At 70.1% G+C, this 115343-nt stretch carries 92 protein-coding genes and 7 pseudogenes (1 of these 99 running past the window's edge); 50 read left to right on the top strand and 49 right to left on the bottom strand.

Features of this window, described 5'->3' with window-relative positions; genetic code table 11:
• Together AB0F71_RS18760 and AB0F71_RS18755 are read left to right on the top strand one after the other, a co-directional pair.
• Window positions 1-1072: the 3' end of a polymorphic toxin-type HINT domain-containing protein gene (locus AB0F71_RS18760; protein WP_360235188.1), read on the top strand. 6173 nt of this gene lie to the left of the window's left edge; the window shows 1072 of its 7245 coding nt (coding positions 6174-7245); its start codon lies off the left edge, out of view; it ends in the stop codon at window positions 1070-1072.
• A 15-nt stretch (window positions 1073-1087) separates the two neighbouring features.
• A complete protein-coding gene (locus AB0F71_RS18755) occupies window positions 1088-1384 on the top strand; it encodes a hypothetical protein (protein WP_360235185.1) in 297 nt (98 codons plus the stop codon).
• Window positions 1385-1522: 138 nt separating this feature from the next.
• Here AB0F71_RS18755 and AB0F71_RS18750 read toward each other — a convergent pair whose 3' ends face one another.
• The 5 genes from AB0F71_RS18750 to AB0F71_RS18730 are packed head-to-tail and all read right to left on the bottom strand — an operon-like array spanning window position 1523 to window position 6136.
• Window positions 1523-2779, bottom strand: a complete 1257-nt coding sequence (locus tag AB0F71_RS18750) for a tyrosine-type recombinase/integrase (protein ID WP_360235182.1) — start codon at window positions 2777-2779, stop codon at window positions 1523-1525.
• Window positions 2779-2961: a helix-turn-helix domain-containing protein gene (locus AB0F71_RS18745; RefSeq protein WP_360235179.1), complete on the bottom strand. Its 183-nt coding sequence runs from the start codon at window positions 2959-2961 to the stop codon at window positions 2779-2781. Before AB0F71_RS18745 ends, AB0F71_RS18750 begins: the two co-directional genes overlap by 1 nt.
• Window positions 2954-4309: a replication initiator gene (locus AB0F71_RS18740; RefSeq protein ID WP_360235176.1), complete on the bottom strand. Its 1356-nt coding sequence runs from the start codon at window positions 4307-4309 to the stop codon at window positions 2954-2956. Before AB0F71_RS18740 ends, AB0F71_RS18745 begins: the two co-directional genes overlap by 8 nt.
• Window positions 4290-5804: an FtsK/SpoIIIE domain-containing protein gene (locus tag AB0F71_RS18735; RefSeq protein ID WP_360235173.1), complete on the bottom strand. Its 1515-nt coding sequence runs from the start codon at window positions 5802-5804 to the stop codon at window positions 4290-4292. The genes AB0F71_RS18740 and AB0F71_RS18735 overlap by 20 nt, the downstream gene beginning before the upstream one ends.
• A gap of 2 nt (window positions 5805-5806) precedes the next feature.
• A complete protein-coding gene (locus tag AB0F71_RS18730) occupies window positions 5807-6136 on the bottom strand; it encodes a hypothetical protein (RefSeq protein WP_360235170.1) in 330 nt (109 codons plus the stop codon).
• A 200-nt stretch (window positions 6137-6336) separates the two neighbouring features.
• On the opposite strand from AB0F71_RS18730, the gene AB0F71_RS18725 reads away from it, so the two are divergent.
• The 5 genes from AB0F71_RS18725 to AB0F71_RS18705 all read left to right on the top strand — a co-directional run bounded on the left by AB0F71_RS18725 (window position 6337) and on the right by AB0F71_RS18705 (window position 10624).
• Window positions 6337-7230: a GntR family transcriptional regulator gene (locus AB0F71_RS18725; protein WP_360235167.1), complete on the top strand. Its 894-nt coding sequence runs from the start codon at window positions 6337-6339 to the stop codon at window positions 7228-7230.
• Window positions 7231-7331: 101 nt separating this feature from the next.
• Entirely contained in the window at window positions 7332-8558 is a 1227-nt protein-coding gene (locus tag AB0F71_RS18720; RefSeq protein ID WP_360235164.1) for a helix-turn-helix transcriptional regulator, read from the top strand.
• A 175-nt stretch (window positions 8559-8733) separates the two neighbouring features.
• Window positions 8734-9069: a hypothetical protein gene (locus AB0F71_RS18715; RefSeq protein WP_360235161.1), complete on the top strand. Its 336-nt coding sequence runs from the start codon at window positions 8734-8736 to the stop codon at window positions 9067-9069.
• 868 nt (window positions 9070-9937) lie between these two features.
• Window positions 9938-10264 carry a hypothetical protein gene (locus AB0F71_RS18710; protein ID WP_360235158.1) on the top strand — a complete coding sequence of 109 codons (327 nt, stop codon included), beginning with the start codon at window positions 9938-9940 and terminating at the stop codon, window positions 10262-10264.
• Window positions 10265-10291: 27 nt separating this feature from the next.
• Window positions 10292-10624, top strand: coding sequence for a hypothetical protein (locus AB0F71_RS18705; RefSeq protein ID WP_360235155.1), 333 nt, complete (start codon window positions 10292-10294; stop codon window positions 10622-10624).
• Between the two features lie 610 nt (window positions 10625-11234).
• Here the strand turns inward: AB0F71_RS18705 and AB0F71_RS18700 are convergent.
• Window positions 11235-11579 carry a hypothetical protein gene (locus AB0F71_RS18700; protein WP_360235152.1) on the bottom strand — a complete coding sequence of 115 codons (345 nt, stop codon included), beginning with the start codon at window positions 11577-11579 and terminating at the stop codon, window positions 11235-11237.
• Window positions 11580-12095: 516 nt separating this feature from the next.
• Here AB0F71_RS18700 and AB0F71_RS18695 point away from each other — a divergent pair.
• Entirely contained in the window at window positions 12096-12530 is a 435-nt protein-coding gene (locus AB0F71_RS18695) for a hypothetical protein (RefSeq protein WP_360235149.1), read from the top strand.
• Window positions 12531-12871: 341 nt separating this feature from the next.
• On the opposite strand, the gene AB0F71_RS18690 is transcribed toward AB0F71_RS18695, so the two are convergent.
• A complete protein-coding gene (locus AB0F71_RS18690; protein WP_360235146.1) occupies window positions 12872-13447 on the bottom strand; it encodes an AAA family ATPase in 576 nt (191 codons plus the stop codon).
• A complete protein-coding gene (locus AB0F71_RS18685; protein ID WP_360235143.1) occupies window positions 13444-13818 on the bottom strand; it encodes an NUDIX domain-containing protein in 375 nt (124 codons plus the stop codon). The genes AB0F71_RS18690 and AB0F71_RS18685 overlap by 4 nt, the downstream gene beginning before the upstream one ends.
• A 9-nt stretch (window positions 13819-13827) precedes the next feature.
• Between AB0F71_RS18685 and AB0F71_RS18680 the strand changes: the two genes are divergently transcribed.
• From AB0F71_RS18680 to AB0F71_RS18665, 4 genes are all read left to right on the top strand, one after another.
• Window positions 13828-15435 (top strand): site-specific integrase, encoded by a 1608-nt coding sequence (locus AB0F71_RS18680; RefSeq protein ID WP_360235140.1) that lies wholly within the window; start codon window positions 13828-13830, stop codon window positions 15433-15435.
• An 80-nt stretch (window positions 15436-15515) separates the two neighbouring features.
• Window positions 15516-17294, top strand: a complete 1779-nt coding sequence (locus tag AB0F71_RS18675; protein ID WP_360235137.1) for a hypothetical protein — start codon at window positions 15516-15518, stop codon at window positions 17292-17294.
• A complete protein-coding gene (locus AB0F71_RS18670; RefSeq protein ID WP_360235134.1) occupies window positions 17291-19429 on the top strand; it encodes an integrase in 2139 nt (712 codons plus the stop codon). Before AB0F71_RS18675 ends, AB0F71_RS18670 begins: the two co-directional genes overlap by 4 nt.
• Window positions 19429-19839 carry a hypothetical protein gene (locus AB0F71_RS18665; protein WP_360235131.1) on the top strand — a complete coding sequence of 137 codons (411 nt, stop codon included), beginning with the start codon at window positions 19429-19431 and terminating at the stop codon, window positions 19837-19839. The genes AB0F71_RS18670 and AB0F71_RS18665 overlap by 1 nt, the downstream gene beginning before the upstream one ends.
• A 7-nt stretch (window positions 19840-19846) precedes the next feature.
• Here AB0F71_RS18665 and AB0F71_RS18660 read toward each other — a convergent pair whose 3' ends face one another.
• The gene (locus tag AB0F71_RS18660; RefSeq protein ID WP_360235128.1) at window positions 19847-20083 is read right to left on the bottom strand and encodes a hypothetical protein; all 237 of its coding nucleotides are present in this window, start codon (window positions 20081-20083) and stop codon (window positions 19847-19849) included.
• 247 nt (window positions 20084-20330) lie between these two features.
• Between AB0F71_RS18660 and AB0F71_RS18655 the strand changes: the two genes are divergently transcribed.
• Window positions 20331-21338, top strand: coding sequence for a hypothetical protein (locus AB0F71_RS18655; RefSeq protein WP_360235125.1), 1008 nt, complete (start codon window positions 20331-20333; stop codon window positions 21336-21338).
• 165 nt (window positions 21339-21503) lie between these two features.
• Here AB0F71_RS18655 and AB0F71_RS18650 read toward each other — a convergent pair whose 3' ends face one another.
• The 6 genes from AB0F71_RS18650 to AB0F71_RS18625 all read right to left on the bottom strand — a co-directional run bounded on the left by AB0F71_RS18650 (window position 21504) and on the right by AB0F71_RS18625 (window position 25641).
• Window positions 21504-22424: a hypothetical protein gene (locus AB0F71_RS18650; RefSeq protein WP_360235122.1), complete on the bottom strand. Its 921-nt coding sequence runs from the start codon at window positions 22422-22424 to the stop codon at window positions 21504-21506.
• 596 nt (window positions 22425-23020) lie between these two features.
• Window positions 23021-23143: a hypothetical protein gene (locus AB0F71_RS18645; RefSeq protein WP_360235119.1), complete on the bottom strand. Its 123-nt coding sequence runs from the start codon at window positions 23141-23143 to the stop codon at window positions 23021-23023.
• Between the two features lie 897 nt (window positions 23144-24040).
• The gene (locus tag AB0F71_RS18640) at window positions 24041-24208 is read right to left on the bottom strand and encodes a hypothetical protein (protein WP_360235116.1); all 168 of its coding nucleotides are present in this window, start codon (window positions 24206-24208) and stop codon (window positions 24041-24043) included.
• 39 nt (window positions 24209-24247) lie between these two features.
• The gene (locus AB0F71_RS18635) at window positions 24248-24490 is read right to left on the bottom strand and encodes a hypothetical protein (RefSeq protein ID WP_360235113.1); all 243 of its coding nucleotides are present in this window, start codon (window positions 24488-24490) and stop codon (window positions 24248-24250) included.
• A gap of 183 nt (window positions 24491-24673) precedes the next feature.
• Window positions 24674-25090 (bottom strand): hypothetical protein, encoded by a 417-nt coding sequence (locus tag AB0F71_RS18630; protein ID WP_360235110.1) that lies wholly within the window; start codon window positions 25088-25090, stop codon window positions 24674-24676.
• Window positions 25091-25104: 14 nt separating this feature from the next.
• Window positions 25105-25641 carry a DUF4240 domain-containing protein gene (locus AB0F71_RS18625; protein WP_360235107.1) on the bottom strand — a complete coding sequence of 179 codons (537 nt, stop codon included), beginning with the start codon at window positions 25639-25641 and terminating at the stop codon, window positions 25105-25107.
• 381 nt (window positions 25642-26022) lie between these two features.
• Between AB0F71_RS18625 and AB0F71_RS18620 the strand changes: the two are divergent.
• The 3 genes and pseudogenes from AB0F71_RS18620 to AB0F71_RS18610 all read left to right on the top strand — a co-directional run.
• A pseudogene (locus tag AB0F71_RS18620) lies at window positions 26023-26361 on the top strand (hypothetical protein); the annotation flags it as partial.
• A 53-nt stretch (window positions 26362-26414) separates the two neighbouring features.
• The gene (locus tag AB0F71_RS18615) at window positions 26415-27134 is read left to right on the top strand and encodes a class I SAM-dependent methyltransferase (RefSeq protein WP_360235104.1); all 720 of its coding nucleotides are present in this window, start codon (window positions 26415-26417) and stop codon (window positions 27132-27134) included.
• A 206-nt stretch (window positions 27135-27340) separates the two neighbouring features.
• Window positions 27341-28885: an SMI1/KNR4 family protein gene (locus AB0F71_RS18610; protein WP_360235101.1), complete on the top strand. Its 1545-nt coding sequence runs from the start codon at window positions 27341-27343 to the stop codon at window positions 28883-28885.
• A gap of 241 nt (window positions 28886-29126) precedes the next feature.
• Here AB0F71_RS18610 and AB0F71_RS18605 read toward each other — a convergent pair whose 3' ends face one another.
• Window positions 29127-30263: a hypothetical protein gene (locus tag AB0F71_RS18605; RefSeq protein WP_360235098.1), complete on the bottom strand. Its 1137-nt coding sequence runs from the start codon at window positions 30261-30263 to the stop codon at window positions 29127-29129.
• A 219-nt stretch (window positions 30264-30482) separates the two neighbouring features.
• Here AB0F71_RS18605 and AB0F71_RS18600 point away from each other — a divergent pair, with 219 nt between their 5' ends.
• Window positions 30483-31085 carry a L,D-transpeptidase gene (locus AB0F71_RS18600; RefSeq protein WP_360235095.1) on the top strand — a complete coding sequence of 201 codons (603 nt, stop codon included), beginning with the start codon at window positions 30483-30485 and terminating at the stop codon, window positions 31083-31085.
• A 226-nt stretch (window positions 31086-31311) separates the two neighbouring features.
• On the opposite strand, the gene AB0F71_RS18595 is transcribed toward AB0F71_RS18600, so the two are convergent.
• Window positions 31312-31479, bottom strand: a complete 168-nt coding sequence (locus AB0F71_RS18595) for a hypothetical protein (RefSeq protein ID WP_360235092.1) — start codon at window positions 31477-31479, stop codon at window positions 31312-31314.
• Window positions 31480-31804: 325 nt separating this feature from the next.
• Here AB0F71_RS18595 and AB0F71_RS18590 point away from each other — a divergent pair, with 325 nt between their 5' ends.
• Window positions 31805-32839 (top strand): hypothetical protein, encoded by a 1035-nt coding sequence (locus AB0F71_RS18590; RefSeq protein WP_360235089.1) that lies wholly within the window; start codon window positions 31805-31807, stop codon window positions 32837-32839.
• Between the two features lie 476 nt (window positions 32840-33315).
• Here the strand turns inward: AB0F71_RS18590 and AB0F71_RS18585 are convergent, their stop codons facing one another.
• Genes AB0F71_RS18585 through AB0F71_RS18575 form a run of 3 tightly spaced genes read right to left on the bottom strand, consistent with a single transcriptional unit; the run spans window position 33316 to window position 38207 of the window.
• On the bottom strand, window positions 33316-34839 hold the full coding sequence (locus tag AB0F71_RS18585; protein WP_360235086.1) for an N-6 DNA methylase: 1524 nt from the start codon (window positions 34837-34839) through the stop codon (window positions 33316-33318).
• Window positions 34836-36269, bottom strand: a complete 1434-nt coding sequence (locus tag AB0F71_RS18580) for a hypothetical protein (protein ID WP_360235083.1) — start codon at window positions 36267-36269, stop codon at window positions 34836-34838. The genes AB0F71_RS18585 and AB0F71_RS18580 overlap by 4 nt, the downstream gene beginning before the upstream one ends.
• Window positions 36270-36275: 6 nt before the next feature.
• On the bottom strand, window positions 36276-38207 hold the full coding sequence (locus AB0F71_RS18575; RefSeq protein WP_360235080.1) for a DNA/RNA helicase domain-containing protein: 1932 nt from the start codon (window positions 38205-38207) through the stop codon (window positions 36276-36278).
• Window positions 38208-40402: 2195 nt separating this feature from the next.
• Between AB0F71_RS18575 and AB0F71_RS18570 the strand changes: the two genes are divergently transcribed.
• Window positions 40403-41416: a DNA cytosine methyltransferase gene (locus AB0F71_RS18570; protein WP_360235077.1), complete on the top strand. Its 1014-nt coding sequence runs from the start codon at window positions 40403-40405 to the stop codon at window positions 41414-41416.
• An 84-nt stretch (window positions 41417-41500) separates the two neighbouring features.
• On the opposite strand, the gene AB0F71_RS18565 is transcribed toward AB0F71_RS18570, so the two are convergent.
• Window positions 41501-42436, bottom strand: coding sequence for a NaeI family type II restriction endonuclease (locus AB0F71_RS18565; protein ID WP_360235074.1), 936 nt, complete (start codon window positions 42434-42436; stop codon window positions 41501-41503).
• A 50-nt stretch (window positions 42437-42486) separates the two neighbouring features.
• Between AB0F71_RS18565 and AB0F71_RS18560 the strand changes: the two are divergent.
• From AB0F71_RS18560 to dcm, 3 genes and pseudogenes are all read left to right on the top strand, one after another.
• A pseudogene (locus tag AB0F71_RS18560) lies at window positions 42487-42678 on the top strand (hypothetical protein); the annotation flags it as partial.
• A 450-nt stretch (window positions 42679-43128) separates the two neighbouring features.
• A complete protein-coding gene (locus tag AB0F71_RS18555) occupies window positions 43129-44187 on the top strand; it encodes a NaeI family type II restriction endonuclease (protein ID WP_360235071.1) in 1059 nt (352 codons plus the stop codon).
• 512 nt (window positions 44188-44699) lie between these two features.
• Window positions 44700-46037: a DNA (cytosine-5-)-methyltransferase gene (gene dcm / locus AB0F71_RS18550; RefSeq protein WP_360235068.1), complete on the top strand. Its 1338-nt coding sequence runs from the start codon at window positions 44700-44702 to the stop codon at window positions 46035-46037.
• On the opposite strand, the gene AB0F71_RS18545 is transcribed toward dcm, so the two are convergent.
• From AB0F71_RS18545 to AB0F71_RS18525, 5 genes are all read right to left on the bottom strand, one after another.
• On the bottom strand, window positions 46030-46509 hold the full coding sequence (locus AB0F71_RS18545; RefSeq protein WP_360235065.1) for a very short patch repair endonuclease: 480 nt from the start codon (window positions 46507-46509) through the stop codon (window positions 46030-46032). The genes dcm and AB0F71_RS18545 overlap by 8 nt on opposite strands.
• 216 nt (window positions 46510-46725) lie before the next feature.
• The gene (locus AB0F71_RS18540; RefSeq protein WP_360235062.1) at window positions 46726-52101 is read right to left on the bottom strand and encodes a DEAD/DEAH box helicase; all 5376 of its coding nucleotides are present in this window, start codon (window positions 52099-52101) and stop codon (window positions 46726-46728) included.
• Window positions 52098-53054 (bottom strand): hypothetical protein, encoded by a 957-nt coding sequence (locus AB0F71_RS18535; RefSeq protein WP_360235059.1) that lies wholly within the window; start codon window positions 53052-53054, stop codon window positions 52098-52100. The genes AB0F71_RS18540 and AB0F71_RS18535 overlap by 4 nt, the downstream gene beginning before the upstream one ends.
• Entirely contained in the window at window positions 53047-55056 is a 2010-nt protein-coding gene (locus AB0F71_RS18530; RefSeq protein WP_360235056.1) for a hypothetical protein, read from the bottom strand. Before AB0F71_RS18530 ends, AB0F71_RS18535 begins: the two co-directional genes overlap by 8 nt.
• Window positions 55057-55377: 321 nt before the next feature.
• Complete coding sequence (locus AB0F71_RS18525) at window positions 55378-59886, bottom strand: AAA family ATPase (RefSeq protein WP_360235053.1); 4509 nt, start codon at window positions 59884-59886, stop codon at window positions 55378-55380.
• A gap of 107 nt (window positions 59887-59993) precedes the next feature.
• On the opposite strand from AB0F71_RS18525, the gene AB0F71_RS18520 reads away from it, so the two are divergent.
• Window positions 59994-60863, top strand: a complete 870-nt coding sequence (locus AB0F71_RS18520; protein ID WP_360235051.1) for a hypothetical protein — start codon at window positions 59994-59996, stop codon at window positions 60861-60863.
• Window positions 60864-60898: 35 nt separating this feature from the next.
• Here the strand turns inward: AB0F71_RS18520 and AB0F71_RS18515 are convergent, their stop codons facing one another.
• Window positions 60899-61213, bottom strand: coding sequence for a hypothetical protein (locus tag AB0F71_RS18515; protein WP_360235048.1), 315 nt, complete (start codon window positions 61211-61213; stop codon window positions 60899-60901).
• A 119-nt stretch (window positions 61214-61332) separates the two neighbouring features.
• Here AB0F71_RS18515 and AB0F71_RS18510 point away from each other — a divergent pair, with 119 nt between their 5' ends.
• The gene (locus AB0F71_RS18510; RefSeq protein ID WP_360235045.1) at window positions 61333-62064 is read left to right on the top strand and encodes a hypothetical protein; all 732 of its coding nucleotides are present in this window, start codon (window positions 61333-61335) and stop codon (window positions 62062-62064) included.
• A gap of 599 nt (window positions 62065-62663) precedes the next feature.
• Here AB0F71_RS18510 and AB0F71_RS18505 read toward each other — a convergent pair.
• The 6 genes from AB0F71_RS18505 to AB0F71_RS18480 all read right to left on the bottom strand — a co-directional run bounded on the left by AB0F71_RS18505 (window position 62664) and on the right by AB0F71_RS18480 (window position 70980).
• Complete coding sequence (locus AB0F71_RS18505; RefSeq protein ID WP_360235042.1) at window positions 62664-63941, bottom strand: PKD domain-containing protein; 1278 nt, start codon at window positions 63939-63941, stop codon at window positions 62664-62666.
• A gap of 87 nt (window positions 63942-64028) precedes the next feature.
• On the bottom strand, window positions 64029-64154 hold the full coding sequence (locus AB0F71_RS18500; protein WP_360235039.1) for a hypothetical protein: 126 nt from the start codon (window positions 64152-64154) through the stop codon (window positions 64029-64031).
• Window positions 64155-64519: 365 nt separating this feature from the next.
• Window positions 64520-67849: a NaeI family type II restriction endonuclease gene (locus AB0F71_RS18495; RefSeq protein ID WP_360235036.1), complete on the bottom strand. Its 3330-nt coding sequence runs from the start codon at window positions 67847-67849 to the stop codon at window positions 64520-64522.
• On the bottom strand, window positions 67839-68867 hold the full coding sequence (locus AB0F71_RS18490; protein ID WP_360235033.1) for a MoxR family ATPase: 1029 nt from the start codon (window positions 68865-68867) through the stop codon (window positions 67839-67841). The genes AB0F71_RS18495 and AB0F71_RS18490 overlap by 11 nt, the downstream gene beginning before the upstream one ends.
• A 29-nt stretch (window positions 68868-68896) precedes the next feature.
• Window positions 68897-70636, bottom strand: coding sequence for a trypsin-like peptidase domain-containing protein (locus tag AB0F71_RS18485; protein ID WP_360235030.1), 1740 nt, complete (start codon window positions 70634-70636; stop codon window positions 68897-68899).
• Window positions 70636-70980 carry a CU044_2847 family protein gene (locus AB0F71_RS18480; protein ID WP_360235027.1) on the bottom strand — a complete coding sequence of 115 codons (345 nt, stop codon included), beginning with the start codon at window positions 70978-70980 and terminating at the stop codon, window positions 70636-70638. Before AB0F71_RS18480 ends, AB0F71_RS18485 begins: the two co-directional genes overlap by 1 nt.
• Window positions 70981-72449: 1469 nt before the next feature.
• On the opposite strand from AB0F71_RS18480, the gene AB0F71_RS18475 reads away from it, so the two are divergent.
• Window positions 72450-72821, top strand: a complete 372-nt coding sequence (locus tag AB0F71_RS18475) for a hypothetical protein (protein WP_360235024.1) — start codon at window positions 72450-72452, stop codon at window positions 72819-72821.
• Between the two features lie 319 nt (window positions 72822-73140).
• Here AB0F71_RS18475 and AB0F71_RS18470 read toward each other — a convergent pair whose 3' ends face one another.
• The 4 genes and pseudogenes from AB0F71_RS18470 to AB0F71_RS18455 form a co-directional block, all read right to left on the bottom strand.
• Window positions 73141-73638, bottom strand: a complete 498-nt coding sequence (locus AB0F71_RS18470) for a hypothetical protein (protein WP_360235021.1) — start codon at window positions 73636-73638, stop codon at window positions 73141-73143.
• A gap of 339 nt (window positions 73639-73977) precedes the next feature.
• Window positions 73978-75138: a hypothetical protein gene (locus AB0F71_RS18465; RefSeq protein WP_360235018.1), complete on the bottom strand. Its 1161-nt coding sequence runs from the start codon at window positions 75136-75138 to the stop codon at window positions 73978-73980.
• Entirely contained in the window at window positions 75138-75704 is a 567-nt protein-coding gene (locus AB0F71_RS18460; protein WP_360235252.1) for a ParA family protein, read from the bottom strand. Before AB0F71_RS18460 ends, AB0F71_RS18465 begins: the two co-directional genes overlap by 1 nt.
• A gap of 688 nt (window positions 75705-76392) precedes the next feature.
• A pseudogene (locus AB0F71_RS18455) lies at window positions 76393-76561 on the bottom strand (sigma factor); the annotation flags it as partial.
• A 73-nt stretch (window positions 76562-76634) separates the two neighbouring features.
• On the opposite strand from AB0F71_RS18455, the gene AB0F71_RS18450 reads away from it, so the two are divergent.
• The 11 genes from AB0F71_RS18450 (at window position 76635) to AB0F71_RS18400 (ending at window position 86703) form a co-directional block, all read left to right on the top strand.
• On the top strand, window positions 76635-79361 hold the full coding sequence (locus AB0F71_RS18450; protein WP_360235015.1) for an AAA family ATPase: 2727 nt from the start codon (window positions 76635-76637) through the stop codon (window positions 79359-79361).
• 256 nt (window positions 79362-79617) lie between these two features.
• On the top strand, window positions 79618-80073 hold the full coding sequence (locus AB0F71_RS18445) for an SRPBCC family protein (RefSeq protein WP_360235012.1): 456 nt from the start codon (window positions 79618-79620) through the stop codon (window positions 80071-80073).
• 48 nt (window positions 80074-80121) lie between these two features.
• Window positions 80122-81582 (top strand): MFS transporter, encoded by a 1461-nt coding sequence (locus AB0F71_RS18440; protein ID WP_360235009.1) that lies wholly within the window; start codon window positions 80122-80124, stop codon window positions 81580-81582.
• A 72-nt stretch (window positions 81583-81654) separates the two neighbouring features.
• The gene (locus AB0F71_RS18435; protein WP_360235006.1) at window positions 81655-82095 is read left to right on the top strand and encodes an SRPBCC family protein; all 441 of its coding nucleotides are present in this window, start codon (window positions 81655-81657) and stop codon (window positions 82093-82095) included.
• Window positions 82096-82159: 64 nt separating this feature from the next.
• Complete coding sequence (locus tag AB0F71_RS18430; RefSeq protein WP_360235003.1) at window positions 82160-83506, top strand: carotenoid oxygenase family protein; 1347 nt, start codon at window positions 82160-82162, stop codon at window positions 83504-83506.
• 95 nt (window positions 83507-83601) lie between these two features.
• On the top strand, window positions 83602-84186 hold the full coding sequence (locus AB0F71_RS18425) for an SRPBCC family protein (RefSeq protein WP_360235000.1): 585 nt from the start codon (window positions 83602-83604) through the stop codon (window positions 84184-84186).
• A gap of 414 nt (window positions 84187-84600) precedes the next feature.
• Window positions 84601-85275 (top strand): L,D-transpeptidase family protein, encoded by a 675-nt coding sequence (locus tag AB0F71_RS18420; protein ID WP_360234997.1) that lies wholly within the window; start codon window positions 84601-84603, stop codon window positions 85273-85275.
• Between the two features lie 270 nt (window positions 85276-85545).
• Window positions 85546-85728 carry a hypothetical protein gene (locus tag AB0F71_RS18415; protein WP_360234994.1) on the top strand — a complete coding sequence of 61 codons (183 nt, stop codon included), beginning with the start codon at window positions 85546-85548 and terminating at the stop codon, window positions 85726-85728.
• A gap of 81 nt (window positions 85729-85809) precedes the next feature.
• Complete coding sequence (locus AB0F71_RS18410) at window positions 85810-86076, top strand: hypothetical protein (RefSeq protein ID WP_360234991.1); 267 nt, start codon at window positions 85810-85812, stop codon at window positions 86074-86076.
• Window positions 86073-86366: a VCBS repeat-containing protein gene (locus AB0F71_RS18405; protein WP_360234988.1), complete on the top strand. Its 294-nt coding sequence runs from the start codon at window positions 86073-86075 to the stop codon at window positions 86364-86366. The genes AB0F71_RS18410 and AB0F71_RS18405 overlap by 4 nt, the downstream gene beginning before the upstream one ends.
• Before the next feature lie 106 nt (window positions 86367-86472).
• The gene (locus tag AB0F71_RS18400) at window positions 86473-86703 is read left to right on the top strand and encodes a hypothetical protein (protein ID WP_360234985.1); all 231 of its coding nucleotides are present in this window, start codon (window positions 86473-86475) and stop codon (window positions 86701-86703) included.
• Between the two features lie 23 nt (window positions 86704-86726).
• On the opposite strand, the gene AB0F71_RS18395 is transcribed toward AB0F71_RS18400, so the two are convergent.
• A complete protein-coding gene (locus AB0F71_RS18395) occupies window positions 86727-87326 on the bottom strand; it encodes a BTAD domain-containing putative transcriptional regulator (RefSeq protein ID WP_360234982.1) in 600 nt (199 codons plus the stop codon).
• A 364-nt stretch (window positions 87327-87690) separates the two neighbouring features.
• Here AB0F71_RS18395 and AB0F71_RS18390 point away from each other — a divergent pair, with 364 nt between their 5' ends.
• Window positions 87691-88161, top strand: coding sequence for a DUF308 domain-containing protein (locus AB0F71_RS18390; RefSeq protein ID WP_360234979.1), 471 nt, complete (start codon window positions 87691-87693; stop codon window positions 88159-88161).
• A gap of 333 nt (window positions 88162-88494) precedes the next feature.
• On the opposite strand, the gene AB0F71_RS18385 is transcribed toward AB0F71_RS18390, so the two are convergent.
• Window positions 88495-89946: an amidase gene (locus AB0F71_RS18385; protein WP_360234976.1), complete on the bottom strand. Its 1452-nt coding sequence runs from the start codon at window positions 89944-89946 to the stop codon at window positions 88495-88497.
• Window positions 89947-90087: 141 nt separating this feature from the next.
• Between AB0F71_RS18385 and AB0F71_RS18380 the strand changes: the two genes are divergently transcribed.
• From AB0F71_RS18380 to istB, 7 genes and pseudogenes are all read left to right on the top strand, one after another.
• Complete coding sequence (locus AB0F71_RS18380) at window positions 90088-90696, top strand: helix-turn-helix domain-containing protein (RefSeq protein WP_360234973.1); 609 nt, start codon at window positions 90088-90090, stop codon at window positions 90694-90696.
• Between the two features lie 391 nt (window positions 90697-91087).
• Complete coding sequence (locus tag AB0F71_RS18375; protein WP_360234971.1) at window positions 91088-92353, top strand: serine/threonine-protein kinase; 1266 nt, start codon at window positions 91088-91090, stop codon at window positions 92351-92353.
• A gap of 758 nt (window positions 92354-93111) precedes the next feature.
• The gene (locus AB0F71_RS18370; protein ID WP_360234968.1) at window positions 93112-93519 is read left to right on the top strand and encodes a hypothetical protein; all 408 of its coding nucleotides are present in this window, start codon (window positions 93112-93114) and stop codon (window positions 93517-93519) included.
• 377 nt (window positions 93520-93896) lie between these two features.
• Window positions 93897-94304 (top strand): hypothetical protein, encoded by a 408-nt coding sequence (locus AB0F71_RS18365; RefSeq protein WP_360234965.1) that lies wholly within the window; start codon window positions 93897-93899, stop codon window positions 94302-94304.
• A gap of 1990 nt (window positions 94305-96294) precedes the next feature.
• Window positions 96295-97287, top strand: coding sequence for a phosphotransferase (locus tag AB0F71_RS18360; protein WP_360234962.1), 993 nt, complete (start codon window positions 96295-96297; stop codon window positions 97285-97287).
• A gap of 426 nt (window positions 97288-97713) precedes the next feature.
• Window positions 97714-99253 (top strand): annotated as a pseudogene (gene istA, locus AB0F71_RS18355) (IS21 family transposase).
• Between the two features lie 143 nt (window positions 99254-99396).
• Window positions 99397-100186: pseudogene (gene istB / locus AB0F71_RS18350) on the top strand (IS21-like element helper ATPase IstB).
• Between the two features lie 23 nt (window positions 100187-100209).
• Here the strand turns inward: istB and AB0F71_RS18345 are convergent.
• The 3 genes from AB0F71_RS18345 to AB0F71_RS18335 all read right to left on the bottom strand — a co-directional run bounded on the left by AB0F71_RS18345 (window position 100210) and on the right by AB0F71_RS18335 (window position 102487).
• Entirely contained in the window at window positions 100210-100587 is a 378-nt protein-coding gene (locus tag AB0F71_RS18345; RefSeq protein ID WP_360234959.1) for a hypothetical protein, read from the bottom strand.
• Window positions 100588-101614: 1027 nt separating this feature from the next.
• Entirely contained in the window at window positions 101615-102154 is a 540-nt protein-coding gene (locus AB0F71_RS18340) for a ricin-type beta-trefoil lectin domain protein (protein ID WP_360234956.1), read from the bottom strand.
• 66 nt (window positions 102155-102220) lie between these two features.
• Window positions 102221-102487: a hypothetical protein gene (locus AB0F71_RS18335; protein WP_360234953.1), complete on the bottom strand. Its 267-nt coding sequence runs from the start codon at window positions 102485-102487 to the stop codon at window positions 102221-102223.
• A 464-nt stretch (window positions 102488-102951) separates the two neighbouring features.
• Here AB0F71_RS18335 and AB0F71_RS18330 point away from each other — a divergent pair, with 464 nt between their 5' ends.
• Window positions 102952-104619, top strand: a complete 1668-nt coding sequence (locus tag AB0F71_RS18330; RefSeq protein WP_360234950.1) for a DUF4157 domain-containing protein — start codon at window positions 102952-102954, stop codon at window positions 104617-104619.
• Window positions 104620-104786: 167 nt separating this feature from the next.
• Here AB0F71_RS18330 and AB0F71_RS18325 read toward each other — a convergent pair whose 3' ends face one another.
• From AB0F71_RS18325 to AB0F71_RS18315, 3 genes and pseudogenes are all read right to left on the bottom strand, one after another.
• A complete protein-coding gene (locus tag AB0F71_RS18325) occupies window positions 104787-106517 on the bottom strand; it encodes an RICIN domain-containing protein (protein WP_360235249.1) in 1731 nt (576 codons plus the stop codon).
• 255 nt (window positions 106518-106772) lie between these two features.
• A pseudogene (locus tag AB0F71_RS18320) lies at window positions 106773-107106 on the bottom strand (CGNR zinc finger domain-containing protein); the annotation flags it as partial.
• 392 nt (window positions 107107-107498) lie between these two features.
• Window positions 107499-107921, bottom strand: a complete 423-nt coding sequence (locus tag AB0F71_RS18315) for a MarR family winged helix-turn-helix transcriptional regulator (protein WP_360234947.1) — start codon at window positions 107919-107921, stop codon at window positions 107499-107501.
• Between the two features lie 112 nt (window positions 107922-108033).
• Between AB0F71_RS18315 and AB0F71_RS18310 the strand changes: the two genes are divergently transcribed.
• From AB0F71_RS18310 to AB0F71_RS18300, 3 genes and pseudogenes are all read left to right on the top strand, one after another.
• Window positions 108034-108843 carry an alpha/beta hydrolase gene (locus tag AB0F71_RS18310; RefSeq protein WP_360234944.1) on the top strand — a complete coding sequence of 270 codons (810 nt, stop codon included), beginning with the start codon at window positions 108034-108036 and terminating at the stop codon, window positions 108841-108843.
• Between the two features lie 31 nt (window positions 108844-108874).
• Window positions 108875-109630, top strand: coding sequence for an MBL fold metallo-hydrolase (locus AB0F71_RS18305; RefSeq protein WP_360234941.1), 756 nt, complete (start codon window positions 108875-108877; stop codon window positions 109628-109630).
• Window positions 109631-110793: 1163 nt separating this feature from the next.
• A pseudogene (locus tag AB0F71_RS18300) lies at window positions 110794-110997 on the top strand (ISL3 family transposase); the annotation flags it as partial.
• 549 nt (window positions 110998-111546) lie between these two features.
• Here AB0F71_RS18300 and AB0F71_RS18295 read toward each other — a convergent pair.
• Window positions 111547-111717, bottom strand: a complete 171-nt coding sequence (locus AB0F71_RS18295; protein ID WP_360234938.1) for a hypothetical protein — start codon at window positions 111715-111717, stop codon at window positions 111547-111549.
• Window positions 111718-111762: 45 nt separating this feature from the next.
• A complete protein-coding gene (locus AB0F71_RS18290; protein WP_360234935.1) occupies window positions 111763-112023 on the bottom strand; it encodes a hypothetical protein in 261 nt (86 codons plus the stop codon).
• An 842-nt stretch (window positions 112024-112865) separates the two neighbouring features.
• Here AB0F71_RS18290 and AB0F71_RS18285 point away from each other — a divergent pair.
• The gene (locus AB0F71_RS18285; RefSeq protein ID WP_360234932.1) at window positions 112866-113795 is read left to right on the top strand and encodes a hypothetical protein; all 930 of its coding nucleotides are present in this window, start codon (window positions 112866-112868) and stop codon (window positions 113793-113795) included.
• A gap of 84 nt (window positions 113796-113879) precedes the next feature.
• A complete protein-coding gene (locus tag AB0F71_RS18280) occupies window positions 113880-114167 on the top strand; it encodes a hypothetical protein (protein WP_360234929.1) in 288 nt (95 codons plus the stop codon).
• 128 nt (window positions 114168-114295) lie between these two features.
• On the opposite strand, the gene AB0F71_RS18275 is transcribed toward AB0F71_RS18280, so the two are convergent.
• Window positions 114296-114676, bottom strand: coding sequence for a hypothetical protein (locus AB0F71_RS18275; protein WP_360234926.1), 381 nt, complete (start codon window positions 114674-114676; stop codon window positions 114296-114298).
• Window positions 114677-114871: 195 nt separating this feature from the next.
• On the bottom strand, window positions 114872-115343 hold a 472-nt coding region (locus AB0F71_RS18270; protein WP_360234923.1), incomplete at its 5' end, for an IS5 family transposase.

The raw sequence follows: 115343 nt of genomic DNA, 5'->3' as shown, positions 1-115343 counted from the left end.
GGGCACCGGTACTCTTGACTGGGCTGCGTTGCAGATGTGGGAATTCGGTGCCACAGAGGAAGAAGCCGACTTCTTTCGAGTCCATTATTGCCTCTACATCGACTGTGGTCTCACAGGTCAGGTGGAGGGTCATGGAGCCATGGGCGACCCTCTTGAAACACCCTTCGGGCCCTCGCCAATGGAGAAGAGCGCCAACGCAGTTGCCGGCTCGATGATGGGTCTGGCGGCTCGGGGCGGAGCTGGAAAACCGGGCAGACTTACGGGTCTTTCCGCAGAAGCTCGTGCTGCTCTCTGTCAGAGCTTTGTCGCCGGAACCCTGGTCGCCATGGCCAACGGCGACCAGAAGCCGATTGAACAGGTCGAGGTCGGGGACGAAGTCCTCGCCACAGACCCTCAAACGGGGGAAACCTCTCACAAGGCCGTAACCGCCGTAGTAGAGACCCCGAACGACGAGGACTTCACAGATCTGTCTCTCCAAGGAACGCAAACTGCAGAGGCGTCAGATGGGCCTGGGGCATCAACACTGACGACGACGTGGCATCACCCCTTCTGGAGCCTCACCAACAGCCGCTGGATCGAAGCGAGTGAGCTCCACCTGGGCGAGGAGCTTCGTACGTCCAATGGAACTGCAGTCACCGTTGCCGGTGTACGCAACTATCATCAGCAGGTCCTCACATACAACCTTACGGTTGCCGACCTCCACACGTACTATGTGCTTGCTGGAAATACCCCAATTCTGGTGCACAATGCCGGACCTGGACCAGAGAACTGCTTCCGGGGTGCGAGGCCGGGTGAGTCGCCGAGCTTTGTTCCTCGCCCGAATGACTACAAGGTTGACCCGGCCACGGGATTCGTCAAGGAAACGCATGGCCTGTCTGTCTTCGATAACCCCGAAAGCGTTGCCGGTAAGGGGTTCGTGCCGCATGGCATAGATATGGGCAGCGTGCCCGATTCTCTTCGCATTATTCAGCGAGGGAACGACCCTAGGCACTTTGAGATTGTGCCAGCGCCAGGTGCTAATCTGACACCTGAGCAGTATGCTGGTGCGCTGTCTCAGATCAGAACCAGGTGAGCGAGGGGCCACTAGATGATCCAGTACAGCTTGAGATTCCCCGAGTACTTGGACGGCTATGAAGTCGAGACTGAAGCCAAAGGCTACTTGGTCGATGTGAAGGTCTCGACAGAGAAGGCGACATTCGATCTGACCATCTATGACCCCGTGCGGCTGGCTCAGGAAATCTCGGATGAGGTCTCCGTGGGTGGATATTTCGCAATGGCGAATGTTCTTGTGGTTCCAGCGGTTACTAGGGCTGAGGTTTCGCGAGCGGTCGAGGACCTAGCTAGGGTTGGGTTCTGCGGGCTGAATCCCCAGCTTGCGAAATAAGTAACCCGAGTAGCTTTCTATGAGCTATTTGGGGTTCTGAGGAAATTTCGGCCCTGTTCTCCGGGCTGACGAAGGGCCCCTCGAAGAAGTCTCCGAGGGGCCCTTCGTCATGGTCTGACGGCAACGCTGACGGCAACGTCAACGGACGGGTTCTGCACTTGGCGGGTCGTCAGGGGTCTCGGGCGCTCGAAGGGCGTTGCCGAGGGTGTCGATCGCCTGGCGCTGGAGGCGGAGCCGGACGTGGGCGTACACGGTCGCGGTGACGCCGATGTGGGCGTGGCCGAGTAGTTCCTTGATCACCACGAGCTCGACGCCCTGTTCGAGGAGCAGTGTCGCGGCCGTGTGTCGGAGGTCGTGAAACCGGATACGGCGGAGCCTGGCCGCCCGGCACAGCGCGGTGAAGTGCCGGGTCAGGGTGGACGGGTCGGTGGGTGAGCCGTCGGGCGCGGTGAAGACGTACCCGCTGTCCGTCCAGGCGTCTCCGGCGGCCTCGCGTTCCTGGTCCTGCCGCTCGCGGTGGTGCTTGAGTGCGTGGACGCACTCGGTGGGAAGGGCGATGCGGCGTTCCGAGCTGACGGTCTTGGTGGGCAGAGTGGTCAGGCCGCCGGTGGGGGTGCGCTGGAGGGTGCGGCGGATGCTGGCGGTGCCGCCGTCGAGGTCGAGGTCTTCCCAGCGCAGGCCGAGGAGCTCGCCCTTGCGCAGACCGGTGCGGAGCGCGAGCTCGAAGAGGGCCTGCAGCCGGTGACCCTCGACTGACGCGAGGAACCGGCGGGCCTCGACGACGGTGAGTGGCTCGAAGCGTCGGGGTCGGGGCGTTCCGGTCTTTATGTTCCGGGCGACGTTGCGCGGGAGTTCGTCCTCGCGGACTGCGTGCTCCAGGGCGGACTTGAGAACCGAGTGCACGTAGGTGACGGTGAGCGGGGACAGGCGCTTGCCGCAGCACTGGCCGACCGTGCAGCAGCGCTGTTGCCTGTCAAGCCCACGAGCGCAGCACTGGCAGGTGGTGCGGAGCCGGTCGAGCCAGGTTCGAATGTCCTTGGCGGTGAGGTGGGCGATCTTCTTCCGGCCGAGGCCGGGTACGACATAGAGGCGGACGCAGGTGCGGTAGCGGGTGTGGGTGTTCTCGCGTAGGCGGTGGACGGCGACGCTGTCCAGCCAGTACGTGAGGTACGCGGCCACGGTGCTGTCGGCAGCTGCGACAGGTCGGCCCTGGTTGCTGGCGGCGATGCGTTCGGCGAGCTTGTCGGCGGCTTCCTTGCGGGTGGTGCCGTAGACGCGGACACGCTTGCGGCTGCCGTCGGTGGCGAGGACGTAGCCGGCGGCTTCCCAGCGGCCGTCCTTGCGCTGGTAGATGGTGCCTTCGCCGTTGGCGCGGCTCTTGCGGGGTGTGGTCATCAGGCTGCTTCTTCCAGGTGCGCGTGGATGTAGTCGGCGAGAGCCAAGGCGGGGATGCGGCGGGCGCGGCCGATGGTGACTGAGGCGAGCCGCCGGGTGCGGATGAGGTCGTAGACGGTGGAGCGGCCGATCTTGAGGCGGGCCATGACCTCGGGGACGGTGAGGAGTTCGTCGTCACGCACCGGATGCCACCCCCGGTCGCTTCGTCGGCGGTGCGACTGCAGTGGCCAGCCGGGCGAGTTCGGGGGTGAGGCCGATACCGGAGAACGCCCAGTGCGAGAGGACGAGTGTCGACGCCTCGTCGGGCCCGGCGGTCGGGGTTCCGGCCTGCGCGCGCTGCCAGTCGGCGCGGGCCTGACGGAGTTCGGCGAGCGTGGTGGAGTACTGGCGGGTCTTGGTGGAGAAGTGGCCTCGGAAGCCGAGCATGTGCGCCCAGGCGCGGAGCTTGAGGTCGGCGAGTTCGGGTCGTGCGCCGAGGTCCCAGGCGGTGCGGATCATCTTCTCCGCGTGGACGGGGATGTCCCACTGAGCGAGTTCGCCGATCAGGCGGAGGCGGCGGTCGAGGGTGCCGGCGGCTCCTTCGGCTCCCTTGGTGGCGTACTTGGCGATGTATGCGGCGACCGCGCGCTCGGTGATCTGGGTGCCGTTGTCGAAGTCGGAGGTCCGGATCGGCCGTATGTCGAGCTGGTTGCCGAACGCGAACTCGACGATCTCGCCGTTGAGTTCCGGGCCAGCAACGACGGTCCGGGCTGCTGCGGCGCGGATGGCATCGGTGAGTAGGCCGGTGGTGGCCCAGGCAGGCAGGAGGTCAGCATTGCCGTCGGGTCCGTCGAGACGGATGACGGCGTGGAAGTGGACGAGTCCGCGTCGCTGGTACTCGGCGACCTTGGCGTACGAGACCTTGACGGCAGTGGACAGCTTGCGCTGTGCCACCCCGGCGAGGCGGGCGACCTCGCGGCGGAGGTTGAGCATGAAGCGGGACCACAGGGCCGGGGCATGGGCGTTCCAGAGGACCGCACCCTGGTAGTCGTAGCAGTCCGGGCTGAGCGGGGAGCCGAGGACCGGGTCGTCCTCGGCGTGGGACCGGCTGCACTTGCAGCGGCGCGCTGAGCTGGACGGGCCGGTGGGGCGGTTGTGGACCGGGCCGAAGGACGGGGCGGTGAAGGTGGCGAACACGCGGGGATGGCGGCCGACGGTGTCGGGGACGGTCTTGCCGCCGCGCAGGCCGGCGGTGATGAGCTGGAAGGTGTCCTGGCGGTAGACCTCGGCGCAGGCCGCGCATCGGGTGGCGCGGCGGTTGCCGCACCGGACAAGCAGACACCCGGCGGGCATTTTGCTGGAGTCGAGGTGGCGGAGGACCAGGCCGGTCGCGGTATCGACCTCAGTCCGGTGCCCGTCGAGGCGAACCGGGCGAGAGCACCCGCCGAGCGTGGAGAGCTGGCGGACCAGGCCAGGCAGCCGGTCGAGTGAGCCGAGCGAGGCCAGATCCTTCGGCGAGAACGCCGGGGCATCAGGGGTGGGGAACGTCATGAGGGCATGACCCTTCTGGGGCACGGCGCACTACGCGCCGGAAGCGGGGGCGGGCCCCGGCAGGGGCGGAGGTGGAGGGTCGCGCCCCTGCCGGGAAGAGGTCTGCGGGCGGCCGAGGCCCGCCGGGATCTGGCCCGGAGGCGGGATTGGGTGTGCATAAGGCGGCCTTCACGAAGTCGGTGCCGGTGGGCAGGTCGCGGACCTGGTGGCCGGTGTCGCAGATGGCGTCGCTGATCTGCCAGCACGCCTCGGTGGGCAGGTAGACCGAGCGCATCCGCACGGGGGTGCGCATGTCGCCGATGGAGGCGATGGAGACGCCCTGCGGCATCTCGCGGTCGGCGGCGCTGACCTCCAGCTCCCGGCCGTCCGGGAAGAGGTGCAGGAAGTCCTCGACGGTGTCGACCCGGTGGCAGATCCGCGCGGAGAGGTTGGTGCGCATCGCGGTGGAGAGGACATCGGCGGAGGGCTTCTGGGTGACCAGCCAGAGGCGGATGCCGAACTTGGCGCCCTGGCTGGCGATGGCCAGCAGTTGGGCCTCGAACCTCTCGCGGGCCTTGCGGTCGGAGTGCCGGGTGTAGTTGGCGACCTCGTCGATCACCACCAGGAGTAGCGGCAGCTCCTCGCTGAACGCCGTGATCCGGTCGGTTCGGGCGGACCAGAACAGCTTCTCGCGGCGGTCCATCTCCTCCCGGACCCAGGCGAGGACGTCGGACGCCTCGTCGGGATGGGTGGAGGTGCAGACCTTGTGGGCGGTGCGCCACCAGGGGGCGGCTGCGGCGAGGTTGGGGTCGATCACCACGAGCTGCACGTCCCGCATCAGCGAGGCGTACGCGAGCAGCGTGTTGACGGTGATCGACTTGCCGGACCTGGTGACTCCGGCGATGAGGCCGTGGGCGCTCTTGGCCAGGTTGAGGCGGATGCGCTGCCCGTCCTCGTCCCAGCCGAACAGCACGTCGTCAGCTGTGCTGAGCGAACTGGGCCGGACCGCGACGGTGCCATTGGCCCCGAGGAGTGGTGAGGGCATGAGCGCATCCAGTGGCTCACGGCGGAAGCCGCGGGCGGTGATCTGGCCGGGCTTGGGCTGGGTGATCTTGACGCGGGTCATGCCCCAGCCGTTGCGCAGGTCGTCGGCGGCGTCCTGCCAGGCTTCGAGGCCGACGCGCGGTAGGGCGTTGGCGGTGACGGTGACGCCGAACTCGTCGGCGCGGGTGGTGATCCGGGGGATTCGAATCTTCGGCTGGATCGGCTTCCCGTCGGTGTTCAGGTGTTCCAGCCCTGCCGGGGTGGAGTCCTTGACTGCGAGGTTGGCCATCGGTGCGAGCCGCTTCCAGGTACGTCGGATGCGGCGGGCGTGCCCGAGGCTGATCCGGGTCTCGGCATCGGCCCGCAGCCACCGGACCGAGACGAAGACCAGGCGCGCGAGCGCGAGGAGCGCCACCGGCACGAGCAGCCAGGCCGCGAGGGCGGGCGATATGTACTGGTTGGTCGTGGGCATGGTCAGGCCGCCTTCGCGGTGATGGCGGCGGCGCGGAAGGCGATGCCGTGGCGGGCCTGGCCGTTGAAGTTGTTCTCCCACGGGGTGGCGACGAGGCCGGTGAAAGCGACGAGAGCGCCGGGCTTGGTGCCCTTGGCGAGGCCGGTCTCCGGGACGGTGACCGAGATCATCTCGGCGCGGCCGTCGAGTACGAACATCACGTCCGCGACGAGCAGCTTCGCGCCGGTCTCCTTGTCAACGGCGATCTCGCCGGTCTGGAAGTCCTTCACCTTGTCGCGGACGACACCGAGCATGGCGGTCGCGCTGGTGGTGTCGACGGGGATGGTGCGCATGTGTTCCTCCGGGAACGGGTGGGTTCGCTGTGACCGCTGGTGCGATCACGTGCCGGAACGTTAACACACTCCATCCATCCCCATCCAAGTCCATCCCTTCCTTTCGATTTCCACCCCATCCCTGGCTGACTACCCTGGGCACTGGCGGATGCGGGTGGCTCCCGGTCTGCGTCGAACCGCACACATGAGGAGGGGGACTGGTGTCCCAGCCCGATGGCCCGCGCTTGACCTTCGAGCGCATCGCCGACGACCTGAAGCAGCAGATCAGGGACAACGCCCTGCGGCCGGGCGAGTTGCTGCCCTCGCAGAGCCAGCTGATGAAGGAGTACAAGGCGTCGAGCCTGACGGTGCAGAAGGCCATGACGGTGCTGCGGGACGGGGGCTGGGCGGTCTCGAAGCCCGGCAAGGGCACGTTCGTCAGCCAGACTGTCGACCTGGAACGCGCCTACCAGACGATCAGCGCCGACCTAGAACGTCAGATCCGCACCGGCGATCTCACCCCAGGGACCAAACTTCCGTCGCGCGAGAGCCTGGCCGAGCAGTACGGCGCACCCCTCACGGCGGTGGACGCGGCACTCCGCAAGCTGATCGACGACCGGTGGCTCACTCGGGACGGTTCCGGCACCGCACCCGACGTCTACGTGCCTGGCGCGGACGACCCGACGATGGCCTCCCGCCTCGCCTACGAGCGGCTGGCGAAGAAGATCGCTGACGGCACGCTCCCGGAGGGAACCGAGCTCACCGACGAGCGGGTCGCCGACATGCTCGGCATCGACAACCGGACCGCAGAACGCGCCCTCAGCCTGCTGGTGGTGGAGGGCAAGGGGACGCGCATCCGGCGCGGTGTCCCGACCGAGATGGGCGGCATCCGGGTCGAGCAGGTCGTCGCTGTCGGCCAGCTTGCGCCGGTTCCTGGCGCGTTGGAGACCTACAGCGGCCCGACGCCGGAGGAGCTGAGGACCCGCCAGCGCATGGAGCACTTGGAGGACGTCCTGGCCGACGCGCTGGAGCAGATCGAGGAGATGCGCGAGCGGGTCGAGGCCCTGGAAGCCGCCGCCAAGCCGAAGAAGAGCACCGCGCGGAAGCCCAGCTGACCTCGCTCAGCAACGAGCAGGGATTACCGGCTGTTCATGCCGGTGGCTGGGTGGGCGGCGTACGGTTGGCGGGGATTGAAGTCGCGGGTGCAGGGGTGGCCATGGCGGAGAGCATCGGGGACCGGATCGGCCGGGTCCGTCGGCGCAGGGGCATGACTCAGGAGCAGTTGGCGGAGGCATCCGGGGTGTCGGTGGCGACCATCCGGAAGCTGGAGCGCAACGACCGCGAGAGCGCCCGCATGGGCACCCTGCGCCAGCTCGCCCAGGCCCTCGGCGTGAAGACAACGGACCTGATGCAGACCGGCCCGATCGAACCACCGGTCGCACCCGAGACCGACCCTGCCGGGATCCTGGCGATCCGCCGCGTGATCACGCCCGCCCGTGGGCTGGGTCGGGTTGCGCTGGCCGACGACACTGCCGATGCCCCGACCCTCACCGGCCTACGGGCCTCGGTGCGCGAGGGTAATCGCCTGTACCAGGGCGACGACTACGCCGCCACGATCGGAGCCTTGCCCAGCGTGCTGACTGAGGCCGCGCAGCTCGCCGAACTCGCCGATGGCGACGCCCGGTTGGCAGCCTTGGAGGTACAGTCGCAGGCGTATCAGCTGGCCGGTTCCACGCTGATCCACCTGCGGCACGACGATCTCGCCTACCAGGCGTTGAGCCGGGCCATCGACTTGGCCGAGCAGAGCGGCAATCAGGTCCTCGCGGCCTCCGCGGTGGTCTCGCTGTGCTGGCTCCTGCTGCGGCAGCGCCGCTTCGACGAGGCCGAGCAGGTCGCGGTCGAGACGGCGGATGTGATCGAACCGTCCTTCCGGCACTCCAGCGCCGGCCACCTCGGCACCTGGGGCTGGCTGCTGCTGCGGGGGTCGGCCGCGGCTGTCCGTAACAACCGCAGCTCGGAGGCAGACGAGATGATCCGGCAGGCCAAGGCCGCCGCCGTCCTGGTCGGCCGCGAGGTGATCGACTACCACGAGTACTGGACGACCTTCGGCCCCACCACGGTGGCCATGAAGGAGGTCGAGAACGCCATGGTCCAGCGCGAGTACGGCAAGGCCCTCGCGCTCTCGACCCAGGTTGCGGTCCCGAGGCGGTCGACGTCCAACAACCGCAACCGCCACCTGCTCGACCTCGCCGCCGCCCACACCGAACAGCGCGACCACGCACGAGCCGTCGAGATCCTCACCGGCATCAAGAACGCGGCCCCGGAATGGCTGCGCTACCAGCGCTACGCGCGCGACATCGCCACCACCCTGGTCACCCGCCGCAAGCGCGGCCTGTCCCCCCAACTCGTCGCCCTCGCGGACTTCCTCGCCGTCGAACTCTGACCAGCACGGCTGAGACGTCATGTATCAGTTCCGGCTCCGACGGTCAGCGGACTGACCCCGCACGGTCCTGGGCCGTCCCGCCCTGGGGCGACACGATCTCAGTAACCGAACGCGCACGGACTGACACGGCCTCGCCGACGGTCCGCTGCCGCGCCCGCACTGAGATGGGACGAGGATGACCAAGCCCGCGAAGCCCACCGCCGTCATCTACCTGTGCACCGCCAAGGACGAGCCCGTGGTGACCCGCAAGGCCATGTGCGAACGCGTCGCCCGCGACACCGGGCACGACCTCGCCGGAGTGATCCACGATGACGACGGCGCGACCGACCCCGCCCAGCGCCGAGGACTCACCTACGCCATCCAGATGCTCCGCGACGGCCAGGCCGACACCATCATCGTTCCCACCGGCGAGATGCTCTCGGTGCTGCCCGCGGAGAAGGCCCGCGTCAGCCGGTCCGTGGCCAAGGCCGGCGGAAAGCTCCTCGTGGCCCGCGAGTTGATCAACTGCTGAGTCGAAGCGGCCTCGAAACTTCGCGCGCCGCTTCTCCCTCGGGTGCGTTCCGGAGCCGGACGGTTCGGCCGAGAGCTTGCCACAGTGGCAGCGGGTTGTGCGCCATTCCGTGAACAGCACTGGTGGGCAGGTCGGTTCGCATCACGGCGAGGCGCGGCCTCACTGGAAGAGTGCGTCGAAACTTTCTCTACGAGTTCAAGGCGGCCCGCCTACGCGGGCCGCGCGCGCCCGCAGGCCGAGCCGCCCCGCGCTTCTCGTCTACGCCCCACCGCGCGACGGCCCGGCCCCCTACGCGCGCAAGACGAGATAGAGGCCAGGCAGTCCCGGTGAAGACCCGTGCCCAGGCCCAACGGGCAGTCAGACCGGACGGAGGACTCAGCCAGCACCCAGACCGTGACGACGGTAGGCGCCGACCGGAAGGCCGACCGGCTCGCACCGGGTGAAACGAGCGGCCGTCGACGCTCCGTGGTTCAGCTGGGCGCTCAGGCGCTGGCCGGGCGGCGAAGCGTGCTTTACCCACCTACCCGGTCCGGGGCCCGCGTCGGGCAAGGCCAGGGGGCCACTCGGCCAAATTGCGGGCAGGCCCAAAGCCTGCCCGAGATCGCGGCCAAGCTTACGGCCCCTTGACCATGCCCGACCCCAACCCGGGCAGGACACCGAGCAAAGCCCGCTCCACCGCCCTCTCACGGCCACCCGCTACAACCCCCAGTGGTGTAGACCTCTGACGGCAACGCTGACGGCAACGGGCCCGGACAACAACGCACTTCCACGCACGTTGACGGACCGGTAGATTGCCGCCCACCTGCGAAAACGCAGTCAGGAAGGGGGCGCTTATCACACGTACTATGTGCTCGCCGGTACTGTGCCCGTGCTGGTGCACAATGCAGGGTTGTGTACCGAGAAAATTGACAGCGTCTTCTACAATTCCAGCGAAAGATCCTCTCAGGCTCATTTTGAATACCACTGGGACAAGCATGCAAAGGCGCGCGGTTTCACGCGCGAGCAGTACCTGCAGGATGCGGACGACTGGGCGAAGGGCATTGCCCAGCCAGGAGGGAAGAGAGGACTCAATGCCAGCAAGGCAGACCTGGCGGACGGCGAGAGCGGGATAAAATACGTGGACCCTCGGACGGGTAAGGGTGGGATCGTCGGCCCCGATGGCAGAGTCGTATCATTCTGGTATGGCGCCGACTAACGAGAGGATGGGGCATTGTCAGAGTTCATGGAGAACTACACCCTCTGGCGACGCTTGCCGTTTCCCAGTCTACGCCGAGACGCGAATCTGCTGCGCTCGGGAGAGAATCTTGCACTTATTCATGGCGATCTAGCTCTCGCTGATGAACATGTGACCCAGGTGATCCTTTTTGTCGACGAGGGGATATTTAGGCCGAGCCGGGCGGACGTCATGAGGTTGCTTGAAGGGGTTATCTCTCGCCTTGAACGATTTGGGGAAGGCATGACCACCGAAGAGCGAGAGATTGTCGACGCCCATTACAAATATGCAGTTCTGATGTATCGAATCTATGGTGAATTTCTACGGATAGGAGCTCCGTAGCCCGTCACCTGAGCAGCAGAGAATAACGAAGAGCCGCTCACAACGCGTGGGCGGCTCTTCGTTCCGGTGGAGCCTTTGTATGCGCGATGGGTGCCGCCATGCTGACCTGGTGCGAAACAGTCATTGTCACGGGGATGAAGTCCTTCGCGCCTCTCTGCGTACTGCAACGGTGACTGCCATTTGCCAGCTCCGTTTCTGCAGGGACTTTCGAAGAACTTTGTCAAGACATGAAACCAGGATCGGGGTCCGGGTTTTCATGGCTATGGAGTTCAAAGATCTTCAAAGGCGACGGACCTGGAAAGCCACGGGTTGAAGCTCTGGAATATAAAGTCCATGGGGCTAAGGGGTGACGAGCCTCGTGGCCTGGTGAGAATCCGATTAGGTAGCGTAGATCGATTTCTTCTTGATGAACATCATTAAGGTGATGGCCTGCAAGGATGTGCCTGGCGGGCCATCGGGTATCTTTAGTCGCAATATTGGTCGACACATTGGCGTGGGCCTTCGGGGGCGGTGTCAGTGGCGTGCCTCTGTGGGCGGAATTTTTCGACCGATGTCCACGACATAGCAAGAGCCGCTTTCTACGTGGTAAGACTGGGCGGCGGCGAGACGATCAATGCATCGAGAGCCTGTTGGGCTCGACTGAGGTTGTCCTTGCCAGCGCGGCGGAGGCCAGCCTTGGCGTATTTTTCCACCATGCTGGTGGACTTCCAGTCCTCAGTGATGACGAGGATCTCCGTAGGGCTGTAGTCCTGGGCTGCGCGGGGACGCCGGCACGCAGGCTGTGGCTGGTGGCGTTCTTGGCGTCGAACTCGGCGGTCCAGGTGACCATGAGCTTGAAGGCACGGTTCACCGCATGGCCGGTAATGCCGGTTCCGGAGATGGGGATGGGCATGAGTCGCCCCCACCGGTTGATACCGCCGCGGATCGCCGCCATCGCCAGGCGCAGCGAGCTCACGGGGGCGCCCTTGCCGTCGCGTCCGCCGCGGCGCCGCAGGAGACCATGTCGCCTCGCTGGTGCGCGGACCCGGACGCCGGCCGTTGTCGGCACACCAGCGGGCGAAGTAGCGCCACTGCTCGGAATAGGTCTGGCTGGTGCGCGTCGGCCGGGCGGTGGCGAGGTCGTCGGCCGCGTCCTTGGTCAGTGTCTCGTTCGGGTCGATCCCGTTGGGCGCAAACTGCGCGAGTGCCCGGCTGTCGTCTACCAGTTCGCCGTCTACCACCTGGCGGAGGTCTCCGTCAGAGCGGGCAGGTGGTCCGTGTCCGCATCCACAGGCACTCTCCTCCGGCTCGGTGGGCTGATGATCCGTCCGGGACAACGGATCTGTATCAGACCCTGTGTTGCATCCTCTGAATCCGGTTAGAGGATGCAACACAGCGATTGATACATGAGAAGCGTCGAAGTGCCCTCTGTTTCCAGGATGTCTGTCGTGGTTATTTGTGTTCAGCACTCTGTGGTGCAAGGGTGTCCGCCATGAAGATCACGATCACCGTGGAGAATCCGACCCCCGAGGCACTCGAGAAGCTGCTCGCCCTCGCCGCGATGCCGGCCGCTGTCGTGACCGCGGTGCCCGACGACCGCTGGACAGCGGAGCGGGCCCGCTCGTACTACGAACGCCTCCCGCCCCGGGCCCAGCAGATCCTGCTCCAGGTCGTCGAAGGCCAAGGCGAGTGCGCCGCAGACGAGTTGAAGGCGAACGGCCGCAACCTGCGGGGCTCCACCGGAGCCTTCCGGCGCGTACTCACGGAGGGCAAGCGCATTGGCCTCTGGCCCGACGCCCTTCCCGTACCGCTGGTGTCACATATCGTCGGAGGGCAGCTCAAGAAGCTCGAGATGCCGGGACGTGACACGGAGCACTACGCGCTTCCGGATTTCCGCGAAGGACTGGGCCTGCAGAACGGTCGCTGACACGAGATGCGGCTGAGCCTTGGACCTTAGGCCGACGCCTGTCGACGCGGCAACCGGCCTACTCGCACACTGGCACACCCGAGCCTGATGCCTGATGCAAGCAGGGCTAGCTGCCTGGCGCTGGGGATCTCCTCGCCAGGGTTCACGCTCCCGCCGGGGATCGTCTACGCGGGTCCCGGGGCCCAACTGTGCTGCGGTAGCGGACGGTGGCGATCCGGTCGGTGGTGGGGTCGTGGGCGGTGGCTTCGAACGGCAGCCTGCTCGTCTCGTGCGACAGAGTGGTCCCTGCCGGGCTGGAATGATCGCCGATGGCCTGGACGCGGGTGCTCGAGTAGCTGCATCTAGTTGTCACACGCGGGCAGTGCCGAGAGCGCGGAGTCCCGCATGATGCGGTCGACCGTGTTGCGGAGGGTGCTGTCGCTGCCGATGACGGTCTCGATCCCGCCCGGCAGAACGTCGTGCTCGCGGTACCAGTCCCGCAGTTCCCGCTCCGTGACAGCGGCCAGGTACTCGCGATCGGCCTTCGAGGCGTGCCGGACCAGCGTCTCGTCGATCGGGATATTGAGGTAGTAACAGCGGGTGACGCCGAGATGGTCGTCCACCAGGCGCGTGAGCATCTCACCGTAGTGGTCGGCGTACAGGATGCCCTCGATGACGACGTGGTAGCCAGCGTCCAGCGCGTACCGTGCGACGGTGTCGATCAGGCCGATGTTCGCGCCGCCGGGCCGGTCCCGCTCGCGCAGCACGATGCGGCGGAGGTTGTCCTGCGCGACCACGGCCAGGCCCCGGCCGAACCGCTCCCGGATCCCCGCCGCCACCGACGATTTGCCCGACGCCGAGTTCCCCCGGACGACCACGAGCCGGCTCTCCGCGTGCCCCACAGGCGCCCCGGCGCCCGGGTGGCACGAGGTGCTCATGCCGGCCAGCCGACGACGGACAGCGAGCGGCCAGCGGTGATCTGCGCGATCGCGTTCGCGGTGTATCCGACGATCGGCTGCGGAAGCCCGTCCAACGGCCAGAAGCGGAGGGCGGCGCACTTGGCCGGTTCACGGTTGGTGATCTTCCCGGTGTACGCGCGCGGGGCGAAGAACAGCTGGAGGCGTCCGGCGCCGTCGTCGGCGTCCAGATGGTGGAGGGTGTGCACCAGGCCGAGGTCCTCCTCCCGGATGGTGATACCGAGTTCCTCGTCGGCCTCGCGGGCCATGCCGGCCAGGACGGACTCTCCGGCTTCGAGGTGGCCGACCGTTCTCCGGGCATCCGCGTGCTGTAGAAATAACTCTCTGAGCATGGGGGAATTATGGATGGTCTGGGGCGCTGGTCCGTTGACTTCTACAAGATGGTGGGAGCCGCTCCGCTTGCCGCCGAGGAGGAGTTCGCGTGGTTCGGCGACGTCCACGAGCGAGCTGCTCGGAACGGGGCTCGGCACGGCACTCCGATCTTGATCGCTCCCACGGGCTATGCGGACCCGCGAGTGAACCTCTTCTTCCGCACCGGCTCGATGGCCGGCGCGCCGGTGAGGACGATGCGCCGGTACGCGTACTCGCTCGCGGTCTGGCTGACCTTCCTTCACGTCTTCGGCCGTGCCTGGGACGAGGCCACGGCGGGCGACATCGAGGCGTTCAAGGACTGGCGCATCACCGACGTCCGCAACGAGGAGCGGGTGAGGGGAACGAGCTTCGACACCGACCGGGCGGCGCTGAACTGCTTCTACACGTGGGCCAAGCCGCGCTACGGCACCGACAATCCCGTGCTGTCGCTGCCGAGCCAGTCCGAGCGATCGAGGCGCCCGTCCGGCGTGCTGAATGAGGACGGAGTTCCGCTGGCCAGGAACGGGCGGGATCCGATCCGGCCAACCGCGACTCGGCGGCGCCAGGTGAAATGGCTGCTACGAATCGGGTTCGAGCAGTGGCGGAACATCGGCCTGCGCGGCTACGGCTTCGACGGCCTGCGGCGAAGCGGCTGGCGCGGGTACAACGAGGACCGGGACACGGCCTTCGTTGACGGGCTCTACGGGACCGGCCTGCGGGTCCAGGAGTGGGCGAGCATCTTGGATGTCGAGTTGCCGCTATCCGGGGAGGGGCGCTTCCCGCGAGCCTGGCTGGCGGCGGCGTGCATCAAGGGGGCGAAGGAGGGCCGGCACTACCGGATCCCGCGCCGGGTGATGGCTTCGGTGGCCTCCTACCTCGATGAGTGGGAGGGTTCCCGGGCGGAGGTGATCCGCCGTGCCCAGCGCGCCGGGCGGTACGACCGCCTGGCCGGGGTGTGGATCGTGACGGGCTACAGCCCGCGTACGCGGGAGCTCCATCTGGAGGGGCGGTCGGGATCGTCGGTGCCGACGGCGCTCGATGTGATCGGCCCGGATCAGCGGAGACTTCTGTTCCGCCGGACGCCCAACGGTCTTGAGCCGCTGGCGCTCTGGCTCTCGCACGACGGGCTGCCGAAGAAGGTAGGCGGCTGGGAGGACACCTTCCGAGACGCCAACGAGCGCATCGCCGACCTGTGGGTGGACCTAGCAGCCGAGAAGCTGACGCCCGAGCAGCGCGAGCGGCGCCGGGCGGAATGCCCGTTGTGGGCACGGGCACATATGCTCCGCCACTCCTTTGCCCTGCGCTGGTTCCTGGTGCTGTCGCTCGTCTGGCAGCCCCATGTCGACGGCTTCTCCGATGAGCAGCTCATGGACCTCCGTGACCAGTTCGGTGATGTTTGGTATGCATTGTCGATTTTGATGGGACATGCGCACCCGGACACGACCCGCGACTACTACTTGGAGCCGTTCACCGGGCTCCAGGTCGACTACCTGATGGCGTTGCTGGATGAGGATGAGCAGGCGGGGGTGGACGCGCTGGTCCGTGCGGCTGCGGCGGACAGTGCGCTGGTGATGCGCGGTGTGAAGGGAGCACGGTGAGCCGGGGAGGGCGTCGGGCGTCCCTGCCGGAGCCGTCCTGGCAGCCGCCGCAGCGTGGACTCCTGCCCGGGGACGGCGGGGTGCTGGTGCGCTTCCTCGAGGAGTCGGGCCGCCGGTCCAGGACGTATGACTTCTCGACGTTCAAGGTCGCGCCCGCCATGCAGCAGTGGCTGGCCCGGTCCTTCAGCCGGAGGGTCGGGACAGCCCGAACAGCAAGCAAGCGCCTCGGGACCGCCGAGGGACACTTCTACACCGCCAACGGCTTCGCCGACGTGCTTGCAGGTTGCGATCCGCAGCCCACATCGCCTGAGCAACTGACGGGACGACACATCCAGGCGTTCGTCGACCACCACGAAGGGCGGCACGGCCAGCACGACGCTGTGAAGCGCCTGCGTACGCTGCTTCGAGAGGACCCAGAGCTGCCTGACGCCGCCCGGCAGGCGCTGCTGAACGTGCGCGTCAAGGGGCCTGAGATCGAGCGGCCCGGCGCGTATCCGGCCAGGGACTGGCAGGCGATCACGACGGCCGCCCGCCGCGATGTCCGGCTTGCTCGGGAGAGGATCGAGTCGGGGCGCCGCCTGGTGGCCCGGTGGCGCGCCGGCGACCCGGCCCTGAGCCTGCACCAGGCGGAGGTCGGCTCGCTTCTCGATATTTTCGACCGCACCGGAGAGCTTCCTCGCACACCTTCTGGCGACCATACGAGGGCGGTAGCACGAGCGGGCGGCTTTCGTGTCCTGGCCGCTCGCCTGTGTCTGACGCGGTCGGAGGCGACGGCGTTCTGCCTGCTGCTGACTGGGTTGACCCAGGAGAACTTCGGCACGGTGGCGGCCTGGCCTGCCGCGCATTTCCGTCCCGGCGGGGCGCGTGAGGACGACGGAATCGTACTGATCGAGGAAGTCAAGCCGCGTTGCGGTCCCGAGCGGGAGCACATGATCGCCGCCGTTGAGGACCTGCCCGCCGATCTCGCGGACCTGTTCGCCGCGAGCGCCGAGGAACACCGCCTGATGCTCTCACCGTTGCGGCTCTACCAACTGCTGTTGTCGCTGAGCGAGTTGCCGCGCCGACACGGAGGGTCGTCGGCGGCGTTCGCCTCGCTGTACCTCGGCAGCGGCAAGACCGGATCGTTCTGGGGCTCGGGGACGGACGCCAGCGATGTCCTGGCGTGGGCACGATCTCACGGCTTTCCTGCTGCCAGGAACGCCGTGCCTGGCGGCCCGCCGGCCGTGGACGTGAAGAGGATCCGGCAGACGGCGCTGGAGCGACGGCGCCATCCTGTCGCGCACTCGCGGCGTACCCTCAACGACCTCTATCTCAAGGGCAGCCGCACCGTGCAGGCCGACAGCCGACGGGTCGTCGGCGCCGCCCTGCGCCAGGAGGTGGCCAAAGCCCGCGCCGTGCAGGCCGTCCCGGTCTTCACCGCGGACTTCGTCGCCCAGGCCCGCCAGGACCTGGCCGGGGCCGCCGCCCAGGTGGGGCTGGAGCCGCAGTCGCTCAAGGAACTCCTCGATGCCCAGCGTGACACTGCCACCGTCGGCTGCGTCGACCATCTCGCCAGTCCCGTCGCGGACCCCGGCCGGCCATGCCCGGCCTCGTTTCTGGACTGCCTGAGCTGCGAGAACGCCCGGGCCCTCCCGCATCAGCTCCCGATCCAGCTGGCCGTGCGCGACGGCATCCTCCAGCGCCGACCGAACCTCGACCCGGCGATCTGGCGCTCCCGTTTCCGTGATCCCCTGCAGCAGCTAGAGGACATCATCGACCACTACACCGACGCCGAGCGCGGCAGGGCCCGCGCGGACCTCACGGACGACCACCAGCACCTGGTCGACGATCTCCTCGACGGCCGATTGGACCTGCGATGACCACAGCCTCGCTCCTGCCGGTCGAGCAGCATGAGAGTCCGTGGCCGGCCGCGGACACGGTCGTCCTGCGCAACCGGCCTCTTCGCGCGGGAACCGACCCGGCCCTGCTCTCCCGCTTCGGCGATCCGCTCTGGCACATCAAACCCGCGCACCCCGACGCGCACGTCAACATCGCCGCTCTGTCCTGGGTCCGCTATCCGAACTCCCTCCAACTCCCGTTCAAGACCTTCTTCCTGGCCGCACTCGACCACCCCTACCCCGGGGATCCAACCTTGCAGCGCGGCGGTGAGCGCGCGGGCGTCGCCACCTTCCGCTACTGGTTCATGGATCTGGAGATCTTCGCGAAGTGGCTCGACGGCCACGAGATCACACGCCTGTGCGATGTCACTGCGCGGGACCTGGAGTCCTATCGCGCGCATGTCCTTGGCCTCGCACGCAAAGAGGGCCGGAAGATCGACATGCTGGCCGCAGTCCGCACGTTGTGGCTCTACGGCCCGCACCTGCCCGAGGAAGGACGCCTGGCCACTGGCTATCCGTGGCCGGAAGCGTCCGACGATGATCCGAAGCGCCAGGCCGAAGGCCGGGACAACAAGACGCCCCGGATTGCCCCGGAGACCATGACTGCCCTGTTGGCCTGGGCCTTGCACGTCGTGGAGTCAGTGGGCCCGGACGTCCGCGACGCCTGGGTGACCCACCAGCAGATCAACGCGGGCGTTCACCCCTCCCAGGCCGAGTACCGCGGGCGGACCGCCGACCGCTTGCTGCAGTACCTCGAGCAGTGCCGCCGCACCGGCGAGTCCCTTCCGGGCCTCCGACACAACGACGGCACGGTGACAGTCAACTGCCACGCCATCAAGCGCATGATCCGCACGCCCGAACTCAAGGTTCGTGTGGGCATCACCCCGAACCAGAAGCGGATGCTGATCGACTCAGGACTGCCGATCGCACAGGACACCTACGTCGGGCAGATAGCCGGGCTGATCGACGGCCGGCCCTGGCGCGAGACGCCCATCACCCTCACAGAGCTGCGGACGCTGGTCCGCATGGTCGCGGCGGCCTGTTTCGTGGTGATCTGCTACCTCAGCGGCGCTCGCCCGGGCGAGGTGCTCAACCTGCGGCCCGGCTGCCGGGACGTCGATGAAGAGACCGGAGAGCTGTTGATCGTCGGCCGCCGGGGCAAGGGCTTCGACCGCGCCTCACTGCTACCCGAGGAGGCGACGGAGGACCAGCGTCCATGGGTGGTGGTCGCCCCCGTCCACGCCGCAATCGCCCTGCTGGAGAGCCTCGGCGACTACCCGTTCCTTTTTCCTGCCAGCTTCACGAACGCGCACGCCGCACGCCCGAACGAGTTCAACGCCCGCCAGGGCTGGTCGATCAACAACGACCTGGAGGAATTCCCGGCCTGGGTGAACGCGACTTTCCACCGCCCCGGCAAAGCCCTACCGATCCCACCGGATCCGACCAAACACCTCCATGCCAGCCGGTTCCGCCGCACACTGGCGTACTTCATCGTCCGCCGGCCACGCGGCCTGGTGGCAGCTGCCCTGCAGTACGCCCATGTCCACACCAAAGTGACCTTGAGCTACGCAGGGCACTCCGACACGACGTGGATGGACGACATCCACATCGAGACCCTGGAGATGGTGCTGGAACAGAACGAGCAGGACGCGCGCCTGCTCGATGAGGGCGAGCACGTGTCCGGGCCCTCGGCCGACGAGTATCGGCACCGAGTACGAGCTCGTGCCCGCTTCGCCGGACGCGTGGTCACTGCCGGAAAGAGCGTGGAGCGACTCCTGGACCAGGCAAACCCGAACATCCACCACGGCGAGGGTATGACCTGCGTGTGGCGACGCGAGACCGCGGCCTGCCGCCAGGCCCGGCTCGAGGCCGGCCTGCCCGCAGAGGACGGTCCCCACGAGTCGGAATGCCGCTCGGCCTGCACCAACCTGGCCTACACCGACCGCAGCATCGTCGAGCAGCGACTGCGGTTCGAGCGGTGGGAGGCCACGGCCGCGGACCGGCTGACACCGCGCCCTCTGCGCGACCGTGCAGCAGCGCTGGCCGCCGGCAGCCGCGCCATCATCGACGCGCACGAGCGTACGACCGTTTCCAACAACCAGACGCAGGAGCAGTGATGGGACGCCGACCACGCGACCAGGACGCCGATCGGGCTGCTATCCGCGCGGCTGCCGAGCGCCTCCTGGCTGGCACACCCCTACGCTCGTCGTCCGGAAAACTCACGGCATCCGAGCTGATCACCGAGAGCGGTCTTCGACGCGACATCGTCTATGGCCACACCGACCTCGTCCAGGATTTCCAGGCCCGAGTCAAGGCCCAGGACTCCACCCCGACCGCGATGCAGGAACTCGTCCACGCCAACCGCGCTCTCAAGGCAGAGACAGCGGAGCTGAGGACCGAACTTGCCGAGGAACGCTCGAGAACCAAGGTGATGCGCCGGATCATCGCCGAGCTGTCACTCGAACTCGAACAAGCAAAAACCGAACTCGGTTCAGCCTCAGGGGTCACCCGTCTACCGATCCGATAGTGAGTTGTCAGGTGAGCTGGATGCGGTCAGTGGTCTGCAGGCCGGGCGCCGCCGTGTGTCTCAACGACGACTTCACCGCCACCGACCATCCGACTTTGCTTGTCGAAGCTGACCCACATCCCGAGCACGTTATGGCCACGAATCTACGGTGCTCAGCGGCGATGCGCCGCAACTGGCTGTTGTCCAGCACGCTGCTGTTGCCCTGCCCGTTGCGTGCTTCGGTTTGTGACTTCTCGTCATGCACTGATCCAGCGTATCGGTCGCGGTCCGTTTCGGGTCTCGCGTCCGGTGATCTCAGGCGGTGGAGGTGGCAGAGTCACTATTTGTAATCACGGCTATCACAAATGTGAGGAATGGGTGGGGCGGGGTAGGTCTGTTGATTGCCTGTTCGGGTATCGAGAACTCGATGCGATCGCTCGTGTGGCAGGAGTACCCTGGGGCGGGTTGCCGTGGAGTGGCCAGACCTCCGGCATGATCCCTAAGGACGTCAGATGAGTGAGTCCAGCACGTTTCCCGCGCTCGGGAGCTGGATGGCCAGCGCTCCTGGCAACCATCCTCTGCGGGAACTGTTCGATTCGGCCGAGGAGAGCGATCACCCGACCAGCTATCGACGGACCATCCTGCAGGCGTTCGACGACATCATCCGGATACTGGAGGAAGCTCAGCCGCAGCGGCTCAGTGGGCCGAAGGGTGACTTCCTCAAGGCCAAGACGGACGACGATCTGTTGATCGTCCGCGCCGAGCTTGTCGCTGGTGCGAAGCTTGCCGTTGCTGGAGTCGGCTTCGACTTCGGCCCTCGCAAGGGAACTCCGGAGCCGGACCTGATCCTCAGGGAGGCGAATCTGGGGGTTGAGGTGAAGGCTCGTCGACTCAACGGGCTCAAGGACCTGGAGCAGAAGCTGGCGGCCGCCCTGGCCCAGGTGGGGGCCGAGGTGACCGTTTATCTCGCCTGCCGCGAGCGGCCTCTCGTGGTCAAGGCCGACGTTATCGAGAATATCGTCACGAACACGCTCGACCGAGTCCGGGACAGCGCGTGGGGGACGGAGCTGTTCCAGCTGGAACAGCCGTGGGCGGCGACCAAACAGTTGGCCCTCGCTGTCCGCGTGTTCGACCAGGCCATCCCTCTGATGCCTGGACCGCATGTCGTCGTCGAGGACGGCTTTGAGTTGTCCGGGCATCTTCAAGACGTCGAGTCCGAGGTCCTGGCGGTGCTGGCCGACCCGCAGAAGATCAAGCAGGCCGAGGCCAGGCCGACCATCCTCCTCATCGACGCTGCTCGCACGGGTCTGTCGTGGATGAGGTCGCCGGGGAGCTGGGCGCGTCGTCTGGCCGATCTGCTTCCGGACTCCACTCCCTTCGTGGGTATCGGCGTGATGATCCCAACGCTGGACAAGGCGGACGCGCCGATCTCCCTCGCCCTGCGCGGGAACGCTGCGGCGGAAGATCTGGACGCCGCGAAGAAGCTTGCGGCCGACCTCGGGCTGGAGTTGACTGATTAGGCGATTTGCGGCGCTGCCCGGGACGGCACGGGTCACCTCGGGCAGCGTCGGCTTGGTGTCATGATCGGGGATGAGCTCGGTTGGGAAGTGCGACCGTGTCACGAACCCGGTTGACTCGATCTGCGTCCAGGCGGTGGCGGCCTCCGGCTGAGTCCGAGCAACACCTCATCGGTCTCTGTAGCCGTCTGCGTCTGTCGGCGGTTCAGCCCCGACGTAGTTGTAGAGGTCGTCCTCCAAGAACCTGATCTGGCTCAGGTCGCCCAAGTGGATGAGAAGGTTGCTGCCCACCTCAAGCTCGCACGCCGCGCAGTGAAACCCATAGGGTTCGAGGTAAAGCTCCCTTGGGGCGTCGCCGATGCGGTCGGGAGTGTGGACGACTCCCACCTCGCCGGCCAGCCATCCCTGAGAAGCGCAGGCCGGACATTCCGTAGGTACTTCTCGGCTCGCTGTGATCATCGGCTGACTGGTGATTGCGGCCAGGACCACATCACGCTCTTTACGTGACAGGTGCCCGAAGCGCTGTTCGAACATTGCGCGAGCTTTGACCAGTAGGGCTTCCGCTGCGACTCGTTCCTGCCGCACCTGTTCATCGACCAGTTTGTCGTGCAGGACGAGGTATGGACCCCAGTAGCCAGTTGGTTCGATTTTCAGTTCTTCGAGAACCGGGTCGACCAGGCGCAGGCAGATCGTGAAGACGGCTTCAGCTTGCGTCGCGTCGTGTATCGCGCTGTGGGCGACTCCGTTGCGGGCGTCCGCCAGAGGCTCCAGGGCCTTCCTGTCGATCGGGAGCTTCCGGGGCAGGAGCTTGAGCGCCCGCTCATGGGCTTCAGCGAGGCCGATGGTCCTGACCTTGGTCAGTGGAACTGCGTGGGATCCCAGGCCCGTGGCATGCAGCAACGAGTCGAAGTGACGACCGTCGACGATCAGTGCTGGATGAAGCCCAGCGAGGTATGCCTTGAGCAGGTGCTCTGTCGCGATACCAGCGTGGTGGACGGCGAAGTCGTAGCTCTCGGGGCCCTCGACAAAGGCCGCAAGGGCGGCACTCATCCATCGCTGGGATGAACGTTTCAATTGCTCTGCATCCATGGTCGAGACGATAGGACCGCTGGACCGTCAACCGCTTGGAGTTTCACCAGCATCCGCTGTGGCCCGGCGAAGCTTGGGGTGGGGTGGTCTCGGAGTTCCGTGGCGTACCGGCCCAGCAGCCTCCCGAATGGGCCAGGCAGTGGTCGTTTCGGCGCTAATCCCCACCGGTCCGTGAGGACCGCCGCCGGCAGCTGGGGGAGGCCCATCAGGGCGGATGTCCAGCCCGAACTGGAGTAGATGCCCGGCTACTTGAGGCGTTCCTTAAGCGGTGGCTGCTGAGGTGCTGGCCTGCATAGCCACCGGGGAAGGTTCAGCGAGTCGGACGAGGCTCCGGTCGTGACGTGGCTGCGGATCAGGCAGCAGCGGGGGTATCGCCCAGTAGTAGCCAGGTCCCGCGGTCCCTTGACGGTCACCGCCGTGGCCGGAAGCTGGGAGGAGCCGGTCCCGCGCTGACCAGAGCCCTGGCAGTACATTGCCCCAGCATCAGGGCGTCACTCGAAGTGGTGATGCTCATGCCATGTCTCGATCTTCTCGACGCGTCGCCGGATAGGTTGGAGATGCAAAGCCGACAACTTGAATCCCGACACATAGCTTGCCTAGTGAACGGCCGGGGTGTGCCAGTGGCCGGAGGCGAACGTGGTGTTGGCGCGCTGTCCGAGCAGCACCCGGCCGTTCTCGATCAGAACCAGGTGGACTCCGACGACCAGGGTGTGCGGCACGGGATGTTTCCTTCCGGGGGCGGGAGGTTCCGGCCCGGAGCGCGCGGCCGGTTCAGGGCATGGCGAGATCGTGATCGAGCTGGTGATCGTTTGTCGCAGGTAAGTGCTCGAGCAGGTGTCCCACTGTAGGCGGCCGGATCAGGCGGCGTCGGCGTGTCGCGACAGATGCCACACGATCCGGTGAACGGTCCCAATCCGTCATATTGGCAAGGTGATTGCTGGTCGAACAAGGCAGTCTTCTACGGGACGTCGACAATCACGCCATGCTCGGCGGGAGGCGGGTGCTCGCGTCTCCACCAGGTCGGTGATCCATCCGGTCACCCCTGCGGGGAGGACCGGTCGCGCTGGCAGCGCTCATTCGGCAGAAGGCCAGGCCGACCGCGGCGGTAGCCGGCGAGCCGCACCTGACGGAGCCGCCAGGCGTCGGCATCGGCCTCCGTGCCGAGGAGGAGGGGGCGGCCGTTCTCCAGGGTGACCCCGCCCGTGTGGCGGTCCCGGATGAGCCACGGCTTCGCGCCCCCCGCGCCACTGCGGGGGCGTGCGCTGCAGCTTGGGGATTGCCTGCTGCACCCGGCTATCCGCCCGCCGGGGTCCCGCCAGCAGATAGTCCGGCGTGGTCTGGAGTGCCTGCGCGAGGGCGTCGAGCACGGCGTCTGAGGTCCGGCGCTCACCACCCCGGTCTTGCGGACCATGCTGAGGTTCACGCTGGCCGCCTCACACACCTCACGACGCGTCAAGCCAGCGGTGTGCCGGGCTGTTTCGACCCGCCGACCGGGCGCGGCAGCGGTGGTTCCGGGCATAGTGCGGCCCCGCTCCGTGGTCGCACTCGGAACGGTACTGGTGTCTGCGGGAGCTGAGCGGATTCGCCCCGGCGGCCATGCCGCCGGGGCGTTCCGGTTACAGGCCGGCCAGCAGCTCAGCCCGCTTGATCAGCGATTCGACCGTCCAGTCTGCGTGCGCCGCGCTGGCCGTGAGGCCGATCGGACCGCGGCGGAGGTGCGCGGCTCTCAGGCCCGCTGCCTTGGCTGGCCCGATGTCGTTCGCCGGGTGATCGCCGACGTACACGATCTCGTGAGGCTCGCCGGGGCCGAGGCCATCACCCGCTCAAAGAAGCCCGGTTCGGCTTGGACACCCCCACTCGCCGGACGTGGCGATCGCATCGGCCGGCAGGTCGAGGCCGAGCCGCAACTCGGTCACCGCCGCGTTCGGGTCGGTGCCAGCCGTCGGCGGCAGCAGGATGGCGGCGGCCCGTGGGATGCCGATCTGCGGGGCGGCGATGCCCATGCCCTTGGCGAAGGCGTGGACGCGGCCGATCCGGTCGATCGCGCCGAACAGCTCGTCGGTCACGATCTGAGCAGCCTCTGCCTCAGCCGGCAGGTCGAGCGGCTCGGCTGCCCGGTGGAGGATGGGGGGCCTGCTGAATCACGCTGAGGGACTGCATCTGTCGGCTGGGCCGCACGAGGGTCACCTGATCTCCTTGGTCTGCTGCGGGGTGGAGCGCGAAGGGGGTGGCGTCCGCCGGCATTGAGATCACGCGAGGCTATGCTCTCGTCCCCGCTCAGCCCCCATGTTCAGGAGCACGTCGCGGTGCTGCCATGCCAGCTGAAGGAGCGCTGCTCCAGCCGTGAACGGAATCCCCACCGCGTGCCCGGTGCCGTCTTCCAGCTGTACTCGGTGGCCTTCCTCGTTGGTGGAGGCGATCCGCGCGAAGGTCTCGTCGAACAGCTCGGCGTCGAACACCGCGACGGTCAGCATGTCGGTGACGAGCGTGAGCGGGTCCATGCCCAACCCCAGCCAGTACACCCGGAGCGTTCCGGCCGCTCGGGCCGCGCTCAGGGCCTGGTTGAACGGCCAGGCGTAGTAGTCAATGGGGCGGATGCCACTGCCGTAGTCCTCGCTGCTGCCGAGCAGTTCCTCGCTGAGCTCGCGGACGATGGCCCGCCACAAGTCGAAGTGAGCCGCTAGCCCGAGTACAACGCTGCGAGGCGCGGCAGGCGTCGTCTCAGTTGGTCGCCGTCGCCGAAGTCGAAGCCCCAATCCGGGTCCAGAGCCGGGTACCGGATGGTGAAGGCGTCACCGGGGAGTTCCTCGCCGGTGGCTTCATGGTGAGCGTCCCAGGCGATGCTCAGGGCTTTTTCGCACTCGATGTCGATCCCATCGGCGGCGAACGCGCGTACAGCTGGGAGCCCGGCGAGCCTGTCGGGATCGGCGATCACGCTTTCGAAGGCTGCACGCCCCTGCGTGATCAGCCAGCCGCGGAAGTAGTCGAATCCGTCGTCGGAGCAACCGCCGTTGATCATGTAGGCGGCGCCCCAGAGCGGGCCTCTGTATGAATCGGCCATCAAGTCCCACAGGACCTGCTGAGCGGCGACGATCTCCCCGGTTGGGCGAAGCGCAAGCAGTGCGGCGGCCTGTCGGGCGACGGCGTCGCCGTCGTCCGGAGCCGGCACCTGCGAGCGAGCTTCTTCGATCAGCTTCCAGAACTGCTGGGTGTCCATGGCGGCTGAGGATGTCACTGGACTCTGACAGAGCGGCCCAGGGGCCGCTGGGATCCCAGCGGATGTGGGCTGGGCAATGGGCGTCGCCTCGGGCAAGGACGATCGTTGAACCGTTCGCCAGGACTGTCATGCAGTCTCCTTGTCCGCTCTCTGGGCTGGGCTGGCTGTCTGGCAGATTTGCTTCTCCAAGCGCCAGAGGTGGTTGGCTGTTTGGCTGTCTGCCGCACCTGGCATTCCCTACGATGTCCGCGGTTGGCGAGAGTAGAGATCCCGCCCAGTCGGATCGACTGAGCGGGACTTCGTGACCACCTACGAGCCAGACTCGTAAACAGTCGACAGCTGGTCGACGACCCAGTCGAGGCCGCCTTCCCCAGAGCGCACGAAACTCAGTTGAAGCAGCGGTGTCCCGCTCACGCAGACCTGAACCGGGCGAACGTCACCGGTCCCGATGCGTTCTGCGTGTTCGACTGGGAGGACTGGGGAATGGCGCCACGCAAACTCGACTCGGCGTCGCTGTACGCCGCCTCCCTCGCCGTACCGGCGCTCGCGGACCGGGTACGCAGGGAGCGCCGGGCAGACCTTGAGAGCCGCGACGGGATGGTGGTGCAGCTGTTCGTGCTGGCGGAGATCGCCGGCCCACACGCAGGTCCGAACGACCCACGAGTGGGGCCGGCGCACCGGGAGGCCGCGCGGCTGATCTTCGCTCTTCAAGGGGACTGAACCGTCACCCTGCCCGCAAGGCGCCAACATCGACGAATAGGGAAGGAGTCCGCATGGACCCCACCACGCGCCGTCCGGCCGGCCAGGACGCCGAGGACATCGCGAGCGCGAAGGAGCGAGGCTGGAGCGATCTGGCACCCATCGACGACGCGTACCAGGCGGGCGAGATCACGGCCGCCGAGTGGCACGCCGCCGTCCTGGACGTCATCGAACCGGCCTACCTCCACGGCGACAACCCGCGGGCCCAGTCCGGCCACAGTGGCGACGAGACCCGCTGGCGAGAAGCCCGCGGCCTGCTCGTCGACCTGCTCCCGCCGCAAGGTGGAACGTTCCTCGACATCGGATGCGCCAACGGTCACCTGATGGAGAGCCTGACCGACTGGGCTGCTGAAGCAGGGATCACCATCGAGCCCTACGGGGTGGAGATCTCCACCGCCCTTGCCGACCTCGCTCGATCCCGCTGCCCGCAGTGGGCGCGTCGGATCTGGACCGCCAACGCGATGGGCTGGAATCCTCCACACCGCTTCGACGCCGCCCGCACCGGCGTGGACTACGTGCCGGCCGACCTGCGTGGAGCGTACGTAGCCCATCTGCTGGACCATGTCGTTGCCCCGGGCGGCCGATTGATCATCGGCGTCTACAACGAGGAACGAGACCAAGCCACAACGGCGGACCTGTTGCGGTCATGCGGCTATACCCCGGCCGGTACCACCACGAGAGACCACCGACATCCCAAGATCCAGTACAAGGGCCTGTGGCTGGACAATGCTTGAGTAAGCGCTTCGCCACCGGCACGGGGCACGCGGCTCCCCGGTGTCCTGATAAGCAGGCGCCTTTCTCAGCAGGTCGGATCAGGGCCTTCAGGGCAGTGCCGCGGGTGATCGCAGGGGGCATACGGCTGGCCGGGCGCCTCCCTCCGGCCGCTCTGTCGTAGCCCGCTGAAATGATCGCCCGAACAGTGCGGGCGAAAGGGGCGGGCATGGACCAGACGGTGGAACAGGCGGCGCGACAGATCACGGCGGAGGTCGTCGCGCAGGCGCCGGAGGGCTGGACGAAGTGCGTGCTACGAGGGCACGGGAGCCGAGGGGGCGTCGGCCTGTCCGGCGGCGGGTACGTGGTGCCAAGCCATCCGCACTCCTTCTTCCGGACGCCGTTCCCACACCAGAGCCTCGCCGCGTTGGCGTCCCGGTTCCGGGAGAGCCACGGCTGGGAGGGCATCGCCCTCGAGATCGTCTGCCGCCCGGCCGGTGCCTTCGAGCTGGCGGTCTTCCGAGACGGGCTGCGGCCCGGGGGCGGCCCCGAGGACGGCTGGACGTTGACTCTCGACCCCGGCTTCGAACCGTCCGAACCAGGCGCAGCCGACAGCGCACAGCAGTCCGTGCCGCGCCCAGCCGGAGACCCGGCAGAGGCGGTCGAGCGGCTGCGGGCCGTACTCCGGCAACACGCTGAACGCTCCGGCGCAGAACCGGAGATGCCGGCGCCCGTCACTGCGGAGCAGCTCGCCGCCGCCGAGCGCCGCCTCGGCCGACCGCTGCCGGCGGACCTGCGGGCGCTCTACCTGGAAGCCGACGGAGACGGCGACAGCGAGGCGCTGGCCGGGTACGGCTGGCTGCCGCTCGACGCAGCTCTGGCCCGGCGGGACGACTACATCGGCATCCCGACCTGGTTCGGCTGGCAGCTCGGCTGGAACCAGGTGATCCTCGACGCCGACCCGCCGAACACCGTGCGCCGTTGCTCCGGGCATCCGGGCTGGCTCCCGTTCGCCACCGGGTTCGACGGCAACTTCTTCGCCGTGGACCTCGCACCGGCCGCAGCCGGCCGCCCCGGCCAGGTGATCGAAGTCGGCCGCGACTTCAACGACGGCCCCCGCTACGTCGCCTCCTCCGTCACCGCCTGGCTCGGCCAGGCCCTGGACCTGCCAGATCCGCACGCCCCGCAGCAGTGCGCGAAGGGCCCGCGCACGCTGGTGGTCTCAGCCCTGGACGAACGACTCGCGCCCGGCGTCCAGGCGATCCACCTCAACGACGCCCCGTCACCCGTCGACCTCGCCCCGCTATCCGCCACCCCGCACCTGCGGCGCCTGCACCTCAACCGCTGCGCCACCACCGACCTGTCCCCCCTAGCAGCACTCCCCATCGAGGACCTGGCCATCGACCTCGCCCCCGAGGGCGACCTCACCCCGCTCGCGGACCACCCCCGCCTTGCCGCACTCGCCATCGGCTCCCAGGCCCCGCTCGACCTCGCCCCGCTGCGTACCCTCCCCGCGCTACGCTCCCTCGACCTGTCCCGTTGTCCCACCTCGGACGTGGCGTCGCTGGCCGACCTTCCAGGCCTGCGCTACCTCGCCCTCTCCGCGGCCCAATGGGCAGCACTGAGCGCCGCCGGCCGCCTCCCCGCCCACCTAGCGGCCGCTCGCCTGGCCGGAGCCCCGCCCCTCACCGCTGCCCTCGACCTGCTTGCTGCCCTCGGTGTCGACACCTCCACCGCATACCGCCTCTCCGGCACCATCGAGGAGGCCGGCTGACCCCCGCAGGTGCGGGGAGGACCCCTTTGCGACCTGGGGCGATGCGGCGGCTCTGCCACCTCCTTGCAAGGCTTGGCGCGTTGTCGTCCAGGGGGCTCAACGTGGCGTTGGACCCTGGTAGCCGCGTGGGTGAAGCGGTCACCGTTCGTTCGGTGCGGGTGCAGGAAAGCAAGGCGCAGGACACCCGAGCCGGCCACGGCGGGAGAGCAGCCCGGTGGAGCGAGGTCGGGGCCGACGGGGTTCAGGCCTCGTCGGCCCAGATCGCTGTGCGGCCGTCGGGCTGGATGTGGACGGTCATCGACATCTCGCGGTAGAGGGAGGCCGCGTCCAGCAGGCCGACCTCGGCGCGGGCCTGGAAGGCGGTGGCGGGGAGCAGGGGCTGGACGCACTGCTCCGCGGGGCTCAGGAGTGACTGGCCGGGGGCCACGACGACCCGCACGCCGGTGCCCCAGGGGCCGGGGCACGGGTGGCTGGCGCGGGTGCGGACCCAGCCGACCTTGGCCTGCACCGTCACCGCCTCGGGGCCGGTGTTGGTCAGGTGGACCGCGAAGCTCAGGCCGGACTCGTCCACCCGGGTGCACGCCGTCCAGGCGAGGCCCTCGATGTAGCGGATCCGTCCGCACCGGTGGTTGCCGCCGATCTCGGTGCGGGCCCCGGCGGCCGGGGAGAGCAGTGGCAGGTCCGCACGCTCCGGGGCGGCGGTCGGCGGTTCGCCCGCACCGCTCGCGCCCGGCGGTGGCGGCGGCACGGGAGCGGCCTGGTCCGTGCCCGCGCCGCTGCGCCCCGTGAGCAGGACCAGCGGCAGGACGGCGGCCGCGACCATGACGGCCGCCGCCACGGGCAGCCATCGGCGCACGGTCGTACGGGGGAGGCGCGCGGCCCCGGTGCGCGCCGCTGTGTCAACGTCCTCGAACGCGCCGTCGGCGTGTCCTGCGGAGTGGAGCCGGCCGTCGCCGTCCGTCCCGTCACAGGCGGGTGGCACCGCGTCGCCGAGGTGGGTGACCACCTTCCGCCGCCACCCGGCGCCGCCGAGCTCCCGCAGCCGTGACCGCAGCAGGTCCACCGCCTCGCCGTGCCCGATGAGGAGTTCGGCCGACGCGGCGGCGTCCGGGCGCAGCGCCTGGGCGAGTGCGGCGGTGTCGGTCGGTGAGGGCACCCGGTTGGCCTTTCCGGCGAGGAGCTGGCGGTGTCCTTTCAGCCAGTAGGAGAGCAGTGGTTCGTCGATCCGGTGTCCCGCCAGTCGCAGCCGCCGGACGAGGACTTTGCGGGAGGGCCGCCGGGCGCCGTCGGTGGCGTCCGCCAGGCACCGGGCCCAGTCGTCCAGTGCCCGGGCGAACGCGCCCGCAGTCTCCTCGAATGCCTTCCCGCGCTGGTCCACAGGCGTCCTCCCGGGTGGTCCGATCTGCACCGCGAGGCGCTCAGGAGCAGGTCAGCGCAGTGCAAGACAGAGTGCAAGTTCCACTGTTCCGCACTTGATGGACGGCCAACCCCGCCGACCGGCAGGCTCGGTGACGTCGCCGGAACCCGGTCCTGAGGCTCACGGCCCATGGCCCACGGCGGCCCTCCACCCCGGCAACAGACAGGACAGGAGCAGGACATGCGCACGACCCGCTCGCACTCCCACCGCACCACCTCCCGGCGGTCCCCCCTCACCACGCTGCTGGTCGCCGCCGGCCTGACGGCCGCGCTCACGGTCGGCACCGCGCCCACGGCCCTGGCGTCGCAGGCGGCGGACGACGGCGTCCGGCTGGCCTTCGTGAAGAACCACGAGCACCCCGACCGCTCCACCCTCTCGCTGCGCGTCGACGGCCGGACCGTCGCCTCCTACCGGGCCGGGTCCGGCCTGGGTGCGAGCGCCGAGGGCCGGGACAGCTGCCGGACCGGCAAGGGCTGGCTGCCCGACGGCACCTACCGGATCGAGGGGCACGAGACCCACCGGGACCGCGTCATCAAGGGCTTCGCCATCGCCCTCTCCGACAAGAAGTGCTCCGACGGCACCCTGCGGTCGGACCTGTTCATCCACAGCGAGATGAAGGCGGACGGCAGCCAGGGCACCGCCAAGGAGCCCGAGTCCACGCGCTGGGACGGCGACCAGGACTACCGCTCGTACGGCTGCATCAAGCTGCACCCGGACCACATCAAGGCGCTGTTCGCCAAGATCGGCGACCGCTGGCCCACCACCCTGGAGGTCAGCGGCTGACCCCACCGGTGGGCGCGCGCCCGTGCGCCGCACGAGTCCGATCCGACTCGTGAAGGGACACGGGGATCCCGCTCGGCCGGTTCGGCGGAGCGGGATCTCCGCTTTGGGCGGGCCTGTCTGAGGTGGCGTGCGATGGCGGTGGCACCCGGCACCCCATGACGTGGATCGTGCGTCTGCTGTGCCTGCTTCCGATGCCTCGCCTGCTTCGGGGGCCGACTGGCTTCGGTCAGGGGCGCCAGGTGAGCAGCATCGCCCTCACCTGCGGCCGGGTCAGGTCGACGTCGCCCGCACGCTGGGAGCGGATCGCCAGGCCGAGGTCGGCGAAGACCGGGTCGGCGGCGGGACTGTACAGCAGCCGCCCGTGCGCCGTGCGGTGGACGAGCCGGTCCTCCACCCGGCTGCTGCGCCAGCCAACCGATCACCTCCCCCTGGCCGTTGCCGAACGGGTCCTCGGCCAGCGCCCGCGCCCGGCTCACCGCGGCGCGGTGCTCCTCGTCTGCGGCGATGAGGACCGCAGTGTCCTCACCCCAGGACTCCAGCCGTTCCCACGCGATCCACCGGTAGTACGAGTCGGAGAAGTGAGTGACCGTCACATCCGTTGCTGCGAACGGTCTCTGTCCCCGCGAGCGGCGTGGTACCTTCCGTAACCCAACCGAAAACAGTTGACCCCGGCAGCGCGCCAACGCTCCGGGGTCCGGCAACAGGAGCTAGGACTCCCGATGCAGATCCATCGTACCGCCCACGCGCGCAACTTCACCGTGCTGCCCAACGCCGTGCTGCAGGACCGCCGGCTGGGCTTCACCGCCCGCGGCCTCCTCGCCGACCTCCTCTCCCGCCCCGACGGCTGGCGCGAGGACGGCCGGCACATGGCCGACACCAGCACCCAGGGGCGCGGGGCGATCCGCAAAGCCCTCAAGGAACTGACCCAGGCCGGGTACTACCGGGTCGACACCGTCCGCATGCCCGACGGCACCATCCGGTCCGAGGCCCACGTCTACGACACCCCGCAGCTCGGGCCGCCACCGGGTGTCCCCCGTCCGGCGTCCGGTCCAGCGACGACCGGCGCCGCAGGCACCCCTGTAAAGGACCGGTACCAAGAACCCTCCCATCCCACCGAAGCCGAACCGGCCGACGGCCCCGGCCAGCCCGGCCAGCCCGACCAGCGGGATCGGCCGGATGGGCCCGATCGGCGGGATCGGCCCGATCGGCGGGAGGCGAACCCCGATAGCGACCGACGACCGTCCGCACCACCCGACGAACAGACCCGCGAGGCGATCGCGACCCTGTTCCGGGTGATCCGCCCGGAACCACGCCTTCGCCTCGGCGAGACCGAGGCGAAGGAACTCGCCCCGCTCGTCACCCGATGGCTCCAGCGCGGCGCCACCACCGCCGAACTGGCCCAGGCACTCCTACCCGGCCTGCCGACCCCCGTGCACTCACCGGCCGGTGTCCTCCGCCACCGCCTGCAGCACAAACTGCCGCCCGACCGGACCCCGTACCAGCCGTCCGGACAGCCCCGGCCCCGCTACGCCGAGTGCGCCACCTGCCACGACCCCGTCCCGCGCCCCGGCATCTGCGCCGCGTGCTCGGGCCTCGGCGGACGGCGCGCCACGTCGGGCGGCGAACCCGGCACCGCGGCCGTGGCATCCGCCGGAGCCGCCCGCGTCCGGGCGGCCCTACGCACCGCCCGAACGACGCTGCTCCCACGGCAGCCCGCCGGATCAGGCCTCACACCGTCACTACGCCCGGCCTGAAGGGCCGACCCGCGACCGTCCGATGGCGGCCGGAGGCGCCACTCCTCGCGGTAGTCGATGTGATCGGCGTGGACGGACGCAGGCACGTCCGCGCGCTCGGCAAGCTGGTCACCCAGCTTCAGGGTGACCAGCTCCGGAGCCAACGCTGATTCCAATTGACAGGGCCTCAGCTGCGGTCAGGGCCGCCTGCTCGGGACCAACGACGTGGAGCTGGGCTCCCGCCGCCCGAGCCAGGTACACCCCGCGGTCGCGCCGGAACGCGGCCGGCAGCGCTCGAATCGCCCGGTCGAAGCCGGTGGCGGCGGCCTCGTACTGGCCCAGGACGAGTCGAGCGGTGAACTCCCAGCGCGTCGGCCAGGGTCTCCTGGGCGTGGCGATCCCGGGCAGGGCGCGTGCACCCTGTCGGACGGGCCCCTCCCGCAGGTGCGGCGGCGTGGCGAACGGTCTCGAACGGCGGTGTGACGGGACGCCCGAAATCACCCGCCGGAGGCGGGGGCGGTGACGTCCGCCGAAGCCGAAGGCGGGGAAGGCGATGGCGCCTGGGCGAGCGTGTGGGTGATGGCCTCGAACTGGGCGAGTGCGGCCCGCAGGTTCTCTGCGATCTCGGCTGCGATGGCCTCGGGCGGGCTGTCGTCCGGTGGGGTCGGCTGCGCGATCGGGCAGAACAGGTCGAGGGTGGCGTCGTCCCGGTCGACCAGCTCCTGGTAGGTGAAGCGCTTGAAGCGGCCGTCCGGGGTCTCCGTGCGGGAGGCACGGTCGCCTGGGCGCAGGGCCTCGAGGGCGCCGGTCAGGTCCTCCGCTCGCAGTGGGCGCTGTGCCGGGTGGAACGAGTGGCCGGTGCGCGCGTCGTAGACCCACAGGTGCGTGGTGGCCGGTGTGTCCGACCGTGCCCGCGGTTTGGTGAAGTGGAGGACGTTGGTACGGACCCCCGGCGCGCCGTGGAAGATCCCCGTGGGCAGCCTGATGAGCGTGTGGAGGTCGAAGTCGTGCAGCAGTAGCCGCCGCACCGCCTCCGCGGGGCCGCTTCCGAACAGGACGCCGTCCGGCAGTATCACCGCTGCCCTGCCTCCTGGGGCCAGGACCGACATGACGAGCTGGAGGTGGTTGAGGGCCTTGTCGCGGGTCCGGACGGCGAAGTCGGGGCGTTCCGGCGGGGTGTCCAGCCTTCCGAACGGCGGGTTGCCGAGGACGACGTCGGCCTGGGTGAAAGGGTGCGCGTCAAGCGGGTCGGTGTCGGTGACGTGGACCGGGCCGCCGTACCAGCCGGTGTCCCGCAGGAGCAGGTTGGCGCCGGCCAGGCGGCTCGCAGGGGACGGCTCGTTGCCCTCGAGGCGGTGTCCGCCCGACGGCGGCACCACGGTGTCGGGGTGCTGCTCGCGGATGCGGCGAAGCGCGGCGGCGAGGAGGCCGTCCGTTCCGCACGCGGGATCGGCGATGCTGTCCGCCGGGCCCGGCCCCGTGAGGCGCGCCAGGGTGTCGGCGAGGAAGCGCGGGGTGTGGTGGGGGATGCTTCTCCGGGTGTCCTGGACGGCGAGTTCGAACAGGGCCTCCAGGACATCGCCCTCCTCCTCGCTCCCGGGACCCGGTGCGAGGCCCTCCTCCAGGTCGTCGATCAGCTCCCGGAGCAGGAGCGGGTCGGCGACGGCCCCGTGTGCGTTGGCGAGCGCGCGACCGAGGGCGGTGTCGGGCCGGTCGCCGAGTTCCTTCAGGATCCGCTCGTACACCTCGGGCAGATCGCCGTCCGGTGCGGCACGGAGGGTGGCCCAGGCGCCGGACGCGGCGGTGAGTTCCGGGTGGGCCGGGTGCCCGGGAGGAGGTGCGGTCGGTCGGCTGGCCCGCTTGAGCAGGAGGAGGTGGGAGACCGTCTCGAGGAACATCCAGCCGGGGACGCCGTCCTCGCGCAGTCGCTCGTACCGGCTCCACAGCCGGTACGCCAGAGCGTTCGGCGGTTCCGTCTCCTCGAGCGGCAGGGACGGGTCGGTGGGGCGGCTGTCGCTCATCGGAAGTCGAACTCCTGCTGCTCGTAGCCGGTCTCGGGGAAGCCGGTCGGACCGCCGGGCCGGGTGGGGCCGTCGGCGGCCCCGTGGCCGGTGAGCCGGCCGGACAACCCCTGGGCGAGGATCGACAGCCGCAGCGCCGGACCGGATCGGCGGGCGTCGTCCACGCGCACGCCGGTGGTGCGCACGTGCTCCCTCCAGACCTCCGCCGCCCGTACGAGCCGGTCCTGGACGGGCAGGGCGGGAACGGGAATCGTGACGGCCCTGATGTCCTCGAGACGGACGGAGAGGCTGCCCGTCGTGCCCCTGACCTGATCCTGGAGGCGGCGGCGGGTGGCGGGGGCGTTCCAGACGAGTTCGAGGAACCGCGGAAGGAGCCGCCGGCCCGGCCGGATACGGACGAGGTGGTTCTGGTACAGGGTGCCGGCGAGCTCGCCGTGCCAGGTGGCGGCCTGGCCGATGCGTTCGAGGCTTCCGTTCTGCCGGACGACCAGGAGGTCGCCGACCTCGACGAGGTGGCGGCGCACGGAGTCGAGGGCGTGCTCGGGGATGGTGACCTGGCGGACATCACCGAGCGTCAGGCTCTCGCGCGCGACGTTCGCGACGCCGAGGTACGGATGCGCCGAGCCCCTGTCCGCAGGTTTCGGCGTGCGCAGCCCCGCGGTGACCTCGGCGACCTCGCCGATCGGCAGCAGCGGCCCGGTGGCGGGCCCTGGGACCGTCCCGCCGGTGATGTCGTCGCCGGTGAGGCGTCCGCTGACCACGGCGTTCAGGACGCTGTCCCACAGGCGGGGAAGCCCTTGACGCGCGGCGTCCAGGGCCGCCTCGCCCGCGTCGAGACGGCCCAGCAGCCCGTCCAGGGCGTCGGCGACGCGCCGTTGCTCGGCTGGCGGCGGCAGCGGGACGCGCCACTCCCGGACCGCGGTGGAGCCCAGGTGCTTGAGCCCGGTGGCGCCCCTGGCACGGCGGCCGAACTCGCCGCGCAACGCGTCGTAGGAGAGGGCGTGACAGAGGTAGCGGGGGTCCACCCCGGGGACCGGCCGGACGCGGATGAGACCGCTGTGGAAGGAGCAGTCCTCGATCTCGCCGTTCCACAGCACTGGACGGCCGATGCGATCGACGCTCCCGGAGGCCTCGGCCAGGAGGATGTCGCCCAAGCGCAGGCTGTACCTGCGGGCCTGTTCCCGGGTCAGTTCCGTGGTCGCGACTTTCGTGAGGTCGAGCACGCCCCAGCCGAGGTTGGAGCACCTCAGCTGGCGCCGCGTGAGCGTTCCGGGGACCCGTGCACGGGAGGCGCCCCGGCCGGGCTGGACCGTGGCGATCGCGCCGACCCGGCGGCGGGTCCAGCCGGGCGGCAGCGGTGGATCGAGGGGCAGGTTCCCGCTTCCCGTCGTGGGCCGTCCGGGGACGGCCCGGCGGGCGCCGTCGGTCATCGGGGCTCAGACCTTCTGGAGACCGAGATCGGCGAAGAGCCGTCTGGTCGCCGGGTCGACCGAGTACAGCACCGTGCCGCGGATGGAGCGTGTCATGAGGACGCCGTAGGCGTTGCGGATCGCCCGGGCGAGCTCCTCGTCGGACCGTATCCGGTCGGCCTTGCTGAGCACGTGCTCGCGATGCACGGTCCAGCCGCCGTGCTCCCACGTGAGGTCGGGGCCCATGATCACGCCGCCCCACTCGTACTCCAGCCCCTGCGCGGTGTGCACACAGCCGATCTGCCCGAAGCCCCCGGGATCCGTCGCCCAGTACTTGCGCTTCGGGACACCGGGAGTGCTGTGATCGTCCCCGGCGTTCCACGGACGGGCCCACTCCTCGTCCGGCGCGACATCCGGCACCGTGCCGCTCGGATCGGTCCACGGCCAGCACATGCCGGCGCTCATCCGAGCACTGGCACCCTCCTCCTGCCGGGCGTGCAGGAACCCCTCCATCTCGCCCGCGCTCTCGGCGTAGTAGAGCTGGAACGGCTCCGGGTCCGGACCGTCGTCGGGGTTCCACACGATCGGGGTACCGGCCATGAGCGGCTGGACCCAGGCGTCGTACGTCGCACTCCCGACGGCACGGAGCACCCGGTCCAGGGTGATCGGGACGACCTCCGCCCCGAGACGCTTGATCTCCTCGACGAGCGCCTCCGGAGACCACACCTCTTCGGCGAACAGGCGCTGGTCGCCGTCGATGAAGAACACCGGCACCCGCGCCCGGGAGACGATCACCTCGACCGACGACTCACCGGGGCGCATGTGGAAGGAGCCGCGCATCGGGCGCTCCGACAGCCGGTGCGCCTCGTCGCACAGGATGACGTCGAGTTCGTCCGCCGCCCGGTCGTCGGCGACCTTGCTCAGCGTCGTGAACGCGCGGCGTCGGCCCGGCGCCGCGCGTCGGAAGGTGTCGCGCGAGGCGATCCCCCCGGACACGAAGGCGGCCTGGTAGCCCTCCGCCAGCGCGTCTCCCAGCAGGGTCAGCGCGACCAGCGACTTGCCGCTGCCCGCCCGGCCGCTCACCACGTAGACCTTCTTGGTGCCGGGGGCGGAAGTGGCGCGGACGGACTCCATCACGTCGTGCACCGCACGCAGCTGGTTCTCCACCAGGCTGAAGCGGGTGTGGCCGTCGATGATCGAGCCGATCTCGTCGGTGAGGAGCGTCTCCGAGCGCCGCCGGTCCAGGAGCGCCTGGGCCGCGCCGGCACCCGAGGCCGGGGCGAAGTTGGCCTCGAGGAACGTCCGCAGGTCGGCGGGCCGGCGGGCCGTGAACGTCGGGATTCCGGGGCACGGCGCGACGTTGCCGATCCACTGCGCGTCCGGGCGCTTGAGGTTGTGCAGGTAGGAGGCGCCGACGAGGTTGACGTAGCGGCTGTCGAACATGCTGTGGTGCTTCCTGAGCGCGACCATGTTGTCCTGCACCTGGACGGCCGGGTGCTTCTTGTGCTTGTCGTAGCCCGGCACGAAGACGCGGTCGACCGCGCACCGCGCGCACAGCCCGTTCCCGCCTCCGGAGCGGCACGACGCACAGAGACCCTTGGGCTTGTCCGCCCGGGGACGCTCGACGATGTTCCACTGCTTGAGTTCGACGGCGGCGAAGCTCAACCCGCCCGACGGGTGCTCGCCGGCGAGCACGACGTCGATCGGGTTCATACCGGGGTCGACGCGGTACTCGATGAACATCCACACCTGGCCACGCCCCAGGTCGGTCAGCACGGTCGCCAGCTCGTAGAGGCTCTCCCGCCACGACGTCACATCGCCCGTCGACGGGTCCTTGCGCTCGGGATGGGCCTCCCGGTAGCACTGCTCGATCTTGTCGACCAACGCCAGCCGGTTGCGCACCAGCTCCTCGGCGGGCCAGTACGCCTCCAGATCTCCCCACACAGCACCGGTCGCCATCCCTAACCCACACCCCCGATGACCGGCCGGACCTCGTCACGGCCGAACCACTCACGCCGATCCCGCCGCCGGCACGTATCGGTCGACGGCGAACTTAATGATCACCGAGTATTCCAGCGCCGGACAGGAGAGACAAGGAATTGCCGACCGACCTGTCGAGGAACCGGGCACCGGGCGCGAGCGGGGACGGACGCCGACGGTGTCCGCCCGGAGGACGACGCAGGGCGTAGCCGGCCGCGTCCGCATCGAGCCCTGACCGGCCTGCGTCACCAAGAGAAACGAGCATTCCGCGGGATCCAGCTTCAACGTCAGTGCCGACCACGAACGCGTCGGCCCGTGGACCTTCACCGGGGAGCAGGTGAACGAACGCGTCTCGGGCTACTGGCGGGGCGCCACCGTGAGGTAGGGGCCCCTCGTCTTGGAGACACACGAGTGATCGCCGCCCACGCGAGGACGGCGGTCCGGCCGTACCCCGTGTCGGCGGTTCCGGGTCCGAGCGACAGCTCCGTGGGAGGGGCGCTGGCCTGGCCTGCGGACGAACCGCGGCCGAACTGCCTGGGCGGCCGTCATGTGAGGCACAGGCAGCCCCACCGTCCGGCCGACGCCCGGTGCGAGCGCTCGACCAGGTTCGTCCACCACGGCGTGATCACTGGGACGGGACACCCGCGGACACGTCGTGGCTCTTGCTGCCCGCTCTGCAGGTGTATGCGCATGACGTGCCTTGGTACGGAGGATCCCCGGAGGGCACGGACGCCCTTCAGATCCTCTGGTGCCCGTTCCAGCATGTCTACGTTGATCCAACGGCTTCCTACAACAGGGCCGCCGACCTGTGGGTTAAGGTCCGCTGCCGCAGTACCGGCGACCCGGGGAGCGCTTCCTGACGCCGCCGGAGCCGGTGGCCGTCGGCGAGCACGGCTACCTGCCGACCCCGTGCCTTGCCGCGGCCGGAACCGGTGACCGAGTTCCCGCACCGGGGCCTCTTGGGCGAGGAGTCCGATGCCCGCTACTCCTGGGGGCTCTCGACGGCCCCGGGCTGGAAGCTCGGAGGCCACGAACCCCGGGACTACCAGGGTTGCCACGTGCCGCTGCGGTGCGGTACCTGCGGCAGCGCTGTGCGCTTCGTCGCGGGGATCGCGACCGACGAGTGGGACGGGCGCGCGCAGAGCTGGGAGCCCGTCAGGCACCGTGAAGCCGGTTCCAGCGAGCAGCCCCGGAACCAGAGGCCGACCGACGTCGGACTCGGCAGGCGGGAGGCCGTGCGTGTCTTCAACTGCCCCGTCTCCACGGGCCTCCCGGTGGTCAGCGACCCCATACAGCTGCCGGACCCGCCTTGCCGTACCCCGATCTGCCGCGGCCGCCGCGCCAGGGTGCTCGACTGGCGGGCCGCGTTTGAGGCGGGCACCCGCATGAACGAGCAGGATGCGTGGTCAACCACCGGCGGCACGGTACGCCGTCACAGTAGCGGCGAGGACATGCTCCGTGTTTGGTGACGCCTTCTGGTCGGGGACCTGCTGCACCATGAGAATCACATCGCCCATGCGAACGAAGGCAGTCTCCCCGACGTACGGGGCTGGATCGCCCGGGAATGCCGACGTGGTGTGCAGCAGCAGGCTGTCGTCAGCCGGTGCCTCGGCCGCTGTGACGGACGCGGTCTCCTGGAGCCGGGGACCGCGACCGCCTGTCCGGGTGCGCACAGGTCGAGCGACCCCCGGCCGAACCAGCCGAGGTCCTCGTCGCCGACCGGTGTCCGTCCCACTCCCACCGCCGCGTCCTGCGCGGGCGGAGCATGGGCTGGAATGAAGGATGCGACGCCGAGCTCGGGGCACGGCATCGACGCGATCGCGACGGCTCACGGGGTGTGCGGGCCCCGTCGTCGTCAAGTTGGCTTCCTCCGTGAGGAGCTGGAAGCCCGAGGACGACCATCCCGGGCTGGATGCGATGGAGAGCCCCCTCGCTTCTCGGACCAGCACTGTCCGGGGCCGTCGTGCCGTCCAAGCCGGACCCCAGGGCGTAGGAAGGCAGCCGCAGGGGCGCCGCAAGGAGCCGTGCATCCGCCGCCTCGGCAGCCGGACCTACGGCCTGCACCTTGTATGGTCGTCTGCGCTGACTACGCGCGCCGCCCGCCACCCGGGAAGGGCGCCGTCTGCCGGAGACGACCAAGCCGTTCCGCCGATCCCATCCACCCCGGAGACCTGATGCCTGCCCCCGAAGCCCCTGACACCCTGGACCTGTTCGCCGGGCCCGGAGGCTGGTCCGAGGGTCTGCGCGGCCACCACGGCATCACCGACATCGGCATCGAATGGGACGCTGCTGCCTGCCGGACACGGGCTGCCGCAGGGCACCCGACTGTGCGCGCGGACGTTGCCCAGATCGCAGCAGCCCCGATGGCCGGGCGGATCCGCCGCCTCATCGCCTCCCCGCCGTGCCAGGCGTGGTCCCGGGCGGGCAAGCAGCTCGGCCTCCAGGACCAGCCCCTTGTCCACCAGGCGATAGACGACCTCGCCCGGGGCCGGGACACCAGGACCGCGCTTCTGGCCGCCTGCAAGGACCCCCGCTCCCTGCTTGCCGCGGAACCGATGCGCTATCTCCACGACCTTCGCCCCGAGGACGCTGTCATGGAGGAGGTGCCCGACGCCCTGCCCTTGTTCCGCCACTACGCGGAGGTGCTCCGGAGCTGGGGCTACAGCACCTGGGCCGGCAACCTGAACGCTGCTGACTTCGGAGTGCCCCAGAGCCGGCGCCGTGCAATCCTCATCGCCTCCCGCGTGCGCACCGCACAGCCTCCAGAGCCCACGCACACCGAGCACGGAGAGGACGGGGGACTCTTCGGCGAGCCCCGGGCCCGCTGGGTCTCCATGGCCGCGGGTATCGGCTGGGGGGCCACCGACCGTCCTGCGCCTACCGTCACCGCCGGCGGAGGGAAGACCGGGGGAGCGGAGCCGTTTCCGACCCAGGCCCGGCGCGCTCTGGCCGAATCCCGCGACCGCGGGTCCTGGACTGCCCGCAGTGCTGCTCCCGACACGGCACGGATCACCGTCCGGGAAGCCGGCCTGCTGCAGTCCTTCCCAGCCGACTACCCGTGGCAGGGGACTCAGACGAAGCAGTACGAGCAGGCCGGCAACGCCGTGCCGCCGCTGCTGGCCGCGCACGTGGCCGCGGCCGCATTCGGCCTGCCCCAGCCGTGCAGCGCAGTTACAGCGGCGGCTTGACCACGAGCCTGTGCAGGGAGGCCCGCCGGACTGCTGGGCGGGCCCCGTCCAGACCCCGCTCCTACGCTACGGCGGCGGGTTCGCCTACTTGTCCGGCAACTCCGGGGCGATGGCCTGTGCGTCACCGGTCTGCCAGACGGTGTACTCGCTGCCGTTGATAGCCGCCGCCGGGCGGCCATCGCCGAGCGAAGGGGCAAGCCTGACAGGAAGCCACGAACTCCGCTGAGGGACCGGAAGCCCCAGGGCTTCCGCTATGGCCCGCTGCGCTCTGCGGTCACCGCTCAGAACCACGATCCCGTCCTTGGCGAGGTCCTTCCGGGAATCGCGGACACGCTTGGAGCTGTCGCGCTGGCAGGCGACCGTATCGACCGTGGTCCCCAGCACGATCCTGCCTGCGAAGCGGCGCATGAGGGCGTTGATCCGATCCTGGCCGCTCTTGCCGCGGAGGATCTCGTCCACGGCTGGCCCGTCGGCCTTGGCCAGGGCCAGGAGCTGGTTCTCCGGGAGCGTGCCGTTCTGTACGAGCCAGCGGATCGCGGACCGCTGGCCTGCCGCGATGACCCGCTTCTTGTCCTGGTTCCCCCTGGTTCGGAGAAGCTCCGGTGTTACACGGACGAGCCCGACGGCGAAGGTCCCTGCCTTGTCGTCGGCGTTTATCAGGAGGCAGATATGCCCCATCGCATGGTGCGGGATCTGCCATTCGAAGCGATTGAGCGTGAACTTGGCATCCACGGGGTGACCCGCAATGGTGTAGTCCATCAGGTCGCCGTAGCCGAGATCGAACTCGAACCGTGTGATGATCTCTACTTTGGTGCCGAGGAAGGTCTTCACGGGCTGATCGACCCCGGTGATGTCGTACCGCCCTGTGCGGCGGCCGTCGAGGACTTCGTCGACGGCCTGGCGGATGACGGAGCCGAACCGCTTCTGAAGGTCCGGCTGGCTGGTGAACCAGGCCACCACCTCGTCCAGTCCGGGGTCTTCGTGGCTTGCTGGCGAAGGCACTGTGAGAGACGCGGTCATTGCGGGAGTCTACGATCAGGTTCCGGCAGTCCTGCCCGGCCCCTGAGGTCTTCCGCGAGCAGCTCGCCCGGTACGCCGTACTCGTCGACGGAAAGCCCCAGGTCACCCCGGCCGAGATCCCGCCGCCCGTCGCACAGCACCTGTCCTGGGTCGAGCCCTCGGCCCGGAACAAGATGTTCAACGCCGAACTCGTCGAGGTGCGCTCGCCAGGCAGGCCCATCGAGCCCGCAGCCCACCCCAGCGATCCGCAGGCCACGGGCGGCAACACCGGGCGGTGGCGCCCGCTGCTTCGCGCCTCCGCTTCCGCGCCAAGGACTCCCGCCAGGACGGCAGCGCAGTCGTCCCGGCCCCCGCCCCCTGAGCCAGGCTCGGGGGCGCCCTTGGTCAGCCGGGAGCCGGGTCGTCCCCGGGCCGCGGGGACGGGAAGCCGGGCTGCGCCTCGAGGTCCGGTCCGATCAGGCCGCACTCCGGACGGGTGCTCCGGACGGCAACGTGGGCGGCGGAGTCGAAGCCGGAGCTGCCGGGGCGGTGTGCATACCGGTCCTCCCGGGCGCCGGGGTGACCAGCCCAGGGTGGCAGCTATCCGGAACCTGTCACCCCGGCGGTGCGGTTGGGCAGGTGGAGCCGCAGGAGGCGGCCAGGTCGTTCTGCCCGGCAAAGTAGTCTGATCAGCCAATCAGGGAGGGGAACCGATGGACGACCAGACACTGCCGATCCAGTGGGGGCCGGAGGGGGAGCAGAGCGCCGCCCTCGGGAGCCAGGACGCAGAACTGATCAAGGTGAGGGACTACCTGCTCAGGCAGGACCCGGGCGGCGAGCGGTTCGCCCGGGTGCTGCGGCAGACGATCGACCAGCTGCTGGACGGCGAGAACACGGGCCGCTACGACTGGCAGGATCTCCACAAGACTGAGAAGACCCATGCAGGAACCCTGGTCGAGATCAACCTGCAGCGCGAGTTCGGCTTCGCCTCCCACGCGGAGGACGGCACCATCCACATGGACTACCTCATCGAGGACATCGAGGTCGACTGCAAATTCTCCCAGCGCAAGTACGGCTGGATGATCCCCCCGGAGGCCATGGGCGAGATCTGCCTCGTGGTCTGGGCGGACGACGCGACCAGCCGCTGGAGCGCCGGGCTGCTGCGCGCGGATCGCGCGGCACTGACGGAGTCGGACGGGAAGACGAAGAGGGGCAACCGCGACGGAAAGTTCAGCCTCACCCGCAGGCACCACGGACTCGTCACCTGGCTGTGGGACGACATGCCGCTGAAGGAGAACCTGCTGCTCCACCTGGACGGAGCGACCCGCAAATCGATCATGAACGCGGGCTGGGGCATCCAGGCCGGGAAGCCCGGACGGAACGCGCGCTGGAACGGACAGGCCGCAGTGAACGAGCTGTTCCGCCTCGTCCATCAACGGATAGTCGACCGGTCGGTCGTCCGTACTCTCGCCAGGCAGCACGACTACATGGCCCGGATCAGGATGGACAAGGGGAACAGCCGCGCCCGGCCGAAGCTGCGCCATTCCGGCATCATCATCCTTGGGCAGGACTCCGAGCACGGAAGGATCGCCGAGCAGCTGGGGGTTCCCGTGCCCGGCGACGGCGAGTTCGTGGCAGTCAGGGTGAGGCGGGCGCGGACGGGTGACCAGAAGGCGGCGCAGATCGAGGGCGGAGGGTGGACGCTCGCCGACGAGGGAGATCAGGACGAGGTCGCTCCCCGGCTCCCCACAAAGCGCGGGCAGGATCAGTAGCGGCACCATCCGTGTCAGGCAGCCGTCGAGGCGCAGGCCCCGGTAGGGAAAGCCGGCCTCCTGAGGATCTTGCCCCGGATGCCTGGCCCACCCTGGTCTGCCAATAGCCGGCGACATCGGCTGGGACATCAGCATCGACTCCGCGCAATTACGGAGCGGAGCCGCCCTGGACAGTCCCGGCCCGTCCTACCCCCCGTGCCGGGGCCCTGTGCGCCCGGGCACGACCGGCCCCGGGAGAGATCGGCTCCAGGCCGTGCGGCACCGCGCCCCGGCCCGGAGCCCGGCCTGACCTGGGGCATCCGGGTGCGGCGTTTTGGGGTGTGTCGGTGATGTCGCCTACTCTTCTGGTTCTGCTGGTGACACCTGCCGCAGGCCGACACACAGGGTCAACCGTCCTGGACAGCGGCCAAGCGATGGCAGGGCCGCCCCCAGCAGTGGCAGCCGAGCAGAAGGATGCCACTGGCAGAGGAACACGTCGGCGTCCGCTTGCGGCGCCACCGAGAGGAGGTCTCATGGCACCTGAGCGCCTTGAGGTGGTCGAGATCTGCGCCGGTGCAGGCGGGCAGTCCCTCGGTCTGCACAATGCTGGATTCAAGCACAGGCTCGCCCTGGAGCTCGACCAGAACGCCGCGACAACCCTCCGCCACAACCTCGCCCGGCTCATGCAGGCCGAGGGCACGAGTCCCGAGGACGCCGATCTCGAGGCGAAGGCCGTCGTCAAGGTCGGGGACGTCGCCGATCCGTTGCTCTGGGACCCCAGCGCGTACAAGGACATCGACCTCCTCGCCGGGGGTGTCCCCTGCCCGCCCTTCAGCATCGCCGGCAACCAGCTCGGCGCGACGGACGAGCGGGACCTGTTCGCCTGGGCCGTGCACCTGTGCAGGGACGTCCAGCCGAAGGCGCTGCTCTTGGAGAACGTCAAGGGCCTGAGCGGCAACCGGTTCTCCGCCTACCGCCAGCACATCCTCGAGCTCCTCCACGGTGCCGGGTACGTCGGCGAGTGGCGCCTGCTGGAGGCCCACCAGTTCGGTGTCTCCCAGCTGCGGCCGCGGTTCGTCCTGGTCGCCCTGCAGAAGGAGTACGCCGAGTACTTCCACTGGCCCGAGCCCACCAAGGACCCGGCCCCCACCGTGGGCGAGCTGCTCAAGGACCTTATGGGAGCCAACGGCTGGCCCAAGAAGCACGTGGATGCATGGGCCAAGAAGGCCTGCGCCATCGCACCCACCATCGTCGGCGGCTCCAAGAAGCACGGCGGCGCCGACCTCGGCCCGACCCGGGCCAAGGCCGCCTGGCGTGAGCTGGGGGTCGACGCGATGGGCGTCGCCAATGCCGCCCCCGGCCCAGACGCGGACGGCGACCACGTCCCCAAACTGACCACCGCCATGGTCGCCCGCATCCAGGGCTGGTACGGCAAGGACTGCCACTGGGAATTCCAAGGCCGTAAGACCACCGTCTACCGCCAGATCGGCAACGCCTTCCCCCCGCCCGTCGCGGAGGCCCTCGGCAAGGCGATCGCCAGCGCCCTGCGCCAGGAGAAGAAGCGCACCGACTCGGTCGAATGGGACCGCCCGGAGCTCGACCCGGTCTACCTGCTGCTCCGCCACCACCCGGACAAGGCCCTCACCGCCCAGAAGATGGCCGACCTCATCGCCAAGTCCGGCGGGAAGAAGCTCCCGCCGCCGGAGATCGAGCGGCGCATCGCCCACATCGAGCGCGACTTCCACGTGGAGAAGACCGCCCGCAGCAACGGCGAGCTGGCCTACAAGCTCGGCGAGTTCAAGGCCTTCATCGGCCAGCAGGACCACGCCCGCCACGACTACTTCGCCCAGCACCGGGGGAAGGTCAGCTGACGGATCCGCCTGCGCGCCGCTGCCGGACCCTGTCCACAACCGTCGGCGCGCAGGCCTCCGCGGACTCGTGCTCCCAGAAGCGCAGCACGAGCCAGCCCTCGGCCGCGAGCCGGGCATCGGTGTCCCGGTCCCGCTGGACGTTGCGGCCGATCTTCTCCCGCCAGTAGTCCGGGTTCGTCTTGGGAGGGACGAAGTGCTCCGGGCACCCGTGCCAGAAGCAGCCGTCGACGAACACGGCGACCCGGGTCGGCCGGAACACCAGGTCGGCACTGCGGCGCATGCCCTGCAGGGGCTTCGCGGCCACGCGGTACCGGAGCCCCGCCGCGTGGACGAGCCGCCGCAGCGCAAGCTCCGGCTGGGTGTCCCGGCTGCGGTTGCCCACCATGCTCCGGCGGTTGGCCGCCGACGACGCCCAGGACCCGGGCGGCGGGGTCCACTCCCGCGGCGTCTCCTCCGGTGTGCCACTCGCCACGACACGGGCTCCTGTTTCCTGGGGAGGACCGGGCGCCCGCCGCCGACGCGACGCCGCCGAGGCCCTCGCTGCTGTTCCTCTACCGGGCGGTAGCCAGCGTAGTACTCCAGCAGCCACTCCATCCTGGCCCTGGACTTGCGGCAAGCGCCCGGCTGGCTCCTGCGGGCCGTGACAGCGGCACACAGGAGCCTCTCGCCCGGCCGGTACCGGCTGTGTTCAGTGGGCCTGAAGCAGCTCGATGACCTGCATCGGGCTCCTCTCCAGGGTGAACCAGTCGGCGACAACGACCCGGCCCGCGTCCTGGGTGAACGAAAGCGCGGCGTCCAGGGCAGGCCGGAGCTCACTGCTCACCAGCTGCTCCTCGCACATGTGGAGCGGGTGCTTCGCCACCACGGCGTAAGGCAGACCGCGGGCGGTGAACGTGAGCCCGGGCAGGCCGGTGTCGAGGAAGGTGCCCTTGTACATCTTCTCGAGGCCGGTCAGTGACTGGCGGGCGCGGTCGTCGGAGGTGCTGGCGAACCCTCCGGAGAGAACGGTCAGCAGGTCACCGGCCAGGCGCCAGTCGAGCAGGGGATGGTAGGCCATGTTGGAGTAGTCGCGCAGGCAGCCGGGGCAGGAGGAGGTGCACACGAGGGAGTGCTCGCTCTGCCTCAGCGAGTCCAGGTACGCGTGAGTGGCCCGCATGTAGTCGGCGATGACCTCCCGACTGCCGAGGTGCGTGCTGAAGCCTGCGCCGTTCTCCAGGGCGTCGGCCAGGAACGTGTAGGCGACGTGGCCGTCCGGATGCGCTCCAGGGTGGATTCCGGCCAGGAGCTCCTGCCGGCCTACATCGAGGAACTTGGCGGCCGCGCTGCGCAGGAGGAACGCGAGCGAGTACCAGGCGGCCCGCCGGCCGTGGCTGATGTCGCTGCCGTAGACGGGGCCAGTGGAAGAGAGGTTGAGCCGGTATCCGTGGGTCTTGTCGACAGCGGACGTAGGGCCGAGGAACAGGAAGTCCGTGGGCAGGACAGCCCCGAGAGCCACTTGGACCTCGTCGTTGCCAACTGGGCCGGGGCCCCTGACGGCGACGTACCCGCCCCAGCTGCCAGGTACGGGGCGCAGCCTGAACAGGTCGCCGTTGTTGTCGTTGATGATGTAGCGCTTGCCCGGCCCGGAGTAGATGTCCGCTCCCTCCCAGGAGGTGAAGTCGAGGGCTGAGAGGTTGGCGGCGGCCCGGGAGGAGACGGTACGCGGCGTCCAGGCGAAGACTCCGTCGAAGTCGCGCTGCTCGCTGGCGCTGAAGCCTGCGGGTTCCCGCAGGTCGATGACACCGTAGTCGTCCTGACCGCAGACGGGGCAGGGCCCCTCGCCGGACGGATTCGTCTCTACGTGGTTGCAGACCCGGCACAGTCCCACGGGCCCGCGGTTCTCCAGCGGGTCCGCGACAGGCCTGGGACGGCTGGGTGCGGGCTCGAACTCGGTGATTCCGGTGACGGTGAACACCTTGCCGTCCTTGACGACTTCGCTGCCCGGGGCGAACTGTGAGAGCGACATGGCGATGTCGCGGTCGATCGTGTTGTCAGGCGGCCAGGGGAAGTTCTTCTGCGGGACCTTCAGGTAGAGCTGCCTGATGCGGGTGGGGAAGCCGAACATGGGCAGCACGCCCGCGTGCGCGAGCCGCTCGCTGAGCTCCTCGGCGCCGGTGGGCTTGGCGGCCTCTTGTGTGACACGCAGCAGCAGCTGCTCCAGCCACTGGCTGGTGAGGATGTCGGCCGGATCGAGCGGGGTGAAGGCGCTCAGAGCCTGTGCTGCCGCGGCCAGTACGCCGTCCTGCTGGCTGAACCACTCCCGGACGGCGGGCAGCGCAGCGGCCCATTCCCGGGCTTTGCCGAACTCGCCGTGCACGCTGCCTTCGCCCCCGTGCCCGTCGAGGCTTCGGAACGCGACGCGCAGGACCTCAGCGGCCAGGGCCCGTTCGAGGATCTCCCGACGCTCGAGGGTGAGATAGGGAGGCGGAGTGGGGTCGTTGGTGATGGATGACGGGTTCGCGAAGTAGTGCTCGTCGTGGCTGCGCCCCCGGCAGACGGTCAGAGCGACCGCAACTGGAGAGGTCCGACGGCCGGCCCGTCCGACCCGCTGCTGGTAGTTGAAGCGGCTGGGCGGCATGTTGGCCATCAGGACGGCGGACAGCGGTCCGATGTCTACGCCGGCTTCCATGGTGGTGGTGACCGACAGGAGGTCGATCCCGTGTACGAGCGGGACCTCGGGCGGGTCGTTCAGGAAGACCTGCTGGAAGCGGGCCTGACGGGCCTGGGCATCGAGACGGTCCGTCTGGCCTGTCAGTTCGGCGCAGTTCAGGCGGAAAGCGGCACGGTCGCCGGCTGCCTTCCAGGCGTAGTAGTCGGTCGCTTCCGGGCTCTCGTCGGGTTCCGGCTGCGCGGGGAGCGCGCTGTGGCACCGCGTGCAGGTTCCGGCGCTCGGTGTGAGGTGCCGGCGCCCGCAGTGGCCGCACCGCCAGGATCGGCCGGGAGAAGGCTGGACGGCTGCCTTCCTCGGGTCGATGAGGTATTCCCGCACCGTACCGCTGCCCCACGCGGCCTCGGCGGCGTTCTGCACATCGTCCGGGTGCATGCCCCGGTGCTGGGCGACGGCTTTCCAGTAGTCGCGGAGCTGCGCTGGCGGCTTATCCCTGCCGTCGCGGAGGGTATGGAAACGGCGTAGTTCGGCGAGGATCCGCAGGCTGGCCCGGCCGAGGCCGTCAGGGTCGGGGGCGGCTGGCCAGGGAGCGACGGAGCCCAGCCCGAGCGACTCGATGTCGCGGCCGGCGCCGGAGAACAGGGCTTCGAGGGTGTTCTCCAGGAGCCCGTTCTCGGAAGTCAGCGCAGCCTTCTGGGCCTCCGAGGTTCCCAGCTGAAGCGCGGGGGGCTGCTGTTCCCAGTCGAAGAGCTCGTGCCAGGGCAGCTCATCGACCTGCTGCACACTCGGCTTCGGGCCTGCGGGGTTGACTCCCAGGGAGAGCAGGCGTGTGTTGACGTGCACTCTGGCCAGGGACTCGAGGGCCGGCGGAGACGCGAGCCGTGCTCCGGCTGCGGCCGCGTCGGCCTCATTCTGCAGCAGCAGAGCCAGGCGCAGGGCGTCCAGATCACTCTTGTTCCGCGCACTGAGGCGTTCGAGTGCGGCAGCACCCGCCTCGGACTGCGCCTGCGGATCCTTGCGAATGGCAGCCACGTCTCCGGCGGCTTCGGCGGACCTTCCCAGCTCGTCCAGGGCAAGGAGCCGGACGAGGTCCTGGTAGTGCCGCAGGCCGATGCCCGCGGAGAGCTTGGCGGCGTCCTGGCGGCTGTCAGTGAAGACGATCAGCTTGCGGTCGGCAGGCTCGGCGAACTGCTCGGCAAGCTCGTCCGACAGCACCTGGTTGATCTTCTCGAAGCCGGTCCTCATCGTCCGTACGGGCGATGCCAGCCGCCCTGGATCCGTGATGCGCCTGCGTGTGCCGTCCTTGGTGAAGACGCGCTCCCAGTCGGCTCCGCAGCAAGGGCTGCGGGTGGGGAAGGGCGGGAACGAGGAGAGCGCGTGCCTGGGCCGGCCGGTCTTCTTGTCGACAGGAGTGCTCACATGAAAGCTCCAACCAGTGGACTCGGCCGCCCGGTTGGACAGCAGCCCGGTGGCCGGGTCATAGACACTGCGCCGGAAAGCGAACGTGACATTGCCGCTGTCGGCACTCCACTCAGCGTCGTCATCGGCACGCTGAGGCCCTTCGGAGGGCCAGTAGACGATGTAGTTCTCCGCTGACCGGTCTTTGCCGGCCTGGTCGGGGACACGGGACAGGTCAGGGCTGTCAGGCAGCAGCACAGACCTGAACGCCCCGCGTTCGGTGGCGCTCCGCGGCGCATAGCCGCCGAGCATGGCCTCACCGCAGGACTGGCAGTAGAGCAGCTCCAGAACCCGGGCGCCGCAGTCGCAGAACGTGCGCGGGACGGAGTAGATCCTGCCGACGGACCGTGAGGAGTCCTGGAAGGCGGCGTGGACCTCCGGGCACCGGGGGTCCGAGCAGGCCCACATTCCCGCCACGTTGCGGAAGAAGAGGTGGATCCGGATCCTGGGCAGACCGCTGACCCCGGCCTCCGCCGCAGCGCGGACGGCGGCCGCCGTCCCCTGCAGGGCCCGCCGGGCTTCTTCTGTGCTGCTGGAAGGGAACAGTTTCCTGGCAAGGGCTGCGGAGGCCATGGCCGGGGCGGACGGCCCGGTCGATCCGGCGCCGAGCGCGCCGGCCAGCGCCTCCGCCGCGCGCGTCTCGGCCAGCAGCCCGGCGGCCTCAGCCGGTTCAGGTTCAGTCCCGGAGTACCGCGCCAGCCTTGAAGCGGCTGCGGAGATGTCCCCCGGGCCGACGGCACGGGGCGCCGCCTCGCCTGAGATGAAGTGGAAGGACCCCTCCTCTGCGGCAAAGAACTCCTGCAGGAACCGGCGGTCCTTCCCGCGGGTCTCGTCCAGCGACGCGGACGCGGCGAGGATCCTGAGCTTCTCGGGGCGCTGGCTCAGACCGAGCCGGTGAAGGAGATTGCGGACCAGGTACGCGGTCTCGGTCCCCTGCGTCCCCCGGTACATGTGGAGTTCGTCGACTACCAGGGTGAACCGGGCGTCGTCGCGGGAGTCCAGCCACTGTGCGGTTCTGAGGAAGAAGTCCTCGTCGCGGCTGCGCTGGAGCATCACGTTGAGCATGGAGTAGTTGGTGATCAGGATGTCGGGGGACGACTCGTACATGTCCCACCTGCTGCGCATTTCCGCCCCGTCCAGACGGGGGGCGAAGTAGCGGATGTCCTCCCTGCCGCTTCCGTCGGCGGCCTCGCGGGCGCGCTCGCCGCGGGCGGCAGTGGCCTTCAGGTAGCTGCGCAGCTCCTCGACAGCGAAGGGCTGGCCCCGGCGGCCGGTCACGGGGGTACTGCCGGTGAAACGCCCGAAGTAGAAGCGGTGGCCGTCGCGGTGGCTGTCCAGCCACTTACGGGCCCGGTCGCTGTCCAGGGCCCGCCTGAGCCTGACGAGCTGGTCGTCCACGAGCGCGTTCATCGGGTAGAGGATCATCGCCCGGACAGCGGGCGGGTGCCCGGTCTCACCCTGCCGCTGAGGGCAGTACTCGAACGAAGCCCGCTCCCACCACGGGCTGGGGCTTGCGGGCTCGCCCTTCCAGCCCCGGGACTCGCGCAGCAGGTCGGCCAGGACGGGCAGGAGGAATGCTTCGGTCTTCCCCGATCCGGTGCCGGCGGTGATCACCGCGTTCCGCCCGGCGGCCATGGTGCTTGCCAGGGCCCGTTCCTGGTGGGTGTAGAGCTCCATGCCCTTCGCGAAGAGCCCGCACTCAGCGAACTCCGCCAGCTCGCTGGGAGCTCCGGCGGCCCTGGCCGATTCGGCGATGCTGTGCCCCGAGAGGGCGTACTCCGGCCGGAGCTCGACATACGGATCGGCGAACACGCCGCCGGGCTGGTCGAGCAGGGACCGGCGCTCGGCCTGGAGGCCGTTATTGCGGAGCCGGAAGGCAGTGTCGTAGTAGCGCAGATAGGCCTCGGCCAAGGCGTTGTGCGTGGCGAAGGCATCCAGGCCGGGCAGGGGCGTGCTCATGCAGTCTCCAGACGGCGGCGCAGAGTGCGGGCGATACGGTCGGCGATGAAGAGGGGGACCCCGTCGTAGTGCTCCGTACCTGCCGTGCGCAGGCTTGCGAGCCCCGTGCACAGGACGGCCGCCCGTTCCTGGGCCAGCGGCAGAGGGGTCCTGCGGTCAACAGTCATGCGTCCCAGGGAGCCGGGGCACGGTTCTCCGGCGCGATCGGCTTTCCAGCGCAGGGGGAACGCTGCCGGGGGGACGACATAGTGGATGCCAGCTCTCCGGTCGACGCTGTGCCAGGTCTGCTCCGGGAACGGGGCGGAAGCGCGCACAGGTCCGGGCGCTGCCTGCCGGCCGGGCCTGTGCAGCAGTGCGTAGCGGGGCTGACGGCCGAACCGCGTGAACCGGTAGAGGCCGGGAACGGGCCAGCTGCTCCCGAGGCTGACGGGAGAGAACCGGCCGACGGCGGGATCGAACCGTTCGACTGTGCTGTCGCGCGCCGGAGGGGCTGCCAGGTCCCCCAGGACGAACGCCCCGAGGGACCTGGCAGCGGACCCGGCCGCGCAGGGGACGGCCGCGACACCGGCGGACGCGGCGAACTCATGGAGGCGGGACCGCTCCTCGTACTGCAGCCACAGGGGCGTCGGCAGCGGTATCCCGGACTCCTCGGGACCCTGCGGCACGGCTACCGCCCCGCGCGCCCTGTAGAAGTCCGGACCGACGGGCCTGGCACCGGTGAGGACGGCGGTCTGGGTGTTCCCGGGCAGGTCCGTGATCTCGCACGCGTTGGCACTCCACCGGCCGGTGCGCCAGTCGATGCTGACGGCGCCCAGGGCCTCGATACGGCCGAGCCACTGGGTGACGGGCTTCCGTTCGCACCCGCTGGCCCACGACGCGTCACGGATGAGCGTGGCCAGGGAGCCGCTGCGCTGCTCCGCCATCCAGGAGATGAAGAGGTCCGGGTCAAACACGTGTGAACCCCCCACGCGGGAACTGGCTGAGCGCGGCTTCCCGGTAGCGCTTCCACAGCGAGGCGTGCGGGACGCCGGCCAGGTCGAGCAGGACGAGCCCGCTCCAGAAGTCCTTGGCAGCCCTGCTCAGGCTTTCGAAGGCCGGGGCCTGCGTCCTCAACAGCGTGACCGCAGGCACGCCCGCCCCGGAAATGGCCACCAGCCACACAGCATCGGGCGGCACCGTCACGCGGACGGTTCCGCCGCCGCGGAGGACGGGGGCGCGCTCCGTCCACCACACGGGCTCCGGAGGCCGCCCGGCGGTGAGGAAGTGGCCCCGCGCGGTGAGGAAGCGCACGTCGCCGTCCAGCGGGACGGCGACGGTTCCCGGCGGCGTACCGGGAGGTTCGGCCGGAGCGCCCTCCGGGGGCTCCGGCGCCGGCTCGAGGTAGAAGTCAGTGGCAGTGCCGCCGGCTGCGAGCACGTGCCGTCCCGGGGTGAGGCCCCTTCCCCGCAGCACCGTCAGCCCGTCCGAAGGAACCTCCAGGGGCTGCCCGTCCAGTGTCACCAGCCCGGGTCCGCGGAGCTCCTCGGGGACCATGACGTCGGGTTCCGCGCCCAGCATGAAGAGCGATCGGTGCCGCCACTCGCGTTTCACGAGCAGCCCGTTGCGCAGGCTCAGGCGCCGCACCGGATGATGGCGGACACTCCGGACGCCGGACCGTGACAGGGCTGCCGCGAGTACCTGCTCGTCGTCGAACCGCAGCTCGGGGGTGACCTGCCAGCCCGGAATCGGGACGCTCTCAGGGCGGCGCCACTGGTGGCCGGTATCGGCCAGAAGGCGCTGGAGAGGACCCTGGCCGGACCGCGTGAACAGGAACACGTACGGTTCGAAGACGGTCAGCTTGTCGGTTTCTGCCCAGCCTCCGGCGACAGGGTCTTCGCGCAGCACGAGCACGTCGCGGCCGCCTTCAACGCATGCGTCGGCCTTCGTGCCGCGCGCGGTGAGCCCGTGCTGCAGGGCCCGGGCCACGTCCGGCATCACCCCTGAGAGCCGGTACACCTGGTCTGCCAGCTCGAGTTCGAGCGCTCCAGCGGGGTGCTGCAGGGAATCGCGGTCTACGCCGGCCACGGCCTCCGCATGCCAGCGTGTCTCCCACCCCGTGAATTCGTCCTCGAGGACGACGCGCAGGCGTATCCGGAGCCGGCCGCTGTCGGCACGGCCCTGGGCAGCGGACCCGTCCCAGCCCTCGAGCAGGGTAACCAGCAAGGGCTGCAGGAGCGGGCTCTCCGCATGGGAATCAAGCGCCTGGCGAAGCCTCTGGGACAACCCCTCCGGATTGACGGCGCTCCACATCCTGAGCGCCTTCAGCAGCCGCCCGCCGTCAGCGCTCCGGCCTGGCGACAGGCCCTCCGAACGGAAGAACCGCTGCAGGGCCGCATGGTCGGACGCCCTGACCAGTGCCTGGGACTGGGCGTAACCGATCTTCCTGTAGGTGGGGTTCTCCTTGACCGTGCTGAGGCCTCGCGCCCCGTCCTGCTCCCGGAGCCACTCGTCCAGGCAGATCCACTGGCCGACGACGGTCTCGTAGTTGCTCTCGAGCGGCTTCCGGTGCTGCTCCCCGCCCCAGGCGGGCCGGAGCACTTCGGCAAGACGCGCGTAGTACGCGGGAGCCCCGGGCCCCGCTTCAGTCCGCTGCATCTTGGCGGCGGCCAGGACAGCCGCGGCGAGGAGCGGCAGGCAGGGGGGCGGATCCTCGCGCTTCCCGCGCCTCCATGTTCGGCAGCGGTGCGAGACCGGATCGTACGGATTCCCGTGCCAGGCGAGCACGGAGCTGACGGCAGTGCCGAGGTCCTGGACCTCGGCCCCGCCCTGGAGCTCGCGCAGCTCGCTGTCGTTGATGAAGAAGAGGACCGGTGTATCCCTGCGGTGCTCGCCGAAGAAGGCGCTGGCCAGGCGGGCCTGCCACCACTCGTACGCGGCCCAGCGGCTGTCCGGCCGGTTGCCGGACCCCTCGCTCACCTGCTGGTTCCATGCCAGGGAGCAGTCCCGGCGGCAGGGACCCCGGCCCGGCCTCGCGCAGGCAGTGCAACGACCGCGCGCACATGCATGAACAGCCCCCACCCTCAGGAAACCGTGCTGATGAGCAGACAGCACAGCTCAGATGTATCACTCTGCAGCGGTCTGTTCATAGTCAGATGCTTCACAGAGGGGAGGCGGGGCCGGTTGCCCTGGAGGATTCTTCAAGATGCGCATGAACCCGGCTGCCTGGATGTAGAGTTGGGAGATTAGTCCAGGCCTGCGCGGACGGGCTGGACACCTCTCGCGCGGCCTGAGCGCCCCTCACAGCAGCCCAGTGTCGACCGAGACGGTCGCCAGGCCCGCGGGGCCGTAGAGGTGGAGCACCGCGTCCTCGGCACCCCTGTCCACGGTGATGCCGTGGACAGGAGCACCCGTCAGGACGGTGTGGATGAGACCGCCCGTACGAGGGTTCCAGATCCCCACGCCGCCGGTGCCGCCGGAAACGAGCAGCGTTGGGCCGCCGGGGACGGACAGGCCCGTCATAGTGAACGTGTCCGGGGACTTCCACGCCGTGACCTGCGTCAGCGTGGTGACATCCCAGACACCGATGTCCGTTCCGTTCGAGACCGCCAGCAGCGGGCCGCTGGCGCCGGGCAGAGTGCACAGGACACTGCCGTGCCCGCCCTTGCAGTCCAAGCCGGACAGCGTGCCGGCGCGCCCTCCGGAAGCCACATCGATGAGCGCGAGATCCCGGCCGACGCCCGCCACGACCGCGATGTCGCCGGACGGGGAGGGAGGCAGGGCGCCGAGCAGACGGACAGCGGACTTGCTGCTGTCGGTGCTGAGCGGCACCGTCCTGGTCGCGGACCGCCCGTTCTCATGGTCCAGGACAACTGTGGTGAGGTCAGGGTCGCCGCCCGTGGCGGCCAGGGACACGGACACCGGCAGTCCCTCGGCGGTCCAGGCGACACACGAGGACAGGGCGGACTGGGACAGTTCCTTGCGGCTCGTCATCACCGACTGGCCCGACACGAGGTCCCAGATGGACAGGTCGCCGTTCGGGGCGCTGACTGCCACCCGGGCCCTGTCAGGGGCCAGCGGCAGGACCTGCCCGACAAGGCCGGTCCCGATCCGCTTCAGCAGGCGGCCCGTCGTCGCGCTGTGGATGTCCAGCCCGCTCCGCGTCGCGAGAACGAGGACGTCACCGCCCTGGGTCTCACCATCGACGGGCAGGGACGACCTGCACAGGGACCACGTGGGAGCACTCCGCTGGCGCTGGTCCAGCGAGGGGCCCCGGTACACCGACTCCGCCAGTCCGTCCTCGTAGAGCGGCCCGCCGGGCCCGGGGCCCCAGACCCGGATGCCCTCCGGGCCGGCCGACATGACCCGCGGCCCTGCCGGACCTTCCGCAACTGCGAGGGCATCCACGGACGACGTCTCGGCTTCGAATGTGCGGACTGCGCCGCCGTCGAGCCCCTGCATCACGATGCGGTTGCGTGCGACATAGGCGAACGCCGTTCCGTTGGCACCCGCAACCGCCTTGCTGCCGCCCTCTGCACTGGATGCCACCTGCTGGAGCGTGAAGGGGTTCCACACGCGCAGGGGCACCAGCGGATTGGGGGATTCGGCGATCAGGAGGTCGTCGCGGTCCGGGCGGGCGACACCCACCAGGCCCGAGACCTGGCTGCCTCCGAAGGAAGGGCTCACCGTCGCTGCCGACGCCGGATCCCACAGACGGATTCCTTCCCCGCCGCACACAGCGACCAGGGCCTTGCCGCTACCCGAGCGGACCACCGCCGTCAGTGACGGCTGCCAGCGGGCCGGCGCCCAGACCTGGCTGTGCCTCTGGGCGATCCCCTCGGGGAAGTCGGGAACCTCGAACAGCCTGCCCGCGCGCGGCCTCCACAGGAACGTGCCTTTGCGGGTCAGGATGAGCAGCTTCCACAGCGCCGGGCCATCCGCCAGGACATGCACATCGTAGGTTTGGGGAACCGGCGTCCGAGCGATGGGCTGTCCGGAGACCGGATCGAAGATCCGTACCTCGTGCTGGCCGGTGTCAGACTGCCCCGCTGTGACGAGGAAGGTGCGCCCGCCCGTGGCCATGATGGTGCACATGCGGTGGACTGTCCCCGTGGCCAGGTCCGCGACAGGCTGGCCCGTTCTGGCGTCCCAGACCCGGACGCCGCCGGCGTCGGCGGCCGAAGCTGCCAGTTGGCGCCCGTCCGACGTCGGCACCACGCACAGGGCCTTCGTCTGCCCCGGTGCAGGCGCCAGCACGTTCACGCGTGCTGCCCACCGTCCCCACAGCGGCCTTACCGGCAGCCCGGCCAAGGCGTCAGCCTGGAGACCGGCCTCTCCGCCCAGGCCTCGTACGGCACGGAGAAAGGCGATGCTGCCCAGACGCGAGGCGTAGTCCGTGGCCTCGACCGCGAACGGCTCGATCAGGGCCGCCGCCGTCAGGTTCTGCCGCTCGGGATCCCCCGCCGGGAGAGGCAGAGCGAGGCGGGCGCGCAGCGTTCCAGAAGACTCCTGGGCCAGGAGTGCCACCGGCACCTCGACGTCAGTCAGAACGCCGCCGGCGTCCGCATGGTGCAGCAAGTACCTTCGGACGTACGGATGCGCCGGGTGCGGCAGGGCCTGCTCCACCAGCTCCGCGAGTGCACGGACGATCGCGGAGTGCGCCGCCGCAAGCGTGTGCGGCCCGTCCGGGTGCTCTCCGCCGCCAGCTGCGGCCGCCGGTGCCAGCAGGACGCCGCCGCCGGCCAGCAGAAGGTCGGTCAGCCGCTGGTGCACAGGCCGGTACACGGCACGGGCATCCTCCTCGGCACTGGCCAGGTATCCGGTGAGCCGGCTGGACCGGAGGATGCGGATGGCGTGGTCGGCCGCATCGGCGTCGGTGAACCCGGGCCCGTACACCTCTGAGGCCAGTGCGACAGTGACTGCGGGCCAGACCTCCGCCCATGGCAGCCCGGCCCCCGGCGCGAACGCTGTCGCGCGCAGCGCGGCAACCAGAAGGCCGCTGTCCGCCCCCGCGGCGGAGGCCACGGCCTGGATGTCCTCACGCAGGAGCCCGGTGGTGCCGTCGGCGAGGCGCCTCAGCCAGCCGGTCTCGTCCAGGTCCTGGCACGTGTCTGCTGTCCTCAGCTGCTCGGCCGCGATCCGGGCGTCGAGGAAGGACGGCGCAACCGCCTGCGCGATGTGGCGTGCCGCCGTGTCCGCGGCCTCCGGCGCACCGTGGTACGGGCTGGTCCGCGGGGCGCTCAGCAGCGCGGCGGTATAGGCGGCGATGTCACTGGTGCAGTCCGGCCCGTCGGTGCGCAGGACCTGCAAAGGGACGCCTTCTGTACGCAGAGCGCTGTCAAGCCGCTGCAGCAGCTGGTCGGCCCGCTCGTCCCGCAGGGCCGTGTCCGACGCGTACCCACCGCTCGAAGGTGAGCTGCGGACACCCACTACGAGACGGACGGCCCGTTTCGTACCGCCAGCGGCGAGCCGGGACAGCGGGATGACGACATCGCCGACACAGGCCAGCGGATCCTCGGCCTCGTCCAGCGCGTCGATGACCACGCTGACGGTTCCAGCGGGCCCGGAGGCCCTGGTCGACAGCAGGCCGAGCAGGCTCTGCAGCGGAAGCTCGCCGCCGCTGGGAGCACCGCCGAGCGCGGCCAGCAGTTCTTCCACGACCACTCGCGCGGACTTGTTCCGGGCCAGGACCGCGACGTCGACCGCCCCGGGGTCCGGCCGCAGCCCGCTCGGGATGCCAGCCGCCACCGCCGCGTATCGCGGGTCGGCCGTGAAACCGGCGTCAGCCAGCGTCACCAGGCGAGCCAGAAGCGCAGATTTCCCAGAGCCGGCGGCTCCGGTGACCACGAGAACGCCGGCGCCCTCCCGGGTAAACGAGACCATGCGTGCCATCGGCTCGGCCCGCCCGCTGAAGTACCAGCCGGGATCGTCCTCCCCGGCCCGTCCCGAAGCCCGTTCCAGCCAGAACTCCTCAAGCGAGGCCGAGCCGAGGGCGAGCTGACGCAGAGCGGGACCGGCCGCACTCTGCACCGGGCGGAAACGCGGATTGGGCAGGCACGCGCTAGGGGCACCGCCGCGCGAATGAGGCACGATCCACTCGGCGCTGACCAGCGCCTTCTCCGTACCGTCCTCGTCCAGGCCGACCTGGTGCAGGAGCTGCTCGAACTCTGCGAACGACAGATGAGAGCCGGTGTAGCCGGAGGCTTCGTCGCACATCCGCTCGTAAGCCAAGGAGACGCGCCGGGTGAACGAACCCACCAGAGGCTTCTCATAATGGTCGCCGGCCGTGACGACGGCAGTCCCCTTGTGGCTGTGGCGTTCGTCCGAGAGATCCTGGAACATGCTGGCGAGTTCGGCGCGGAGCGTGCCGGAGTGGCATGAGTCAACGAGCACCATGACGTGCTCGGACTGACTGTCCAGGACTGCGGTGATGAGCTCGCTCGTCGGGAACCCGGTTGCCAGCAGCCGCTCTTCATCCGTCGCCGGAAGCATCAGGTAGTGGCGCTGTGCCAGGCGGCGCAGCCCGTGGCCGGTGACGTACACCACCACGGCTTCCTTGTAGGTCGCCGCTGCCAGCTTCTGGCCGTGCAGGAAAGCGCGCAAGTCGTCCACGGAACGCGGGGAGTGCTCTGCCCTCACAACCTCGAAGCGGCGGTCATCGCCGAGCTCGGGGTCAGCCAGCCAACCAGTGATCCGTTCCACCTGGGCGGCAACGGCCTCTGTGAAACCTTCCTGTCCGTCGTCGTAGTTGTCGACTGCGATGACAACCAGCCGCCTGCGGACGATGCCGTCCAGCTCTTCCGCGCTCAACCCCGTTCCCCCCTGTCCGGCCGACAGCCTAACCCGGCCTGTACCGGCCGCAGCTGCCTGGCTACGATCGGCCACCGACATGCCGGAGACAGCGGACAGGGGGAAGCGTGGACGCGCTGCAGATCGTCGGAGTGCACGGAATCAGGCAGGGAACGGGAGCGACCACGGCAGGTCTGAGCTCCAGCTGGCAGGCCACCGTCGACGGTGTGCTGGCCACCGTCCCGCCTGAAGCGCCCCGGGTCGCGGTGACCGTTCCCTCCTACCAGGCGGTCTTCCCGCGGACTCTGACCCGCTTCCTAAGGCTCGGCGCCCCGGAGACGGACTCCTTCTCGCAGGACGGGCCCATCGGCGAGGAGGAGGAAGCCTTCATCCTCGAGGCGCTCGCGGCTTATGCCCCCTCGGCCCTGGAGGACGACCCGTCCGAAGCCGGCATGACCCTCGGAGGGAGCTCCCTCACACCACGGATCGTGAGCAGGGTCCAGGCCGTGGACCGGAAAGTGGGCAAGGGCGTCACGAACCGCTTCCTGTGGCTCGTACGCGAGGCGTATACCTATCTGCGCCATGAGGAGACGGCTGACGCTGTACGCGCAGAAGTCGCCAAGGTCCTGGCACACACAGGTGCGCGAATGGTCATCGCCCACTCCCTCGGCAGTGTGGTGGCGTACGACCTGCTCAGCCGTGGCGAAGCTCCCGGAGTGGCCGCGCTTGTGACATGCGGGTCCCCGCTCAGCTGGCTCATCGGCCGCAAGGGGCTCCACCCGGGGGGCGAGCCGCTCACCGTCCCAGCCGGGGTGGAGTGGACGAACCTCTACGCGTCGAAGGACTTCGTGACCGGATGCGCCGGCCTGTCCCGACTGGCCGCCGGCATTGCGGACATCGAGGTGAAGACCGGGAGCTTCCCCTCATCCCACGATGTCCACCGCTACCTCGACACGTCGGCTGTGGCCAGCCTCATCGTCAAGAGAACTGCGGCCTGACAGGCAAGTCCGGTACGAGAGCCCCGGCACCGGCCTCAAGGCGGGACGCGTGAAGCCAACTGCGGTGCTTCACGAAGCGCGACAGCTTGGCGGTCCCAGTCCGACCGGGGCCGCGGGCTGCTGGCTTCGTTCACGTGGAGTCGCAGCGTTCGATCAGCGGTTTGGCCCATGCTCCGCCGCTCGGAGCGGCGGGCCCGGTCGTCGCACTCGGCCGTCAGCTGCTCGGCGAGGAAGCCGCGGTAGGTCATCTGGTCCTGCGCAGCGCGGTCGGCGGTACCGGCGAACTCGTTGCGGATCGACAGCAGCCGCAGCAGGCAGAAGGCGGTGCCGACGGCCGTGGTGGCGGCCATGCTCCGCGGGGCCTCGCTGGCGGAGCCGGTCGGGCACGGCACTGATCGCTCCGCAAGACCAGGTGCCCGATCAACAATTAAGTATCACCGGTCGGTTCAGGACTGATAGCGTCCCGGACGTGGCAAAGCTGAACCAGATCATCGCCGTTGAAAAGGGCGTCAAGTCCAAGTCCTTCCAGGAGCTGACGCAGGCCCACCAGGACCTGCAGAAGCCTGCGCTGCTGGCCGGGATCTCCCGGACCTACCAGCCCAAGGACGAGGAGGGCGAGCAGCTGCCGCCGGAGTCGACCCGTGTGCAGCTGAAGGCCGAGGACATCCTGCGGTCCACCGCGAACACCCTCACCCGGCTCTTCGACGTGACGGCCACCAAGGACTGGGCCAACATCCGCGCCAGCGCAGACGTGGTGGTGGACGGCCAGGTACTCCTCACCCAGGTGCCGGTGCCGTACCTGCTCTTCTTGGAGAAGCAGCTCACCGACCTGGCCACCTTCGTGAAGAAGCTCCCGGTGCTGGACGCCTCCGAGTCCTGGAACCTCGACCCGTCCACCGACTCCTGGAAGACCGAGCCGGTGCGCACCATCCGGACCAAGAAGGTGCCGCGCAACCACGTCAAGGCCGAGGCCACCGAGAAGCACCCGGCCCAGGTCGAGGTCTACTACGAGGACATCGCGGTCGGCTACTGGACCACGGTCAAGTTCTCGGGCGCGCTGCCGGCCCGCCGGGTGAACGAGCTCGCCGAGCGGGTGGAGAAGCTCCAGCAGGCGGTCAAGTTCGCCCGCGAGGAGGCCAACGCCGTCGAGGTCACCGACCAGCGGGTGGGCGACGCGGTCTTCGGCTACCTGTTCCGGTAGCCTCACGATCACCCGCCCGGGGAGCCGGGCGGGTGCACCGAGTGCGCAGATCCGCCCTGGGAGACCGGGCGGGTGCGCTGCACGGTGCGAAAGCTGACACTGACGTTGAAGCTGACCAGGGGTCACAGTGGAGGTTCGAATCCTCCCCCCGGCACCACCGGCCGGGGTAGCCCAAGCCAGGCAGAGGCAGGCCCCGTGAATCTCAGACTCTCGCTCCAGTCTCAGCATTCGCCGCCGAACACCGGATCGACCGGGTGCGGACGAATATCGACGAATGCAGGTTCAAGTCCTGTCTGTGCCGCTCCGTGGCACGGTAGTTCAAAGGTAGAACGCGTCGATTTCAAGCTGATCCGCGACCCTTAAACGTGCCGGTGTGCGCAATTGGGCGGCAAACAGGGGCCCGGGAGCTGGCTACGCTCCCGGGTCCTCTTACGTTCTCCGCGTCGTAGCGCTCGCGCGGGACGGCGGAAGGTGTGGCATTCGGCGGTTGCGGACCTCGGCCTCCCGTCGGTCCGTCGGCCCGTCGGCCCCTCGGCGCGGCGTCAGGAGGCGAGCCGCTGGGGGTGGTCGTCGCTACGACACCGCCTGACAATGCGCTACTAGGGGACGATCGGAGCGGGCGGCACGACCTGCACCGTGTCGCTACTGGTGGTGGTGTCGCCGTTCTGCTCGGTGGCGACGACCGTGAGCTGATAGGAACCCGCGGTCTGGTAGGTGTGCTCGACCGCGAGCTGCGTGGTCGTCACGGCCGGAGTTCCGTCACCGAAGTCAAGGGAGTAGGGGACGACCGGCGACCAGGTCTCCTGGTCGCGGATTGAGAAGGTGGCCGGCGCCCCGGCTGGAACCTTCTGAGGCTGGCCCTGGACCGAGATCCAGCGGGACGAGGTCGTGAACTCGAACGCGCCCCGGTCGTAGACCTTGGAACCGGTACCGGTGTTGGGGACGTAGGGGTCGTCGATCCGCTGGTAGCCGTAGAGGTCGGTGCTGAGCTCCCCGGGTGCGTCGGCATCGGCCGAGTCGATGGCGGGGGAGTTGGAGCCGATGGGGAGTTGCGTGTCGACGTTCCCGCTGTAGTGCGCTTCGGCCGTGAGGTCGTGGGCGCCCTGCTGCGGGACGGACTTGGTGAAATCGGCCGCGGTGGCATGACTGGTGCCTGCCCAGCTGTAGATCGGCCCGTTGGCAAAGGGTTCGGCCAGGTTGTAGTCGGCGACGGTGCCCGGTACCGAGCCGGTGGAGACGGAGAGCTTGGCCGTGCTCTGGTCCGGGGAGCATGCAGGGGCGTTCCGGCCGGTGTCGAAGGCGGTGGCGAGGACGTTGTTCTCGACCACGGCCCTGGACGAGTCGCCCAGCAGGCCGATGGCCGGGCCGCAGACCGAGCTGACGGTGTTGCTCGTGATCACCGTCCCCGGGGCGTCGGTGACCCGGATGCCGGCGCCGCCCGCCTGGTTGTCCACGGCGTTGGTGGTGAGCACGGCGCCGGTCGCACCCGCGTCGACGGCGACGGTGGTGTGGGGCCTGCCCCTGATGATGTTTCGGCTGATCGTGGTGGCCTGGGTCGTCCCGCCGAGGTGGACGCCGACGGTCTGCGGGCCGGACGGTGTTCCGCCGCCCATGATGTTGCCGTCCAGGGTCACCTGCTGGGTGTCGGCCAGCTGGACGGATCCGAGAGCGCCCCCGATGCCGAAACCCGTGATCGTGACGTCGTGGACGCCGTTGAGGACGAAGCCGTAGTCCGGGTTCGTGCCGCCCGGGTTGACGCCGACGACCGGAAGTGTCCTGAGGCCGTTGCGAATGCTGCCGCCCCGAACGGTGATCGGCTTGCCCGGCTCTCCCGAGCGGCTGAGCGTGACCTGCTCGCGGTACTTCGCCGCGGCCACCTGAACGGTCTGGCCGGGCCGCGCGGTGTCGACGGCGGCCTGGACGGAGCAGAACGGCGCGGCCTGGGAGCCGCCGCCCGTGTCAGTTCAGTCCGCGGCCGGGTTGACGAAGAGCGTGGCGCCGTCTGCGGCCGCGGAAACGGGGGCGGACAGACCGGCCCCAAGCGCGGTGACGGTGGCGATGGCAAGGCCGGCGAGATGACGTTGGCGCACGGAAGACCCCCCCTGTAGACCGGATGCTGAAGGCTGCCCGCGCATGCGGCAGGAAGCCGGGCACATCATCCTCTCGATCTTCATACCTGTCACTTCGCCCCGTGGCGACTGCCCGCTGCAGTCCACCCACGCCACCGCCATCCGAGCCGGCGACTACGTCTGCGCCGGCCCCTTGCCCCCAGCTCGTCAACTACAGCATCGAGTGGTACGCCGAGGTCGCCTGCGACGGCTTCGGTCCCAAGTGAGTCGACACCTCGCTGGAGCGGGCGGATACGGACGGCGACTGCTCCACCCTCTCGGCTGCGCGGGCCGCTCGGACCTCCCGGCGGGCGTCGCATCGGGACTCTCACGCTGTTCGAGCCCTGTCACGTGAAGCTCTGCCGACCGTCGAGCCTGGGAATGGTCACCACCGGGTCGCCAAGGTGGGCGACGGTCCAGAGCACACCGTCCAACTCGACCGAGGGCTGGGTGGCGTGGTGTGGCGTGACCGGGGTGAGACGAGCGCTGACCCACTCGGACTGATCGGGGACGGGCAGCCCCAGACGTTCGGCAAGGCGCTTCTGCAGACTGCCGATGACAACGATGCCCTCGTCGCGAAGGCGCACACGAGCATCGCGTACCCGCTTTGGGTAGTCACCCTGTTGTGCGACGGTCTGCAGGCAGTTGGCATCGAGGGGGCGGCGTTGGACCCGTCGGAACAGTTCGAGTATCCGGGACACGGCGGAACCGGCATGCATGACGGCCTCTCGGTCCTCCGGCGGCATGTGCAGGAGGATGTTCTCCTTGAGCGGCATGTCGCGCCACAACCATCGCACGCCCGACCGAGCCCAGGGCGCCAAGGTCGACTTGCCGTCCCGGTTCTGGAGGCTGCTCAGGTACTGGGAGTCCGCACGAATCAGTCCCGCACTCCATCGGGAGGTCTGATCGTCGGCCCAGATCAGGAGGCACACGCGGCCCGTCGTTTCGTGAGGGAACAACCAGCTTCCCTGTCTCTGGCTGAACTTGCAGTCGACCTCGACGCCCGCGATCTCGTAGTCCATCACATTGCCGTCGTTGAACGGGAAAGCGTGTTGGACATTGATCTCCACGCGGGTGCCGAGATACACCTTCTCCACCTTGCTCACAGCTGCCAGGTCGAAGCGACCGGTCCGGGCACCGTCAAGCACCTCGTCGATGCTTTCCCGCAGAGCACGGCCCATCCGGGAACCGTCCGGATCCGCGGCCAACATGGCGCGTTCGACCGCGTCGAGTTCCAGGTCATTGCCTCGCATGCTCGCGAGCTTCCTCATGACCTCGCTGGCGCTGCTCGGTCGATCCAGGGGATCGAAGGCGAGGAGCTGTGTGACGAGTGCGTCGAACTCCGGGGATATGCCTGACCGGATCTTCGGGTGAGGTGACGAGACTCGGTGCGCCCAAGCGTTTCGTAGGTGTCGGGAACCGGTGATCGGTGGCCTGCCTGTTGCCATGGCATGGAGCAGGCAGCCGAGTGAATACAGGTCGCTGCGATTGTCGCCGACTCCGGCGAACAGGCTTTCCGGTGATCGATAGGGGGCGGCCGGGCCGGACAGGACCAGCAGGTCGGGTTCGACCGCACCGGTGTCGGGAGTGGACAGGCCATGGGCGCCCATGCCGGGATCGAAGACCAGGAGTCCGCTGTTACGCCGCGAGGCGATGGTGGACGGGCTGAGGTCCAGGTGGGCCAGGCCGTGGAGGTGAAGTCGATCGAGCATGCCTGCGAGCTCCATGGCGAGGCCGCGAACGGCTTCCCAAGGCATGGGACCCGATCCGATCAGCGGTCGCCCGAGAGGCGCACCTGCGGCGGGCAGGGTCACCAGGTAGGGACGGCCATTGTGGAATCCCCAGCCGTGGACCGGTACCAGCCCGGGAATGTCGGACCCGGCCAGTCGGCGCGCGTCGGCGAGGAAGCCCTGCCGTTTCGGCCAGCTTTCCAGCGGCAGGCCGAAGAGCTTGAGACCGACCTCCTTGCCCTCCTTCTCATCGGTCGCCGACCAGATGTCCGCCGCCGGGCCGGACAGTGCGATCTCGCGCAGCCGGTAGCGTCCGTCGACGAGCGTGTCGGGGGCGTCGGCCTGCGCAGCCCGGCTCTCGGCCGGGCCGGCCGGGGCGGCCGGGGCGCCGCCCAGCCGTCGCAGGGTCTCTTCGGTCACCGCCGTCACAGGCTCTCCGTTCGAGCGGCCTTCCGCACCGGCGATCCCGATGCCCGGCACGACAACGGGAAGCTCCCCGGGCCGGGACCCGGCGTGACGTCGGATGACCTCGCCGATGCGTGCGGCTTCCGAACGCGGCAGCATCCGCAGCAGGACTTCCTGCACACCCGGGCGAAAGACGTATCGTCCCGCCTCCGCGGGAGAGCCGGCCTCCGTCGTCAGCATGCCGCTGAGCACGACCTCGGCCAGGTGCTGCGGTTCCGGCCGTACTTCGGTGGCGGCCTGGACCAGCCGCATCACCGGCAGGCTCGTCCCGCCGGCTGCCAGGTGCCCGGCGAGCCGGAGTGCCTGTGGTGAGGCATGGGCACGGAAGTTGAGGACCAGCCGCTCCGGCTCGAGGGAACGGGGGTCGACGTCCTCGGCAGGCTCCGGCACAGGGGCCGACAGGTCGGGGGGCAACGCTGCGGCCACCCCCGGTACGCCGGTGCCGGGCGCTCCTGCCACGAGTTCCGCCCAGTGTCCGAACCACCGGGCGGACGGTTCCAGTATCGGCAGTGGCATCCCGGCAGGAGTGTGTCCGGGTCCGTCGAACGCCGTGAACCGCAGGGCGGAGTTCGGGCTGGCGGGGCCACGTGCCGTCAGCAGCCCTGCGGCACCGCGCAGCGCCGTGCGTCGCCACAGGCGCTCCGGGAGGGGTTGGACGACTGCCACCGGCATGGAACGCGCCCAACGGTGCAGAGTCCGGTACCACCTCTCGGCCGACTCCGAACCGACATGCCACGCAGGCCCGCTGCAGTCACTGAGGACCAGCGTGACGGTGCGCCCGGCCGACGGGGGCAGAGAGGCCGGACCCCGGCCGGACGGCCGGTGCAGCCGTCCGTCGGCCGCTAGGTCGAGAAGACTGATCCTCTCGAAGGCGCCGGTCTGTTCGAACGTGCGCTGCAACTCCCCCAGGAGCGGTCGCCAGATCGGCATGGTCGGCCCGGCGTCGAACACGAGGTACAGGGTGAGCCAGCGTTCAGTCCTCGGACGCAGTACCGGCAGCCATGCGCCCGGCCGCGCGTTGTGGTGGGCGATCCGGTGAGCCGTACCCAGCTCGTCCAGCTCCAGGCCCCGTCGTGAGGGCACCCGGCGCCGCAGCGGGCGCAGGGCACGCTGGAGCCCGAGCGGGTGCGCCAGCATGGGCGGCAGGGGTGCCGACAACAGGGCGTGCGCACGGTCACCCTCCGAAGCCTCGTCGGTCTGGTGGAGAAGCAGACGGTCCTCGTGCACTGACGCGTGCGGAGGCATGGAACCGCTCCGGTGTTCTCCGACGGACGGGACGGCGTCGGACGTCGCGGCGACCGCTTCGTCCGGCGCGACCGCCGAGGTCCCGTCCGGGGTCTCGCCCGTGGGAGTACGACAGCGGCTCGCCAACCAGATCGTCTCGGCGAGCTCCGGCGCGGTCGCCCGGCGACCGCCCGCCCGGTCGAGGACCTCGAGCAGACGCCCCAGATCGGACGGTGGCTGAGCCGGATCAGAAGTCATGGAACTCCGTCACCGGGCCGAGGTGGACCAGGACGGCCTTGGCCAGGTCCTCACGGGACTCGGCGGGCAGGCCCGGGACGCGCGCGAGATAGATGGCATTGAGCAGTTGGTCGGTGGCGAGCTCTCCGACGCTGTTCTGCTCCAGGAACGACGCGATCATCTCTTCCGTCCCCGGGTCGAGGTCCCCGAGGTGGGCCCGCACGATGTTCTCCAGGTGCTCCCGTTCCGGCCTTCGGAGATGGAGGCGGACACACCGGCGAAGGAACGCGGGCGGGAACTCCCGCTCTCCGTTGCTGGTGAGGACGATGAAGGGGAAGGCGCGGCAGCGGACCCGACCCTCGGCAATGGTGACCCGGTCATCGCTGTCCGAGGCCATCAGCCGCGCCGTGGGGGCCTGCCGGGCGGCGCGGACCAGCTCCGGGATCTCGTACTGGCCCTCCTCCAGGACGTTGAGCAGGTCGTTCGGCAGGTCGAGGTCGCTCTTGTCGATCTCGTCGATGAGCAGCACACGCGGCCGTTCATACGGGAGCAGGGCCGTCCCCAGCGGTCCCAGCCGCAGATGGTCCTCGACAGTGTTGCCCGCCGGGGCGCCAGCGGGTTCGTCCCGCCCTCCGTTCCCCGCCTCCCTGCTGGCGGCGAGGAGGCGGGCCATCGGATCGTACTGGTACAGGCCGTCCTGGAGGACGGTGCGGCTGGTGATGTTCCAGCGGAGCACCGGCCCCAGCTTCAACTCCCTGGCCACGGCGTAGGGCAGCGACGACTTGCCGCTGCCGGGCGGCCCGGTGATCAACAGCGGCCTGCGCAGGACCAGTGCGGCGTTGACCATTTCGACGCTCTGCGGTGTCGCCTGGTAGGTGGCAGCCCGGTGCTCCCGGTCCGGCGATGCGGCCCCGTTCGGTTCCAGCGGGAGCGGCAGCGGCGGGCCACCGTTGAAGGTCCGCCACGGCGGCGGATCGGGCAACCGGGCCATGCCGTCGTGCGGCTCTTCCGTACCGGTGTACACGGGCCAGATGGACATTGCCGTTCTCCAGGTCGCTCGGCTGCCGGTCAACTGATCGGTGACTGCTGATAGACGGGTGTCTCCGGGAACCACCGCGGGTCGTCCCAGACGAGGGCCAGCCCTGAGGCCCAGTGCGGGTCGGTGTCATCGGCCAGGTACGCCTCGCGCCGCAGTTGGTGGACGTGGCGGGGAAGGTCCGACGCGGACAGTGCCGTCAGTCGTTCCACGAGTGAGTCGAGGAAGTCACCACCACTGCACGAGTGCCCTGCCGGACCGTTCTGCGCCTCCTCTCCGGCGCAGCCTGTCCGCGGCCAGACGAGGACCGGGATCGCCGCGTTGAGGCCTGCGTGCAGCAGTCCACGGGCTGGGCCGGTGTCGGGAGGAGCTCCGTATCCCACCGCAGCCTGCGTGCCTTCGAGCCGGACCTTGAGCTTGGCGGGGTTCTGGGGAGTGCCGCACTCGACCCGGTACCAGTCGGTGCCGGACCGGCCGTCGAGGCCCTCCCACGCCTTCCCGAGTTTGTACCGGAGCCTGGCCTCCCGTCGCCGGCCGAGATCCAGCAGCACGACCGGGGAGGAGCAACCCAACGGAGTCGGGTCGTCCGGGCTGGTGTGCCACTGGTCGACGGGCTCTCCCAGCCAGTCCCTCGGCAGTGCGAAGGCGATCAGCTCTTCTCCGCCGTGGTCGATCTGCCGGAACGCGGCGTCGAGGCGTTCCCTCACGTAGCCCTGAACACCTCGGTGGGCGACGGTGTCACTTGCCACCAACTGCGCGCACCCGTCAGTGATTGCGAAGATCGAGACGACGAAGGCATCACGATCGGATCCGCTGCGCTCGACCTCGACCAGGATCGGGGACCACCTGGGACCGTTGCCCGGCACCGGCGACATCGGTTTCCTCGCCGCCCAGCCGGGCCCGTTGTCTCCAGCCCAGGCGCGCAGGGCACGCCCGACGACCGGGTCCTTGGCATGGTCGGCGATCCTGACAGCGAAGACCGACCAGGGCGCGGTGCCCTGAGCCGGTGCGACTTCGGTGAGCAGGAACCAGGCCACGTCCCACAAGGACCGGAAGCCTCCGACGGGCGGGGGCGGCGCCAGCACGCCCACGGCGTTTCGATACTCGCGTTCCGGATCGCAATCGGCCTCGCACCTCCGGAGGAGGTCACGCAGCCGCACCAGCTCCTGCCTGGGACGGTCGGGGACCGGAACCAGGTCGGCCGCACCGGGCCAGTACCGGACCAGTGCCCGGGAGGGAAGCATCCTCCCGCCGCCGCCGTTCTGGTACCTGGCGGTGACCATACCGATGACCTCGCCCGTGTCCTCCCGCACCACCGCAGCGCCGCTGAAGCCCTCCTCCAACGGCTGGCCGTGGCCACTCCAAGCCTCGAGCTGGATCCACTCGCCCGCGACCAGCTGGTCACTGGTGACCCTGAACTCGCCGAGGATCCCTTCGTCGAAACCCCGGGGGAATCCGTAGGCAGTCAGCTTGACCGAATCCGGAGCAACGGATGCGTCGACTGCGGCGAACCTGGCCGGTGCGACTCTGACCGGCTCGGCGAGCTCCAGCACGGCGAGATCGCCCTGGTCACGGGCCCTTCCGTCCCAGTCGGCTCCGACGACGACCGAGGCCTCGAGGCCACCGAGGTCGGGGTACTGCGCCAACCGGATCTCGGCGCGGGCCTCGCCTGCTACGACGTGCGCACACGTGATCACGTGACGGTCGGTGACCAGGAACCCGGAGCCGACACGGCCAGCCCGAACCTGCACCTGCCAGGACTGCGAACCCATCAGCCGGCGGAGGAGCCCCCGTCGGCGCCCGGCTTCCAACTGAGCTTCACTACGAGATGCCCCTCCACCGCGGTCTTGGCGATGACAGCGCCGGCCTCCGCGGAGAGCTTCACCCCGAACTCGATCTCGACGGTGTCGGGCTTGAGACTGCCGTCCCGAAACACACGAAGCGCGGACTCGGCGGCAGTGTGGATGCTCTCCAGCGCGCCGTCGAAGGTCTGCTTGGCCTGCCGGACGACGTCATCCGCGCGGCCGACGCGCCGAGCGCCGCTGCTGTTGTCCTCCTCGACCGCGACCACGATGAAAGCACCGCTGTCCGTCTTGAACTCGACCAACTCGTCCACAAGTCCCCCACGCCCCGCCCGAACCGACGACACCATCCTATGACTGGTCCACTGTGCTTCTTCAGGTGGGCAGCCACCCAATGACTTAAGGACCCTGGGGCCACGCGCGCGTCCGGGGGACCTGTGCTCCTCTCGGGTGGGGAGGAAGCCTGACCTCGACGCCCAGAACGTCGAACTCGTTGCTGACCCCCTCCTGTGCCTGGCCGCGGACCCGTCCGCCCACTGCCGCACGCACGCCCTCGGTCTCGTCACCGAAGTCGCCCGGCACGAGCACTGGGGACGGCACCCGCGGGGCCTTTCTCACAGTGGCCAACCCCGGCTGGTGGTGCGACCTCGGGGGCTTTGCGATGAACTGGTCCATCGAAGCCTCCCGCAACGCCGTCACCGCCGACGTCGACCTGCTCCTCCCCCTCCTCCACGACCCGGACCCGGAGGTCCGCGTCCACGCCTGCTGCGCCCTGGCCACCGCGACCGCTGGCGCCGACCGCATCACGGACGGCCCCCCGCACCCGCCTGGCCACCGAGCCGGCCCCCGAGGTCCGCGCGAGCCTCGTCCTGGCCGTCGCCGAGCTCGCCCGCGAGCACGCCGGTGCCCACCGCACCGCAGCCTGGCTCAAAGCCCTGTGGTCCGGCTCCGCGCAGCCCGCCGACATCCGCGTGCCTGCCGCTCTGGCCTGGCTGTGCCTCGTGGACGGCCCCGCCCCCGAAGGCCCGCGCACCGTGCTCGGCACCCTCGTCACCGCCGGCCTGGCCCGCGCCTCGACACCGTGCCGTGGATCGGGCACGTCCGCCACAGGAACGGGCTCGCGGAGACCGTCCGGCAGATGCTGAACGACGCGTCGCCGGGCCGCCACCTGACGCTGCCGCTCTGACGCCTGACCGACGGACAGGTACCGCGGCCGCCCCGCGCGGAAGTGTCGTGCCAACGTCGGGTCAACGTCGTGGCCTGCCCGCCCGTCGCGCAGCGAGGATGAGTGCCCAGCGGAACTGCCTGACCGAAGGCGTACGTCATGCAGGTCCGACCGGGGCCAGAAGCGCGTGTCCCGCCGTGGTGGCCGCACCCCTTCTCAGGGGTGGGGTCGCACCAGGAAGCACGTCCACCGCAACCTGATCCGACTCCGATCTCCGTGCACGGAGGTGACACCACGGGCCGGCACCGGCCCGGACACCTATCCGATCCTTCCTGCCCGACCGCGCAACCAACCAGAGTCCGGCGAACGGAGCCTGTTTCCGGATCAAGGACGCGCAGAACCCTCGGAAGCATCACCAGTCCTGACCGCGACACCCCCCGACCTCCGGTCCGGGCGACACGACCACGCCTCCGGCGGGGACCACGACCGCGACACGATCCAGGTCTGCCCAAGGCCTGCAAGCGCGCGGACCTTCGGCACCGACCCGATCCACCGCGGCTGAGAGCCGTTGCGCCCGCAGCCGCTGACCGCCCGTACCGACCAGCAAGGGAGACAGGCATGCGCATCAGGAAGACCCTCGCCGCTCTGGCCATCGCCACCGCGGCGACCGTAGGCGCCGGCGTCGCGACCGCTGGCACCGCGTCCGCCTCCGACAGCGGCTCCGACAGCGCCACCAGCTCCACGGGCGCCTGGTACCAGGTCTACGCGAACGGCCCGACCGTCGGGTGGTTCGTCACGCCGGGCAACACCGACGAACGGTTCTGGCTGACGGCCGGGGACACCTGCGGGCACACGTACAGCTGGAACTGGAACGACGTGACCGAGTCCCAGTGGAACAACGCGCACTGGCAGTTCCAGTGCAACCTGTCGTGGGCGCACCTGTACCCGACGAACAACGGCAGCCAGTCCGGCCGTACCGTCTCGCGCTGATCCACGGCGCGCACACCGTCCCGACGCCCAGTGCTCTGACGGGCGGGTTAACGCCCGGCCCAGGGCCGGGTGGCCCCCACTCGGGTACGGCGGAGCCCCACCGCCGAAGGCCGAGGGTGGTGGGGCTCCGCGCCGCGCAGGAACACGTCGGCCAGGGATCCCGGCTGCTGACGATCGGGCGGACTGGCTTCGTTCACGTGACGTAGCAGCGAGTAGTCAGTGGTTTGGGCAGCAGTTGGCGATCTCGAGTGTTGCGGATGTCCACCAGAAATGACGTCACCCGACGGCGAACAGGGGTGATCTGCGCTTCGGCCGGTGATCAGAGCTGGTTGGCGATCCGTCCGCCGAGCCGTTCGAGGAACTCCTGCAAGCTCGTCGCGACGACATCGAAGTCGTCGAACCAGGAAGCCGTGGCAGACTTCCAGATCTGCCCGCTGCCGCCGATCGCGAACAGGTGGCCGCCGCCATCGCTGGCGAATACCAGTGCGATCCACTCGCCCTCGATCGGCGCAGGGCCGTACTCGCGGAAGTGTCCCGCCACTGTTGCGGGTGAGTGGATGAAGTATCCGCTGTCGACATCAGGCAGGGAAGCTTCGCTGATCACCCAGTAGAGCGTGGTCAGATCGGAGGGGATCGGCGTCAGGTCCACGAGCGCGCTCGTCGCCTGGTGGCTGTCGTCGGTTGCGGGTGTCACGGCGTTGTCGCCGGGCGGGAAGCCGTGCGTCGTGAGGAACGACTGCATCAGCTTCGTCAGCGCCGCATCGGCCTGCTCCCGCCAGGATCGGACCCACTCTGCGTCAAGCCGCTCACCTGGCACATTTCCCCCTCAAATGCGTGTCTGGCCCGCCAGCGCGAGTCCGGAAGAACATAGCCGAAGGCGTTGACGGCTCTCCGCCCAGAGGGCGGAAGCCGTCAGGTGGGCGCCCGTGGAGGTCAGCCGGCCTTGGCGGGTGCTTCGGTCCGCGCCCGGGTCTCGACGTCCATCTACGAGGCCAAGCGGCACCAGTGGTCCTTCAGCGATTCCTGTCTCTATGACGCCGATCGACGGGACCGCGCCTGCCCGGATGCGGTGCTTCGGTCACCAAGGAGCCGAAGGTAGAAAGCCGCTGCCCCCCTTCCCGCCTGATCAGGCGAGAAGGGGGGCACCTAGGCCGTGTCAGCTGCTGGTCGTCAGCAGACGGTTGGCGAGTGCGTCGGCGAGGCGGTAGGCCTCGTCGGCCGAGAGGGTGCGGCAGATGGCGTCCGCCAGTTCCTCGACGTTGTGCCAGTCGACGTGGCTGAGTCCGGCGTCCGGGACAGTCGTCGTCGGCTGCTCGTCCGACGGGGCGACCGCCCGCTGCTCCGGCATCGGGAGCAGCTCGGAATTTTCCGCGGAAAATCGGTCGGCGCTCGGAGCCGACTCAGGGCTTGACAGCGGAGCGGGGGAAGCAGGCTCCGGCCGGTTGGCAGCAGGTGTCGGCGTGACCACCTCGGCGACCGGGCGAGCGGCGGGTGCAGCGGGCTCAGGAGCCGGGGGCTGCTGAACCCCAGGCTGAGGAGCCGGTGCGGCAGCGGGAGCCTTGGCCGCCGCCTTGGCCTCCAGCTTCGCCGCGCGCCTGGCCGTCACCGCATCGGCGTCGGCCTGGAGCAGCCGCTCCAGCTCCGCGGTCTGTTCGGCCAGGGACATCGCCTCGATGCCCTTCACCGAACCCAGGCGGCGGGCGACGTTGATGGAGATGCCCTCCTCGCCGCGTGCCTTGGCCCGCACCTGGCGCTGCAGCTCGGGGTCGAGCTTCAGCAGGTTCTTACGGTGCGAGATCCAGCTCTGGGACCAGCCCTCCGCCTCGGCGGCCTCCTTGGCGGTCGGGTACTGCGACACGATGAGCAGGACCGCGTTGGCCTCCTCGATCGGGTCGAAGTCCTTGCGCGCCATGTTCTCGTCGAGCGCCGCCCGCAGCAGGGTCGCCTTGGACTCCGCCACCGAGTCGTCGACGACGACCAGCAACTGCTCGCGCCCGTACTGCTGCGCGGCGGCCCGACGGCGGTTCCCGTTGACGATGACCACGTGGTCCGGGCCCGCGCCCAGCACCTGCCGGTCCTCCGGCCACAGCCGCAGGTAGGCGGCGGGGGTGACGGCGAGGCAGCTCTGGAGCTGGCGGTCCTTGATGCTCGCCAGGTCGGAGAGGTCGCCCAGCTCGTCACGCGGGTTGCGCGGGTTGGGGAGGCAGTGGGCGGTGGGGATCCAGCGGGCCGGGGCGTCGCCGGCACTGTCCACGCCCGGGGCGTCGACGACCGCGTCGGCGGCCATCGAGGCGAAGGAGACACGACGGCCTGCCATCAGCGACCCCCGTAACCGAGCTCGAGGGAGAGGCGGAAGAAGTCCTCGCGGGCCCGGTAGGCCGTCCCGCTCTCCTTGTACTGGGTGACGACCGTTCCCTCGGCCACCGCCCGGGAGTGGATCTTGTACCGGCGCAGGACGGTCTTGGCGCGCGGCCATCCCCGTGCGGCGATGTACGCCTCGGTGTCCTCGAGGTCGGCGCGCCCGTCGCGCGGGTCCCAATTGTTGACGACGACCCGGTAGGGGATGCCCATCGGCTCGATGACCTTCTGGATGGTCCGCGCGGTGGGGTCGAAGCACAGCGGCTCGGTGATCATCGGGACCAGGACGTCGTCCGCGATCTCCAGCGCCCGGCGCAGGATCTCCTCATCGGCGAGGGTGCCCGGCGTGTCGATGAAGATGTGCTCGTACTCGTCCTTCGCGCCGAGGACGTCGAACGTGCAGGCCGCCAGGTTGACCGTGGTGGTGGTCTTGCCGACGCCGCCCTTCTGGTTGGCGATCACATGGATCTTCGCGCCGGTCTTCTTGAGGTGGACCAGCTGTTCTGCGTGGTCGTGCGCCGCCATGAAGTCGAAGGGCAGGTTGTCCCCGACCCGCTCGGCCCAGACGACCGCTGACCCCTGGGGGTCGGTGGACACGACAAGCACAGATGGCTTCATGATGTTCCGTTCTCTCCGTGGGCTTCCCGGGCGGCGTTCGCCCGGTACTTCGGAATGCCCGCCGCTCAAAGCCGTGGGCGGCGGACTGGGACAGCATTCCAGATGATCGACTCGGAACCTCACACGACCCGCGTGTGTTGGAGCACAACCGGCGACGCCGCAGACCTGGTTTCCCGGAGAAGCGCGGCTGTTTTGCCTGGTGGCCTTCCCGAATCATCGGCTTCCGATGTACGGCGATGCCTGGCAGTGGAGGGGGGAATGGGCGGACGAGTGCACTGGCACGCGATTGTGACGGGGAGGTACGGCGTTCGCGAAGTCTTCGATTCCCAATGGATACGGAGACGTGAGGATTCGGGGCGCGAGTGGTCCGGTGCCCTGGGTCGGTGCGCTATGGCACGATGACCGGTGTCGTTTGACAGCTCAACAGGTTGGCGTCGGCCAGCCGCTTACGTTCGGCTCGGCAAGCATCGTCAAGAAGTTGCAAAGGCGTTGCATCGTTGCACGCAGAGCTGTTCCGGAAAGAGAACTTGATCAAGTCGGTCCGGTGACGCAGCCCGGGAGCGTCAGCGGCCCGAACTCTTCCGGAAGAGATCCGCGCCGCGGTCGCCCGCGAGGCCCGGCGGTGGCGCCGGCTGCTGCGCACCTGGTTGCTCGCGGTGTGGGTGGCGATGCCGAGCAGCCATGGCCGGAGCGAGCCTCCGTTGGCGACGATCCTGTCGCGAAGGCGCCACGCCTCCATGAAGGTGGTGGCTGACGTCCTCGGCAGCCGGACGGAAGGCGTGTTGGTACGCGCCTCGGCGAATCTGCCGAGCTCAGAGGGCATGACATGATTCCGACGTGGCTCCTGTGACCGGCTCAGAGTATTTCCCGCCCACCGACCGCGTCGCTCTCGTCGAGCTGTTCGCCGCCGCGCGAGCGGGGCGGGGCGGGGCTGCGGTCGTTCGCGGTGAAGCCGGTATCGGCAAGACCACGTTGCTGCGTCATGTCACCGAAGGGGTGGAGGGCGTACGGCTGCTGTGGGTGAACGGGGCTGAGTTCGAAGCGGAATTCGCCTACGCGGCGGTGCACCAGCTCACCCGCTCCTTGCACGAGCGGATCGAGCGGCTGCCCTCCGCGCACCGGGAGGACCTGGCCGTGGCCATGGGGCTGCGGGACGGTGGCACACCGAGCCGCTTCACCGTCGGCCTCGGCCTGCTGGGCCTGCTGTCCGATGCCGCGGCCGAGGCGCCGGTGGTGTGCGTCGTGGACGACGCGCAATGGTTGGACCGGGCGTCGGCTCAGGTGCTGGCGTTCGTGGCCCGGCGGATCGCGGACGAGCCGGTGGCGATCGTGTTCGGAGTGCGCGACCCGCACGCCGTCGCGGAACTCGAGGGGCTGACGGCGCTGACGCTGTCCAGGCTGCCCGACCAGGCGGCCCGGGCCCTGCTGTCCTCCCGCCTCCCGGGCCCGCTGGACGAGCGGGTGCGCGAACGGATCCTCGCGGAGGCACGCGGAAACCCGCTCGCCCTGTTGGAACTGCCGCGCCGCCTGGGCCCGGCAGGTCTGGCCGGAGGGTACGGGCTGCCCGCCCCGGTCTCGCCCGCCAACCGCATCGAGCGCAGCTACCAGGACCGCATCTCCCGGCTCTCCGACGCCGCGCGCACGCTGCTCCTCGTCGCGGCCGCGGAGCCGACCGGGGATCCCGGCCTGCTGTGGCGGGCCGCCGACGTGCTGGACGTGGCGCCGGAAGCCGGAGCGGAGGCCGAGGCCACGGACCTGATCGAGCTGGGCGGCCAGTCCCGGTTCCGGCACCCGCTGGTGCGCTCCGCGGTGTACACGTCCGCGTCACCGGCCGAGCGCCGCCGCGTCCACGCGGCACTCGCCGATGCCACCGACCCGCTGACCGCGCCCGACCGGCGGTCCTGGCACCGGGCCCAGGCCGCGCCCCGCCCCGACGAGGACGTCGCGGCCGAGCTGCTGCGCTGCGCGCAGCGCGCACGGGGCAGGGGCGGTGCCGCCGCCGAGGCAGCCTTCCTCGAACAGGCCGCGGCCCTCACGGCCGACCCGCGCCTGCGGGCTGGCCGAAGCCTCGACGCGGCGCGGGCCGCGCTGGAGGCCGGCTCCTTCGAGAACGCGATCACCCTGGTCGAGGCGGCCGAAAGCGGCCCGATCGACGGCACGGGCCGGGTGGAGGCCGAACTCCTGCGCGGCCGGGCGGCGTTCTTCCGCGACGGCGCGGCCGACGCGGTCGGCCACCTCATCAGGGCCGCCGGTCTCGATCCCGCCCGGGCCCGGCTCCACTTGCTCGACGCCCTGCAGGCGGGGCTCGTCGTCGGCCGCGCCTCCGCCGCCGCGCGCGACGCCCTGGAAGCAGCCCGGCGCGCCCCTGCCGCGACGGGGGAGCGCACCACGGCCGACGAACTGCTGGACGCGCTCGTCGCCTACCTCGACGACGACCTCGCAGCGGTCCCGCGGCTGCTGCGCCTGCTGTCGGACGTCACCGATCCGCTGTGGACGCGCCGCCTGTCGCTCGCCGCTCTGCTGGCCATCGAACTGTGGGACGTCGCCCTGGAGGACGAGCTCGCCACCCGTGCCGTCGACACCGCCCGGACCAGCGGAACGCTGATGATCCTCCCGGTCGGGCTCTGGATGCAGGCCATGGCAGCCGTCCAGCGCGGCGACCTGCTCACGGCCTCCGCTCTGAACAGCGAAGCCGACGCGATAGCCGACGTGACCGGAGTCCCGCGGCACTGGTACGGCCGACTGTTCGCCGCCGCGCTGCGCGGCGCCGCCGAGGCGGAACCCCTGATCGCCCAGGTCCTGGCCGAGTCCCACGCGCGGCGCAAGGGCATGCTGACGGCGACCGCCCACGCGGCGGCGGCCCTCCACGCCAACGGGACCGCCGACCACCGTACGGCGCTGGCCTCGGCCCGGCTGGCCCTGACCGACGGTGACCTCGGGACCGCCAGCCTCGCCCTGCCCGAACTGGTCGAAGCGGCACTGCGCTGCGGCGAGGACGATGCGGCCCGTGAGGCGTTCGCCCGGCTGTCGGACCACGCCCGTGCCGCGAACACCGACTGGGCACTCGGCGTGCGCGCGCACCTCGCCGCCCTGCTGTCCGACGACCCCGAGCCGCTCCACGCCGAGGCCGTGGCACGCCTGGAGGCCGCCGGCCTGCGCCTGTGGCACGGCCGGGCCCTGCTGCACCAGGGGGCGTGGCTGCGCCGGGACGGCCGTCGCCTGGAGGCACGCCACGCGCTGCGCGCGGCCCACGGGCTGTTCACCGCGACGGGTGCGGAGGGGTTCGCCGAACGGGCCCGGGTCGAGCTGGTCGCCGCGGGCGAACAGGCCCGGTCCGCCACGCTCGGGGTGATGGAGGGGTTGACCGGTCAGGAGTTGAACATCGCCCGACTGGTGGCGACCGGCGCGACCTCCCGGGAGGTCGCCGACCGTTTGTTCCTCAGCCCCCGGACCATCGACGCCCACCTCCGGAGCATCTTCAAGAAGCTCGACATCACCTCCCGCCGCCAGCTCGCTGCCGTCGTCGGCCAGACGACGGACGACCTAGGGAGCTCGTCCCGCTGACCGGGTGACTGCCTGCTGTCCGGGGCGTGGACCGTACCTCGACGCCGCCCCGGGGGCCGGACGACGTCGGCCGCGCGAGGTTCCATCGCTGTGCCGTCGGCCTGTCGGCCTGTCGGCCTGTCGGCCTGTCGGGTCGTCGGGTCGTCCGGGGTGGTACCGCTGCGCGTCTCGGCATCGGTTTCCGGACGACTTAGGCAGTCGCCTAGGCGACTTTCGCCGATGAGGGCGTGGGGCCGACCGGACGAGACTCGAGCCCATGAAGAACACGCCCTCCGGCATCGACCGGGCCGCTGCGGTCGTCGCCCGTCGTGAACTGCCGATCAGCGCCCCGGCCCCCGCCGTCTGGGATCTGCTGACCTCCGTGCCCGACTGGCCGTCGTGGCAGCCGGACATCACCGAGGCCCGGGCGCTGACCCCGTTGACGCCGGGCGCGGTGTTCCACTGGCGGACCGCCGGACTGGACATCACCTCCACCGTGTACGCGGTCGAGGCGCCCCGCCTGATCCTGTGGGGCGGTCAGTCCCAGGGCATCACCGCGGTCCATCAGTGGCGGCTCACGCCCTCGGCGGGAGCGACCCTCGTCGCCACGGAGGAGTCCTGGGACGGCGCCCCCGTGCGAGCCGATCCCGCAGGCATCGGTCAGGCGCTCGACCAGTCCCTGCTCCAGTGGCTCCTCCATCTGAGGTCCGCCGCCGAACGCGCCCCGCGCTGAACGCCGCCGCCCGCCCCAGCCCCCCACCGGCCCGTCAGGAGCCCCCCCATGCGCAAACCGCCTCCCGGCGCCGTCCTCGCGGTACTGGCCGCCGGCCAGTTCACCGTCATGCTCGCCACCTCGATCGTCAACGTCGCGCTGCCGCAGATCCGTGACGGCGTGGGGCTCTCCGACGCCACCACCACGTGGGTGGTCAACGCCTACGGCCTGGCCTTCGGCGCGCTGCTGCTGGCCGGCGGGCGCGCCGCCGACCTCCTGGGCCGGCGCCGGGTGCTGCTCGTCGGCCTGGGCGCGTTCGGGGCCGCCTCGGCCGCAGCCGCACTGGCCGCCTCACCCGGTGTCCTCATCGCCGCCCGCGCCGCGCAGGGCGTCGGCGCGGCGGCGATCGCCCCCGCCGCACTCGCCCTGGCCATGGGCCTCCATCCGCCGGGCCCCGGCCGCAGCAGGGCGCTCGCGGTCTGGGGCGCGGTCTCCGGTGCGGGAGGTGCGGCGGGAGTGGTACTCGGAGGGCTGCTCACCCAGGCGTGGGGATGGCCGTGGATCTTCCATGCCGTGACGATCGGAACGTTCGCGGTCCTGGTGGCGACGGTCACGTTCGTCCCGTCCGCCCCTCCCGCCGACCGAGCCGGCTTCGACCTCGCCGGCACCGCGGCCAGCGCCATGTCCGTGACCGCCCTGGTGTGGGGCCTGACCACGGCCCGCCGCGACGGCTGGACCGACACCCGGGTCCTCGCCGCGTTCGGCGCCGCCGCCGCACTCGCGCTGGTCTTCCTCCGGATCGAGCGCCGCGTCGCGGCCCCGCTGGTTCCGCCGCGTCTGTTCGCGGGCGGGAAGGTGGCGGCCGGGAACCTGCTGATGGGCCTGTTCGGCTCGACCTGGATCGCCCTGTTCTACTTCCTCCCGCTCTACCAGCAACAGGTCCTCGGCGAGGACCCGCTGACCACGGGCCTCGGGCAACTCCCGCTCGCCGGTGCCAACATGGCCGGTGCTGCCCTCGCCCCCGCCCTCGCCCGCCGGGTCGGCACCCGGGCCGCGCTGGTCGGGGCCCTGCTGACCGAGGCGGCCGGGATGCTGTGGCTGTCCCGGATCAGTGCCGACGGCGGCTTCCCGGCCGACGTCCTCGGCCCCACCCTCCTCGTCGGCGTCGGTCTGAGCATCGCCTTCGTGCAGCTGACCGCCCTGTCCGTCGAAGGCGTCACCGGCGCGGACGCAGGACTGGCGGGCGGACTGGTCAACACCACCCGCCAGGTGGGCGGCGCCGTCGGGCTCGCCGTCCTCGCGACCCTCGCGGGAACCGTCACCGCCCACGCCACCGGCCACCGGCCCGACCCGGAGGTGCTGACCTCCGGCTACCGCAGCGCCTTCGCCGCCTCCGCCGCCGTCCTGGCCGCCACCGCCCTGCTCGCGGCCCGGCTGACCCGGCGCACCCCCACCGGCTCCACCGGCCCCACCGACCGCACCGACGCCCCGAACCCCGCTCCCCGGCCCACCGTCCACGGCCCGCACTGACCACCCCATTCCCCGGCAACCCACGACAGCCCCCCAGCAATCCGCCACACACCGACCGAGAGGAACCCCGCCATGACCACCATCGACGAGACCGCACCCGTCATCGTCCGCCTGTCCACCGAGATCGACGCCCCGCTGGAGCGGGTGTGGGCCCTGCACACCGGCATCGGCGACTGGCCGGTGTGGAACACCGACATCGACCAGGCCCGCCTGGACGGCCCGCTCGCCGAGGGCAGCTCGTTCACCTGGCGCACCCACGGGCTGGACATCACCTCCACCGTCCACGAGCTGGTGCCCGGCGCCCGGATCGTGTGGGGCGGACCCGCGCACGGCATCGACGGCGTCCACGTGTGGACCTTCGAGCGCGCCGGCGACCGGGTGCTCGTCCGCACCGAGGAGTCCTGGAGCGGCGCCCCCGTGGAGGCCGCCGCCGACCAGCTCGGCGCCGCCCTGCGCACGTCCCTGGAGGACTGGCTCACCTGCCTGAAGAACCGTTCCGAGCACCGCTCCTGACGAGCTGCCACCACCACGTCCTGTGCCGCCGGTACCACCGCACCGACACCCTGAGGAACCGACCATGACTGACAAGCCCTTCCTGACCGGCCACCACACCCCCGCCGCCGACGAACTGACCGCCACCGAACTGACCGTCGAGGGCTCCCTGCCGCCCGAGCTGACCGGTCGCCTGGTCCGCAACAGCCACAACCCGAAGCCCGGTGTCACCCCCACCCACTGGTTCAAGGGCAGCGGCATGGTGCACGGCATCCGGCTGCGCGAGGGCCGCGCCGAGTGGTATCGCAACCGCTGGGTGCGCACCCCCGCACTGGACGGCGCCCCGTACCTCACCGAGAACGGCCCGGACCTGACCGCCTCCACCGCCGGCACCCACGTGATCGAGCACGGCGGCCGGCTGCTCGCCCTGTGCGAGGCCAACTTCCCGTTCGAGCTCACCAGGGACCTGGAGACGGTCGGCCCGTTCGACTTCGCCGGCAAGCTGCGCAGCGCGATGACCGCCCACCCCAAGAGCGACCCGGTCACCGGCGAACTGCACTTCTTCGGCTCCTCGCCCTTCCCGCCGTTCCTCCTCTACTACGTCGCCGACTCCGACGGGCACATCACCCACAGCGCCGAGATCCCCGGCGCCACCGCCTCGCTGAAGCACGACTTCGCCGTCACCCGCAACCACGTCGTCTTCGTCGAGGGCACCGTCACCTTCGACCCCGCCGAGCACTCGGGTATCCCGTACTCCTGGCAGGACGCACAGCCCGCCCGGATCGGTGTCATGCCGCGCGGGCCGCAGGGCGCCGCCGCGGTCCGCTGGTTCCCGATCGAGCCCGGGAACATGCTGCACGTCGCCAACGCCTACGAGGACGCCGACGGGCGCATCGTGCTGGAGGGCCCGACCGTCGACCGCGAGGGCTTCCAGCTGTCCTGGAACTGGTGGGTCGGCGCCCCCGGCCGCGGCAGCGAGCCCAACGCCCGCTCCTACAACCGCCGCTGGACCATCGACCTGGCCGCGGGCCGGGTGGACGAGCGCGTGATCGACGACCTCGCCATCGAGTTCCCCACCCTCAACGAGGACTACCTCGGCCTGGAGAACCGCTACCAGTACGCGGTCTCCTTCCCCGACCAGGACGGCTTCGGCGGGTACGGCGTCGTCAAGTACGACCGTGCCACCGGCGAGCGGCGCATCCACCAGGCCGGCGACGCCCGGCTGCCCAGCGAAGCGGTGTTCGTCCCCGCGGCCGACGGCACCCGGGAGGACGACGGCTACCTGCTGACCGTGGTCTCCGACCTCAAGCAGGACGCCTCCCAGCTGCTCGTCCTGGACGCCGCCGGCCTCGACCGGATCGCCACCGTCCACCTCCCGCGCCGGGTGACCGCCGGCATCCACGGCTCCTGGATCCCCGACAGCACCCGGTGACGAACGCCCGGTGACGAACGCCCGGTGACGAACGCCCGGTGACGAACACCGCCCCGGGACGCCCAGTAGCCCCCTCCTCACGAAAGAGCACAGCCTTGCGCACACTCACCGCAGCCAGGACCGCCGCCATCACCGTGGCACTCCTGCTCACCACCTCCACCGCCGCCTCCGCCCTCACCACCGGCCGCCCCACCGCGGCGGCCGAGGCGACCGCCAAGCGCCCCGCGGACGTGCAGATAGACCAGCAGGCCCCGGTCATCACCCGCACCGACATCCTCATCCACGCCCCGCTGCACACCATCTGGAAGATCCAGACCGACGTCGAGAACTGGCCCGCCTGGCAGCCGAACGTCGACAGCATGACCAAGGACACGCCCGGCCGCCTGCGCCCCGGCTCGGTGTTCCGCTGGAGCACCGAAGGCCTCGACATCACCTCCACCGTCAAGCAGGTCGTCCCCTGCAAGCGCCTCGTCTGGGGCGGCCCCGCCCAGGGCATCACCGCCGTCCACGTCTGGACCTTCACCCCCACCCGCGACGGCGTCCTCGTCCACACCGAGGAGTCGTGGACAGGCGAGCCGGTCACCGCCAACCAAGCCGTGCTCCAGGCCGCCCTCGACACCTCCCTCCACAACTGGGTCACCAACCTCAAGCGTGAGGCCGAGGCACAGGCCGCCCGGTAGCCCGCCCCGCCCTCCTCGGCCCGGAACCGGCAGCCTCCCGGTTCCGGGCCGAGGCGGTGCCCGTGACCGCCGCCACCGCCCCCTCGCGGACGCGGCCGGACCCACCGCGTCGTGGGCTGAGTTCGTCGTGGCCCGCACCGAGCCGCCCCGATCCGTGTCCACAAGGCTCGGCGGTGTCGGTACCGGCACGGCCACCCCGGCAAGGCGATCATGGCCCCTGGCGTGGTCGACCGTCCCCGGCGCGGGGCGGCCGATCGCAGCACCGCCCGATAGCAGGTGGTGGAACGTGGGGCGCCGCCCACTACGGCCCCGCGTCACCTTGCCCGTGTCCTCCGTACCAGAAAGCACCCGTCCATGGCCGTCTCCCGGACACCGTCCTCCCACCGCCGCGGCTCGGCACACCGCTGTGCGAGCGTGGCCCTCGCACTCGGCGTCGCCGTCACGGCAACCGGCGCGAGCCCCACCCCGAAGGCATCGACCGGCGACGGCCCGTTCCCCGTACCGGTGACAGCCGGCCCGGCCGACCAGGTGATCACGGTCAAGGCCGACGGCACCCGCGCCACCGTGACCCTCTGGAGCCGACAGGACGGCCTCTGGCAGGCCCTCGACTCCACCACCGACGCACGCATCGGGTCCGGCGGTGTCCACGACGGCCCCACCCGTGTCCAGGGAACCGGCACCACGCCGACCGGCACGTACACCATCACCCAGGCCTTCGGCATCTCCCCGGACCCGGGCACGAAACTGCCCTACCACCACGTCACCACCCACGACTGGTGGGTCCAGGACCCCTCCTCCGCCCACTACAACCGCATGCGCACCGACACCCAGGGCGGCTTCCACCTCACCGAGCAAGGCCCCCTGGGCAGCGAACACCTCATCAACTACCCCGTCCAGTACGACAACGCCCTGGTGATCGACTTCAACACCTCTCCCGTCGTCAAGGGCCGGGGCGCCGGGATCTTCCTCCATGACCTCGGCCCCCGGGCCGACGCCACCGCCGGCTGCGTCGCTGTCCCCGCCGCCTTCCTGACCCGGACGCTGCACTGGATCGACCCCGCGGACCGTCCCGTCATCGCGATCGGCTAGCGCTCCGACCGGGAAGCGCGGGCGCGGGCGCGGGAGTCCGAGGACGGCGAAGGCGCCGTCGGGTGCGGTCCGGGCGGCGCGTGCGGGGCGGACGAACAACGCGACCCGGTCGCCGTCGAGCGGTGTCACCGTCCTTCCCGCAACGGTGGACGGTTGGCCGGCTGTTGGGCCGCTGTTGGAGCGCCCTGCCAGCCTCGTGGGGTCATCGCGTGAACGGCCCGGCGGTGAAGCCGGGCCGGTCACGCGCACCCAACGCCGGAGGCAGGACGCGTGAAGATCAGAGTTCCCCGATTCCGCCGGATCAGAGCCGGCCTGACCGTCGTCGCCATGCTGGTGGCCGGCGTGTCGTTCTCCGCAGGCCAGGCGTCGGCCGACGTGCACCCCTTGGCGTTCCAGATCCAGAACAAGGCGACCGGGCTGTGTCTGGTGGGGACCACCGACACGGGTGCGTGACCCGTCGCACTCCAGCCCTGCGGCAGTAACGACAACCAGTACTTCGTCACCGGGTACCAGAACAACATCGTCGACGGCTCCATGTACTACGGCGGTTCCTGCCTGGCGACGGACGGGTCCAAGGTCCTGACCGTGGGCTGTGGCAGCCACGACTACGGGCTCGCCTGGATGGAGCTCGACGCGACCGGTGCCTGGACGACCATCTCCAGCCCCAAGGGCTGCTACCTGAAGGTCGCGCAGGGCGCCCCCGTCTGCAGGCCCGGTTTCCAGGGCGATGACGCCCAGTGGCGCATGATCAGGACGCACTGGGACCACCACATGGCACCGAGGCCGGCAACGGCCGCGTGAAGTGGGCGGACTTTTGGGGCCGGGGCAAGGACGACTACGTCACCATCGGTGCCACCGGTGCCGTCACGGTGTGGCAGAACAACGGCGGCGACGGCCGCGGCGACTGGGGTTCGCCCGTCCAGGTCGCCAGCGGCATCACCGCGGACCCCAACCGCGTGCGCTTCGCCGACTTCGACGGTGACGGGCTGCCCGACTACATCGCCGTCAACCCGGACGGCTCGGTCAACGTCTACCGCTACGACGGCGGCAGCAACTGGACCAACCTCGGGCAGGTCGCCACCGGCGCCTGACACCCGTGACCGGTGCCGGCCACCCGTCACCGGCGCCTGAGGGGGCTCCGGTCCGTCAACCGGAGCCCCCCTCCGAGAACGAACGACCGCACGTCATGGGGAGAACTTGAAACGCATCCTGGCCCTCGGCCTGAGCACCCTGCTCGCCGCGGCCGCCGCACCGGCGGCGCACGCCGCCGCGCCGGCTGCCGCCGCACCGGCGGCGCACGCCGCCGCGCCGGCTGCCGCCGCGCCCGCCGCCGTCGCCGTACCCTCGCTGCGTGTGATGCCGCTCGGCGACTCGATCACCGCGGGCGCCGGCAGCGCCACCGGCTCGTCCTACCGGGCCCCGCTGTGAAACCTCGTCGCCGGCCAATCCCGTTACACCGTGGAGTTCGTGGGATCTTCGTGCAGCGGGTGCTCGTCCGTCAGCCCGGTCAGTTCGGGCACCAGTCCCCGGACGTGACCGAGGCGCAGCTCCGCCTCGATGCGCCACTCCAGGGCCTCCAGACGGGCCTCCTGCCACCGGCGGCGCGGGATCTGCGCCTCGGGGAGGTCCGGGGACTCGGCCAGCGGCACGCCGCGCCACAGGGCGAGGGCCCCCGCAGACTCCTCCCGTACGGCGTCCCAGTCCCCCCGCAGCAGCGCCTCGCGGGCGCGCTGGACACCGAGGCCGAAGACCTGGACGTCCAACTCGCCCCCGGCGACCTCCAGGAGGTAGCCGAGCGGGGTGGAGCGCAGGCGTTCGCCGTGCTCGTCGCCCAGCTGCGCGCGCAGGCGGGCCTGCATGTTGTGCAGCGAGGCGTTCGCGGAGGCCGGCGGGTCGTCGCCCCACAGGGCGGTCCTGAGCCGGTCCACCGGGACGGGCCGGCCGGGCTCCAGCAGGAGCACGGCGAGCAGCGTGCGGACCTTGGCGCCGCCGACCGCCCGCTCCCGGTCACCGATACGGACGAGGAGCGGGCCGAGCAGGCTGAAGTGCATGGTCGATCCCCCGGTCTGACGCACCGCGCCGGCTGTCCGTGCGCGGTGATCACGGACACCGTAGGGGACGGATGCCCGAGGTGAGCCCCGGCCGTCGGCCCGGTCGGCCGTCAGGCCTTCCCGCTGCGGCCCGGCCTGGCGGCCCCGTCCGCCGTGGCGCGTCGCCGCGGCCGGGGCGGTGCCGTTCGGGTGAACGCCCGCAGCCGGTGCCGCTCCTCGCCGGTGCCGCCGAGGTGGGTGACGGGCCGGCACGCCTCGGCGGTCCTCGTCCGCGCCGAGGCCGCCTCCTCGGCCACGGCAGGGGGCCGTGAAGGTGACGCTTCCTCAGATGCGCCCGACCTGCCAAGATCCGCTGGTGAAACACGTGACTCACCGTCTCCATCCGGCACAGGTACGCCGTCAGTGGATCTTCTCGACGCTCTTCCTGGCCGGTGGTGCCTACCTTCTCCACCGCGGTTCGTCCGTCCCGACAGAGGGCCGGGCCGTCGTCGTCATGGCGTTCGGCGCTCTCCTGATCACCGGTGGACTCCTCCAGGTGAGGGGCGCCTTCAGCAGCGTGAGCTTCGACGGGCACGAGATCTGGTGGACCGGGGCGCTGGGCTCCCGCAAGCGGTTCGCCTGGGCGGACATCACCAACGTCGAGGTCGGGAAGAACCGCAACCGCCCCGATTCCGGGGACGTCGTGCGGGTCATCCACCGGGAGTACGGCGACTTCAAGCTTCCTGCGGTGATCGGCATGCCGGGCGCCTGGCGCGACCCGGACTTCGAGACCAAGGCGGCCGTCATCATCGCCGCCTGGCGTGCGGCGACGGCCACGGCCGAGCCGGCGACGTAGTCGGGCGTGTGCGGGATCTGCCGTTGTCGGCCCCGATCGCCGCGAAGGACGCTTCTGCCGGGAATGCCCGTAGCCGCCGAGCTGTCTCGGCGGCGTACCCGTTCCCGTCGGCCCCTGCCGGCCAGGACCGACCGCTCGCGATGCTGACCCCCGGGTGCCGATGGTGGACGGCGGGAGGCATCCGAGCCGCGAGATCGATCGGCGCCGCACCCGGAAGCAGCCCTCGACGCGTTCCTCGCCGACCACCCGCGGTGGACGCGCCGTCGCCCGGGGACGGGCCAGAGCACCGCCGCTGTCAGCGACTGCCTCACCGGGCGCACGTGGCTGCGGGCGTCAGGCGCCGTGGTGACCGCCCGCCCACACCGCGGGGGTCCGGTGCGACCAGGGAGCGGCCTGTTCGAGCTGTCCGGCGAGACGGAAGAGGACGTCCTCGCGTCCGTATCCCGCGGCGAACTGGATGCCGATGGGCAGTCCGGTGGAGGGATCGCTCTCCAGGGGGACGGACATGGCGGGTGTGCCGGCGACATTGAACGCGGCGGTGAAGGGCGAGCGATGGAGGAGCTGCCGGAGCCAGCCGAGACCGTCTGCGCCCTCGGCGCCTTCGGCGTACGTGCCCAGGAGGACCGGAAGTTCGGGCAGGGTCGGGGTGAGCAGCACGTCGTAGCCGGTGAAGTACCGGCCGATCGCGCGCGCGACCCTGTTGCGCATCGCGAGCGCGTGGACGAACTCGGCCCCGGTGACCTCGCGTCCGTAGGCATAACTGGCCAGCATCTCGGGTTCGACGGTGGTGGCGTCGACGGGCCGCCCGAAGGCCGCGGCGAAGCCGTCGATCCACGTCACCAGATTGGTGGCCCACAGGCGGGCGTTGGCCAGGAGGAACTCCTCCCAGCCGACGCCGAGGTCGACCTGGACCTCGTCCACCCGGTGGCCCAGGGACTCGGCGAGTCGTGCGGAGCGCAGGGTGGCGTCGACGACCGGGGCATCGACGGCCCGACCGCCCCAGGGCCGTGTCAGGAGGCCGATCCGCAGGCTGCCCGGGGAGCGGGTGACCTCCTGCGCATACGGCCGCTCCGGGAGCTGGGCGGCATAGGGGTCGCCGGCCTCGGGGCCGTGGACGAGGTCCAGCAGCGCGGCGCTGTCGCGGACCGAGCGGCTGAGGGCGCCGTGGACGGCGAGCCCGTTGAAGACCTCGTCCGCGTCGGGGCCCAGGGATATCCGGCCGCGGGTCGGCTTCAGTCCGAACAGGCCGTTGGCGGCGGCGGGGACGCGGATGGAGCCCGCGGCGTCGGTGGCGTGCGCGAGCGGGACGATGCCCGCGGCGACGGCGGCCGCCGAGCCGCCGCTGGAGCCGCCGGGGCTTCGGGCCGGGTCCCAGGGATTGCGGGTGGCGCCGTACAGGACGCCCTCGGTGGTGGTGCTGTAGGCGAACTCGGGGGTCGCCGTGCGCCCGAGCGTCACCAGCCCGGCGCGACGGAAGCGTGCCATGAGCGAGGAGTCGGCCGCGGCGACGTTTCCCACGGCGATACGGCTGCCCAGCTCCACCCGCTTGCCGGCCATCGCGACGGCAATGTCCTTGATCAGGAAGGGCACCCCTGCCAGCGGCGTACTGCCCGGAGCCGGCGTGTCCTCGGCCGGCCAGGTCTCGATGACGGCGTTGAGCCGCGGATTCACCGCGTCGGAGGCCAGGTGGGCGGTCGAGGCGAGTTCCGCGGCGCTCACCTGGCCGCGAGCCACCAGGTCGGCCAGGCCGACGGCGTCGTAGGTCACGTACTCGGAGAGCTTCATGGGCGTCCGTTCAGGAGTCGGTACCGGCTGACGATACCGATCAGTATCGCGTGAGACCAATCGGTATCGCCTGGGACTGTTCGGTACCGTAACATCGGGGCCAGGGCGGTACAACGCCCCACCGGACCGATGAGGGACCGCATGGCGAGCACGGACAGAGTCAGCAGGCAGAGCAGGGTGGCCACGCTGCCGCCCCGCGAGCGGATCCTCGACGCGGCGGAGGAGCTCTTCTCCCGCGAGGGGATCAAGGCGGTGGGCGTCCAGGCGATCGCCAGCCGGGCCGGGACCACCAAGATGGCGCTGTACCGCCATTTCGCGACCAAGGACGCGCTGGTCGAGGAGTGGCTGCGCATCGTCGCGGCCGACTACACCGCCGCGTTCGACCAGCTGGCCGCCGCACACCCCGACGAGCCCCGGGCGCAGATCCTGGGGATGGCCCGGTTCATCGCCGACGGACTTCCCGGGATCTCCCACCGGGGCTGCCCGTTCATCAACTCCATCGCGGAACTGCCCGACCGCACCCACCCGGCGCGTCGGCTGATCGAAGCCCACAAGGCCGGCCAGCTGCGCCGGCTCAACGGCCTGTGCACCCGGGCCGGGCTGCCCGATCCGGACGGGGCCGCCGCGGAGATCACCTTCGTCCTCGAAGGAGCCCAGGTGAGTGCCCAGAACGGAAGCGTCGAGCACGCGGGGGAGCGGCTCATGGCCATCGTCGCGGCCGTCCTGGACCGCCACCCGGCCGCCCTCTGAAGGGGCCGCGCCGCAAACACCGGCTTCGCCACCGGTCTGCGCAAGGACCTCGCGCCGTGACCGCCGGGCTCACCGAACACTGGAGCTCGAAGGGTGTCTACGCCGACAAGCTGTCCGGGCGCGGAGAGCTGCCGGGCCCTCGGGCTCGACGCCGGGCGGGTGCCCTCTGTCGAGGTGAACGCCGCCCACGCCATCGCGCTCGCGGACGAGCTGCCCACCGGGGCAGGGCCCTTGGACGAGCGCATCCCCGACCCGGCGCCGCCGTTGACAACCGCCAACCGCTCAACTGACCGGCACCGATCCGAGATCATCAGACTTTGCCCGCCCCGGCCACTACCCTGTTCAACCGGTAGTCCAACACGGAGGACAGGGGCGGTTTGTGGACGGACGGTTGATCGCGGGCAGGTACCGGCTGATCGAGCACTTAGGCACCGGCGGCATGGGGACTGTGTGGCGTGCCCGTGACGAGACGCTGAATCTGGACGTCGCGGTGAAAGAAGTCCGGGTCGACGGCGACGAGGCGGTGAAGCGTGCCCTGGCGGAAGCGAGGAACGCCGCGGCCCTCCGTAACCACCCGAATATCGTGGCTGTGCACGATGCGGTTCTGGACGGCGGCGTCCCCTGGATGGTGATGCGCCTGGTCGACGGGCGTTCCCTCGCCGAGGAGTTGGAGGTCCGCGGAGCCCTCCACCCGGGCGAGGTGGGCAGGATCGCCGCCGGGGTGCTGTCCGCGCTCGGTGCGGCGCACGCGGCCGGCATCATCCACAGGGACGTCAAGCCGGCGAACGTGCTGCTGGCACGCGACGGCACGGTGCTGCTAGCGGACTTCGGTATCGCGAAGAACCACGCCGATACGAGACTCACCGCCACCGGTTCGTTTATCGGCACCCTGGAGTACCTCGCGCCGGAACGCTTCGACGGCGCACCGGACACCCCGGCCGTCGACCTGTGGTCACTCGGGGCGACACTGTTCGAGGCCGTAGAGGGAACCTCACCGTTCCGGAGGGATACCCCCACGGCGACGATGGCGGCGATCAGTTTCAAACCGCTGCCGGAGCCGACCCGCGCCGGGGGCCTGACAGGCCTTGTCAAGGCACTGCTGGACCGCGACCCGACGACCCGCCCGGACACCGCCGCAGCCCTGCGGATGCTGACGCCGCCGCGCACCACGCCCGTGACCGCCAAGCTGAACCCGCCGCCCGCGAGTCGGAAGCCAGTAGTCCTGATACCCATCGTCGTAGCAGTCCTGGTCGTCGGCGGTACCGGCGTCTATGCGCTCACCCGACACAACGCCCGCCCCCCGGCGACGACAGACGCCGGACAGACGACGCCGACCACAACCGCCGCCCACATCAGCGCCGGAGACCAGGCGGCGTGTGAGGCGGCCTATGCCGCGCTGACCGCAGCGAAGCCCCAGGGGAAGGGTACGTCGGATCAGGACGATGCGACCTCCAAGGCGTTCGACGCCGCGTCCCGGCAAGCGGTGGATGCCAAGCTCAAGGAGGCGCTCTCCATAACCTCTGTCGCGTACGGTCTTCAGTCGGTGAACGATCTTTCTGCCTCGATGGGCAACCCCGTGCCGCCGGACCACAGAACAAATCTCCAGAACGACGCATGGCAGGCGGACTGTACTCGGCTCGGGTACGCGAAGAGCTAAAGCAGGGCCTCTTGGCAGCTCGAAAGGGGGTCTATGTCAACAGGCTGTCCAGGAGGCCCTGTTGTCGCACTTCTACGGCATCGCGGAGGCAGGGTCCACTTCAGTCGCTCTCGCGTGTGACGGCTTGGTGCCCAGCCTGGGGAACGCCGGCGACCACGGGGTACGCGAGCGCCGCGGTGACCGACTCCCGGTCCATCGAGGCGGACGCCGTGGCCGGATCCGACGCCGCGGCTTCGACGGCGGCAAACCGATCAACGGCCGCGATGGTCTACTGGTCGATGACGCTCCTCATGACCCGCCGCCTTGCCCGGTCACGCCCTTCGCGAGCGTGAACCGGCCGGGGGACGACCCGGCCGGCCAGCCGCGCGCTGTCAGCCGCTTCGCCTTCGAGCGCAGTGCCTCCACCTTCCCCGCCACCGGGTCCATGCCGAAGCAGGCGGTACGCGCAGGTGTCGAGCATCTCGGTGAGGCCTGTTGCTCGCCGGTGGTGCCGTTCAGCAGGTGGACGCTATTCACGTGGACCCAGGCGCGGGAGTGGGTGCACCCGTACCTGCGCCGGTCCAAGGGCGACCAGACCCCTGACCGGTGGAAGCCGCCGTCCCGGTCGGCCTGGTGCAACTACGCCAGGTCTGGACGGACGTGAAGGCCTTCTACACGCTGACGGTCACCGAGGCGGAGGAGGCGGCGATCGGCCAGCTGCTCGACACCTGCCCGGCGGGATCACGACCACCCCCGGCCGGGCCGTCGACCCCGCCGGCGTGGACCCGATCGTCACGACCGGTACCACCGCCGGTCCCGGCGGCGTCAAGACCGTCGACGTGGGCGTGGTCACCGCCGACCTGACCCTGCGCACCACCCGGGACGGCCGGCAGGCGCTCCTGGACGCGCCCACGCACTGCACCTGTCACCACGCACCGTCGACCACCGCGTCGCCAAAGCCCTCGGCAGACTCAACCTCCGATCCCGCAACGAGCTCCCCGGAACGTGAACCCGTGGACTCCAGCGGTGAATACGGCTCAGGGGATCACGATGCCGCGGTGTACGGAGGCAATGGGCTGTTCTGCCGAATCCGGTCGGCGGTGCTGGCGGGCCCCGGCCCGGTCCTCCACACGGGCGACACGCGCGGCACCGAGCCCGTTCGGCCGGAGGTGCCGGCCAACTCCTGACCTTCCGTCGCCGCGGTCGACCGGACGACCCCGGAGCGCCTGGCGGCCACCGTCCCGTTCACGGCGATGATCGTGCCCGCCCTCTGAACCGTCGCGGAGCCGGATCCCGCCGAGCCATTGTCCGGAAGTCGGCTTCTTGGCCGGATCATTGCCGAAAACCGTCGCGGGACGCGGTGATTCTGGCATGTTCGCGCCCGCACGATGCCCGACTTCACGGCCGCTGGTCATGAGGAAGAGGCGGTTCCGATTCCGATCCCGTACTCATCGACTACTCACCTGCTGTTAAAGCTGATTGACGCATGAACTCCTGGGACACAGCATCAGTGAGGCAATTCGTGGGGCTCATGTGGCTCCCGCCAAACAACGGGGAGAAGTTCATGTTCGGTTTCCGGAAGCTCGCCGCCACGGGTGCGGCCGCCGTGGCCCTCGCCGGCCTGGGTTCGGCGGGCACCGCCGTCGCCGCACCGGCCGTGTCCGGGTCGGCGTCCAGCCTGCAGTCGTGCGACCTCTACGCCGGCCAGCCCTACCGCAACAGTGACGGCCGGGTGTGGGTCAACGGCGGCGGCAACAACTGCGGCGGCGCCTACGACCGGATCTGCGTCTGGCTCCAGCTCAACTCCTGGAACAACGTCTACACGATGGACATCCAGTGCAGTGACGTGGTCTCGGACGACCGCACCTGGCCCGCGACGTCGAACTACGGCCCCGGCATGTGGGGCGGCAAGGCCATTGCGTACAAGAACGGCGCGATCGTGGCCACCGCGCAGAGCGGTGCCTGGCTTTGACGGCAGGGTCGCTCGACGCGTGACGGCCGGAGAGTACGTGACGGCCGGTAAGTAGCAGAACCGAGGGGAGTCGGCCTGGACAACTCGTCCGGACCGGCTCCTCCGTCGTCCTACGGCAGGCACTTCCCGGCGCCGGTTCCCTCGGTCCTCCCGGGCGGCGGCACCACTTCGCGGGACGAGTCCGGCCGTCAGCGGGCGCGGGCGAGGCCCTGGCCTCGGCGGGCGGACGGGGTCGGCTGCGGGGTCGCCTGCTCGCCCGGGCGGAAATGCGGAATCTGGCGAGGAGCGCGACAAGCCCGGAGACGTGGTCCGGCGCAAACTCGGTCAGCAACTCGGTCAGCAACTCGGACAGACCGGCTCCACCGAGGCTGCGGCGTGGATCCAAGAACTGCTGACGGCCGACCGGCAGCTCGAGGAACGACTCTCCGCAGCTTTTTGCGGGACCCCAAGAAATCCGGCAGAAGCTCGAAATGGCGGAACTCGACCTCGACGGCGCCCGTGCCGGGGCCGCTCAGATGATGCGGGGGACAGGGCAAGTAGACCGCTCTGTGCCCGATGCGGGCAGCCGGACGATACGCCGCTACCAGCCGGAGCTGTAAGTGCGGGCTACAGCGTTGGCAGGGCCTCCCCACAGCGGGGTGGGCGGCGCTGATCCAGCCAGAAGGTGCAATGACGCAGATGCGCCTCAAGCCCCTCGTCGATGTAGGCCGCGAATTCCAAGTGGCCCCGGGCCGCGTCGTGATAGTGCCCCTGGAGCCTGACGGACCCGTTGCTCCCGCAGCCAGGGCGTGTAGCGGCGCCCCAGTCCGCCGTCGCCGCGATGGCCAGGGCTCGCTCGCGGACCCGGTTCCGGTCGCGCCATGGATCTCCTCGATGGCGGTGAGAGGGCGAGGTACTCAGGCCCGGGTCAGCCGGCCTTCTTCAAGACCGGACGAACCCGTTGTCGAAGCGCACCCGGTAGGTCGTCCGAGCGCCGGCTCCGGCCTCGAACGCTCCCGGCCGGGCGACGTCCTGGCGGAGGTCATCGATCAGGCTCGCGGCGACGCGTCGAACCGGTGGCCGCGGACTTGCTGATCGAAGCCCGCGAGGTGGTCCTGGCCGGCACGGCCGGCCTCCGTGGTTGAACCCATGACCGTTCCCGCCAGCCCCTCGGCGAGGAACAGCGGCCCGGGAACCCCCCGGTCGCGGTGTCACCCGTGGTGACCTGCGCATCCCCGGTCAGCCTGACCCTCGTAGGGCATGGGCGCTCCCCCCTCGTTCGATTTTGGTTCGCGAGCGTAGTCGAATTGCCTTGGGGGGAAACGGTGTTCGGCAGGACTCGGGAGCTTCGTGATCGGCAGACCGGGACGGGGGCCGGGACGGGGGCGCCGCGCAGGAGGAGGGGGCGGCTGCCGCCGTGTTCCCGGGCGTCCCAGGCATCGTCCGGTCCATGCTCTCCCCGATGCTGACGCCGGACGGGCGGACTCGGCCCGCAGTTCCTCGCCCAGCCCCTGCCGGGCGGCCTCCAGGTCCCCGCTCCACGACGGCAGCGTGGCCAGCAGCGTGCGGTGCTCGGCCTGCACGGCCATCAGCGCCCGTTGCGCGTTCCTGAGCTCATCGGGGTACTCGAAGGTCTTCTGCTGCTTTCCCGCGCGGGAACGGCACGAGACTGGCGGCAACCTCAGACCGCCGCCCGACAATCCGCCAACCGTCCCGATCGCCGCCCCGATCCACGACGGCCTGGCCGGCTCGACGGGGACGCGACCGGCGACCGCGCCATCACGATCGAGTCAGGGTTCAACCTGCCGCCCGGCCAAGCCGCGATCTCGACTACGCGCATGTCCACGCGGTCGACGGCATCGGTGCGGCCAACCACGGCTGGGGACGGCTGCAGCACCCGGGCCGAGGTGCTGATCGCGGAGGCAGCCGGGGCACCGGGAGCGGTGGGGCAGTCGGAGGTGAGGGGGATATCTCGTGGCACGCCCGGCGCCGCCTCCAGTAGGTTCCGCGGATGCGGCAATTCGCGGAGATCGAAGACCTGTCGGGGCTTGTGCGTGACGCGCTCGGATCGGGATGCCACGTCGTCGCGGTGGACCGGTTGCGTGGGGGGAGCAGGAAAGGGGTGTACCGGGTCCGCCTTGATGGAACCCGCACCGCGAGTGTGATCGTCTACAGCTGGGCCGATGCCGAGAACTTCTGGCCAGGCGCGCGAGAGGCCGATCCGGCTGACCCGTTCGCGCCCGCCTCCGGACTGGTCCCGTTCCTGGCCGCGCAGCGGAGCTTGGACAGCCTCGGGGCACGGGTTCCGCAGGTACTCCTGGCGGATGACAGCCGGCGCCACTATCCGGCGGACGTCGCCGTGGTCGAGGACGTCTCCGGCGGTACGCTCGAAGCACTCTTCGAAACCGATCCGACGCGCGCTGCGGGAACCCTGGGCGACCTCGCCGGGATGCTCGAGGTGATGCACCGACACCAGGGCGAGCGCTACGGCAGGGTGGACCTGCTGGAGCGGGGCGGATCCGCGTCCGAGGTCTCGTGCGAGCGACGGGTCCTCGACCGTGCCCTGCGGGACCTTGAGGAGGCGGCCGGGCGCGACGGTCGCATCGCGGCGGCCGACGCCGCACTGCGCGACCGTCTGCAGGAACTGGCCGATCGGGTGGGTCCTCGCACCGCCTACGGGCTGATCCACGGAGAGCTCGGACCCGACCACGTCCTGGTTGATGCCGACGGGCGCCCCGTCCTGATCGACATCGAGGGGCTGATGTACTTCGACGTCGAGTGGGAGCACGTGTTCCTCCGGATCCGCTTCGGAGAGCGGTACGCCGCACTGGCCCGGCCCGGTCTCGATCCGCGGCGGCTCGACCTCTACATGCTCGCGATGCGCCTGTCGCTGGTGGCCGGTCCGCTGCGTCTCCTCGATGGGGACTTCCCCCACCGGGCGTTCATGCAGGAGATCGCCGAGTACAACGCGAAGGAGGCGCTGGCGCTCCTGCCGCTGGTGTAGCCCCGGGATGCGCAGGGCCGCGCGGAGCACGCGTCTACTCCTCGGCACGATCAGCTCGTCCGTGTGTGCGGGGAGGTTGGTGCAGGCGGTGGGGCGTTACGTGACCGTCGACGGGCTGGCTCGCGGCCCGTTGCGGGCTGGTACGAGTTGTCGTGGCGCGTTCGCCGCCCAGCACCTCCACCCCGGGACCGGCTCAGGTACGCCATCGACGGGGCGATGCTCGGACCAGCCACCCGTGTGAGCGGACAGCTCAAGATCCTTGTAGACGGTCACGACGGGTCCCTCTCCGCGGACAGCTGATCTCCCTGTCCTTGGGGCCGTTCGTGTCGGTTCCGAACTGGTGATCCCTCCGGGGTTTTGCTCGGTGCTGCCGACATCGAGTCAGTCCCCTCCGGAGGGATCGTGAAGAAGTCTGACAGGGTGATCATGGAAATCTTCGAGGCGCTCGACGCCACCGGATGTGCGCATTCGGCGGCGCAACTGGCGGGGGTGGATCCAAAAACCGTTCGCCGGTACGCGCGGATGAGGGACAGCGGTCAACCGGTTGACCAGCCGATCCGGCGACCGAGGCTGATCGACCCGTTCCTGCCCAAGGTCGAGGAGTGGGTGGAGCGTTCGCAGGGCCGGGTGCGGGCCGACAAACTGCACGAACGCCTGGTGATCCTGGGGTTCACCGGCGACGAGCGCACGACCCGCCGGGCGGTCGCCGCGGCGAAGGAACGCTGGAACGCCGGCCACCGCCGCACCTACCGTCCCTGGATCACCGAGCCCGGACTGTGGCTCCAGTTCGACTGGGGCTTCGGCCCGAAGGTCCCGGGACCGGGGCGGCGGTCAGCGCCAGACGCTGCTGTTCTGCGCGTGGCTGGCCTGGTCCCGGTTCCGGGTGGTGATCCCGGTCTGGGACCGGACGTTGCCGACGCTGATCTCGTGCATCGACGCCACACTGCGGGCAATCGGCGGGGCACCGACCTACGCACTCACGGACAACGAGAAGACCGTCACGATCGACCGGGTCGCCGGCATCCCGGTCCGCCATCCCCAAGTCGTCGCGGCCGGGCGGCACTACGGGATGCAGGTCCACACCTGCATGCCGTTCGACCCCGAGTCGAAGGGCGGGTCGGAGGCCACCGTCCGCATCGCCAAGGCAGACCTGGTGCCCACCGGCGCGAACCTTCGGCCGGACTACGGCTCGTTCGCCGAACTGCGCGGAGCCTGCGCGTTGTTCTGCCAGCAGGTCAACACCCGTGTCCATCGCGAGACCGGCCGCACCCCGGCCTCCGCCCTGGACGTCGAGCGCCGCCGGCTGCACCCGCTGCCTACCGCCCCGCACACGGTCGCGCTGGGCGAGAGCCGCACGATCAACACCGACCAGACGGTGCGCTTCGGCTCGGTGCGCTACTCGACCCCCGCCGGTCTGGTCGGCCAGGAGGCCTGGGTGCGTGTCGACGGTGACGAGCTCGTCGTCGTGGTCGACCTCGCCCAGCTCCCGCACCGCCCGGAGTGGCTGCAGGGCCCGGCCGGCCTGTTGGAGGTCGCCCGCCACCACATCGCGCTGCCCGGACGGCCCGTCATCGACCCCTCCCACTACCCCGGCCACCCGCAGGAGATGGACGGCTCGCCCCGTCTCCCGCGCCCCAAGCCGGCCAGCCCGGCCGAGGAGACGTTCCTCGCGCTCGGCCCCGGCGCGAAGTCCTGGCTGATGGAGGCCGCCGCCGCGGGCACCACGCGGATGCGCGTGAAGATGGCCGCCGCCGTCGAACTCGCGGCCCTCGTCGGCGCGGGTGAGGTCGACATCTGCCTGGGACTCGCCGCGACGGCCGGACGCTTCGCGGACGACGACCTGATGTCGATCGTCCGTCACCGGGCCACCGGCGCCCGCCCCTCCGACCTCGTCGTCTGCGACGAGAACCACTCGGCCCAGCCCGGCACTTCCGCCTGGGCCGACTTCGGCCGCACGACTTCCTGACCCCGGACGGGGGTCCGCGCTCACTGTTCGACCGCGCGGACCCCACCACCCCGGACACTACCGGCCGCCGCCCGGCGGCCCCTCCGGAAAGGACCATTCGTATGACCACAGCCACGTTCGCCGAGCCCGTCCCCGCCGTCGCGATGCCGACGCCGACCCCTCCGCCTCCCGTCGCGCCGCCGATTCCGCCCGAGCTGGAGGGCGTCCTGAAGCGAATGCGCTTCCCCTATCTCCGCAAGGCCGCCCCCGACGTGCTGGCCACCGCCCGAGCCCAACGCTGGGACCCGGCCGAGGTGTTGAGGATCCTGCTGGAGGCCGAGATCAAGGGCCGCGACGAGGCGACCCGGCGCAACCACCGCAAGCAGGCCAACCTGCCGTCCGGCAAGACGTTCGAGTCCTGGAAGGAGGAGGATTCCTCCATCCCGCTGCCCACCCAACACGCCCTGATGACCCTCGAATGGGTCGGCCGGGCGGAGAATCTTGCTGTCACGGGGCCGTCGGGCACGGGCAAGAGCCACTTCGCCGAGGCCCTCGCTCACAAGGCCATCGACGTCGGCATGCAGGTCTGCTGGTTCACCCTGGAGTCGCTGACCACCACCCTCGGACGGGCCGCCGTCGACAACTCGGTCGCCCGGGCCGTCGCCAAGATCACCCGATGCGACCTCATCGTGGTCGACGACATCGGCATGCTGCCCTGCGGCCAGACCGCCGCCGAGGCGTTCTACCGTGTGATCGATGCCGCCTACGAACGCCGCTCGGTGATCGTGACCTCGAACCTTCACCCGTCAGGATTCGACTCGATCATGCCCAAGACGCTCGCCACCGCGGCCGTCGACCGGCTTCTGCACCACGCCCATCATCCTGACCGAGGGCTCCAGCCTCCGCCTCACCCAGGCCACCACCGGCAAGGGCGTCGTCCCGCTTGCCCCATGATGGCGCCAACGTGGTCCGTCGTGTCAGGACTCGGCCGCCGCGGTCCGCTCAGCCGCGGTGCTCGCCCGCCACTCGTCCAGCAACCGGAAGAACGCCTCCAGAGGCGGCACGTCCTCGGCGTGGTCCGTGATCGCCCTGGCCCAACCACACGCCATCGACCAGCCGTGATTCCGGCTCAGCCACTGCGCGAACGGACCAGTCGGGCTGAGGCCGGAGTGCTCATCGACGCCGTGCACATGCAACGCGATGCCATAGCCGTTGAGCAACGTCATCAGCTCCTCCAGCGAGCCGTTGCGAACGAACATCGCAGGCCGCAGCCGCACGTGCTCAAGGACGTCATAGACATCCCGGCATTCCTCGATGGGCTTGGGCTTCGGGCGGTCTCCCAGATCAGCTGACACCCGCCCACCCTACGTTGACCAGCCCAATTGAGTGACTACTTGTCACACCACGCCGGGAGATCAGATGTCCGCCGGAAAGGACCTGAAATGTCCGCCCGCGAGGATCTCAGCGTGTCCGTTGACAACCCGGGACGTCGGAGAACTGAGCGACCTGGGGATCGGCGCCGTGGTGATCAGTGCCGTCGAGCTGACCGAACTTCCCTCCAGCCCAGCGCCGCTGGACGGGCTGCGGCCCCTGGCAGCCCGGGCACGCAGCCCGCTTCACCCGTCGCCTCGCAGCGGGAGCGCAACGCCGGCCGCCCCACCTACCCCGTACTGCGGCGGGGCCCGCCGCTGACAGCCCGAGGACCACCCCCCACCTGTACGTCGAGGTCGGCCCGCGCGATACCGGGGGATACCCGCCGTACTGGGCAGGCCATGGCGACGCCCAGCACGCCTACGGTCGTGGTCGACGCGCTCGCCCGCGCGCTCACCGACACCACTCCGCTGAAGCGCGACCGCGACCGGATGGACGAGGAACCGCTGGAGCGCCCCAGCGACAAAACCGCGGCCCGGGAGCATCTGGGCCGGCCGCATCCGCCGGGCCGGGCCTACAAGTTCCCTGCAAGTCCTCTGCAGGAACCCCGGCCGCCTTGCAGCCCGGACACGCCCCGACGGGTTCCAGGTGATCGACGCCCGCTCTGCACGGTTCTTGCGGACCCACGGCGGAGTCTCGGACCAGCAAGCCCGGCAACCACCTCTATCCGGAAGGAAGAACCCCATGTCCGTCAGCTCGTTCGGCCGCAAGCTCGTCACCGCCGCCGCCGCCACTGCCGACCGGCCTCCCCCCCCGCCGCCGTCCACCACCACGCCGCCCTCATCCGGCAGGCGATGGCCACAGGGGCCCGCGCGGGGAGGGGCCCGGTCCGCTGACAACGGCGAAGCCCCGCACTCCAGGTGTCGGGAGTGCGGGGCCGTCGTGCGCGCGGGAATCAGGACAGAAGGATCAGGACAGAAGGATCAGGACAGAAGGATCAGGACGGAAGGATCAGGACGGGAAGATCGGGGCGGAGACGACGTTCTCCTCGGCACTGTCCAGGCAGGGGTACAGCCGGGCCTGGGCGCCCTGGTAGAGGCCGCCCCAGGAGTTGAGGCAGTTGGCGGAGGCGACCTTCGGCTGGATCTGCCTGCCGTTGCCCTTGTGGACCCAGTTGAACCAGGTGTCGTTCGCGGAGCCCTGGGTGCAGGGGTAGAGGCGCATGTGGTTGCCGGTGACGTCGCCCCCCTCCCAGTTGTTCGCGCACAGGGTGTGCACGTGATCGTTGCTCGTGGCCGCCTGGATCAGGAAGTGGGTGGCGTCCGCCGGGTACAGCGACCACTGCTGAGCCTGGGTGCCGTTGCACCCCCAGATCTGGACCGTGGCACCGGAGACGAAGTTCGCGCCGGCGACGTCGAGGCAGTACCCGTTCGCGAACCGGACCTCACCCCAGACGGAGCTGGTATCGGCGTGGGCGGTGCCGGTGCCGAGCGTGGCGGCGAGCAGAGGCGCCGCGGCGACCGCGGCGAACTTGGCCAGGAATCTGCGCATGATGGTGTCCCCCGTTGATCAGCAAACTGGTGATCGCGATCGTAGAGGATCCTCCCCGAAGTTTGATCATCGAGCGGGGACGAACAGGACCAGGAAGTCGGCGGGGCCGACTTCTGGTGCACCGCCTTGCGTCGAGGCCCTGGTCCACAGCGTGCGGGAGGGGTTGTCGAGCCGGGCATGGTGGCTGTGCTCGGCGACAGCGAGACCGAAGCGTTCGGGGCCGGGGCTGCCCTGGTCCTGCCCCCGACTGGAGGCGGCCTCGATCACGTCCCAGAGGCGGTCGACGCCGGTGTCCCAGGCGGTCCAGACGGTCCAGGCGTCGGGGAGGAGCACGCCGGGAGCGAAGCGGGCCTGCCAGCTGCGGCCGGTGATGCGGTGCGGGGAGAAGGCCGGCCTCGGGGGTCAGTGCAACCGTGGTTGGCGCTGAGAAAGCACGAGATGCCGGGGAGTGCGATGACGGCCGACCAGGTCGACGGCTTTGAGGAGGGGGCGGTCGGCGGCTCGGGCGGTGGCAGCGACTGGGGGCGGCGGCGCTCGCGATCGGGTGCTGGCGGGGGCATGGCCGGCCTGGCGGGGGTGGCGGCTCGACTCCTCCGCCGCGGTGCGTCCACCGGGCGCTGCCGTCCGTCTCGGGAGAGTGCTCGGGGCCGGCGCTACGCCTCTGAGCTTCAGCCCCGGGAGGACCGCCGAACGTTGCCTCTGCGGTCAACCGAGTCTGCCCCGACGGCCCTTGTTCGCGGCGGTGGTGATCGTTTACGAAGGGGACAGGACATCACTTCCGGTCAACAGGAGAGTTCATGCACGCGCACGGCAAGAACCGGAAGGACGACCTCCACGACGGGCGGCTCCCGACACGCAGGCCGAAGGCTCCGGGCGCCGGTCCGGCGTTGGGCCTCATCGGCCTGCAGAGAAGCATCGGGAACGCGGCGGTGGTCGAGCGGATGCGGCGCGCGGGTGTGGCCCAGGAGGAGCAGGAGCATCGGTACGGAGCCGGTTGCGGCCACGGTGGGAGCGCACAGGCCCCGGTGCAGCGGTCCTCGGTGCACGACGTCCTGCGTGGCGCGGGCCGTCCGCTGGACCGTTCCACCCGCGCGGACATGGAGTCACGGCTCGACGCCGACTTCTCCGACGTCCGTATCCACGACGACCGTTCGGCCCAGGACTCCGCGTCGGAGATCGGCGCCCGCGCGTACACGTCGGGCAGTCACGTCGTCCTCGGGGAAGGCGGCCGGGACAAGGAGACGCTGGCGCACGAGCTGACCCATGTGATCCAGCAGCGGCAGGGGCCGGTCTCCGGCACCGACAACGGCTCGGGGCTGCGGCTGTCGGACCCGTCGGACCGCTTCGAACGGGAGGCGGAGGCGAACGCGCGGCGCGTCATGAGCGCGCCCCGGCCGGCCACACACGCCGGTGCGGACGGGGTGGTCCAGCGGGCCTCGGCGCGGCTGGCGACGGCCCGTACGGCGTCCGTCCAGCGGATGCCGAAGGCGCCGAAGGTGAAGACCGGCGGCAGGAAGAAGGGCAGCGCGTCCAAGGCGAAGGACGAGCTGATCAAGGAACTGGTCCAGACCTGGGGCTGGACGGCGCACGGCGGTGCCCAGAACCGCACTCTGCACCTGACGAAGGCGCCGGAGGAGAACCGGACCGGGGGCCTGAACGCCACGGAGAAGATCTACAAGGGCTCGGGGAACACCCGTCCGCCGAAGGACTTCGCCGCCGCCCGGACCACCCAGAGCATGCGCTGGATCTCGACCCTCGCCAAGGAGTACCTCGGGAGCGTCACCTCCTCGGCCGCCGAGGAGGTGCAGGTGAGCGCGATCGGCACCGACCTGTACATCTCCGCCAACCGCAACGTGCACAACGCGAAGCTGAGGGAACTCGCGGGGCAGCACGGCACGGGCAAGGCGTTCGCGAAGGCCCTGGTCGAGCACTTCGGAGAGCCCGACGCGCAGGCCCAGGACCGCTTCGCCCGCCACACCGGCAAGCTGTCGGACCGGGTGGCCGAGGGCGAGACCGAGAGCGGGGACTACGCCGAGATCGCGAGCATGGCGGTCAAGGTGCCCGAGGACGTCTCCGCCGACGACGACGGCCTCCACGCCGAACGGCGGCTGCAGAAACTCGAGGGCTTCGACCCGGCGAAGACGGTCGGCGTCAAGCGCCCCTGCGTCGTCTGCTACAGCCAGATCTACGCCACCCCCGTCCGGGACGGCGACGTCGAGGTCTACCCGGGCCCGCTCTGGCCGAGCAAGGCGGCCAACAAGGGCATGGAGGACTACGAGAAGGAGAGCGTCAAGGACTACGCCAAGTACCTGCACGAACTGGTCGAGGCAGCCGGCGGCACCTACATCACCTTCACCCAGCAGGGCGAGCTCACCTGGGACCAGAACAGCGACTCCGAAACGGACCGCGAAGGCACGAAGGTCGGCGCGGACGCCGACGCCATGGAGGTCGACTCGGACTCCTGAGGGCCCGTGATCATCCAGCCGAGGTCCAGCTTGCGCAGTCAGCGCCCGCCGGCCGGGAGGAGGTCCGGGCCGGCCTGCGCCCCCGGTCGAAGCACGGGCCGGAGACCCGTAAGGTGGCCGAGCCCCAGGCAGGGGGCCTGGGGCTCGGTGTCCGGTGCGGGGACTGGCTACTTGAGCGGGGTGCCGCCCGCGTTGTGGTTGGCGGTCGTCTTGCTGATCAGGTTGCCGCCGTCGGTCTCGGGTGTGGTCTGTTCCGACCAGCCGGCGCCGAACAGGAGGGCGCCGACGTGTGCGTTCGCCACCTGGTCCATGTGCGAGAAGAACCAGTCGACCTTGTCGTCCTTGTAGTGGCCGGGGGTGTTGTTCCCCGCCGTGTTGCCCAGGGGGATCTGCCACAGGACCACCGGCTTGCCCATCGACTCGGCCATCGTCTTGTAGAACGCGAGGGCGGCGAAGCCCTTCTGGTCGTTCCAGAAGGTGTCCTTGCTGCCGTGGGCGGGCAGTGCGTACCAGCCTGCGTCGCGGTCCGTCACGTCGGTGACCAGGAAGTCGGCGTTCCTCGCCCCGAGGTCCGCGTAGTCCTTGACGCACTGCGGGGTGTTCTGCTGCCAGTCCCAGCAGGTGAGGTGCAGTCCCACGCCGATGTTGGGCGCGTACTTGTGGCTCATCGCGATCAGGCACTGGGCCAGGCCGGCGGCGCTGTTCTCCTGCGATCCGCAGTCCGTCGGGTTCGCGGCCTTGACCTGTGCGGCGACCTGGTGCGGGTTGCCGAGCGAGCGGACGTAGCCCCAGAAGTCCGGCTCGATGTCGACCATGTCCTGCGCGGTGCCGACCTTCTGGAGGAAGAAGCGGTAGTCGTTCAGGTACTTGGTGAGCAGGTCGGCCCGGTTGATGGCCTGGACCTCGCCGGGACCGTCGCCCTGGCCCGCCATGTCTCCGAGGTCGCGCAGCGAGTACCAGGTGAAGAGGTACTTCTGCGGGCGCGGCTTGCCCTGGTACGTCGCCTTGGACGCGCGGTCGTTGTTCACGGCTATCTGGGTGCCGGGCGCCGTGGTGTCGCCGGTCCAGCAGCCCCACCAGCCCGACCACTCGGACTTGCAGCGCGAGGCGGTGTAGGCGTCGGACGAGGGCGCGGGCTGGCTGTGGATGTAGGCGTACCGCACGTCGAACGGCGCGGCGTTCGCCGTGGAGTCATCCATCAGGCCGCCGAGGAGCACCGTGCTGCTGCCCATGAGGCTCTTCGCGGGGCTGGCGCCGCCGGTGGCCGGGGGCGCCGGCGGCGCCGAGGCGGGGCGGGTGCTCGGGGTCTGGCTCGCCGGCGCGCTGCCGGTCGGCTTGGCGGGGGTGGTGGGGGTGGAGGGCGTGCTGCCGGAGCCGCCCGTGTTCCCGGTACCGCCGGTGTTGCCGGTACCGCCGGTGCTGCCGGCCGGGACGAGCTGCCACTGCTGGTTGGCGCCGTTCCAGTCGTGGTACTGGGCGAGCTGGCCCCCGTTGGCCTTGGAGCCGAGCGGGACCTCGACGGCCATGTTGCTGAAGCGGTTGATCAGACGCACGTAGCCGTCCGAGGACTTCTCCAGGTGGAACTGCTGGTTGGCGCCGTTCAGGTCACGCCACTGGACCAGCTTGGAGCCTTCGGTCCTCGACCAGCCGTAGTCGTCCAGCACCTTGCCGGAGTTCCGGTTCTGCAGCCGGTAGTTGCCGTCACCCGCGTCGATGAACTTCCACTGCTGGTTGGTCCCGCCGGTACGGTTCCACTGCCCGAGCGACGAGCCGTCGTAGGCGGCGTAGTCGAGGGCGTCCAGTGCCTCGCCGGTGTTGCGGTTGACCAGCGTGTACCAGGCGTTGGTGTCCACGGTCCCCGCCGAGGCCGTGTCGACCACGACCACGGAGCCGCCCACGACCGCCAGTCCGACGGCTGCCCAGAAACTCCGACGCTGGTACAAGCGGCGGCTGCGATGCGTCTGCCGCCGCCGCGGAATCGACGTGGATGGGCGAGGGAACATGTTGATGCTCTCTTTCAGCCGTCGGCTATGACCGGACCGCCTTTGCGGACACCCCCCAGTTGTCGCTGCCCGCGGAAAGGTTGCCTCGACCGAGAAGACCTTCTCGGGCACCGCGCGACGGGGCGGCGTGCGAGGTCGTGCGCTTGTGTCCGCACGTGGGCGCCCGTGGTGGCGGGCGACCCGGGCCCGGTTTCCGCAGGAGGGTCTGCACCACGCCTGCCGTCCGTGGGGCTTGATGGAGTAGCGGATGCATCGAGGGGCCGTGCACGCACGCAGTTGTGTCCGGTCCGGGCCGGTCAGGAAGTCGATCACGGCCCTTGCCAGTGCCGCGACCAGCTGCGTCTGGGGGTTCGCCGTCGGGGAGGCCAGTCGGAGGGTGGGCTCGCCGTCGCCGGGCCGGTCCAGCTGCGGGGACGACCGGCTCGGCCGCGGCGAGCGCGTTGAGCAGCTCGAGTGCCTCGGCGGCCGGCACGAGCCGGCGCGCGCCGCTGCATTCGAAGCCCGACACGACGTCGTCCTGCCCAGTGCCTACCGGCAGTTCCTCACACACATCGGCGGTTCAGGCGCGGCACCGTTCTACGGCCTCATGCAGCTGGAGCAGTGTTCCCTGCTTGTCATGAATCCGCGCGGAGGGCCGGGAACACCTCGCGGCTTTGGAGCCCCAGAGCCCGGGGCGCACGAACGCGACCTCCTCCTCCATCCGTAACGGCTGCACGGACGGTGAGTCAGAACCACAACTCGTGGCCGAAGCCACGGGCGGGGGCCGCCTGACGGGGGTGCGTCCCGTCCTGCCCCGTTCGCTGCTCGGCGGACCAGCACGTGTCCCTCACGCCCGGCGAACGCAGCCAGGGCCGCCAGGCCCTGCCGGCGGCGCGGCTACGCAATGGGGTCGGGGCCGAGGGCGGCGTCCAGCAGGTCGCCGAGCTGGTCGATCTGGGCGGGGGAGAGGGCGCTGAACGAGGACTCGACGACGGCTTCGGCCACGTCCTGTCCTGCTGCGCGCAAGCGCTCGCCCTCCTGGGTGAGCCGGTGTCTGACCGCTCGCCCGGGCCCCGGGACGCGTTCGATCAGGCCGCGGCTGGCCATCCGGGCGGCGAGGGAGCCGAAGGACTGGTCTGTCTGGAAGGTCAGCACCGCCAGGTCGTGCAGGGAGGCGTCCGGCTGCTGGTGCAGGTGGCGAAGGGTGTCCCACTGTACGAGTGAGAGTCCGAGCGGCGCCAGGGCGCGGCTGAACGCGCGGTGGTGACGGTACTGAAGGCGCTTGACGGCCAGGGCGACCTCTGCGGGGCGGTGCTTCATGGGGGAGATCGTAACCCAAGGAGAATCAGCTTGCGTATATAAGGAACCTGAACTAAGGTTCCTTATATACGCAAGCTGCCGGCCCCGGCACCTCTGGAAGAGAGATGGAACGATGAGCACACCCGTACCGGTCGGCACCCTCCGGCCCACCCGCACCCGTACCCTCCACGTCGAATCCGACGGCCCGGTCGAGATCACGCTCCAGGACCGCGACCGCACCCGGCCGTTCCTGCTCCTGCACGGCGGAGGCGGGGTGGCGACCATGGCGGGCTTCGCCGACCTGCTCGCCGAGCGGACCCATTCCCGCGTCCTGCTGCCCACCCACCCCGGCTTCGGCGGCACGCCGAAGGCCGACACGCTGAGCCACGTCCCCGCACTGGCCCGCGCGTACGTCGCACTGCTGGACCAACTCGACCTGCAGGACGTGACGTTGGTCGGCAACTCCTTCGGGGGCTGGCTGGCCGCCGAGATCGCCCTGCTGCGCAGCCCCCGCGTCAGCGGCGCGGTCATCATCGACGGCATCGGCATCGAGGTCGAGGGTGAACCGCCGACCGACGTGACCGGCCTGACCCCGGCGCAGCTCAAGGCCCACTCCTTCCACGACCCGAGCAAGGCACCGGTGGCGCCGAACGCCGGCGGCACCGGCACCGGCACCGGCCCGAGTCCGGACGTGCGCGCGTTGATCGGCTACACCGGTCCCACCATGTCCGACCCGACGCTCGCCGGACGGCTCGGCGAGCTGCACCTGCCGGTCCACGTGCTGTGGGGCGAGAGTGATCGCATCGTCACCCCCGCCTACGGCCGTGCCTACGCCGCGGCCATACCGATGGCGACGTTCACCGTGCTCCCCCGCACCGGACACCTGCCGCAGGTCGAGACGCCCGAGGAACTGCTCGGCGCGCTGCTCGACCTCGGCCGCTGATGACCTCCGCCCAGGAAGGGAGAAGCCCGGCATGCGCACTCCCCTGACCGTGACCCGGATCGCTCACGCCTGCCAGCTGATCGAGATCGGGAACATCCGGATCCTCACCGACCCGTGGTTCACCCAGACCGCGAGCTACTACCCGGGCGAGCCGCTCCACTCCACCGCCGACGCCCTGGGCCCGATCGACGCGCTCGTGGTCAGCCACGAGCACTACGACCACTGCGACCTCGACGCCCTCGTCAACGCCGGCTTCGACCCGGCCACACCCCTGATCGGACCGGGGACCGTCGCCACCCTCGCGCGCGAGAAGGGCTTCCGCGACGTGCGCACCGTCGAGGCCTGGGAGCCCACTACGGTCGCCGGCCTCACCGTGACGGCCACTCCGGGCGCTCACGGCGTCCACGAGGTCACCTTCGTGCTCCAGGCCGACGGCCGCACCGTCTTCTTCGGCGGCGACTCACTGCGCGTCCCCGAACTGGACGCCATCCCGCAGCGATTCGGCCACATCGACCTGGTGATCCTGCCGATCAACGGCCTGTGCATCCGACCGATGAACCTGGCCCAGGTCGTCATGAACGCCGAGGACGCCGCCGGACTCACCGCCGTGCTCCGGCCCACCCTGGCCGTGCCGCACCACTACGCCTTCCACAGCGGCAGGCTCGGCGACCAGGTGATCACCAAGGCCGACCGGGACCCCCGCCACTACGCCGACGCCGTCGCCCGGATCGCCCCCGACATCGACGTCCGCCTGGTCCTACCGGGCGTCGCGGTCACAGTCCCGTGACCCCCGGGCACCCGCCGAGCCGACCTCCGGGAGCGTACCGGCGGCTAGCAGGCGTACGTTCATGCCCCGGATCCCCGACAGCCTCCCGCCCCGCGAAGGTCGCACCGCTGCCACGCTCCCGGGGGCCTGTCCGGAGTCGTGATCAGGAGGCGGGGCCGAGGCCGCGCATCCGGACGATGGCACCGCCCAGCCGGAGCCCCGCCATGTAGCCCTCGGGAGCCTTGACGCCCCCATGGATGTCAAGCTGCCAGGAGACAGCTCTGCGAGCGGGCGCAACGACCGGGAGTCCGTCAGCTCCTGGTGAGCCCTGCGCTCCCCGTCCGGTCCAGGACTGCTGATCGGCACGTGTGACCTGCAGTCCCGGAAGCAGAACGGGAATCCCGGAACTGCCGGGAGAATCCCCGTGGATCTGGCGGTCGGGTCCTGCCTGCCGGAGACGGCCGTGCAGCGACCCGTCGAAGCAGCCCGGCGGCCAACGGCGCCCGCTGCCCCGGGCGGGCGCGCTGGATACAGAGGATGATGCCACGGCGGGGCCAGGGGCTGAGGTGAAGCGATGGCAACGCGGCGCGGTGATCGCCTGGGCGGTACCGGTGGTCATCGGCTGCGCCGTGACCGTCCTCCTGGGGGGCACGGCCGATGATCCGCCACCGCCGGCGCCACCGCCACGGCCACCGCCGGCGCCGCCAGCCGTTCAGGCACCTCCTGCCGGGCGGATCCCGGCCCCTCCGTGCCCGACCGACGCGGTCTGTTCGGTATCCGTCGTCCCGGGCGGCCGACTGGGCGTCAGGCGGTTCGGACCGCCTCCGGAGCCGGCACCGTCCTGGGAGGTTCGCCGCCGCTGCGGCTGCTCCCGTTGTGGCGTCCCGCCCCTGCTCGGCCGGGGGCTCGTGCCGGTGGTGACGGACGCGGACCTGTCCGACGTGCCCCGCCTCCCGGCCACCGCGAGGCTGCTGCCGATCGTTGAGGTGACAGGACCGGGGAGGCTGGAGAACCTGCTCGCCGCCGGTCCGCTGATCTCCGGGGATGAACGACGGCAGTGCATCCCAGGTGCCGTCTGAGGATCCGATAGCAGCCCGGTGGCAGCTGGTTCGAGAGATGAACGAGAACCTCGTCGACGAGGATCCTGTCGAAGCGGCCTGTGCCGACCCTGCTGGATGGAGCGCGTCCTTGCCGACGACCTGCCCGCCCTGCACTCCCTGATCAACGGACTGAGCCGCGACATCGACGCCGTCACCGCCGGGCTCTCCACCTCCTGGAGCTCCGGTCAGGTCGAGGGACGGGGGACACGGGCGAAACTGCCCAAAAGGCAAGGATTCGGACGAGCCAACCTCGACTTCCTCCGCAAACGCGTCCTCCTGAGGAACTGATCTTGCGATCAGCGCGAGCTACCAGGGCCTGAAGAGGCCGCCTCGGCGTGTCGGCCACGTCAGCATGCGCACGAGGCGATTCGTGATCACCCAGTACCCCGGATGAACCCAGCCCCTCTCCTTGGAGAGAAGGCCTGGTCCGTCCTCGCGGTTCAGATAGCGCACGAAGCCGTCATATGCCGGTCCGCCGGCAACGAGAAGCAACGGAGCGGTGAGCACTGCAGCGATCCAGATGACAGACCGGAGGGCAAGTTGAGGGGATCCACCTACGCGCACAGGCTCAGCATCTCGCAGCAGCCCTGGCCAGTGGCAGACCCGTCCGTGATCGTCAAGACAGACCCAGGCCATCACAAGATCAGCGCCAGAGTCAGTCTGGTTCTGGCTCACTTTCCGTGGAGCTGGGCGGCGGTGCGGGCGAGGCGGCGGTGGGCGGCGTCGGACCTCTGCCGGGCCTGGTGGGCGGCCTCGTGGCCGGCGTCGGCGTGCCGGTCGGCGCAGCCGTTCCTCGAACTGGGCTTGTTCCAGGGTCTGCTGGATGTTCTCCAGGGGTCATCCCGGCCGCCCGGCGGCGGACCCGGCGGCGGACGGCGCCGAGCAGCCGGTGCTCCTGGTCGTCGGGCTCGTCCCCGTCCAGGCCGTGGTCCGTGCGGGGCTGCTGGACGGGGTCAGCTCCAGCCGGGGCACGGCGGGGTCCGGGTCGGGGCGGTTGGTGTTGGTCATCGCGCGGTGCCTCCGGACGTCGGGACAGCACCTTCGCGTCGCTGGTCAGGGATGACGGGTGGCGGCTGCTGCGGTGCTCGCGAGGCGCTGCTGCAGATCGACGAGCGCCTTGGACCAGCCAGTGCCCACGTGTGCGCGTCCGCCTGCGACCGACCAGCCGGTCAACTGGCCGGCGACGGTGGCACCGGTGTTCACCGCGTTCTGGACGGGCGCGCCGAATTCCTGGCCCAGCGTCTTTGCGATGCCCGCGGACGCCCGTAGATCCGCAGGCTTGCTCACGGCCTTGCCCGTGGTGCTTGCAGTCACGTGGGCTTCCCCTCCCCGAAAGTGAATACCGGAGCCCAACCCCCGGCAGGACGCTAGACGGGCGAAGCGTGCTCCGTATCCGTACACGTACTCAGATGCCACTGTCAGCCTCGCGCGACCGGGCCGTACCTCGCGATAGCAGGCGGCCACGACGGTCACCTCGGTCAGCACTCGCGAAGTCCGGTGACGACCCGACACCACTCGCGCATCAGGATTCTCGTCTGCTCCCCGTGCCCGCCACGAGCACGCCGACCGCCTCGGCCAGCCGTGCCGGCGCACGCTCGGTCCGCCCGCAGGGCCCAGGAGTGTGGCGCCCGCCGTCAGGGCGGCGATCGCGGCGGAGGCGAGATTCCGCGCGCGGTGGCTAACGGACCTAAGTCTTTCGAAAGGCGGGACTTTCATCCTTCCTGCAAAAACAGTTACCACCGAATCCAATGGCCCGTAGGCCACATTCGCTTGTGGACTCATAGGAGAGACTTGTGAGAAGCGGGGGATGCGGCGGAGCCGTCCGTGGAGCGGAATTGCATATGGCCAGTTCAGGTGGGGTCTATGCACGTCAGGGGCCTCCTGCGGGCGAGGTTTCCTGTCGCTCGACCGGTGACGGGGCCTTGCGAAGTAAGGACGAAAGTCTCGCCCTTCGAGGGACTTAGGTGTTGCTTCTCCACGTGGAGCCGTGTCAGTTCTTCCGGGACTTAGGTCCCGTTTTTCCCGTGCGTCGAAGATGTCTCTTCCTCGCTATCCGCTCTGCATGGCAGAGTTCCGCTCCATGATCACTTCCGGACGGATGGACCGAGGTCCGCCCCCGCGTCCGGTAGCCCCAACCCCGCTCTCGAAGGAGACCCATGAACCACCGTCAGCGCACCGCGAGCGGACTCGTCGCCGCCGTCGTCACGGGTTCGCTCGTCCTGGGAATCGCTCCGGCCGCCTCGGCCACCGGCGATCCCTCCGCGGTCGAGCGCACGGCGGCCGTCGTCGAGCGTGCCACCGGCACCCACGGACTCGCCCCGACCGTCGGCGGCACCGCAGTCACCGACGGAGAGGCCGGCCGGGTGAGCGTCACCGTGCCCGACACCTCCGACGGAGCCGTGGAAGCGACCGCAGCGGACGGGACCACCGTCGCGCTCGGCCTGCCGCAGACCAGAGACGTCACCGGCGTCCAGGCCGGCGCCGGCACGGTCGTCTACCCCGACGCCGCCCCGGCCACCGACATCGCCGTCCAGGCCACCACCGACGGCGGCGCCCGCGCCATCACCACCCTCAAGAACACCGAGGCCCCCACCGAGCAGCGCTACGAGCTCGACCTTCCGGCAGGCACCGAAGCCGTCGCCAACGACACGGGCGGCTACGACCTGGTCCGCCCGGTCGACGACGGCATCGCCGTGGCCGTCGGCCGGATCGACGCGCCATGGGCCAAGGACGCAAGGGGCAACCCCGTGGCCACCGGCTACCGGCTGGAAGGCGACAACCTCGTCCAGACCGTGGAGACCACGAAGGACACGGCCTTCCCCGTCGTGGCCGATCCGAAGGTCACCTGGGGGATAGTGACCGGCACGATCTACTTCGACCGCGGAGAGACGCGCGGCATCGCCCTCGGAGGCGGACTCGGCGCCACCGCGATCGCGGCCATCCCCGGCGGCATCACCACGGTGGTCGGCATCACCATGGCCGCGATCACCGCGCGGGCGGCCGCTGCCTACGACCGCGGCAGGTGCTTGAAGATCAAGCTCCCTGCCGTGTACCCGGACCACTACGCGGGCGGCTACTGCCGGTGAGCAAGACCCGCGCGGACCGGGTAGCCCGACCGCAGACCACCGCACTCGAAGGTCCGAACCCCAAGCCGTGAGGAGAATCCGCCCGTGTCCGTGTTCCTCCCCCTTCTCGTCATCGTGGCCTTGGCCACCGCCGAAGCTGCGGCCCTGCGCAGACATTCCGAGCGGTCGGTCCTCCTCCTGCTGAAGAAGGACCGGGCCGCCCTGATCGTGGGCGCGGCGTGGTGGGTCTTCGCCACGGCCGTGTCCGTCCCTGGTGGAAGCGTGCTGGGGGGCGCTCTGTTCGGCTTCCTGAGTGCCTGCATCGTGGGCTGCACCGTGGCGACGCTCCGCCGGGCCAGGGCCCGCACCGCCGACCGGAGGAGGTCGCCCTGAACCGACCGGGGCCAGCCCGGCCTCTACTCCAGTACGACGTCACTCCCGGATGATGCCGTCGACGGGGTCCAGGCGGACCGTCCTGTCGTCGGGGGCGTGCCAGCGGCCGGTCCGCGGGTCGTGGAGGATCAGAACGACGTCGCGGAGCGCCAGGATGTCCTGCCACGAGGCCGACGGGTGAGTGCCCACTCCAGCACCGGTGAGCCAGGTCGAGCGGACCTGGACGTGGAGAGGATGAGGGCGCGGGTGTCGTCCTTGCCCGGGTGGCGGGGCAGTTTGGCCGGGCCGTCGGCGGTGACGAAGGTCCAGTCGTCGCCGTCGGCGGTAGGCCAGACGGGCAGGATGCGCGTGGACTCGCCCCCCAGGCGGGTCACGGCGAGCTCCGGGTCCAGGGCGGAGGCCATCGGGTACAGGTCCGTGACCCGCTCCGGCGAAGGGACCGTCACCAAGTCCGCAGCCGAGGCCTGGGCCTGCTCCCTCGCCAGGCGCCGCGCGTCGTCGGAGTCCATCCGGCCCGGCTCCCGGGCCGCGTCATACACCTCCGAGATCAGACCGGGGACCGCGCCCGGGATCGCGATCGGCCCCTCCAGAGCCCGGAGCGCGTCGCAGGTACGACGCAGCGGCGAGGTGTCGTAGACGTCGAACCGTCGTTCCAGGTAGGGCTTGTAGGGGTCCAGCCTGCTAGGAGCCGTTTGAAGTTCGGATCATGTGGTTGCGGTCAGGGACTTCAGCCACATGATCGATCCGCGGAGGTGCAGTCCTGCTGTGTAGCTTTCCGGGCTCTTGTCGTACCGGGTGGCCAGGCCGCGCCATGTCCTGATCTTCTGGAAGCACCGTTCGACGTGGTTGCGCCGCTTGTAGCGGTCGGGATCGAAGGTGACCGGCCGGCCGCCCGCGGAGCCCTTGCGTCTGCGGTTGGCCGTCTGGTCCGCCTTCTCCGGGATCACCGCGGTGATCCCGCGTCTGCGCAGGTAGGCACGGTTGGCCTTCGACGAGTACGCCCTATCGGCCGCGACGGCGTTCGGCCGGGTGCGCGGCTGGCCGACCGGGCCGCGCACCCGGACCTTCTCCAACACGGCCTGGAACTGGCGGCAGTCCGCCGCCTGGCCAGGGGTCAGCACGAACGCCAGTGGCAGGCCCGAGGCGTCGACGGCCGCATGGATCTTGCTGCTCAGG

This window comes from Kitasatospora sp. NPDC028055 (assembly GCF_040637885.1).
Taxonomy (GTDB): domain Bacteria; phylum Actinomycetota; class Actinomycetes; order Streptomycetales; family Streptomycetaceae; genus Kitasatospora.
Note: the sequence above shows the minus strand (reverse complement) of the source record. Positions and strands in the feature narration are given on the sequence as shown.

Excerpts from the sequence above, each read along its gene's own strand:
- AB0F71_RS18285 (WP_360234932.1), top strand. The coding sequence starts at position 112,866 with ATGAACCACCGTCAGCGCACCGCGAGCGGACTCGTCGCCGCCGTCGTC.
- AB0F71_RS18315 (WP_360234947.1), bottom strand. The coding sequence starts at position 107,921 with ATGAAGCACCGCCCCGCAGAGGTCGCCCTGGCCGTCAAGCGCCTTCAG.
- AB0F71_RS18750 (WP_360235182.1), bottom strand. The coding sequence starts at position 2,779 with ATGACCACACCCCGCAAGAGCCGCGCCAACGGCGAAGGCACCATCTAC.
- AB0F71_RS18665 (WP_360235131.1), top strand. The coding sequence starts at position 19,429 with ATGGGACGCCGACCACGCGACCAGGACGCCGATCGGGCTGCTATCCGC.
- AB0F71_RS18485 (WP_360235030.1), bottom strand. The coding sequence starts at position 70,636 with ATGGGTTCGCAGTCCTGGCAGGTGCAGGTTCGGGCTGGCCGTGTCGGC.
- AB0F71_RS18395 (WP_360234982.1), bottom strand. The coding sequence starts at position 87,326 with ATGCACTTCAGCCTGCTCGGCCCGCTCCTCGTCCGTATCGGTGACCGG.
- AB0F71_RS18340 (WP_360234956.1), bottom strand. The coding sequence starts at position 102,154 with ATGCGCAGATTCCTGGCCAAGTTCGCCGCGGTCGCCGCGGCGCCTCTG.
- AB0F71_RS18755 (WP_360235185.1), top strand. The coding sequence starts at position 1,088 with ATGATCCAGTACAGCTTGAGATTCCCCGAGTACTTGGACGGCTATGAA.
- AB0F71_RS18615 (WP_360235104.1), top strand. The coding sequence starts at position 26,415 with ATGGACCCCACCACGCGCCGTCCGGCCGGCCAGGACGCCGAGGACATC.
- AB0F71_RS18365 (WP_360234965.1), top strand. The coding sequence starts at position 93,897 with ATGTTCGGTTTCCGGAAGCTCGCCGCCACGGGTGCGGCCGCCGTGGCC.
- AB0F71_RS18330 (WP_360234950.1), top strand. The coding sequence starts at position 102,952 with ATGCACGCGCACGGCAAGAACCGGAAGGACGACCTCCACGACGGGCGG.
- AB0F71_RS18735 (WP_360235173.1), bottom strand. The coding sequence starts at position 5,804 with ATGCCCACGACCAACCAGTACATATCGCCCGCCCTCGCGGCCTGGCTG.
- AB0F71_RS18720 (WP_360235164.1), top strand. The coding sequence starts at position 7,332 with ATGGCGGAGAGCATCGGGGACCGGATCGGCCGGGTCCGTCGGCGCAGG.
- AB0F71_RS18690 (WP_360235146.1), bottom strand. The coding sequence starts at position 13,447 with ATGAGCACCTCGTGCCACCCGGGCGCCGGGGCGCCTGTGGGGCACGCG.
- AB0F71_RS18310 (WP_360234944.1), top strand. The coding sequence starts at position 108,034 with ATGAGCACACCCGTACCGGTCGGCACCCTCCGGCCCACCCGCACCCGT.
- AB0F71_RS18695 (WP_360235149.1), top strand. The coding sequence starts at position 12,096 with ATGAAGATCACGATCACCGTGGAGAATCCGACCCCCGAGGCACTCGAG.
- AB0F71_RS18625 (WP_360235107.1), bottom strand. The coding sequence starts at position 25,641 with ATGGACACCCAGCAGTTCTGGAAGCTGATCGAAGAAGCTCGCTCGCAG.
- AB0F71_RS18465 (WP_360235018.1), bottom strand. The coding sequence starts at position 75,138 with ATGGCAGGCCGTCGTGTCTCCTTCGCCTCGATGGCCGCCGACGCGGTC.
- AB0F71_RS18385 (WP_360234976.1), bottom strand. The coding sequence starts at position 89,946 with ATGAAGCTCTCCGAGTACGTGACCTACGACGCCGTCGGCCTGGCCGAC.
- AB0F71_RS18610 (WP_360235101.1), top strand. The coding sequence starts at position 27,341 with ATGGACCAGACGGTGGAACAGGCGGCGCGACAGATCACGGCGGAGGTC.
- AB0F71_RS18730 (WP_360235170.1), bottom strand. The coding sequence starts at position 6,136 with ATGCGCACCATCCCCGTCGACACCACCAGCGCGACCGCCATGCTCGGT.
- AB0F71_RS18555 (WP_360235071.1), top strand. The coding sequence starts at position 43,129 with ATGGACGACCAGACACTGCCGATCCAGTGGGGGCCGGAGGGGGAGCAG.
- AB0F71_RS18740 (WP_360235176.1), bottom strand. The coding sequence starts at position 4,309 with ATGACGTTCCCCACCCCTGATGCCCCGGCGTTCTCGCCGAAGGATCTG.
- AB0F71_RS18475 (WP_360235024.1), top strand. The coding sequence starts at position 72,450 with ATGCGCATCAGGAAGACCCTCGCCGCTCTGGCCATCGCCACCGCGGCG.
- AB0F71_RS18305 (WP_360234941.1), top strand. The coding sequence starts at position 108,875 with ATGCGCACTCCCCTGACCGTGACCCGGATCGCTCACGCCTGCCAGCTG.
- AB0F71_RS18575 (WP_360235080.1), bottom strand. The coding sequence starts at position 38,207 with ATGGCGACCGGTGCTGTGTGGGGAGATCTGGAGGCGTACTGGCCCGCC.
- AB0F71_RS18430 (WP_360235003.1), top strand. The coding sequence starts at position 82,160 with ATGACTGACAAGCCCTTCCTGACCGGCCACCACACCCCCGCCGCCGAC.
- AB0F71_RS18360 (WP_360234962.1), top strand. The coding sequence starts at position 96,295 with ATGCGGCAATTCGCGGAGATCGAAGACCTGTCGGGGCTTGTGCGTGAC.
- AB0F71_RS18580 (WP_360235083.1), bottom strand. The coding sequence starts at position 36,269 with ATGACCGACGGCGCCCGCCGGGCCGTCCCCGGACGGCCCACGACGGGA.
- AB0F71_RS18685 (WP_360235143.1), bottom strand. The coding sequence starts at position 13,818 with ATGCTCAGAGAGTTATTTCTACAGCACGCGGATGCCCGGAGAACGGTC.
- AB0F71_RS18540 (WP_360235062.1), bottom strand. The coding sequence starts at position 52,101 with ATGAGCACGCCCCTGCCCGGCCTGGATGCCTTCGCCACGCACAACGCC.
- dcm (WP_360235068.1), top strand. The coding sequence starts at position 44,700 with ATGGCACCTGAGCGCCTTGAGGTGGTCGAGATCTGCGCCGGTGCAGGC.
- AB0F71_RS18460 (WP_360235252.1), bottom strand. The coding sequence starts at position 75,704 with ATGGCGGCGCACGACCACGCAGAACAGCTGGTCCACCTCAAGAAGACC.
- AB0F71_RS18435 (WP_360235006.1), top strand. The coding sequence starts at position 81,655 with ATGACCACCATCGACGAGACCGCACCCGTCATCGTCCGCCTGTCCACC.
- AB0F71_RS18515 (WP_360235048.1), bottom strand. The coding sequence starts at position 61,213 with ATGGCCGCCACCACGGCCGTCGGCACCGCCTTCTGCCTGCTGCGGCTG.
- AB0F71_RS18655 (WP_360235125.1), top strand. The coding sequence starts at position 20,331 with ATGAGTGAGTCCAGCACGTTTCCCGCGCTCGGGAGCTGGATGGCCAGC.
- AB0F71_RS18490 (WP_360235033.1), bottom strand. The coding sequence starts at position 68,867 with ATGTCCATCTGGCCCGTGTACACCGGTACGGAAGAGCCGCACGACGGC.
- AB0F71_RS18275 (WP_360234926.1), bottom strand. The coding sequence starts at position 114,676 with ATGGACTCCGACGACGCGCGGCGCCTGGCGAGGGAGCAGGCCCAGGCC.
- AB0F71_RS18650 (WP_360235122.1), bottom strand. The coding sequence starts at position 22,424 with ATGGATGCAGAGCAATTGAAACGTTCATCCCAGCGATGGATGAGTGCC.
- AB0F71_RS18600 (WP_360235095.1), top strand. The coding sequence starts at position 30,483 with ATGCGCACGACCCGCTCGCACTCCCACCGCACCACCTCCCGGCGGTCC.
- AB0F71_RS18565 (WP_360235074.1), bottom strand. The coding sequence starts at position 42,436 with ATGACCGCGTCTCTCACAGTGCCTTCGCCAGCAAGCCACGAAGACCCC.
- AB0F71_RS18670 (WP_360235134.1), top strand. The coding sequence starts at position 17,291 with ATGACCACAGCCTCGCTCCTGCCGGTCGAGCAGCATGAGAGTCCGTGG.
- AB0F71_RS18570 (WP_360235077.1), top strand. The coding sequence starts at position 40,403 with ATGCCTGCCCCCGAAGCCCCTGACACCCTGGACCTGTTCGCCGGGCCC.
- AB0F71_RS18410 (WP_360234991.1), top strand. The coding sequence starts at position 85,810 with ATGTACTACGGCGGTTCCTGCCTGGCGACGGACGGGTCCAAGGTCCTG.
- AB0F71_RS18590 (WP_360235089.1), top strand. The coding sequence starts at position 31,805 with ATGCAGATCCATCGTACCGCCCACGCGCGCAACTTCACCGTGCTGCCC.
- AB0F71_RS18585 (WP_360235086.1), bottom strand. The coding sequence starts at position 34,839 with ATGAGCGACAGCCGCCCCACCGACCCGTCCCTGCCGCTCGAGGAGACG.
- AB0F71_RS18495 (WP_360235036.1), bottom strand. The coding sequence starts at position 67,849 with ATGACTTCTGATCCGGCTCAGCCACCGTCCGATCTGGGGCGTCTGCTC.
- AB0F71_RS18440 (WP_360235009.1), top strand. The coding sequence starts at position 80,122 with ATGCGCAAACCGCCTCCCGGCGCCGTCCTCGCGGTACTGGCCGCCGGC.
- AB0F71_RS18445 (WP_360235012.1), top strand. The coding sequence starts at position 79,618 with ATGAAGAACACGCCCTCCGGCATCGACCGGGCCGCTGCGGTCGTCGCC.
- AB0F71_RS18715 (WP_360235161.1), top strand. The coding sequence starts at position 8,734 with ATGACCAAGCCCGCGAAGCCCACCGCCGTCATCTACCTGTGCACCGCC.
- AB0F71_RS18380 (WP_360234973.1), top strand. The coding sequence starts at position 90,088 with ATGGCGAGCACGGACAGAGTCAGCAGGCAGAGCAGGGTGGCCACGCTG.
- AB0F71_RS18680 (WP_360235140.1), top strand. The coding sequence starts at position 13,828 with ATGGATGGTCTGGGGCGCTGGTCCGTTGACTTCTACAAGATGGTGGGA.
- AB0F71_RS18295 (WP_360234938.1), bottom strand. The coding sequence starts at position 111,717 with ATGACCAACACCAACCGCCCCGACCCGGACCCCGCCGTGCCCCGGCTG.
- AB0F71_RS18705 (WP_360235155.1), top strand. The coding sequence starts at position 10,292 with ATGGAGAACTACACCCTCTGGCGACGCTTGCCGTTTCCCAGTCTACGC.